At 69.9% G+C, this 92,297-nt stretch carries 84 protein-coding genes (1 of these 84 cut by a window edge); 43 read left to right on the forward strand and 41 right to left on the reverse strand.

Annotated features, from left to right (window positions below; all coding sequences use genetic code 11):
* The 5 genes in view from Amac_RS15005 to Amac_RS53645 are tightly spaced (at most 21 nt apart) and all read right to left on the reverse strand, a layout consistent with a single transcriptional unit that may run on beyond the window.
* Positions 1-520 carry the 5' portion of an acyl-CoA dehydrogenase family protein gene (locus Amac_RS15005; protein ID WP_155354982.1) on the reverse strand. The gene continues 599 nt to the left of window position 1, outside the view, so 520 of the gene's 1,119 nt are visible here — the first part of the coding sequence; the start codon lies at positions 518-520; its stop codon lies beyond the left edge, outside the window.
* Positions 517-1,704: an acyl-CoA dehydrogenase family protein gene (locus Amac_RS15010; protein WP_155354983.1), complete on the reverse strand. Its 1,188-nt coding sequence runs from the start codon at positions 1,702-1,704 to the stop codon at positions 517-519. The genes Amac_RS15005 and Amac_RS15010 overlap by 4 nt, the downstream gene beginning before the upstream one ends.
* A 21-nt stretch (positions 1,705-1,725) precedes the next feature.
* Positions 1,726-2,712 (reverse strand): NADPH:quinone oxidoreductase family protein, encoded by a 987-nt coding sequence (locus Amac_RS15015; RefSeq protein WP_155354984.1) that lies wholly within the window; start codon positions 2,710-2,712, stop codon positions 1,726-1,728.
* The gene (locus tag Amac_RS15020; RefSeq protein ID WP_170322488.1) at positions 2,709-3,614 is read right to left on the reverse strand and encodes an MBL fold metallo-hydrolase; all 906 of its coding nucleotides are present in this window, start codon (positions 3,612-3,614) and stop codon (positions 2,709-2,711) included. The genes Amac_RS15015 and Amac_RS15020 overlap by 4 nt, the downstream gene beginning before the upstream one ends.
* A gap of 5 nt (positions 3,615-3,619) precedes the next feature.
* Positions 3,620-4,549 carry a hypothetical protein gene (locus Amac_RS53645; RefSeq protein WP_170322489.1) on the reverse strand — a complete coding sequence of 310 codons (930 nt, stop codon included), beginning with the start codon at positions 4,547-4,549 and terminating at the stop codon, positions 3,620-3,622.
* A gap of 240 nt (positions 4,550-4,789) precedes the next feature.
* Here Amac_RS53645 and Amac_RS15025 point away from each other — a divergent pair, with 240 nt between their 5' ends.
* Entirely contained in the window at positions 4,790-7,087 is a 2,298-nt protein-coding gene (locus Amac_RS15025; RefSeq protein ID WP_170322490.1) for a LuxR C-terminal-related transcriptional regulator, read from the forward strand.
* 6 nt (positions 7,088-7,093) lie between these two features.
* Here the strand turns inward: Amac_RS15025 and Amac_RS15030 are convergent, their stop codons facing one another.
* From Amac_RS15030 to Amac_RS15065, 8 genes are all read right to left on the reverse strand, one after another.
* The gene (locus Amac_RS15030) at positions 7,094-7,951 is read right to left on the reverse strand and encodes an SDR family NAD(P)-dependent oxidoreductase (protein WP_155354987.1); all 858 of its coding nucleotides are present in this window, start codon (positions 7,949-7,951) and stop codon (positions 7,094-7,096) included.
* A 25-nt stretch (positions 7,952-7,976) separates the two neighbouring features.
* Positions 7,977-8,963, reverse strand: a complete 987-nt coding sequence (locus Amac_RS15035; protein ID WP_155354988.1) for an ABC transporter substrate-binding protein — start codon at positions 8,961-8,963, stop codon at positions 7,977-7,979.
* 21 nt (positions 8,964-8,984) lie between these two features.
* Positions 8,985-9,803 (reverse strand): SDR family NAD(P)-dependent oxidoreductase, encoded by an 819-nt coding sequence (locus Amac_RS15040; protein ID WP_155354989.1) that lies wholly within the window; start codon positions 9,801-9,803, stop codon positions 8,985-8,987.
* Between the two features lie 5 nt (positions 9,804-9,808).
* Positions 9,809-10,618 (reverse strand): ABC transporter ATP-binding protein, encoded by an 810-nt coding sequence (locus Amac_RS15045; protein WP_155354990.1) that lies wholly within the window; start codon positions 10,616-10,618, stop codon positions 9,809-9,811.
* 49 nt (positions 10,619-10,667) lie between these two features.
* Positions 10,668-11,441, reverse strand: coding sequence for an ABC transporter permease (locus Amac_RS15050; protein WP_155354991.1), 774 nt, complete (start codon positions 11,439-11,441; stop codon positions 10,668-10,670).
* On the reverse strand, positions 11,438-12,238 hold the full coding sequence (locus Amac_RS15055; protein WP_155354992.1) for an ABC transporter permease: 801 nt from the start codon (positions 12,236-12,238) through the stop codon (positions 11,438-11,440). Before Amac_RS15055 ends, Amac_RS15050 begins: the two co-directional genes overlap by 4 nt.
* Before the next feature lie 166 nt (positions 12,239-12,404).
* A complete protein-coding gene (locus Amac_RS15060) occupies positions 12,405-13,349 on the reverse strand; it encodes a zinc-binding dehydrogenase (RefSeq protein ID WP_155354993.1) in 945 nt (314 codons plus the stop codon).
* A gap of 27 nt (positions 13,350-13,376) precedes the next feature.
* The gene (locus Amac_RS15065; RefSeq protein WP_155354994.1) at positions 13,377-16,847 is read right to left on the reverse strand and encodes an indolepyruvate ferredoxin oxidoreductase family protein; all 3,471 of its coding nucleotides are present in this window, start codon (positions 16,845-16,847) and stop codon (positions 13,377-13,379) included.
* Positions 16,848-16,972: 125 nt separating this feature from the next.
* On the opposite strand from Amac_RS15065, the gene Amac_RS15070 reads away from it, so the two are divergent.
* From Amac_RS15070 to Amac_RS15100, 6 genes are all read left to right on the forward strand, one after another.
* Positions 16,973-17,800, forward strand: a complete 828-nt coding sequence (locus Amac_RS15070; RefSeq protein ID WP_170322491.1) for an IclR family transcriptional regulator — start codon at positions 16,973-16,975, stop codon at positions 17,798-17,800.
* Positions 17,801-17,898: 98 nt separating this feature from the next.
* Entirely contained in the window at positions 17,899-18,792 is an 894-nt protein-coding gene (locus tag Amac_RS15075) for a beta-keto acid cleavage family enzyme (protein ID WP_155354996.1), read from the forward strand.
* A 2-nt stretch (positions 18,793-18,794) separates the two neighbouring features.
* A complete protein-coding gene (locus tag Amac_RS15080) occupies positions 18,795-19,793 on the forward strand; it encodes a dihydroxyacetone kinase subunit DhaK (protein ID WP_246268355.1) in 999 nt (332 codons plus the stop codon).
* 13 nt (positions 19,794-19,806) lie between these two features.
* Positions 19,807-21,345, forward strand: a complete 1,539-nt coding sequence (dhaL, locus tag Amac_RS57695; protein WP_218041084.1) for a dihydroxyacetone kinase subunit DhaL — start codon at positions 19,807-19,809, stop codon at positions 21,343-21,345.
* On the forward strand, positions 21,335-23,065 hold the full coding sequence (locus Amac_RS15095; RefSeq protein ID WP_246268356.1) for an IlvD/Edd family dehydratase: 1,731 nt from the start codon (positions 21,335-21,337) through the stop codon (positions 23,063-23,065). The genes dhaL and Amac_RS15095 overlap by 11 nt, the downstream gene beginning before the upstream one ends.
* A 9-nt stretch (positions 23,066-23,074) precedes the next feature.
* Positions 23,075-23,800: an SDR family oxidoreductase gene (locus Amac_RS15100; protein WP_155354999.1), complete on the forward strand. Its 726-nt coding sequence runs from the start codon at positions 23,075-23,077 to the stop codon at positions 23,798-23,800.
* A gap of 22 nt (positions 23,801-23,822) precedes the next feature.
* On the opposite strand, the gene Amac_RS15105 is transcribed toward Amac_RS15100, so the two are convergent.
* A complete protein-coding gene (locus Amac_RS15105) occupies positions 23,823-24,617 on the reverse strand; it encodes an IclR family transcriptional regulator (RefSeq protein WP_155355000.1) in 795 nt (264 codons plus the stop codon).
* A gap of 228 nt (positions 24,618-24,845) precedes the next feature.
* Here Amac_RS15105 and Amac_RS15110 point away from each other — a divergent pair, with 228 nt between their 5' ends.
* Entirely contained in the window at positions 24,846-26,138 is a 1,293-nt protein-coding gene (locus tag Amac_RS15110; RefSeq protein ID WP_155355001.1) for a TRAFAC clade GTPase domain-containing protein, read from the forward strand.
* 2 nt (positions 26,139-26,140) lie between these two features.
* Positions 26,141-26,851, forward strand: a complete 711-nt coding sequence (locus Amac_RS15115; protein WP_155355002.1) for a hypothetical protein — start codon at positions 26,141-26,143, stop codon at positions 26,849-26,851.
* Here Amac_RS15115 and Amac_RS15120 read toward each other — a convergent pair.
* From Amac_RS15120 to Amac_RS15140, 5 genes are read right to left on the reverse strand one after another with little or no spacing between them, the layout of a single operon-like run.
* On the reverse strand, positions 26,809-28,053 hold the full coding sequence (locus tag Amac_RS15120) for an acyl-CoA dehydrogenase family protein (RefSeq protein WP_155355003.1): 1,245 nt from the start codon (positions 28,051-28,053) through the stop codon (positions 26,809-26,811). The two genes, Amac_RS15115 and Amac_RS15120, sit on opposite strands and share 43 nt — an antisense overlap.
* 51 nt (positions 28,054-28,104) lie before the next feature.
* Entirely contained in the window at positions 28,105-29,043 is a 939-nt protein-coding gene (locus tag Amac_RS15125) for an aldo/keto reductase (RefSeq protein ID WP_155355004.1), read from the reverse strand.
* Between the two features lie 11 nt (positions 29,044-29,054).
* Positions 29,055-29,717, reverse strand: coding sequence for a hypothetical protein (locus Amac_RS15130; protein ID WP_155355005.1), 663 nt, complete (start codon positions 29,715-29,717; stop codon positions 29,055-29,057).
* 4 nt (positions 29,718-29,721) lie between these two features.
* Complete coding sequence (locus Amac_RS15135; RefSeq protein WP_155355006.1) at positions 29,722-30,780, reverse strand: DUF7405 family protein; 1,059 nt, start codon at positions 30,778-30,780, stop codon at positions 29,722-29,724.
* Positions 30,777-31,499 carry an SDR family oxidoreductase gene (locus tag Amac_RS15140; RefSeq protein ID WP_155355007.1) on the reverse strand — a complete coding sequence of 241 codons (723 nt, stop codon included), beginning with the start codon at positions 31,497-31,499 and terminating at the stop codon, positions 30,777-30,779. Before Amac_RS15140 ends, Amac_RS15135 begins: the two co-directional genes overlap by 4 nt.
* A 122-nt stretch (positions 31,500-31,621) precedes the next feature.
* Here Amac_RS15140 and Amac_RS15145 point away from each other — a divergent pair, with 122 nt between their 5' ends.
* Positions 31,622-32,722, forward strand: coding sequence for an acyl-CoA dehydrogenase family protein (locus tag Amac_RS15145; protein ID WP_155355008.1), 1,101 nt, complete (start codon positions 31,622-31,624; stop codon positions 32,720-32,722).
* An 11-nt stretch (positions 32,723-32,733) separates the two neighbouring features.
* Complete coding sequence (locus Amac_RS15150) at positions 32,734-34,041, forward strand: NtaA/DmoA family FMN-dependent monooxygenase (RefSeq protein ID WP_155355009.1); 1,308 nt, start codon at positions 32,734-32,736, stop codon at positions 34,039-34,041.
* A gap of 11 nt (positions 34,042-34,052) precedes the next feature.
* On the opposite strand, the gene Amac_RS15155 is transcribed toward Amac_RS15150, so the two are convergent.
* Genes Amac_RS15155 through Amac_RS15170 form a run of 4 tightly spaced genes read right to left on the reverse strand, consistent with a single transcriptional unit; the run spans position 34,053 to position 39,255 of the window.
* A complete protein-coding gene (locus tag Amac_RS15155; protein ID WP_155355010.1) occupies positions 34,053-35,714 on the reverse strand; it encodes an ATP-binding cassette domain-containing protein in 1,662 nt (553 codons plus the stop codon).
* A complete protein-coding gene (locus tag Amac_RS15160) occupies positions 35,714-36,601 on the reverse strand; it encodes an ABC transporter permease (RefSeq protein ID WP_155355061.1) in 888 nt (295 codons plus the stop codon). Before Amac_RS15160 ends, Amac_RS15155 begins: the two co-directional genes overlap by 1 nt.
* Positions 36,602-36,603: 2 nt before the next feature.
* Positions 36,604-37,551 carry an ABC transporter permease gene (locus Amac_RS15165; RefSeq protein ID WP_218041086.1) on the reverse strand — a complete coding sequence of 316 codons (948 nt, stop codon included), beginning with the start codon at positions 37,549-37,551 and terminating at the stop codon, positions 36,604-36,606.
* Positions 37,552-37,554: 3 nt separating this feature from the next.
* Positions 37,555-39,255 carry an ABC transporter substrate-binding protein gene (locus tag Amac_RS15170; protein ID WP_155355011.1) on the reverse strand — a complete coding sequence of 567 codons (1,701 nt, stop codon included), beginning with the start codon at positions 39,253-39,255 and terminating at the stop codon, positions 37,555-37,557.
* Positions 39,256-39,308: 53 nt separating this feature from the next.
* On the opposite strand from Amac_RS15170, the gene Amac_RS15175 reads away from it, so the two are divergent.
* Positions 39,309-39,635: a hypothetical protein gene (locus Amac_RS15175; RefSeq protein WP_155355012.1), complete on the forward strand. Its 327-nt coding sequence runs from the start codon at positions 39,309-39,311 to the stop codon at positions 39,633-39,635.
* Here the strand turns inward: Amac_RS15175 and Amac_RS15180 are convergent.
* Positions 39,554-40,504, reverse strand: a complete 951-nt coding sequence (locus Amac_RS15180; RefSeq protein WP_155355013.1) for an NADP-dependent oxidoreductase — start codon at positions 40,502-40,504, stop codon at positions 39,554-39,556. The genes Amac_RS15175 and Amac_RS15180 overlap by 82 nt on opposite strands.
* Positions 40,505-40,601: 97 nt before the next feature.
* On the opposite strand from Amac_RS15180, the gene Amac_RS15185 reads away from it, so the two are divergent.
* The 4 genes from Amac_RS15185 to Amac_RS15200 all read left to right on the forward strand — a co-directional run bounded on the left by Amac_RS15185 (position 40,602) and on the right by Amac_RS15200 (position 44,161).
* Positions 40,602-41,324 carry a TetR/AcrR family transcriptional regulator gene (locus Amac_RS15185; RefSeq protein WP_155355014.1) on the forward strand — a complete coding sequence of 241 codons (723 nt, stop codon included), beginning with the start codon at positions 40,602-40,604 and terminating at the stop codon, positions 41,322-41,324.
* Positions 41,325-41,450: 126 nt separating this feature from the next.
* Positions 41,451-42,299, forward strand: a complete 849-nt coding sequence (locus Amac_RS15190) for a CPBP family intramembrane glutamic endopeptidase (protein WP_155355015.1) — start codon at positions 41,451-41,453, stop codon at positions 42,297-42,299.
* 9 nt (positions 42,300-42,308) lie between these two features.
* The gene (locus Amac_RS15195; protein ID WP_218041087.1) at positions 42,309-43,478 is read left to right on the forward strand and encodes a sensor histidine kinase; all 1,170 of its coding nucleotides are present in this window, start codon (positions 42,309-42,311) and stop codon (positions 43,476-43,478) included.
* The gene (locus Amac_RS15200; RefSeq protein ID WP_218041088.1) at positions 43,475-44,161 is read left to right on the forward strand and encodes a response regulator; all 687 of its coding nucleotides are present in this window, start codon (positions 43,475-43,477) and stop codon (positions 44,159-44,161) included. Before Amac_RS15195 ends, Amac_RS15200 begins: the two co-directional genes overlap by 4 nt.
* Before the next feature lie 11 nt (positions 44,162-44,172).
* On the opposite strand, the gene Amac_RS15205 is transcribed toward Amac_RS15200, so the two are convergent.
* From Amac_RS15205 to Amac_RS15225, 5 genes are all read right to left on the reverse strand, one after another.
* Positions 44,173-48,003 (reverse strand): type I polyketide synthase, encoded by a 3,831-nt coding sequence (locus Amac_RS15205; RefSeq protein ID WP_155355016.1) that lies wholly within the window; start codon positions 48,001-48,003, stop codon positions 44,173-44,175.
* 29 nt (positions 48,004-48,032) lie between these two features.
* Entirely contained in the window at positions 48,033-49,073 is a 1,041-nt protein-coding gene (locus tag Amac_RS15210; RefSeq protein ID WP_155355017.1) for a ketoacyl-ACP synthase III family protein, read from the reverse strand.
* Between the two features lie 26 nt (positions 49,074-49,099).
* Positions 49,100-49,366, reverse strand: coding sequence for a phosphopantetheine-binding protein (locus Amac_RS15215; protein ID WP_155355018.1), 267 nt, complete (start codon positions 49,364-49,366; stop codon positions 49,100-49,102).
* A complete protein-coding gene (locus Amac_RS15220) occupies positions 49,363-50,430 on the reverse strand; it encodes a ketoacyl-ACP synthase III family protein (RefSeq protein WP_246268357.1) in 1,068 nt (355 codons plus the stop codon). The genes Amac_RS15215 and Amac_RS15220 overlap by 4 nt, the downstream gene beginning before the upstream one ends.
* A 663-nt stretch (positions 50,431-51,093) precedes the next feature.
* The gene (locus tag Amac_RS15225; RefSeq protein WP_155355019.1) at positions 51,094-52,413 is read right to left on the reverse strand and encodes a cellulose binding domain-containing protein; all 1,320 of its coding nucleotides are present in this window, start codon (positions 52,411-52,413) and stop codon (positions 51,094-51,096) included.
* 481 nt (positions 52,414-52,894) lie between these two features.
* On the opposite strand from Amac_RS15225, the gene Amac_RS15230 reads away from it, so the two are divergent.
* Positions 52,895-53,113, forward strand: coding sequence for a hypothetical protein (locus tag Amac_RS15230; RefSeq protein WP_155355020.1), 219 nt, complete (start codon positions 52,895-52,897; stop codon positions 53,111-53,113).
* Positions 53,114-53,189: 76 nt separating this feature from the next.
* On the opposite strand, the gene Amac_RS57900 is transcribed toward Amac_RS15230, so the two are convergent.
* Positions 53,190-53,435, reverse strand: a complete 246-nt coding sequence (locus tag Amac_RS57900) for an SRPBCC family protein (RefSeq protein WP_155355066.1) — start codon at positions 53,433-53,435, stop codon at positions 53,190-53,192.
* A 60-nt stretch (positions 53,436-53,495) separates the two neighbouring features.
* Here Amac_RS57900 and Amac_RS15240 point away from each other — a divergent pair, with 60 nt between their 5' ends.
* Complete coding sequence (locus Amac_RS15240; RefSeq protein ID WP_155355021.1) at positions 53,496-53,984, forward strand: MarR family winged helix-turn-helix transcriptional regulator; 489 nt, start codon at positions 53,496-53,498, stop codon at positions 53,982-53,984.
* Positions 53,985-54,031: 47 nt separating this feature from the next.
* A complete protein-coding gene (locus Amac_RS15245) occupies positions 54,032-54,697 on the forward strand; it encodes an SDR family NAD(P)-dependent oxidoreductase (protein WP_155355022.1) in 666 nt (221 codons plus the stop codon).
* Positions 54,698-54,714: 17 nt separating this feature from the next.
* On the opposite strand, the gene Amac_RS15250 is transcribed toward Amac_RS15245, so the two are convergent.
* The gene (locus Amac_RS15250) at positions 54,715-56,292 is read right to left on the reverse strand and encodes an MFS transporter (RefSeq protein ID WP_155355023.1); all 1,578 of its coding nucleotides are present in this window, start codon (positions 56,290-56,292) and stop codon (positions 54,715-54,717) included.
* Positions 56,293-56,344: 52 nt separating this feature from the next.
* A complete protein-coding gene (locus Amac_RS15255; RefSeq protein ID WP_155355024.1) occupies positions 56,345-56,980 on the reverse strand; it encodes a class I SAM-dependent methyltransferase in 636 nt (211 codons plus the stop codon).
* Positions 56,981-57,089: 109 nt separating this feature from the next.
* On the opposite strand from Amac_RS15255, the gene Amac_RS15260 reads away from it, so the two are divergent.
* Positions 57,090-57,680, forward strand: coding sequence for a helix-turn-helix domain-containing protein (locus Amac_RS15260; protein WP_155355025.1), 591 nt, complete (start codon positions 57,090-57,092; stop codon positions 57,678-57,680).
* On the opposite strand, the gene rox is transcribed toward Amac_RS15260, so the two are convergent.
* The 3 genes from rox to Amac_RS15275 form a co-directional block, all read right to left on the reverse strand.
* Positions 57,673-59,100 (reverse strand): rifampin monooxygenase, encoded by a 1,428-nt coding sequence (rox, locus tag Amac_RS15265; RefSeq protein ID WP_155355026.1) that lies wholly within the window; start codon positions 59,098-59,100, stop codon positions 57,673-57,675. The two genes, Amac_RS15260 and rox, sit on opposite strands and share 8 nt — an antisense overlap.
* A gap of 300 nt (positions 59,101-59,400) precedes the next feature.
* Entirely contained in the window at positions 59,401-60,750 is a 1,350-nt protein-coding gene (locus tag Amac_RS15270; protein WP_155355027.1) for a 3-hydroxybutyrate oligomer hydrolase family protein, read from the reverse strand.
* Complete coding sequence (locus Amac_RS15275; RefSeq protein ID WP_155355028.1) at positions 60,750-62,093, reverse strand: MFS transporter; 1,344 nt, start codon at positions 62,091-62,093, stop codon at positions 60,750-60,752. The genes Amac_RS15270 and Amac_RS15275 overlap by 1 nt, the downstream gene beginning before the upstream one ends.
* Positions 62,094-62,347: 254 nt before the next feature.
* Here Amac_RS15275 and Amac_RS15280 point away from each other — a divergent pair, with 254 nt between their 5' ends.
* The 6 genes from Amac_RS15280 to Amac_RS15305 are packed head-to-tail and all read left to right on the forward strand — an operon-like array spanning position 62,348 to position 69,680.
* Complete coding sequence (locus tag Amac_RS15280; protein WP_155355029.1) at positions 62,348-63,358, forward strand: LacI family DNA-binding transcriptional regulator; 1,011 nt, start codon at positions 62,348-62,350, stop codon at positions 63,356-63,358.
* Positions 63,355-64,605: a sugar ABC transporter substrate-binding protein gene (locus tag Amac_RS15285; protein ID WP_218041089.1), complete on the forward strand. Its 1,251-nt coding sequence runs from the start codon at positions 63,355-63,357 to the stop codon at positions 64,603-64,605. The genes Amac_RS15280 and Amac_RS15285 overlap by 4 nt, the downstream gene beginning before the upstream one ends.
* Before the next feature lie 14 nt (positions 64,606-64,619).
* The gene (locus Amac_RS15290; protein WP_218041090.1) at positions 64,620-65,507 is read left to right on the forward strand and encodes a carbohydrate ABC transporter permease; all 888 of its coding nucleotides are present in this window, start codon (positions 64,620-64,622) and stop codon (positions 65,505-65,507) included.
* On the forward strand, positions 65,504-66,313 hold the full coding sequence (locus Amac_RS15295; RefSeq protein ID WP_155355031.1) for a carbohydrate ABC transporter permease: 810 nt from the start codon (positions 65,504-65,506) through the stop codon (positions 66,311-66,313). The genes Amac_RS15290 and Amac_RS15295 overlap by 4 nt, the downstream gene beginning before the upstream one ends.
* A gap of 12 nt (positions 66,314-66,325) precedes the next feature.
* Positions 66,326-67,831 (forward strand): glucoamylase family protein, encoded by a 1,506-nt coding sequence (locus Amac_RS15300; protein ID WP_155355032.1) that lies wholly within the window; start codon positions 66,326-66,328, stop codon positions 67,829-67,831.
* Between the two features lie 22 nt (positions 67,832-67,853).
* Positions 67,854-69,680 carry a GH39 family glycosyl hydrolase gene (locus tag Amac_RS15305; protein ID WP_155355033.1) on the forward strand — a complete coding sequence of 609 codons (1,827 nt, stop codon included), beginning with the start codon at positions 67,854-67,856 and terminating at the stop codon, positions 69,678-69,680.
* Between the two features lie 37 nt (positions 69,681-69,717).
* Here Amac_RS15305 and Amac_RS56130 read toward each other — a convergent pair whose 3' ends face one another.
* Both Amac_RS56130 and Amac_RS15315 read right to left on the reverse strand, forming a co-directional pair.
* Positions 69,718-71,151, reverse strand: a complete 1,434-nt coding sequence (locus Amac_RS56130; protein ID WP_155355034.1) for a glycosyl hydrolase — start codon at positions 71,149-71,151, stop codon at positions 69,718-69,720.
* 241 nt (positions 71,152-71,392) lie between these two features.
* On the reverse strand, positions 71,393-72,421 hold the full coding sequence (locus tag Amac_RS15315) for a LacI family DNA-binding transcriptional regulator (RefSeq protein WP_155355068.1): 1,029 nt from the start codon (positions 72,419-72,421) through the stop codon (positions 71,393-71,395).
* Between the two features lie 259 nt (positions 72,422-72,680).
* On the opposite strand from Amac_RS15315, the gene Amac_RS15320 reads away from it, so the two are divergent.
* The 6 genes from Amac_RS15320 to Amac_RS56135 all read left to right on the forward strand — a co-directional run bounded on the left by Amac_RS15320 (position 72,681) and on the right by Amac_RS56135 (position 81,334).
* Positions 72,681-74,009 carry a GH1 family beta-glucosidase gene (locus Amac_RS15320; RefSeq protein WP_246268358.1) on the forward strand — a complete coding sequence of 443 codons (1,329 nt, stop codon included), beginning with the start codon at positions 72,681-72,683 and terminating at the stop codon, positions 74,007-74,009.
* A gap of 238 nt (positions 74,010-74,247) precedes the next feature.
* Complete coding sequence (locus Amac_RS15325) at positions 74,248-75,567, forward strand: ABC transporter substrate-binding protein (RefSeq protein WP_218041091.1); 1,320 nt, start codon at positions 74,248-74,250, stop codon at positions 75,565-75,567.
* Positions 75,568-75,641: 74 nt separating this feature from the next.
* Positions 75,642-76,574, forward strand: coding sequence for a carbohydrate ABC transporter permease (locus Amac_RS15330; RefSeq protein WP_155355035.1), 933 nt, complete (start codon positions 75,642-75,644; stop codon positions 76,572-76,574).
* Positions 76,571-77,431, forward strand: coding sequence for a carbohydrate ABC transporter permease (locus tag Amac_RS15335; RefSeq protein ID WP_155355036.1), 861 nt, complete (start codon positions 76,571-76,573; stop codon positions 77,429-77,431). Before Amac_RS15330 ends, Amac_RS15335 begins: the two co-directional genes overlap by 4 nt.
* Before the next feature lie 11 nt (positions 77,432-77,442).
* Positions 77,443-79,905: a glycoside hydrolase family 2 protein gene (locus Amac_RS15340; protein WP_218041092.1), complete on the forward strand. Its 2,463-nt coding sequence runs from the start codon at positions 77,443-77,445 to the stop codon at positions 79,903-79,905.
* 34 nt (positions 79,906-79,939) lie between these two features.
* A complete protein-coding gene (locus tag Amac_RS56135) occupies positions 79,940-81,334 on the forward strand; it encodes a glycosyl hydrolase (protein WP_155355037.1) in 1,395 nt (464 codons plus the stop codon).
* Positions 81,335-81,371: 37 nt separating this feature from the next.
* Here the strand turns inward: Amac_RS56135 and Amac_RS15350 are convergent, their stop codons facing one another.
* A complete protein-coding gene (locus Amac_RS15350) occupies positions 81,372-81,824 on the reverse strand; it encodes a hypothetical protein (RefSeq protein ID WP_155355038.1) in 453 nt (150 codons plus the stop codon).
* Positions 81,825-82,058: 234 nt separating this feature from the next.
* Here Amac_RS15350 and Amac_RS15355 point away from each other — a divergent pair, with 234 nt between their 5' ends.
* The 5 genes from Amac_RS15355 (at position 82,059) to Amac_RS15375 (ending at position 86,860) form a co-directional block, all read left to right on the forward strand.
* A complete protein-coding gene (locus tag Amac_RS15355; protein ID WP_281356290.1) occupies positions 82,059-83,075 on the forward strand; it encodes a Gfo/Idh/MocA family protein in 1,017 nt (338 codons plus the stop codon).
* Between the two features lie 129 nt (positions 83,076-83,204).
* The gene (locus tag Amac_RS15360; protein ID WP_155355040.1) at positions 83,205-83,741 is read left to right on the forward strand and encodes a TetR/AcrR family transcriptional regulator; all 537 of its coding nucleotides are present in this window, start codon (positions 83,205-83,207) and stop codon (positions 83,739-83,741) included.
* A 22-nt stretch (positions 83,742-83,763) separates the two neighbouring features.
* The gene (locus tag Amac_RS15365) at positions 83,764-85,914 is read left to right on the forward strand and encodes an MMPL family transporter (RefSeq protein WP_155355041.1); all 2,151 of its coding nucleotides are present in this window, start codon (positions 83,764-83,766) and stop codon (positions 85,912-85,914) included.
* A gap of 34 nt (positions 85,915-85,948) precedes the next feature.
* Positions 85,949-86,197, forward strand: coding sequence for a hypothetical protein (locus Amac_RS15370; protein WP_155355042.1), 249 nt, complete (start codon positions 85,949-85,951; stop codon positions 86,195-86,197).
* A 237-nt stretch (positions 86,198-86,434) separates the two neighbouring features.
* On the forward strand, positions 86,435-86,860 hold the full coding sequence (locus tag Amac_RS15375; protein WP_218041100.1) for a VOC family protein: 426 nt from the start codon (positions 86,435-86,437) through the stop codon (positions 86,858-86,860).
* A gap of 102 nt (positions 86,861-86,962) precedes the next feature.
* On the opposite strand, the gene Amac_RS15380 is transcribed toward Amac_RS15375, so the two are convergent.
* The gene (locus tag Amac_RS15380) at positions 86,963-87,343 is read right to left on the reverse strand and encodes a winged helix-turn-helix transcriptional regulator (protein ID WP_155355044.1); all 381 of its coding nucleotides are present in this window, start codon (positions 87,341-87,343) and stop codon (positions 86,963-86,965) included.
* A 128-nt stretch (positions 87,344-87,471) separates the two neighbouring features.
* On the opposite strand from Amac_RS15380, the gene Amac_RS15385 reads away from it, so the two are divergent.
* From Amac_RS15385 to Amac_RS57905, 5 genes are all read left to right on the forward strand, one after another.
* Positions 87,472-87,876: a RidA family protein gene (locus Amac_RS15385; protein ID WP_155355045.1), complete on the forward strand. Its 405-nt coding sequence runs from the start codon at positions 87,472-87,474 to the stop codon at positions 87,874-87,876.
* A gap of 50 nt (positions 87,877-87,926) precedes the next feature.
* A complete protein-coding gene (locus tag Amac_RS15390; RefSeq protein WP_155355046.1) occupies positions 87,927-88,535 on the forward strand; it encodes a TetR/AcrR family transcriptional regulator in 609 nt (202 codons plus the stop codon).
* Between the two features lie 175 nt (positions 88,536-88,710).
* Entirely contained in the window at positions 88,711-89,103 is a 393-nt protein-coding gene (locus Amac_RS15395) for an ester cyclase (protein WP_155355047.1), read from the forward strand.
* A 75-nt stretch (positions 89,104-89,178) separates the two neighbouring features.
* Positions 89,179-89,865 (forward strand): SDR family NAD(P)-dependent oxidoreductase, encoded by a 687-nt coding sequence (locus Amac_RS15400; RefSeq protein ID WP_155355048.1) that lies wholly within the window; start codon positions 89,179-89,181, stop codon positions 89,863-89,865.
* A gap of 269 nt (positions 89,866-90,134) precedes the next feature.
* Positions 90,135-90,293, forward strand: a complete 159-nt coding sequence (locus Amac_RS57905) for a VOC family protein (RefSeq protein WP_373869818.1) — start codon at positions 90,135-90,137, stop codon at positions 90,291-90,293.
* A gap of 13 nt (positions 90,294-90,306) precedes the next feature.
* Here the strand turns inward: Amac_RS57905 and Amac_RS15410 are convergent, their stop codons facing one another.
* A complete protein-coding gene (locus Amac_RS15410; protein ID WP_155355049.1) occupies positions 90,307-90,909 on the reverse strand; it encodes a TetR/AcrR family transcriptional regulator in 603 nt (200 codons plus the stop codon).
* Between the two features lie 80 nt (positions 90,910-90,989).
* Here Amac_RS15410 and Amac_RS15415 point away from each other — a divergent pair, with 80 nt between their 5' ends.
* Positions 90,990-91,412, forward strand: a complete 423-nt coding sequence (locus Amac_RS15415; protein WP_155355050.1) for a VOC family protein — start codon at positions 90,990-90,992, stop codon at positions 91,410-91,412.
* Here the strand turns inward: Amac_RS15415 and Amac_RS15420 are convergent.
* A partial coding sequence (locus tag Amac_RS15420) for an alpha/beta hydrolase family protein (RefSeq protein WP_218041093.1) occupies positions 91,403-92,297 on the reverse strand: 895 nt, incomplete at its 5' end. The genes Amac_RS15415 and Amac_RS15420 overlap by 10 nt on opposite strands.

Here is a 92,297-nt window from a genome sequence, read left to right on the forward strand (position 1 = left end):
CCGTGGCGGCGGGCACCAGCAGCACGTCGGCCTCGATCGCACCGGCGACGACGGCCACCCGTCCGCGCAGCGTGCCGTCGGCGTCGACCCGCACCGCCGGCGTGAACGACGCCGGGCCGGTGGTGAGCGGTACGGCGAGCGCGCCGGTCCACTCGCCCGACGCCAGCCGCGCCGTCACCGTGCCGTCGCCGGCGGCCAGCGCCGCGCTCACGCTGATCACCGAACTGGTGAGGAACGGAACCGGCGCGACGAACCGGCCCAACTCCTCCAGGACCACCGCCGCCTCGCGGGCTGAGGCCCCGGCACCGCCGTGTTCTTCGGGCACGAGCAGGCCCGCGAGTTCGAGGTCCACGGCGAGCGACCGCCACAGCCGGCCCCCGGGCCCACCGCCGTCGTACACCGTGGTGACCTGCTGGGCGGTGCACCGGGACGAGAGCAGCGCCCGGACGCTTTCACGGAGTGCGTCCTCGACGTCGGAGTAGAGCAGGTCGAGGTCGGCGCCCTGAGCACGGGAGTTCATCGGGCCGGCTCCTGCCCCGCGACGCCGGAGTCGGCACGAGGCTCCCTGGGCAGCCCTAGCACCCGTTCGGCGATGATGTTGCGCAGGATCTCGGAGGTGCCGCCCTCGATCGAGTTGCCCTTCGCCCGAAGGTAGCGGTAACCGGCGTCACCGCCGGTGAGTTCCACCAGGTCCGGCTGGGTCATCGTCCAGTCCGCGTACCGCAGGCCGTCCGCGCCGAGCAGTTCGAGCTCCAGGCCGCTGAGCTGCTGGGCCAGCCGTGCCAGGGCCAGCTTCACCGCCGATCCCTCCGGGCCGGGATGATCGCTTTCGAGTTTCTGGTGGAGGCGCAGCCCGGTCAGCCGCGCCGCCTCCGCCTCGGCCCACAACCACAGCAGCTTGGCGTGCAGCCCCGGCGTGCGCAGGTCCGGCCGGTCCCGCCAGGTCCCGGCGACCACCCCGATCATTCCGCTCTCCCGGGGCGGGGCCAGGTCGCCGAGCGCGATCCGCTCGTTCATCAGCGTGGCGTGGGCGACCCGCCACCCCTCGCCGGCCGCCCCGACCCGGTGGGCGTCGGGAATGCGCACATCGGACAGGAAGACCTCGTCGAACTCCGCCTCGCCGGTGAGCTGCCGCAGCGGACGCACCTCGACACCCGGGGCGGTCATGTCACACAAGAAGTAGGTGAGACCGGCATGCTTGGGCACCGCCGGATCGGTACGCGCCAGCAGCATCCCCCACCGGGCCTTGTGCGCGACGGAGGTCCACACCTTCTGCCCGTTGACCACCCAGGTGTCACCGTCCCGGGAGGCCCGGGTGGCCACCGCGGCCAGATCGGAGCCGGCGCCGGGCTCGCTGAACAACTGGCACCACACCTCCTCACCGGTCCACAGCGGGCGCAGGAACCGCCGTTGCTGCTCCTCAGTGCCGTACGCGAGGATCGTCGGCGCCGCCATGCCGAGACCGATGGTGAGCCGGCGCCGATCGCGGTCGGGCGCGCCGGCGGCCGCGAGCAGCTCCGCCACGAACGGCTGGTGGCGCCGGGGCAGGCCAAGACCGCCGAGCCCGCCGGGGAAGTGCACCCACGCCAGACCGGCGTCGAAGCGGGCGCGGAGGAACTCCAGCGGGCCGGTGGTGGCCGGATCGTGCTCGGCGAGGAGTTCCTCGACGCGAGTTCGCAGGTCGGTTCGGAGAGTTTCGTCCATGCCTGGGCCTCCAGAAGGTGCTCAAGGAGCCACGTAGACGACGCGGCCGATCGTGCGGCCGTCCGCCAGCCGCTGCAGGCCGGCGGCGACCGACTCGAAGTCGAGCCGCTCGCCGACCAGCGGCCGGATCAGTCCCGCCGCGGCCAGCTTCGTCAGCTCGTCGTGGCACTGGCGGACCGCCGCGGGATCGCGCCGCTGGTACAGGCCCCAGTGCAGTCCGACGATCGAGTAGTTCTTGATCAGTGCGTGGTTCAGCGGCACGGACGGGATGTCCCCACCGGCGAAGCCGACGACGAGGATCCGCCCCTCGAACGCGACGCACTTGGTCGAACGCTGGTAGGCCGCGCCTCCGACCGGGTCGTAGACGACATCGGCGCCGTGTCCCCCGGTGAACTCCCTGACGGCCTCGACGAAGTCCTCGGTATGGCGGTCGATGATCAGGTCCGCGCCGAGGGCACGAGCCGCCGCGGCCTTCTCCGGGCCGCCGACCACCCCGATCACCCGGGCCCCGGCGGCCCTGCCCAGCTGCACCGCCGCGCTCCCCACGCCGCCGGCCGCGGCGTGCACGAGCAACGTCTCTCCCGGTAACAGCCGCGCCCTGCGGTGCAGCCCGAACCAGCCGGTCTGGTATCCGAAGTGCAGGGCGGCCGCCTCCGCGTCGTCGAGCCCGGGTGGCGCCGGGACGGTGGTGGCCGCGTCCATCAGGGCGTACTCCGCGAATCCGCCCGCGGGCAGCACGGTCGCTCCGATCACGCGGTCCCCGGCCCGGAGACCGGGGACCTCGGTGCCGCAGGCCACGACCTCACCGCAGACCTCCACACCGGGGGTGAACGGCAGAGCCGGCCTGACCTGGTACCGGCCACGGCACATCAGCACGTCGGGAAAGTTGGCCGCGGCGCCGAGCACCCGGACGAGAAGCTCGCCCATCCGAGGTCGCGGGGCGGGCACGCGCGCCAGGCGCATCGCCTGCGCCGGCTCGCCAAGCTCGTGTACCTGCCATGCCCTCATCCGGCACCCCCGTCGAGCCAGGCGTAGCGGAATCCGTCCGGTCCGGAGACGATCCGGCCGGCTGTGGGCTCCGGGAAGTGTGCCGGGAGCACGATCACGTCCCGGTCCGCGAACTCCGACCACAGCCGCGCCCGGAGGGACCGCGCCCGCTCCGGGTCCTGGTCGCCCAGCTGGGCCAGTTCGGGATGGGCGAACTGCAGCGGGTGGTGGACCACGTCACCGATGATGACCGCGCTTCGGTCGCCGGAGGTGACCTCGACCACCAGATGGCCGGCGGTGTGCCCCGGCGCCTGGCGCAGGGTGATCCGCTCCTGGCCTCGCTGGTAGACGACGTGCGGCGGCTCGACCAATTCGGCCTGGCCCGATTGTGTGACGGGGAGCACGCTGTCCTCGTACATCCTGGCCACGTCGGCGGCCACCGGATCCGCCGGAGCCGACTCCCACAGCTTGGCGAGTGTCTCGAACTCGGTCCGGTCGAACAGGTAGCGGGCGCGTGGGAAGGTCGGCGACCACTGCCCGTCGGCCAGGCGGGTGTTCCAGCCGCAGTGGTCAGGGTGCAGGTGGGTGCTGACGACGATGTCGATCTCACCGGGGTCGGCCCCGAGCCGATCCAGGTGGTCGGTGTGGAAACGGTGGTGCGCGAGCAGGGCCGGTCGTTCCTTGTCGTTGCCGTTCCCGGGGTCCACCAGCAGCGTCAGGCCGGGCGCGCGGACGACATAGCTGTGGATGCTGAGGATCAGCCGGCCGGTGCCCGGCTCGACGCAGCGGTCTCCGAAGCGCCGGCCCGCGTCGGCGACCTGCTCCGGGGTGATGCCGGGGAACAGGTCCTGCGGGGCGAACGCCCACCGCGCCAGTTCGGTGGCGCGGTGCACGGTGATCGCGCCCAGTTCGATGGTCCGCATCCGCCTCACCTCGCCGCACCGGACGCGAGGTGGCGGGCGATCGCGTCCCGCACCCGTTGCCCGACGGCGAACTCGGCCGCCGCGGCGGTCTCGTTCACATAGGAGATGATGCCGTTCTCCCAGGTGTCCATGCCGTTGCTGATCTCGGCGGAGTCGTGGCTGACGGCGATGCCCGCGACCGCGCCGGCGTCCAGGGCCCTGATGCCGGCGATGCCGGAGCCGTCCTTGCCGATTCCGGCGTCGTTGAGGACGACGCAGTGGCATCCGTGGCGCAGGCCCGCCTCGCCCGCCGTGCGCCCGCCGTTCGACCCGGCGACCACGATGTGATCCCGGTCGGCGGCGGTGGCGAAGGAGATGCTGTCCATGACGACGACGTTCCGGCCTAGATGCTCGAGCACGACTTCCCGGAACACCTGCTCGCCCGGCCGTTCCCCGTCCCGGCTCGCGTTCCTGCGGAGTCCGGCCCTGCCGCCGGGCCGCCGTACGGTCCACGGCGGAAACCCGTGATCACCCGTCAGGAAGCTCCTGAGCTGGTCCTGAAGTCTTCGCCCTGCGGTGAATCCGGCCCGCCTGGCCGTGTCGTTGACGTAACTGACGACTCCGGCCTCCCAGGCGTCCAGTCCGTCCCCGATCCGGGCGGTCTGGTGCCCCACGGCGATGCCGGCGATGCCGTTGCGGTCGAGGTCGCGCAGACCGGCGACACCGGAGCGGTTCTTGCCGAAGCCCGCGTCGTTGCAGACGACGCAGGCGACGCCTCGCCGGCGGGCGTATTCGCCGGCGCTCGTCCCGCCGTGCGATCCGGTGACGATGGTCTGCCCCGCGTCCTCGGCGGAGGCGTACGAGACCGAATCCATCACCAGCACCCGGCGAGCGCCACGGTCGAACACCACGACCCGGTCGTCGTCCTCATCCGCCGTCTCCGACGAAACCGTCATGGCGTCCTCTCGATCTCAGTGCCGCAACCCGTCGGGACTCACGCTAACCACGCGGTTTTCGAAGGTCATCCGGGTACCGACGGATCCGCGGCCGGTTTCCCCCGTCTCCGTATCCGTACGTACCGCCGGTCGGCCGGAGCTCCAGGTCATTGACGATGCGACGCTCCTCCCCCTAGCGTGAAGCGGATCCCGGCCTCGCCATCGTCCGGGAGCACCCGCACGTTTGGGAGCAATATGGCCATGGCGGCACGATCCGTTCTCTCCGGTGTGCTGCCCGTCGAGACCACCTCCTTCGTCGGCCGGCGCCACGAGGAGAAGCTGCTCCGGGACCTGCTGGACACCACGAGGCTGGTCACCCTCACCGGTGTCGGAGGGGTGGGGAAGACCCGGCTCGCGCTGCAGACGGCGCGGAGCATGGAGTCACACCTGGCGGACGGCGTCCGGCTGGCGGATCTGTCCGCGGTCACCGATCCCCGGCTGGTCCCGCAGACGGTGGCCGTGGCGCTGGGGATCAGCGAGGAGTCGGCGACCGGCGCGCAGCCCACCGTGCTGGCCCGGCCGCTCCTGCTGGTCATGGACAACTGCGAGCACCTGCTCGACGCGTGCGCCGAACTCGCGGCCACGCTGCTGGCCGCTTCGGCGAACCTGCGCATCCTCGCCACGAGCAGGCAGCCGCTCGGCCTGGCGGGAGAGTACACCTTCGTGCTGTCCCCCCTGGAGGCCCCGGCCATCACCGCGACCAGCCCGCAGGAGTGCGCCAAGTTCGACGCGGTGGCCCTGTTCGTGGACCGGGCCTCGGCCGCGGTGACGGATTTCCGGCTGACCGAGTGGAACGCGGCCCAGATCGCGCGCCTGTGCGCCGAGCTTGACGGGCTGCCCCTCGCCATCGAACTGGCGGCGGTCCGGCTGCGCGCCCTGTCCATCGATCAGATCCTGGACCGGCTCGACGAGCGCTACCGCCTGCTGACCGGCGGGAGCAGGGTCGCACACCCCCGGCAGCACACCATGCGCGCGCTCATGGACTGGAGCTTCGACCTGTGCTCCCCCGAGGAACAGCTGCTGTGGGCACGCCTGCCGGTCTTCGCCGCCAGTTTCGAGCTGGAGGCGGTCGAGCACATCTGCGCGGACGAGATCCTGCCCCGCGAGCACATTCTCGACCTGGTCACCGCGCTGGTCGACAAGTCGATCCTCACCCGCAAGGGGTACCACGACGGGGCGGTCCGCTACCGGCTGCTGGAGACGATCCGGGAATACGGCCGCATGAAGCCGACCGGCTATCACGACGAGAAGGACGCGCAGCGCCGGCACCGCGACTACTACCTGGCCCTGGCGGAACGCGGCGAGATCGACTGGATGGAGTCCTGGGGTACGCGCCGCGGTGATCGCGCCCGTCATGAGCAGCCCAACTTCCGCCTCGCGCTGGAGTTCTGCCTCAGCCATCCCGGGGAGGCGGAGGACGGCCTGCGGATGGCCGTCTCCCTGTGGGTGCAGTGGCGGGCGATGGGCCTGCTCACCGAGGGCCGCCGCTGGTTCGACCGGCTCCTCGCGGTGGCCGACCGGCCGTCGCCCGTCCGGGCCAAGGCGCTCTGGGTCAACGCGTGGCTGGCCACCCTGCAAGCGGATCTGGCGGCGGCGACGGTGCTGCTCGCCGAGGCCGAGGAATTCGGCGAGGGCTCCGTGCCGGACCATGTGGCGGAGATCCGCGGGCTTGGCGCGCTCCTCCGGCGAGACCACGCCCTGGCCGCGCGCCTGCTCGAAACGGCGCTGGCCGGTCACCAGCGCCGGGGCGACCATGCCTCCGCCGTGCTGACCCTGCACCGGCTCGCGCAGACGGCGCTCGCCGCCGGTGACGCGGGCCGCGCGCATGAGCTGGCCGCCCGGTGCATCGCCGAAGGCGGCGTCAGCACCTCCTGGGCCGCCGTCCACGCCCAGTGGATCCTGGGCCTGGCCACCTGGCGGCTCGGCGACCCCGCCGCCGCGGCGGCGCTGGAACACGACACCGCCCGCAGGTGCTGGGCGCACGGCGATCTGCTCGGCGTGACCCTGGCCGTCCAGGCGCTCGCCTGGATCGCGGCGGCCACCGGGGAGCCGGCCAGAGCGGCCCGGCTGCTCGGCGCGGCGGGGCGGGTCTGGCGTGACGTGCACGCGGCGTTCCCCTTTTTGACGACCTTTCAGGAGGAGTGCGCGGCCCAGGCGACCGCGGCCCTGTCCGAGGACGGCTTCCAGGCCGCGTTCGCCGCCGGATCGGCGCTCAGCGACGCCGAGATGATCGAGGAAGCGCTCAAGGAGACACCAGAACCGGCCCGGGACGACGACCGCGGCCGGACCCTGCTGACCCGGCGCGAGCAGCAGATCGCCCATCTCGTCGCCGACGGGCTCAGCAACCCGGACATCGCCAGGGAGCTCTTCATCTCCGCGCGCACCGCGGAGACGCATGTGCAGAACATCCTCACCAAGCTGGGGTTCCGGTCCCGCGCCCAGATCGCGGGCTGGGTGGTCGGGCAGCGATCCGTACGGGAGACGGCGGGCAGCCCGTGAGTCCGGTCAGGATTTTCCGAGGCCAGGCGGGACGGGGACGTACTGCCCGCCGGAAACGCTGAGAAGTTCCCCCGTGATGAAGGAGCCGGCGTCGGAGAGCAGGAAGGCGACGGCGTCCGCCACGTCCTCGGCCCGGCCGGGCCGCCCCAGCGGGATCACCTCGCGCTGCGCGTCCAGCAGCATCCGGCGCTGCGCGGCGAGGCTGACGCCGAGCTTCGCCGCACCGTCCACCTCCTCGGGAGTCACCCGATGGGTGGCGATGATGCCAGGACAGACCGCGTTGACCCTGATCCCCGACGCGGCCAGGTCGAGCGCGAGCACGCGGGTGAGCATGTTCAGCCCCGCCTTGGAGACGCTGTACGCGGTGCGTCCTGGCAGCGGATTGAGGCCGGCCACCGACGAGACGTGCACGATGGAGCCGCCCCGGGCCGTCATCAGCGGCCCGATCGCCTGCGCGCAGCGGAGCGCGCCGTGCAGGTTGACGTCGAAGGTCCGCAGCCAGAGCTCCTCGTCCAGCTCGGTCACCGGCCGCAACGGCTCGGTCGGGTGCCGCGCCGTGTACACCAGGCCGGTGACGGCGCCGAAGCCGGCCGCCGCCTCCGCCAGCGCCGCCACCTCGCCGGTCCTGGTCACGTCGCAGGCGACCGGCAGCGCCCGGCGCCCGAGTCGTTCGATCTCCCGGGCGACGCTGGGCAGTCCTTCCCACCCAGCGTCGGATTCGATCTCCGGGAGCGTCCACGCGGGCCGGGCGGTGTCCGCGAGGACCACGTCCGCGCCGTCCCTGGCGGAGCGGACCGCCACGGTGTGCCCGATGCTGCCCATGGCGGCGGCGCCGACCACGACGACCACCGATTCGCTTGACATGTCGTGCTCCTGAGCGAGGGTGGGCCTATCCCTTGGCCTCTATCGGGAAGGGGAGGATGTATTTGCTCATGTCCGGCGTGGAGGCGACCGCCCCGTACTCGTGCATGATCTCGGCGATCCGCTGCACCTTCGCCTGGTCCACGCTGGTGGTCCAGGTCGGCAGGATCATCTTGTCGGCGACGGCGGCGTCCACCCCGGCGAACTCGGGGATGAACTTACGCAGCGCGTCGGGGTTGGCGCGGGCGTACTCCAGCGAGTCCTTCAGCCCGAGCTGGAACGCCCGGACCACCTCCGGATGCTGCTGAAGGTAATTCTCCGAGGTCATCCAGAGCGACAGCGGCAGGTCCGGCATGATCTCGGCGTTCAGCGCGGCCAGCGCGTTGAGCTCGGCCTTCTGCTTGGCCAGCGTCAGGAACGGCTCGCCCGCGCCGATGGCGTCCACCCGGCCGGAGGTGAGTGCGGCGAGCTGGTCGGGGAAGGGGATCGGCACCAGGCTGACCGAAGCGGGGTTCACCCCGGCGTTCTTGAGCGCCATCTTGACCTGGACCTCGGTGAGCGAGGCCAGGGAATTGACCGCGATCTTCTTGCCCGTCAGGCCGGCCACGGAGGTCGCTCCGCCGTCCTTCAGCGTGAGGAGCTGGATGTAGTCGTTCTCCAGGGTACGGCCGGCGGTGTCCCCCGGTCCCACGATCTTCAGCGGCAGCTTCTTGTCGGCGAGCGTCGCGAAGCTCGCGAACGACCAGTTGGAGAACTGCAGCTGGTCCGCCAGGAGGGCCGGGGGGATCGTGGTCGCCGTGGAGATCACCTTGATCTTCACATCGAGCCCGTGCTTCTGGAACAGCCCCTGCCGCACCCCGAGGGGCACGACCGCGAACGGGGTGTTGGGTTGCACGCCGACGGTGATGGTCCGCACGGCCGCCGACGGCTCGGTCCCGGCGCCGCCACAGGCACTCGCCGCGAACAGCGCCGCCGCCACGGCCAACGGGCGCAGGAGTCCCGCGTTCGTCTTCATGTCTTTCTCCTTCGATGTGACTCAGACCGGTCGCCAGGTCTGCTGGGACTGCCCGCCGTCGACCACGAGGGCATGGGCGTTGACGAAGTTGGATTCGTCGGAGGCCAGGTAAAGCGCGGCGTGGGCGACGTCCCACGCGGTGCCCATCTCCCCCGTGGGCGACTGCTCGTCACGTGCTTCGATCAGGCGGTCGACGTCCCCGTACGCCTGCTTGAGCGGTTCCATGACGAACGGCGTGTTCATCAGGCCGGGCAGGACGCAGTTGCAGCGGATGCCGTCCCGGGCGTACTGGAGCGCCACGGACCTGGTGAACGGCTCGACCGCCCCCTTCGACGTGGCGTACGCCAGCATCGGCACCCCCGTCCACCGGCGGCCGGCCACGGCGCCGACGTTGACGATGGAGCGGATCCGGCCGTCCCGCCGGTACGCCTCGACCATGTGCGGGATCGCCCGGCGGCAGGTGAGGAACATGCTGGTGATGTTGATCCGCAGGGCCCGGTCCCAGGCGTGCTCGTCGATGTCCAGCAGTCCGCCGAGGGACGCGACTCCCACGTTGTTGTGCAGGATGTCGAGGCCGCCGAACCCGCCGACGCACGCCTCGACCATGGCCGCCACCGCCGCGGGGGACGACACGTCGGCGACGAAGGCCGTGCAGGCGCCGCCTTCCGCCTCGATGACGGCCCGCGTGCGCTCGACGGCACGCTCGTCCCGGTCCACCGCGAAGACCCGGGCGCCCTCGCGGGCGAACAGGACCGCGGCCGCCATGCCGTTTCCCCAGCCGGCACCGGCCGAACCCGCGCCGGTGACCAGGGCGACCTTGCCGCCCAGGCGCTGACCCATCCGCCTCACCCTCCCGCGGTGGCGGCCGTCGCCTGCGGGGACGGCGCCTCCTGACCCTTGATCGCGACGTAGACCGCCGTACGGAGCCGGGCGAACTCGCGCAGTTCCTTCGTGGTGATCTGGTGCCGGTCGGCGGGCAGCCCTACCGTCAGCTCCTCCTTGACCACGGAGGGCGGCCGGCTCAGCACGACCACGCGGTCGGACATGTAGACCGCCTCGTCGATGTCGTGGGTGACCAGCAGGACGGTCATCCGGAAGCGGCGGCGCACCTCCAGGACCAGGTCCTCCAGATCCGCGCGGGTCTGCGCGTCGACCGACGCGAACGGCTCGTCCATCAGGAGCACCCGTGGCCGGTAGGCCAGGGCCCGGGCGATCGCCACCCGTTGCTGCATACCGCCCGACAGCTGCCAGGGATAGTGGTCGGCGAACCCGGCGAGCCCGACCGCCTCGATCGCCTCGGCCGCCGTCCGCTCCTTGCCGGGGATGTCGCGGCGCCGGCGCAGCGGCAGCAGAATGTTCCCGCGCACGGTCAGCCAGGGGAACAGCGAACGCGCGTAGTCCTGGAACACCACCGCCAGCTCCGGCGGCGGTTCGGTGACCGGGACGCCGCGGAGCAGCGTGCAGCCCGTGGTGGGGGGCGCCAGTCCGGCGATGCACCGCAGGAGGGTCGTCTTGCCGCAGCCGGACGGCCCCACCACGGACACGAACTCGTCTTCCGCCACGGTGAATCCCACGCGCTCGATCGCCTTGACCGGCCGGTGAGCCCCGTCGAACGTCTTGGCGACGTCGACGACCTCCAGCAGCTGGGCACTCATGTTGTCTCTCCAGGTGTGAGGTTCCGGTCCGGTCGCGCCGGCCCGCGCGTCATTCGTCCCGTCCGGTGAGGTGCGTGTGCCATCGGCAGACCCGCCGTTCGACGACCTGCAGGCCCAGGTTGAGCCCGTAACCGAGCAGGCCGAGCAGGATGATCCCCGCCCACATGTCGGGGATGGAGAAGGTGAGCTGCGACTGCCACACGAAGAAGCCGATGCCGTTCGCCGACGCGACCATCTCGCTGGTGACCAACAGCAGCACCGCCATCGACAGGCTGATCCGCATGCCGGCGAAGATCCGCGGCATGATCGCGGGAATCAGCACCCAGCGCAGCCGGTCCAGGCCGCGCACCCGATAGGAGCGCGCCGAGGCCAGCATGGTGGCGTCGAGCTCGGCGATGCCGTCGGCGACGTTGAGCACGATCGGCCAGCAGCACACGAAGGCGATGATGAACACCTTCTGCGCGGTGCCGATGCCGAACAGCACCAGGGACAGCGGCAGCAGGGAGACCGCGGGCAGGGACCGCAGGAAGCTGATGATCGGCTGGCTGAGCAGGCGGATCGTCCGGGACGAGCCGACCAGCACGCCGAGCGCGACGCCGGCGGCCACGGCCAAGGTGAACCCCAGGCCGAGCCGTACCAGGCTCGGCACCACGTGCTCGCCGAACTTGTCGAACAGCCAGGCGTCCCGGAAGGCGCCGAGCATGGTCGGCACGGAAGTCCAGGCATAGCCGCGGTCGCCGGCGAGGTAGAGCCAGGCGGCGGTGAGCAGCCCGGCGGTGACGCCGATCTCCAGCCACAGGTGGCGCAGCCGCCGCCCGTTCATGCCGGCACCGCCGGGCGCTGGGACTGGTGCCACCGCAGGAACCGCCGCTCGACACCGCTGAACACCAGGTGTACGGCGATGCCGAGGATGCCGGACATCACGATCAGCGCGTACATGTGCACGACGTCACCGGCGGTCTGGGCGATGGCCATGTCGTGCCCGAGACCGGCCACGCCGATCACCAGTTCGGCGCCGATGGCGATGATCAGCGCCGTCGCGGAGGCGACCCGCAGCCCGGTCGCGATGAACGGCAGGGCGCTCGGCAGCACCAGCCAGCGGACCCGTTCCAGCCGGGACAGGCCGTAGGAGCGGGCGGTGTCCCGGGCCCCCTCGTCCACGTTGCGCGCGCCGTACATCGCGGCCACGGCCAGCGACCACACGCTGCCGAACACGATCAGGAAGACCACGCTCGCGGTGCTCAGTCCCCACAGCAGCACGGTCAGCGGGATCAGCGCCATGCCGGGGACAGGGCGCAGGAACTCCACGACGGGGCGCAGCGCGCGCCAGACCGCCTCCACCGATCCCATCAGCAGCCCGGCCGGGACGGCGACGGCGACGGTGATCAGCATGCCGATGCCCCACTGGGTCATGGTGGCGCCCACACCCGCCCAGAACGCCGGTCGGCCGACCTGGCGGACCAGTTCCCCGGCGACCAGACTCGCCGACGGCAGGTCGCTCGCCGACACCAGCGCGGTACGGGCGACGACCTCCCAGCCCGCCAGGGCCAGCGCTACCCCGGCCAGGCCCAGCACGACCGGTGCGCCGCGAAAGGTTACGTGGATTTGAGGGCTTCGCATTCCCAGCACCTCCTCCTCAGAGAGAGCAGAGGCCACGTTCGCCCTGCTCAAGCGCCATAAAAGTAGCTGTTTCCGGTTAGTCGGGACTATCCGTGCACTAACGGATATAGGGCGCTGGTCACGTATGCGACATGTGTACGTAACCGATGGACACGCCGGGGGCGGATCAGCCGTCCTGATCCACGGTCAGGACGACCTTTCCGGCGAGCTCACGATCGTGGTACCGGCGGGCGATCCCGGGCAGTTCCCGCCAGGACGCCTCGGTCTCGACGGGCATCGTCAGCCGCCCGTCCCGTACCAGCCCGAGCAGCCGGTCCAGTCCCGCGCCGGCGGACCGGTCGCGCAACTCGGTGCCGAGGAAGAACCCGTAGAGCGTGGCCGCGCCCCGCTGGTAGAAATCCCGGGGCTGGAACGTCGTCGCACGCTCCGCCGCGTTGCCGTAGAGCACGCACGTTCCGTCGACTTCCAGCCCGGCCAGCGACCGGGCCAGCGAGTCCCCGCCCACGGACTCCAGGATCAGATCGAATCTCCGTGGCAGCGGATGATCGGCGAGCACCACCTCGTGCACCGCGTCCGCGTCCAGCGTCGCGGCCTGTTCCGGGCCGCGCACCGAGGCGTACACGGTCGCGCCGGCGGCGGCCGCCAGCTGGCAGGCGAGCCGCCCCACTCCCCCGGACGCGCCGGTGACCAGCACCGAGCGCCCGAGCAGCAACCCGCCGCGCGCCAGTGCGAACAGCGCCGTCAGACCGGCCACCGGCAGGCAGGCCGCCTGCACGAGGGAGACCTCGTCCGGCACGACGGCGAGATCGGCCGTGCGCACCGCGACCCGCTGCGCCCAGCCACCGCCGCCGAGACCGGCGAAACCCACCACCCGGGCGCCGGCGGCGGGTCCGGATCCATCGGCCGCCGCGCTCGCGACGACTCCGGCCAGGTCCCACCCCGGACGCCAGCGGCGGGCCGGGGCGAGCGATTCGCGCACCTCGCCGGCGTTGAGGGAGAACGCCGACACCGCCACCACGGCGTCACCCGCGCCCGGTCGCGGGGGCGGCACCTCCTCGATCCGCAGTCCGCCGGGGATGGCCGGGTCGGAGACCACCGCACGTATCATCATCTGCTCCTTGGAGTTTGTTTTCGTTCTTCAACCGGCCGCCGGGACCAGTTCTTCGCGCAGTTCCGCGAGCCGCCGCCGGTAGCGTTCGACGTTGTCGAGCTTGATCTGCTCGTATCCCCTGATCATGTCGGGCAGTTCCGCGATCCGGACGGCCAGGTCGTGGCCGTCCGGGTCGAGGGTCCGCCGCAGTTCGCCGAGGACGGCGCGGTACTCGGCGACCAGCTCGCGTTCCACGCGCCGCACTCTGGCGAGCCCGAACAGGTCCAGCCGGGTGCCGCGCAGCCGCCGGGCCGCGCGCAGCAGGACAAGCGCCGGCCGGGCCCACGGGCCCAGGGAGATCTTGCGATCCAGCCCCATGGCCCGCAGCACCGGCGGGTGCAGCCGCCAGCTGAAGCGGGCGCCGGGACCGAACTCCGCGGTGACGCGCGCGGCGAACTCCGGATCCAGGCACAGCCGCGCGACCTCGTATTCGTCCTTGTACGCCATGAGCTTGTACAACTGGCGGGCCACCGCCTCGGTGAGCGCCTGCGCTCCCGGCGCCCGCTCCGACTCGGCCCGCCACGTCCGCTCCACCTCGGCCAGGTAGTCCTCGGCGTATCGGACGTCCTGGTAGGCGATGAGATCGGCGGCCCGGTCGGCGGCCAGGGCCGCGAGATCCTCGGCTGCCGTGGCGTGCACGCCGGGAGCGATCCGGGCGAGCAGGGCGCGTTCCGCGCCGGTTCCCTGCCGCTCCTCCGGTACGGCGGGCACGCCTTCCCCGGCGGCACGGCGGCCCAGTTCGAAGGCCCGGAGGTTGCGCTCCACCGCGGCGCCGTTCAACTTGATCGCCTCCTGGAGCGCGGTCACCGGCAGCGGGAGCGCGCCCGCCTGGTAGGCGGCGCCGAGGAGCACCACGTTGGCGCACTGGTCGTCGCCGAATTCCGCGACGGTGAGCGCTCGGGCGTCGAGGAAGACGCTCGGCTGAGGGCGGGCAGCGGTCGCGACCCGCGCGGTCAGTTCGGATAGGTCAGGAAACGCCATGCCGGGATCCACGACCATCCGCCCGGTGGGCACCTGGGCGGTGGACACCACGGCGACGGTGCGCCCAGGGTGGGCGGTCGCGAGGTTCCGCTGGTCCGCCGCGACCAGGAGATCGCACCCCAGATAGAGATCGCACTCGCCTTCTGCGGCCTTGTTGGCCCGGTCGACCGGGGTCCGGGAGATCTTCAGATCGGAGACGACGGCCCCGCCCTTCTGGGACAGGCCGGTCTGGTCGAGGGTGCTGACGTACCGGCCGTCCAGCTGGGCCGCCGCCGCCACGATCTGCGCGACCGTCACCACACCGGTGCCGCCGACGCCGGTGATCCGGATCGTGAAATCGGTCCCGTCCACGCTCGGCGCCGGCTCTTCGAGCGGCCGGTCCCGGCCGGGGCCGCCGCGGGCCGGCCGGCTGCCGGGACGGACCGTCACGAACGACGGGCAGTCGCCGTCCAGGCAGGAATAGTCGGTGTTACACGACGACTGGTGGATCCGCGTCTTGCGGCCGTACTCGGTCTGGACCGGCTGCACCGACAGGCAGTTCGACTTGGCTCCGCAGTCGCCGCAACCCTCGCACACCCGTTCGTTGATGACGATCCGGGTCTGCGGCGCGGCGGCCCCGGCGCGTTTGCGGTCACGGCGCCGTTCGGCCGCGCACTGCTGGTCGTGGATGAGGACGGTCACCCCGGGCACGGCCGCGAGCGTGCGCTGAGCCTCCTCCAGCCGGTCCCGGTGCCAGACCGCGGCGCCGCGGGCCAGCCGCACCCGCCGGTACCGGCGCAGGTCCTCGGTGGTCACGATGATCCGGCGCACCCCTTCGGCGGCCAGCAGTTCGGTCAACTCCGGCACGCTGCGCATGCCGACCGCCCGCTGGCCCCCGGTCATGGCGACGGCCGAGTTGTACAGCAGCTTGAACGTGATGTTCGCCTCCGCCGCGACGGCCGCCCGGACCGCCAGGCTGCCGGAATGGTGGAAGGTGCCGTCGCCGAGGTTCTGCACCAGGTGACCGGTGTCCACGAACGGCGCCATGCCGAGCCACTGCGCCCCCTCGCCGCCCATCTGCGTCACCCCGAGCACGTCGCCGACCTGTTCCGGCTCCATCAGCAGCACCATCGCGTGGCAGCCGATGCCGCCACCGACCAGAGTTCCCGGGGGAACCCGGGTGGACCGGTTGTGCGGGCAGCCCGAGCAGAAGTAGGGAGTGCGCGAGACCAGCGGCAACGACCTGCCCGCGGTGACCCGCTGCCGGGGCGCGCGCTCCGCCTGCCAGGCCCGCGCCTGGGGCAGGTCCAGCACGTCGGACAGCCGCGCGGCGAGGGCCGCGGTGACCGCCTCGACATCCAGTTCGGCGTCCTGCCGCAGCAACGGGGCGCCGCTCGGGTCGTGTTTGCCGACGATCCTGGGCGCCGCGGTCCCGTAGAGCCGCTCCTTGAGGGCGGTTTCCAGGAAGGGGCGTTTCTCCTCCACGACGAGGATCTCGTCGAGGCCGCCGGCGAACTCCGCCGTGATCACGGGTTCCAGCGGGTAGATCAGGCCGAGCTTGAGCACCCGGATGCCGTGGCGGGCCAGCGCCTCGTCGTCCAGCCCGAGGCGGCGCAGCGCCTGGCACACATCGAGGTACGCCTTGCCCGCGGCCACGATGCCGAACCGGTCGGCGGGCCCGGCCGACCGCAGCACGTTGAGCCCGTTGCGGGCGGCGTACTCGCCGGCGACGCGCAGCCGGACGCCGAAGGCCGTCGCCTCGGCGGTGACGGGCACGCCGCCGACCAGCTTCGCGGTGACCTCATGCCGGTACGGACGGCCGTCGTGGCTCACCTCGGGCCGGACCGGCCGGATCCGGTCGAGGCCGACCCGCACCGTGGAACCGCCGTCGGCGATGTTGGTGACCAGCTTCATGGCCGTCCACAGGCCGCTGGCCCGCGACATCTCCACCGCGTGCAGCCCGAGGTCCAGGATGTCCTGCGAATCGCTCGGGTAGAGCGTGGGCATGCCGAGGTCGGCCAGCGCGTGCTCGGACGCGCTGGGCACCGTCGAGGACTTCGCCACCGGGTCGTCGCCTACCAGGGCCAGGGCCCCGCCCATCGGATGGGTGCCCATCAGGTTGGCGTGCCGCAGGGCGTCGGTGGCGCGGTCGAGACCGGGCGCCTTGCCGTACCAGACGCCGAAGACGCCCGCGTGGCGCGCGTCGGGCCGGGTCGCGGCGAGCTGGCTGCCCTGGACGGCCGTCGCCGCGAGCTCCTCGTTGAGGCCGGGCCGGTGGACCAGGTCGTGTTCGGCGAGCAGGTCGGACTGCCGCGCCAGCTCGAGGTCGTAACCCGCCAGCGGCGACCCCTCGTAACCGGACACGAACCCCGCCGTGCCCAGCCCGCGGGCACGGTCCAGCCGCCGCTGGTCCAGCAGTAACCGGACCAGCGCCTGCGTGCCGGTCAGGTAGACGGTGCCCGCCGTCGCGGTGTATCGGTCCCGCAGGGTGTCGTTCATGGCGGCCCTCTCGAGCGTGGCTGTTCCGAATAGAGAAACCTTGATTCGGATAGAGGTACGAATTGCTCGCACTGATCCTGCGGTTTTTCTCCTGAATGTCAAGACCGGACATAGCATGTTCCGCTATGAGGAACGAATCTGAGGCGACGAGCCGGGAGGAACGCGGGCTCGGGTCGGTGGCCAACGCGCTTCGCCTGCTGGAGACCATGGCGCGGGTGCCCCAGGCCGGGGTGTCGGAACTGGCCAGGGCGCTGCACCTGTCGAAGGCGTCGATGGACCGCCTGCTGTCCACGTTCACCCGCGCGGGGTTCGCCGAGCAGGACCCGGCCACCCGAAAGTACCGGCTGACCGTCAAGATCGTCGCACTGGCCGAGAGCGTGCGATCGCGGATCGGCCTCGTGGAGATCGCCCGGCCGCACCTGACCGGGCTGGCCGAACAGGTCCACGAGGCCGTCAACCTCGGCGTCTACCTCGACGGGGGCATGGTGTATCTCGACAGCATCCCCTCCAGGCACACCTTCCAGATCGAGGCGCGGCCCGGAGTCATGCTGCCGGCCTACTGCACCGGCGCGGGCAAGGCCATCCTGGCCTTCAGCCGGCCCGAGGTGGTCGAGTCGTACCTGGCCGGGGTGGCCCCGGTCGCGCACACGCGGTTCACCCTCACCAGCGTCTCGCTCATCCGGGAGGAGCTGGAGTCCATCCGGCGGGCCGGTTTCGCCGAGGACAAAGGGGAACTGCTGGAGGAGGCGTGCTGCGCGGCCGCGCCGGTGCCCGGCCCCGACGGCTACGCGGTGGCGGCCCTGTCGGTCACCGCTCCCCGCTCCCGCTACTCCGTCAGGCGGGCCGAACTGATCTCGGCCGTCACCGCGGCGGCGGAGCGGGTCACCGCCGGTATCGCCGCCGCGGGCATCACCGCCCCGGGCCGTACGAACCCGGCGCCGCCGCTGTCGTGACGATGATTCCGCCCTGGCGTCCCGATGATCGGGACGACTCCATTGCCGCTTCGTGACCGGCCGATGAGGATGCGACAACCGCGCATCTGGAGGTCGTGATGAAGAAGCTGGTCATCGGGGTGCACCCGAACGAAGGCACCATGCGGGAGCCGAACCCGCATGTCCCGTGGACTCCGGAGGAGATCGCGGACGACACGGCCGCGGCCCGGGAGGCGGGGGCCGCCGTGGTGCACTTCCACGCCCGTACGGCCACCGGCGGCGTGGATCACACGCCGGAGACGTACGGCAAGATCATGGCCGCGATCCGGGACCGCTGCGACATCCTGCTCGCCCCCACCCTGGCCAACGCCCCCGAGCACACGCTCGCCCAGCGGCTGGCCAACGTGGTGGAGAACGCCGCCGACCCCCGGACGCGAACGGACTTCCTGGTGGCGGAGATGGGCTGCGCGGTGATGGACCTGTGGGATCCGCAGGCCCGCCGGTTCACCTCGGAGAACCGGCTGTTCCTCAACGACACCGCGACGCAGCGCAGCCTGCTGGCCAAGGCCGCCGAACTCGGGATGACACCGTGGCTGCCCACCTTCAACGTGAGCTGGACCCGCGCCCTCACCGCCCACCTGGACTCCGGAGCCGTCGCCGGGCGGGCGGTCGTGCACCTGATCCTCGGCGGTCCCGAGTTCCCCGCCGCCCATCCGGCCACCGTCGAGGGTCTCCGCGCCCACCTGGACTTCCTGCCCGCCGGCCACGAGTACGAATGGTTCGTCTCGGCCTACCGGGGGGACGTGCTCGCGGTCGCCGAGGAGGCCATCCGGCGCGGCGGGCACGTCTCCATCGGCGTCGGCGACCACCACTACGCCCACCTCGGCCTGCCGACCAACGCCGAACTGGTGCGGCGGGTGGCCGAGCTGTCCCGGCGGATCGGCCGCGAGGTGGCCACCCCGGCGGAGGCTCGGCGCCTGCTGTGCGGCGGCCACGACACGGCGGAATGCTGACGATGACCGACTACGCCGAGTCGCTCGTCACCTCGTCCCTGGCCAGTCTGCACCGGGCCAATCCGCACCTGGTCGTCTGCCACCCCGACCCCGCCTACGTGGTGCGCGCCCCTGCCGACGGCGCCCCCAAGGTCGCGCTCGTCTCCGGGGGCGGCTCCGGCCACGAGCCGCTGCACACCGGGTTCGTCGGCACCGGGATGCTCGACGCCGCCGTACCCGGAGCCATCTTCGCCAGCCCCACCGCGAGCCAGATCAGGGCGGCGATCCGGGCCGCGCACCGGGGCCGGGGGGCACTGCTGATCGTCAAGAACTACACCGGCGACGTGCTCAACTTCTCCATCGCCGCGGAACTGGCCGCCGCCGACGGCATCGAGACCCGTACCGTCCTCGTCGACGACGACCTGGCGACCGGCGAGCGCGCCGGCCAGGATCCGCACCACCCGGGACGGCGCGGCACCGCCGCCGTCATCGCGGTGGAGAAGATCTGCGGCGCGGCGGCCGAGGCCGGCGCCGGCCTCGACGAGCTGGCCGACCTGGGCCGGCGGGTCGTCGGATCGGCGCGCACCATGGCCCTGGCCCTGGCCGCCTGCACCCATCCCAGCCAGCTCCGCCCCGCCTTCGAACTGGGCGATGACGAGATCGAGTTCGGGGTCGGCATCCACGGCGAACGGGGCGTCGAGGTACGCCGCCGCACCGCGGTGCCCGACCTGGTGGCCTCGCTCGCCGAGCCGATCACCGAAGCGCTGGGGCTGGCCGAGGGGGACGCCGTGATCGCGATCGTGAACGGCCTGGGCGGCACGTACGGCCTGGAGCTGTCCCTGGTCCACGACGCGCTGGCCGCGTATCTCGACACCCGCGGCATCGGCATCGCCCGCACCCTGGTCGGCGACTACGTCACCGCGCTGGACATGCGCGGCTTCTCGATCACCCTGGTGCGCGCCGCCGAGGAGTTCGTCGACCTGTGGGACGCCCCCGTCCGGGCCCCGGCCCTGACCTGGTGAGAGGAACGCACCGATGGATGTTCTGCGAGCCGACGAGGCGCGGGCGTGGATCGAGGCGTTCCACGCCGCCGTCGAGCGGCACCACGACGAACTCACCGACCTCGACCGCCGCGCGGGCGACGGCGACTTCGGCGCCAACGTGCTGTCGGCGCTCCGGCGCGCCGCGGCCATCCTCCGCACCGCCCCCGCCGACACCGCGGCAGCGGTCTTCACCGCGGTGGCGGAAGGCTTCCTGAACACCGGCGGGACCAGCGGGCCGCTCTTCGGCATGTGGTTCCGGGAGTTCGCGCTCGCGTCCGCCCCGGACCTCGCCACCGCCGACCTGGCCCGGGCGGTCCAGAACGGTCTGCGTACGGTGCAACGGCTCGGGCATGCCGAGGTGGGGCACAAGACGATGGTCGACGCGATGGCGCCGGCGGCCGACGCGCTGCGGGTCGCGGCGGAGGCCGGGGAGCGACCCGCGGCCGCGCTGCGGCGGGCGGCGCGGGCCGCCCAGACCGGCGCCCGGTCCACCGAGGCGCTGCTGGCGCGGCGCGGACGGGCCAGCTATGTCGGCGCGCGCGCCGTCGGCGTGGTCGACCCCGGGGCGCGCACCGTCGCGCTGTTCTTCGAGTCCGCTCCTGTGGGGGGTTCGCCGCGGCCCGCGACCGCTCGCAAGGTGATCGTCACAGTCGCCCCGACCGGGGGTTTCCTCACCCCGGACACGCACCCGTACGTGCCGACCCAGCCGGAGGAGATCGCCGAGGAGGTGCACCGCTGTTTCGACGCCGGCGCCGCCATGGCCGCGCTCCACGCCCGCCGGCCCGACCACACCGCCACCTGCGACCCAGCCGTCTACCGGCGGATCAACGGGCTGATCAGGGAACGCTGCGACATCGTGCTGAACAACTCCACCGGTGGCGGGGCCAGCGGCGACATGGTGCGCCGCACCGCCGACGGCACCCTCGTCGTCGACTGGGACCAGCGGTTACGCGGACTCGACGGCGGCGCGGAGACCTGCACCCTGGACGGCTTCACGGCGTACGCGACCGCGCCGGCCGGCGAACTGCTCATGGACACCCCGCCCTCCAAGGTCCGGCAGCTGGCGCTGTCGATGCGGGAGAAGGGCGTCAAACCCGAGTGGGAGGTCTTCAACCCCGCACACCTCGTCCAGGAGGTGGCCGAACTGACCGCCGCGGGATATGACAGCACGCCGTACCTGGTGAACCTGGTGCTCGGCATGCACGGAACGTTCCAGAACGCCATGCCGTACACGCCGCGCATCCTCCAGCACCTGGTGGACCTGCTGCCCGCCGGCGCGGTCTTCACCGCGACCGTCTGCGGGGCCGAGCAGATCCGCGGTCTCACCCACGCCCTCCTCCTCGGCGGGCACGTCCGGGTCGGCATCGAGGACAACCCGTTCACCCCCGCAGGGGAGCCCCACCGCAACGCGGAGCAGGTGGAGCACATCGTGCGCGTCATCCACGAACTGGGCATGGAACCGGCGACCCCGGCCGAGGCGCGCGAGATCCTCGGCCTTCCCCCGCGACAGGAGGCTGACTGTGCCGTCTGACCGGCCCCGGCTGCGCTCCCAGGACTGGTTCGGCGCGGACGGCATCGCCGGCTTCGCGCACCGGTCGTGGCTGAAGAACCAGGGACTGCCCGATCGGGTCTTCGACGGGCGCCCGGTCATCGGCATCTGCAACACCTTCTCGGAGCTGACACCCTGCAACGCGCACTTCCGCGAGCTCGCCGAGCACGTCAAACGGGGAGTGCTCGAAGCCGGCGGCCTGCCCCTGGAGTTCCCCGTGACCTCGCTCGGCGAGACGGTGATGCGGCCCACCACCATGCTGCTGCGGAACCTGGCCAGCATGGACGTGGAGGAGTCGATCCGGGCCAACCCGATCGACGGGGTGGTGCTCCTGTGCGGCTGCGACAAGACCACCCCGGCGCTGCTGATGGGGGCGGCCAGCTGCGACCTGCCGACCATCGTCGTCTCCGGCGGCCCGATGCTGACCGGGCGGTACCGTGGCCGGCCCATCGGCTCGGGCACGTCGGTGTTCGCCATGAACGAGGAGGTGCGGGCGGGCCGCATGAGCCAGGCCGAGTTCCGCGCGGCCGAAGCCTGCGCCTCGCGGTCGGCCGGGCACTGCAACACCATGGGCACCGCCTCGACCATGGCGAGCGTCGTGGAGGCGCTCGGCCTGGGGCTGCCGGGAAACGCCGACATCCCCGCCGTGGACGCGCGCCGCCGGGTCCTGGCCCGGGACGCCGGGCGCCGCGCCGTCGGCCTGGTCCACGAGAACGTACCGATGTCGGCGATCCTGACCAGGGCCGCGTTCGAGAACGCGATCCGGGTGGTCGCCGCGATCGGCGGATCGACCAATGCCGTGATCCACCTGCTCGCGCTGGCCGGCCGGATCGAAGCCGGGCTGATATTGGACGACTTCGACAAAGTCGCCCGAGGGGTCCCCCTCCTAGTCGATCTCATGCCGTCGGGCCGTCACCTGATGGAGGACTTCTTCGCGGCCGGCGGTCTCCAGGCCGTCCTGAGCGAGCTGGGTGACCTGCTGCACCGCGAGGCTCGTACGGTCACCGGGCGGACCATCGGCGAAGAGGCGGCCGACGCGCAGGTCTGGGACCGGGAGGTGATCAGATCGGTGGCCGACCCGCTCGCGCCGGAGGCGGGAATCGCCGTGCTGCGCGGCAACCTGGCGCCGGACGGCGCGGTGATCAAGCCGTCGGCGGCCAGCCCGCACCTGCTGCGCCACCGGGGCCGCGCGCTCACGTTCACCGGTGTGGAGGACCTGCGGTCCCGCATCGACGATCCGGCGCTGGCGGTCGACGAGGACACGGTGCTGGTCCTGACCGGCGCGGGGCCGCGCGGGTACCCCGGGATGCCGGAGGTGGGCAACCTTCCCCTGCCGAGCGCCCTGCTCCGCCGCGGCGTCCGGGACCTGGTACGGATCTCCGACGCCCGGATGAGCGGCACCGCGTACGGCACCGTCGTCCTGCACGTGTCACCGGAAGCGGCGGCCGGTGGACCACTGGCCCTGGTCCGGGACGGCGACATGATCGAACTCGACGTCGAGCACCGCCGGCTGCATCTCGACCTCCCCGCGGCGGAACTCACCCGTCGCCGACGGCAGTGGCGGCCCCCCGCCGCGCCGCAGGGGGGCGGCTATCGGAGACTGTACGTCGACCACGTGCTCCAGGCCGACCGGGGAGCCGACTTCGACTTCCTGGTCGGGCGACGCGGGGTTCAGGTGACGGGCGACAACCACCTTGGGTAGGGAGAGACGATGACGGGTGTCGCGGTGGTGACCGGTGCGGGTTCCGGGATCGGCAGGGTGGTGAGCAGAGCGCTCCTGGAAGCCGGGTACCTGGTGGCGCTCGCCGGCCGGCGGGCGGAACCGCTCCGCGAGAGCGCCGGAGACCACCCCGGCGCCCTGGTCGTGCCCGCGGACGTGGCCGACCCGGACTCGGTGGCCGCGCTCTTCGATCGGGTACGGGACCACTGGGGCCGGCTGGACCTGCTGTTCAACAACGCCGGCACCTTCGGTCCGCGCGGCGCCGTCGACGAGATCTCGGCGGCCGACTGGCGCCGTGTCGTGGACACGAACCTGACGGGCGCGTTCCTGTGCGCCCAGCACGCGTTCGCCATCATGAAAGAGCAGCTGCCCCAGGGCGGGCGCATCATCAACAACGGCTCCGTCTCCGCGCACACCCCTCGCCCCCGCAGCGTGGCGTACACCGCCACCAAGCACGCGCTCACCGGCCTGACGAAATCGATCGCGCTCGACGGCCGGCCGTACCGGATCGCCTGCGGACAGATCGACATCGGCAACGCGGCCACCGAGATGACCGTCGACCTGGCCCGGCCGGACCACGGGCCTGCGCCGGAACCGACGTTCGACCCGGCACACGTCGCGGACGCGGTGCTCCTGATGGCGAATCTTCCCCTGGACGCGAACGTGCTGTTCCTGACCATCACCGCGACGGCTATGCCATTCGTCGGCCGGGGCTGAGGGCACCTGACCGCGAGGCCGTTCATCGGCCGAGGCCCAGCACCGGACGCACCACCGACGCGCCGCGGGCGAGGTCGCGGGAGATCCCCAGGGCGCCCGCACGCACCGCCGTGTCCACCCGCGACAGGCTGATCCGGCCGACCGGACCCGAGATCGCCAGCGCGCCGAGCACCGCGCCGTCACCGTCCCGCACCGGTGCGGCCGCCCCCACCACCCCCGCGATGGACTCCTGCCGGTCGAACGCCACCCCGGAACGGCGGATCTGCGCCAACTCGGCGAGCAGCGCCGGCGGATCGGTGAGGGTGCGATCGGTCAGCCGGGGCAACACCCCGCCGAGGACTCCCCGGACCTTGTCCGCCGGGGAGAAGGCGAGCATGACCTTGCCCGCGCAACTGGCATGAGCGGGCCACCGGCCTCCGACGCGCTGCGGCAGCCGACGTCCGCGGTCGCCCCGGAATATCTCCACGTAGACGACCTCGATCTCCTCCAGCACCGCCAGCGCCACGTTGTGCCCGGTCGCGTCGTGCAGGTTCACCATATGCGGCCGCGCCGCCTCCACCAGGCCATTCGCCCGGGGCGCCGTCTGCCCGAGCTCGAACAGCAGCAGCCCGATCCGAAAGGCACTGCCCGCCTGCTCCAGCAAGCCCACCCGCACCAGCTCATGCACCGTCCGGTGCACCGTGGACTTGGGCAACCCGGTCCGCCGGGTCAGCTCCGCGATGCCGAGCGCGCCGTCCCCTTTCCGGAACTCCTTCAGCAGAACGGCCGCACGCCCGATCGCGCTGACCTCACCATCGTTCCGATGAGCGGGACTCACCCCTGCATGGTACGCATCACCGAGGGGGATGAGGTCTCGCCCGCCCGCGAGCAGACGCCAGCCTCCTGAAAGGGCAGGGATAACCCCAGGTTCCGCACCGAGCGGGCACGGATGTGTCCGGCGTGGATACAGCGCATTCTCATAGCGCACGCAAATCCCGCCAATCGACACCGGAGGAGACATGGAACGCCCGGTGCACCACCACATGAACCGCGCGAGGTGACCGTCATGGAGATCGCCATCGTGATCACCCTGGCCGCGGGCGTCGTCAAGGGACTGGCCTGGCTCCGGCAGCGTCTTCGCAGGCGCAGAACGGAAGGCGGCGTCCCGCTCGGGCAGGCCAGTATCGACTCCGCCGTCCCGACCTTCCGGATCGTGTCCCTCGGACTGCAGGGCGCCGGCAAGACGCTGCTGCTGGCCAGCATGTTCCACGAACTTCAGGCGCCGACGCGGCAGAGCTACTACCTGTCCGCCGCGCCGGCCGACGTGGCCAAGCTCACCGAGTGGTTCGCCACCATGGCCGACACCACCGACCCCGGGGGCTGGCCGGCCGGGACCACGCTGAGCGAGACCCGGCGCTTCGCCTTCACCGTCAAGACCAGGACCGCGGACTCCGTGCACGACATCCTGCGCCTGGACTACCTGGAGTACGCCGGCGAACTGCTCACCCGTACCGACCCGGCCGGAGCCGAACGGCAGGCGGAACTGTTCGCCCAGGTCCAGTCGGCCGACGCCGTGCTCGGCATCCTGGACGGCCAGCGGATCCGCCAGCACCTGGACGGTGAGGCACGCGGCTGGGCCGAACTGGACCGGACCCTCAACATCCTCATCCCGCACATGATGAACATCACCTGCCCGATCAGCTTCGTCCTCACCAAATGGGACCTGCTGGCCGACCTGCACGAGGACGAGGACACCCGGCTGGCCCGCGTCCGTGACCTGCTGATGGCCAACGATCACTTCCGGGCCCTGGTGAACACGCACGGCACGCAGCGCGTGGTCCGGCTCATCCCGGTGAGCGCGGTCGGCCGGGGATTCGCCACCATCGACCAGCACGGCCACGTGGTCAAGGTCCCGAGCGCCCAGGCGCAGCCGACCTACGCCGACGTGCCCCTGTCCGCCGTGGTTCCCGACGTCTTCGACCAGGCCGAGATGCGCCTGCACGAGGAGTTCACCGCCGACCTGGACGAGGAGATCCGCCAGTGGACCCGGCGGACGCCGCTGGAGCGGCTCTCCTCGGCGGCCACGCTGGCCGGGCAGTCGGCCGGGCGGGCGCTCCTGCAGTACATCGGCACGCCCGCTGTCACCGTGATGGGCGACGTGATGATGGGCATGTTCCTGGACTCCCGCCGCCGCCGAGCCGACACCGAGGAGGCCCAGGTCGACCGGCAGGTGAACCAGGCCGAACGGCGGGTCCAGGAGTTCCTGCACGCCCGCCGACGGGTGCTCCGCGACATGCGCGGCAAGCCTGACCAGCTCGAAGGCCGGCTTCCCAGTTCCCGTCTCACGGCTGGACTGTGATCATGGCCACCGTGACCGCGCAGGCGTGGCCCTTCCTCGTCGCTCGGGGGCGGCGCGCCGGTTACCGCACCCTGCTGATGCCCCAGCCGTTCCTCGCCGAAGGCGATGCCGCCCTGCTGGAGAACAATGTCCAGCCCAGCGGCGTACCTGACCGGCCGGAGGTCCTCAACCTCACCACCCGCATGGGCAGGGCGATCAGCGTGGTCCACGCGACCCATCGCCTGACCGCGGCCGACCTGGGCCAGGCCGATGATCCCAAGGACGAACACGGCCGCCCCCTGCACCTGCTGTACGGCTACGTCCGCCCGCGCGGCACCCGCGTCGAGCCTGACCCGGCGGATCTGCGTACGGCCCGGGCCACCGCCCTTGAGGTGTACCGCCGGTTCCTCGACGACGAGGCGAACTTCACCACCGGCGCGGGTCAGCCCTTCCCCCTGCGAACCAGCCTCAGGACGCCCGCAGAAAGCAGGCCCGCGCCCGGCGCCGCCCCACGCTGGCGGCCGTCCCTCCGCGTCGTCCTCGCCGCGACGCTGGCACTCCTGTGCATCGTGTTCTTGCTGTTCACGCTGACGATCCTGGGTGACACGCCGACGCCGCCCAAGCCCGAATGTGTGATCGAGGCCGGCACCACCGACTGCCCGACGCCCACCCCGACCGGGAGTTCCACAGCTCAGAAGAGGATGGTCGGCGGCACCTCGTCGGCCAGGAAGTAACCTCCCGCGACTCCTGCCTTCCAGTCGCGGGAGTTGTGGTTCGCGACAGTGCGGGCATTGCGCCAGTGCCGGTCGAAGCCCAGCGTTCTGCTGGTGATGGAGCCTCCGGCGACGTCGAAGATCAGCTCACTGGCTCGGAGGGCGGACTCGATCGCTATGACGCCGGCCTGGGCAATGAGAACCGAGGACTCCGCGCCCGCGGTGTAGGCCGCTGTCCCGGCAAGGCGCCACGACGCCTCCCAGTTCTCCGCGGCCAGCAGGACGACCGAGCGGGCCGCGAACGCGCGCGCCCCGATCTCACCGACCGTGTGGCGGACGTAGAGATCGTCGATGCTCTTGTCCGCAGTGCTGTGCCTGATCGGACGAGCCTTCTCGCGGACGTACCAGACCGCGTCATCGAACACCCGTGCGGCGATACCGGCCTCCACGGCTGTCAAGTAGAGCTGTGCGCCGGAACCGTCCCGCCAGGGGTTGTCCTGAGCTGTCGTGTCGGCCCTGGTGACTTCTTCCTCGTAGACGCGGACGTTCGTGAGCCGGGTGGTGCCGCTTGCCGTGAGCTGTTGCCCGATGCCGTCGAAGTCGTCGATTCGTGCCACGCCCTCCCGGTCGGCGGGGACGCAGAAGCGCACGACATTGCCGTCGTCGTCCTTGGCGGTTCCACCGAACCACGTCGCGTACAGCGCACCGGTGGAGTAGTACTTCTCGCCGTTGAGGAGGTACTCGTCCCCGTCTCGTCGCAGCGTGGCGTTGATCGTGCCGGTCGGTCCTCCGGTGCGTTCGTTGTTGGTTCCGGAGAAGAGGTGGCCGGCGCGAATCCGCGCCACCAGTTCGGCTCGACCCGGGAAGTCGGTCCTGGCTGACAGCCGGCTGGTAGCCAGGAAGCTGCCCCGGAGAGCCTGCGCCAGGCTGGAGTCGGCGCGCGCGAGGTCGATGACGAAGTCGAAGAGGTCGCGTTGCGACCCGCCTGCTCCGCCGTCGGCTGCGGGAACCGCGAGGAGGAGGATGCCGGTGTCGATGAGCTGCCGTACCTCGTCGAACGCGAAGTCGTGACTCTCCTCACGCTCGCGGGCAGTCGCGCCGAGCCGGGCCAGAACGGGAGCGGCGGCGGCGCGGAGGTGGCTGACAGTCGGCACTCCGGTCAGTCTCGATTCGGCTGGGTGCGATCCATTGACGGCGACGGGGTCCACGGACTCGGTGGTCATCGGCTTCCTTCTGCGGATTTAGAACAGTTTCTCTATCGACCGTGCCGGGGACTACTTCCCGGCAATGAATCCCGCCGCGGCAATCCGTTTCCAGGCCTCCGCCTGGGTGTCCTGCGGCAGCGGCCCACGCCGCACAGCTCTCGCGTTCGAACGGATGTGGTCGGGACTCGCGGATCCTGCGATCACCGAGCTGATGTGGGTATTCCCCAGCAGGAGTCGCAGCAGGAAGCCCGGGACGGTGTCCCCGTCGAGCAGATCCTCGAGAGGGACCGAAGAGGGATCGACGTCGACTCCAGCGGCCGTCGGCTTGGGTCGGCTCAACCCCTGAGCCACCCCACCACGAACGATCACTCCCGCGGAACGCTCCCCGGCGACGCCGAGGTACGGCTCGAGCTCCCGCTCGAACGGAGAATACGGAATCTGGTAGGCCTGGAACTCCTTGATCGTGAGATGCGCGGGAAAGTGCGGAAGTACCGACGAGATACCGATGGCCCGGACCATTCCTTCATCTCGCAAGCGGATCAGTGCGTCCAACGTCCCCTGCGACTCGAGGATGTCCGGCGCAGGGCTGGCATGAAGCTGGAGGAGATCCAGGTGATCGGTCCTCAACCGGGTCAGACTCTGCTCTACTCCCCGGCGGATGTGCTCGGGGCTGAAGTCGTGAGGGAGGATCCCCGGCGGGGCGGTCGGCTGGTGCTCCAGCGGGCATCCCGCCTTCGTGGCCAGAAGGAACTCATCCCGCCGGCCCGAGATCGCCGCCCCGATGATCTCCTCAGAGAGCCCGTAGTCGATGGAGGTGTCGATGAAGGTGATCCCTTCATCCAGCACAGTATTGAGTACTTCATGGGCGATCTCCCGGGCCAGCGGACGGGGGCGCCGGTGCACGTCGGCGCCGCCACGCAACTCCATCGCGCCATAACCGAGAAAGGTGACCGACGGTCCTCCCGCCCAAAGGGGGCGCAGCGTCGGCGCGTCACTCGATGCGTTCACAGGTTCCTCCGTCAGGACTCGGCACTGCGCGGATCACGGTCGAGCCGGATCAGGTCATCAGCATGGAAGGTCACTCCGGCCAGTGTGACCACCCAGGCGTGGCCGGCCTCGACATCGCCATCGGCCGGCTTCCAGCTGACGCCCTGGCGGTGAGTCGGGATCGCGATCAGCCCGCCAATGCTGGGCTTCCAAGCAAGAACGGTGTTGTAGAGACCGGGGAAGTGGTCGACCCCCACCTCGCCGCGGGCACGCCGCAGCGGCTGCTCCGGGCTGGGAGCCGCACCGTCGCCCCAGCTCCACGCTCGCACGTCAGCAGCGAAGGTCACCAGATCGCCACGACCTATGTCCCCGAGCACGGCGTTTCGGGCACGACCTGGCTCGAGGGCCGACAGGACTTCTACCGCCGTGACGTGCCAGCGGAGCACGTCGGCGAGTTCGGCGTCAAGGGCTGCCAAAGAAGCCAGCAGTTGCCTGCCGGCCTCGGGCGACCCGATCGCCGCCGCTCCGGCACGAACCGTCACCAGATGGTCGAGCGCCTCACGAAGCCGCGCTATCTGCGGTCCGTCGGGCGTGGTCCCGACAGCCAGAGATGGGTCGTCGAGGATCTCGCGTAATGCCACGACCGACTTCTCGTCGAGGGCGACGGTGGACGCGACGTCCGGGATACCGGTCATGATCTCAATTCCGGTGGTGCGGGTAGGCGCGCAGTGCGCGGGGTGGAATCCCGACCGTTGCGCGATGCGTGACATCGAAGAATGCGTTGATGCCGTTGCGCCGGCGGGCCCCGACCGAGTGGTGATACCCGGTGCCGTCCGCGGCGTTCATGGTCGCGCGCGTGTTGTTGAAGTCGCGGAGCTCGCGCTGCAACGAGACGAAGTGCGTGCCCGGCTTGCCGTCGTCGACCGTGGCGAAGTCACGGCGATTGATCACCGGCACGTTGTCGACCCTCGCCCGGGCGGCCGCCTGCGCGTGGCCCACGATCCCGTGCTCGCGAACCGTCTGCTCGTACGACTCGTAGTCGCTCGGAGCGTCGTCGGAGAACCTCTCCGCCTCCGCCGCCGTGACGGTCGGCGCATAGAGGAGCGCGGCTTGCTCGTCACGAGCCTTGGCGTGCCATCGGTCGACGTCGAGTTCGATCCGGCTGACGTGTTGAGTAGTGCCTCCCGCCAGGGGGCCAGACAAGATCGTGATCGACTCCTCGGTGGCCTGATTGCCACGAAGCACAGAATGGAAGCCGAGCAGGAGGGGCGCTGACTTCGGCACGTCGAGATGCGGCAGCGCCTCGCTCGCGAGCCCCGCGCCGACGAAGCCGGTGCGGACCTCGCGGACCTTCAGGTGCTCGCCCACGCCCGCACTCCCGAAGAGGGCGTCGCCGACCGACTCGATCACGTCCTGGTGATCGCTGGCGAGGTGGAAGATCGCGTGGGGCGTCTCGAGGACAGGATCCTCCCACCGTGACATCTTGGACGGGACGGTGATCAGGCCGACGTGCGGCGTGTGCTCGTCCCACCAGGTCGGGCCCCAGCCGAGGGTGGTCAGCAGACCGTCCGGACCGTAGGCGTAGCGCTCCTCGAGCTCGGCCAACCGCGACTCCAGCAGTCGCGCGGCGTCCTCGTCGGGGCTCTCGACCAGATCGACGAGGACCAGGCGGTGATAGCGAGGCGGCACCGGACGCCCGAGTTCGTCGTGCCCGAACGTCGCCTCCCACTCGTGCTGACCCGCGGGCGGGTTGCTCATCCCGCCACCAGCTCTCGGACGAACTGCGCCTCGAAGTCGGGCACGAGCGTCGCGAATTGGCCGGCGATGTCACCGCGCTCCGCGCCGGGGATGCTGAGGTTGTAGACCGCGGCGGTGCGCCCGGTCGACACCTCGGGACTTTCGATGGCGGCCAGCGCGGCACGGGCCAGCGACTCGGTACTGACGAGCCCGTCGGCGTACTGGTCCTGGGTCAGCCGGATCTGGTACGACGGATCGTGGATCGCGGAGAGCCACGTGGCCCGAAGGATGGTCCAGGGGTTGCGCCCGGCGCGGAGGTGCGCCTCCAGTGCGCGGAGCGCGAGTGCGTGAACCCTGTGGTTGCGGTGGTTGACGCCGTGGCCGGTGAGGAAGTGCGACAGCAACACGACATGAACGTCGGGCCGGTCGGCGCTGAGCCGGTCCAGCACCCGGTGGCCGATCGTGCGCCCAGCCGTGGGTCCGTCCTCGGGCTGCGCCATCACTCCCCCGCCACCGTTCAGCGACGGAGAGAGGATCAGCGCATTCGCCTCGGCAAGGAGCCGGTCCAGCTCGGCCTCGGTCACACCGCCGTCGGCGGGACGGGTGTAGCGGTGACCGCGCTCGTGCGCCAGCCGCTCGGCGATCTCGCGCGCACCCCAGCCGCCGGCACGGCTGACCAGGTGGAACTCGGTAGTGGTGGCTTCGGCGTACACCGGGCCCAGTTCGACGATGTTGACCACTGATACCAACTTTCTCGCAGGTTGGTCCATCGTCGAGTAGCATATCTACTAATTTCCTACTTGAATACCATAGATTGTCATGAATCGGTGAGATTCGCTCGATCATCCGGAAGGGACGGTCCATGTCCAGGACCAGCGTCGACGTAGTCATCACCGCCGAGCAAGTGGCGGTGGCTGGCCCGACTGAGCACCCGGCCTACCGGGAGTTCGCCCAGCTCGTCGACGAAGTCATCGCGCCACGGGCGGTTGAGGTCGACGGCACCGAGGTGCCTCGCTCCCACATCGAGGCGCTGCGCGAGGTGGGCTACTTCTCCTGGACAGTCCCGCGGGAGTACGGCGGCGCACCCATCCCGCCAGCGGTCAAGAGTGCCGTCGACGACCTGCTGTTCGGCGCGGACCCCTCGACAGCGCTCGCGGTGGTCCATCACGGTAGCCCGGTCACGCAAGCGCTCAGCGCCAGGACTCCCCCGGCCATGGCCCTGCTGCCGAAGCTCGCCACGGGCGAGCGGATCGGTGGCGCCGGCATGTCTCAGATCCGCGCCTGGCCGAAGCGGCCCAGCCTCATGGCCACCAGGGCGCCCGGTGGCTATCGCTTTGACGGCGCGGTGCGGTGGATCTCCGGCTGGGGCCTGGTCGACACCGCCTGGATCGGCGCGATCGACGAGCAGAACTCGACGTACGTCTTCGGCATCGCGGACCTGACCCGGCCCGGGATAACCGCCACTCGACTGCGATTGGCCGCCGTACAAGGCTCGCGCACCGCGTCGCTCAAGCTGGACCGCTACTTCGTCCCCGACGAGTTCGTCACTCAAGTGGTGGACATCGCCGAGTGGAACAGGACAGACGGGCAGGTGTGGCCGAACGCGCGCCAGGCACAGGCGCCCGCTGCCCAGGTGCCTGAGCTACCGACGGCCGGTCCGGTCGGACTGGGCCGGGCCGCGCTGGCCGACGCGCTCGCGGCATACCCCGGCCAGCCGTCGCTCCTGCGGCTCTCCGAGGAGCTCGAGCGAGCCGCCGTCACGCCCATCACCGAGCCGCACTGGCGTGTCCAGCTCGATGCGCTTGCCGTGCGCGCCACGGCGGCCGGCCTCATCGCCAGCGGAGGGGAAGGGCTGCTCACCGACAACATCGCCCAGGTCCGCGCCCGCGCGGCGCTGTTCCTCCAGGTCCGTGCCCTCTCCGAGCGCGTCCGCCCCGCTCGCCTTGAGCAGTTCGCCAACTGAGGTCGATCACCATGTCCAAGCGCACCCTTCACCTGAACGTCAACGTGATCTCCGCCGGCGCCCACCCTGCCGCCTGGCGGCTGCCCGAGGCCAACCCCCGGGCCTTCTTCGATCCCGCCCACTATGCCAACATCGCCAAGATCGCCGAGGCCGGACTCTTCGACACGGCCTTCATGGCCGACAACTCCTACCTGCATCCCGAGGGTTACCCGAACTCCGGGCTCGACCCGATCGTGACCCTGTCGGCGATGGCCGCCGCGACATCCAGGATCGGCCTGGTCGGCTCGTACTCGACCACCTTCCATCACCCGTACGGCATCGCCCGGTCCTTCGCCTCACTCGACCACCTCTCCGGCGGACGGATGGGATGGAACGTCGTGACCAGTCGCAACAAGCCGGAGGGCCTGAACTACGGCTTCACCGACCTGCCGGACCGCGAGACGCGGTACGCGCGGGCCGCCGAGGCCGTCGAGGTCGTCACCGCGCTCTGGGACAGCTGGAAGCCGGGGGCGCTCGTGCTGGACACCACGTCCGGGGTCGCGGTCGACCGGGGCCTGATAAAGCCGATCGACTTTGTCGGGGAGCACTACTCCGTCGCCGGGCCACTGCAGCTTCCTCCGTCACCTCAGGGCCGTCCTCTGATCACGCAGGCCGGTGGTTCTGAGGGCGGCGTCGACCTGGCCGCGCGGTTCGCCGATGCCGTCTTCACCTCCGCGCTCTTCATCGAGCCGGCCCGGGAGTCCTACCGGAAGCTCAAGGAAGCCGTCGCCCGTTACGGGCGTTCCCCGGAGAGCATCGCGGTCATGCCGGGAATCAACCCGGTCGTCGGCTCGACCGAGGAAGAGGCACGACGCCGCATCGCCGAGCACAACGAGATCGTCACACCGGTGGGCAATCCCATCGAGCGGTTCGCCAAGTGGGTCGGCGTGGACCCCGATGGACTGGACCCGGACCGGCCATTCCCGCTGGAGCTGCTGAAGTCCACCGGAGACACCTACAGCTCGGTGGGCTTCGACACCGCGACCCGGCTCTACCTGGAGCGCAACCAGCACCGCACCGTACGGGAGCTGGCCGCCGACGGGCGGCAAGGGCACCGCAATCTCGTGGGCAGCGCGGAGCAGATCGCCGACGACCTCGAGGAATGGTTCCGGACGGGCGCGGCCGACGGCTTCGTCATCCAGTTCGACACGCTCCCGGGTGGCCTGGAGCTCTTCATCGAGCACGTCGTGCCGCTGCTGCAGAAGAAGGGGATCTTCCGGCGGGAGTACGGCGAGAACACGCTGCGCGAGCGGTTCGGCGTGCCGTACCCCCGAGAGTGATGCTCGTTCTGTCAGACCTTCAGGTGGGAGCCGGGGACCGAGTCGATCAGGAGCTTGGTGTATTCCTCCTGCGGGTTGCCGAGGACACTCGCGGTGTCCGCGGACTCCACCACGGACCCGGCTCGAAGTACCGACACCGTGTCGGCGAGCAGCTTCACAACGCCGAGATCGTGGGTGATGAACAGGTAGGTGAGGGAGTACGCCGCCTGGAGGTCCGCCAGGAGCTGGAGGATCTCGGCCTGGACGGACACGTCCAATGCCGACACCGCCTCGTCGAGGATGACGATCTCCGGGTTGAGGGAGAGCGCCCGCGCGATCGCGACCCGCTGAGCCTGCCCGCCCGACAGTTCACCTGCCTTGTGCTTGGCATACCTGTGCGGCAGTCGCACACCGTCGAGTAGCTCCAGGGCGATCTCGTACCGGTCCCGCCGGCCGATGTCCTTGCGGTGCACCCGGATCGGCTCGGTGACCAGATCCGCGACAGAGAAGCGCGGGTCCAGCGACGAGAACGGGTTCTGGTAGACGAACTGAAGGCTCCGGCTCAGCCGCTTGCGGCTCCATCGCCCGGCCTGCCCGAGCAGTCGCACCTCCCCGCTGTCGGCTGCCGTCAGCCCGGCCACGATTCGGGCGATGGTCGACTTGCCGGCGCCCGACTCGCCGACCAGAGCGTGGGTGGTCCCAGACTTGACCTTGAAGGAGACGTCATCGGCGGCCTTGACCGAGTGCTCGACGCCGCCTCGGCGAGTGGTGAACGTCTTGGAGACGTTCGTGACCTCGATGGCGTACTCGGACGTACTCCGCTCGTGCTCACCGGCCGCGGCCCGCGCGAGCTCGATCGGGCGGGGTGTGAGCCGGCCGGTGTGCAGCCCAGGTGCCGCGTCCAGCAACCGGCGGGTGTAGTCGTCGCGTACGCCATGCAGGAACTCGCCGCTGGTGCCCTCCTCGACAACGGAACCATTGCGCATCACGACGATGCGGTCCGCTCGGTCCAGGGCCACCCCGAGATCGTGGGTCACGAGCAGGATCCCGATGCCGAGCTCCCTGCGGAGCAGGTCGAGGTGGTCGAGGATCTGCTTCTGCACGGTGACGTCGAGCGCGCTGGTTGGTTCGTCGGCGATGAGCAGCTTCGGCTCACCCGAAAGGGCGATCGCGATCAGCACCCGCTGCTTCATCCCACCGGAGAGTTCGTGCGGGTATTTTGCGTAGATCGCCTCGGGCGCCGAAAGGCCGGCCAGCTCCAGGAACCGGAACGCGTCGGATCGGATGCGCAGGTTGTGGGCCCCGTTGCCGAACGGCAGGAGTCGGTGCCGGCGCAGCCTGTTGCGTAACGCGTCTTCGATCTGGCGACCGATGGGCTTGACCGGATTCAACGAGACGCCGGGATCCTGCGGAATGAAGCCGACATAGGTGCCCCGATAGCGGGCGAACCTGTTGTGCGACCAACCTGCGACGTCGGCGTCGGCGAGCCGAACCTCTCCGCTGATCCGGCTGTTGGCGGGCAGCAGCCCGATCGCCGAGCGGATCAACGTGGACTTGCCCGAACCCGACTCGCCGACGATCGTGACCAGTTCGCCAGGCGCGACCGCCAGCGACACACCGGCAACCGCCTGACTGGGCTGCTCACCGCGGCGGATGTACCAGATGCTGACGTCGGTGAAGGAGAGCAGCGACATCACAGTCCCCTCTCTGGCTGCAACGCACGGCTGATCCGGTTGCTGGCGAGCACCACCGACAGAATGACCGCACCGGGGAAGAGCGAGATCCATGGCGCGACCGCGAGCACGTCACGACCCTCCGCGACCAGCAAGCCCCACTCCGGCTGCGGCGGCGGAGCTCCGAAACCGAGGAATCCCAGCGCCGCGATCGCGAGGATCGACGAGCCGAACTGCAGAGGGATCAGCGCGACGACCGAGCTCATCGAGTTCGGCAGCACGTGACGCAGGAGAATGGCGAGCCTGTGGGTGCCGATGCTGGCAGCGGCCTCGACGAAGTCCGCCTGTGTCACCTTGAGAACCTCCGCGCGCATCACCCGCGCGAAGTTCGCCACCGAGGAGATGCCGACCGCGACTGCGACATTGGTCGTGCCGTAGCCAAGCGCCGAGACGATCACCATCGTCAGCAACAAGCCGGGAACCGAGAGCAGGACGTCGACGACGCGCATGAGGACCAGGTCGACGACGCCCCGGACGAAGCCCGCCACCAGACCCAGCGCGGTTCCGATGAAGAACGCGATCGACACCGCCAGCAGGGTGGCGGTCAGGGTGATAACCGTGCCGTATACCGTACGGGTGTAAATGTCACGGCCGAGCCGGTCGGTTCCGAACGGTTGGGCGGCGCTGGGTCCCGCGAGGATCGCGCTGGTGTCGGGGACGTAAGGGTCCTTCCAGGTGAAGACTCCCGGAATCACGCAGAACGCAACGGCCAAGAGGATCACCAAGACGGCGAGCACAAGGCCAGGCTGGGCGACGACCGGGTGCAACACGCCGAACCGCCGTCGAGGCGGAGCGGAAGGCGTCGTGGCATCAAGGGCGTCCAGGCCGGAGGCTGTCGTGAGGCGCATGGTCACGCGGTCACACCCTTAGATACGGCTTTGAGCCGCGGGTCGACGAGCGGATAGGAGACATCGACGATGAAGTTCACCGTCACGAAGCAGACGGCGACGAGCATGACGATGCCTTGGACGATCGGGACGTCCTGGGCCCGGACCGCGTCTTCGGTGAGCCGGCCGATCCCTGCGCGCGAGAAGATCGTCTCCGTGATCACGGCGCCGGCGAGCAACTCTCCGACGATGATGCCGCCCTGGGTCAGCGCCGGCAGACTCGCGTTGCGCAGCACTTCGGTGTTGAGCACCTTCCCCTTGCGGGTGCCCTTGCTGTAGGACGTCAGGACGTACGGCGAGGCGTACTCGGTCTGGAAGTTGCGCAGCAGCAACTGAGCGATCGGTCCCGAGACCGGGATCGCCAGCGCCACCGCGGGAAGCACCAGCCCCCTCAGCCCCTCACCGCTGATGGGCGGGAACCAGCCGAGCTGGAAGGAGAAGACCTTGATGATGATCAGGCCCAGCAGAAAGCTGGGAAACGACACCAGCAGCGGTGGCACGCTTGAGATGAGGTTGCGCAGCCGCGCCGACTCCAGATAGGTCGCCACCCAGGCGATGGAGAGCGCGAAGAGCGACGCCAGCACCAGTGCGCACGCCGCGAGGATCACAGTGTTGGGCAACGCCTCGCCGATCGCCTTGATCACCGGCTGACCCGTGCCCACCGATGTCCCGAAGTCGCCGTGCAGGGCTGCCAGGAGACGGTCGACGTACTGCTGCCACGCGGGGCGGTCGAAACCGTAGGCGTGCTCCATCTCCTTGAACGCCTGCGGGTCGATGCTGGCGCGCTCGTTCGGCGGGAAGAGGAGCTCGATCGGGCTGGCCGGCATCAGATAGAGCAGGATGAAGGAGGCCGTGAAGGCCCCCCACACCACGATCAGCGCGCGGCCGAGTTTCAGCAAGGCGTAGTTCACGGGCTACTTCCCGCCCACCCAGGTGGTGAGGAAGAGCAGCCGGTCGGCTCCGTCGAGGTAGATGTTCTGGACACCCTTCGCGGCGGCGACCTGCGAGGTCTGGAACTGCGGGTCGACGAGCACCAGCTCCTCGTGGATGAGGTCCTGCACGGCCTTGGCCAGGGGAGCCTGCGCGGCTCCGGTGGCGGTGTCCAGGGCGTCGAAGGTCTTCACGATCCGCGCCCGGTCCGGGAAGTCGGCAGGGATGACCGCGCCGTTCCCCCGGTCGGGGTTGAGCTGCGTGTTGAGCACGGCCACGTCGTTCCGGCCACGATTGATGTTCGCCAGGTGGTACTCCGCGGTGAGCTGTTCGGCCGGGATGTTTCTGGGGTCGAACACGATCTCGACCTCCACTCCGATCGACTTCAGCGCCGCCTGGGTCGCCTCGTAGGTGACTCGGGCGTCCGGCACCAGGATGTTGCCGGTGCCCTTGAGCTGGAGCTTGACGCCGTCCTTCGCCCGGATTCCGTCGGCGCCGGGCTGCCAACCGGCGTCGTCGAGCAGCTTCTTGGCCAGGTCGAGGTCGTACTTCAGCGCGCCCTGGCTGTAGTCGGCGAACCCCGGGACGCCGTCGGTGAGCACGGAGTGCGCCTCGCCCTCGGAGTTGGACAGGAGCGTCTTCTTGAACCCGGGCCGGTCCGTGGCTGCCACGATGGCGCGCCGGACGTTGATGTCGTTGGTCGGCGCGAGGCTGAGGTTGAACTGCCAGCCGAGCGTGAAGCCGGGGTTGATCCTGGCAGTGAGCTCGAAGCCCTGGGCGGTCAGGACCTGCTCGTCGGTGGGGAGGATGTCGAAGGCGGCCGGCACGTCACCGGACTGGAGCGCACCGACGCGCACGCTCGCCTCGGGAATGGTGATGAACTCGATCTTGTCCAGGTACGCCGGTCCCTCGTGACCCAGCGCGGCCGGCGCCCAGGTGTAGTCGTTCCGGCGGGTGATGACGGTGCGCACCTTCGGGACGTACTCGGTGACGATGAACGGCCCGGTGCTGATCACGTTTTCCGGCTTCAGCCGATCCTCGGCCGAGGACTTCAGGGTCTTGTCCGCCAGGAAGCTGATGTTGCCGGTGCCGCTGTGGGCGCTCAGCTGCAGGAAGCTCGCGTTGGGGGCGCTGAAGCGCACCTTGACGACGTAGTCGCTGACGACCTGGGTCTCCTGGTACGGACCGAGGTAGCTCTTGCCGTTGGGCAGGATGCCGAGCGCCTCATCGCCGTTGAAGAACTGGTCGAGGTTGTTCTTGACCGAAGTCGCGTTGAACTTGGTGCCGTCGCTGAAGGTCACGTCCTCTCGAAGCGTGAAGGTGTACTCGGTGATGTCGTCGTTGTACTCCCACTTGGTGGCCAGCCATGGACTGAACTCGCCGGTGTCACGGTCCTGGAAGAGGAGCCGGTCCACGATGTTGTTGGAGAAGTTCGCACCGGCGAAACTGCTGTTGATCTGCGGGTCGATGGACTCGGGCGCACCCAGCCAGGCGAACTTGAGGGTCCCGCCCTTGACGGGAGCACCCCCACTCTTCGCGCTTACCGCCGGGTTACCGTCGGCGCCGCAGCCAACCAGCAGCAAGCTGGCGGCACCCCCGGCAAAAGCCAGGAAGCCGCGGCGGCTGGGATTAGCGGAGAGGAGAGACTCAGCTCCCGTCGTGGCCGAAATGAACTTAGTGGTCATACCCGCGTACTATATCTAGGTATTTCCTACTTGAAAAGTATAGATTCATCACGGTGGTGGCCGACGCGGTCAGCTACCTGCTCTCGGCCGTGGGCCTCGGCGCGATGGGCGGGCTACTCGGTTCGCGGCTGGCCCGACCGCTCGTCACCTGGTTTGGGCAGCACCAGATCCTGCTCCTGGCCGGGGCGCTGCGCGCGCTCTGGCCCGTCGGCCTGGCCGGCGTGCTCCTGCTGGTGACCCCGCTACTCAATGGTGGGCACGATCAGATCTCTTCCGGAGGAGCGGATGGACGGGGTTCTCAGGAGCAGGTGACGGCGAGCTTGCCGAGTGCTCCGGCGCCGAAGGCGGCGAACGCCTCAGGGGCCTGCTCCAGCGGGTAGGTGGCGGTGACCGGCACGCGCAGCGCGCCGGAGACGGTCTGCTCGGCCAGGACGGCCAGGGTCTGCGGGTTCGGGTCGGCCATGATCGTGTGGACGGTGACGTCCCCGCCGTGGACGCTGCCGGTGACGGCATCGGAGGTCAGGCCGAGGGTGGAGGCGATCCGCCCGCCGGGTCGCAGCAGGCCCGCGAGCTGGCTGCCCTCGCCCGCCAGGTGCAGCACAGCGTCCACACCCTCGGGAGCGAGGGCGCGGACCTCGGCCTGCATGTCGCCGCTGAAGTCCACGAGGTGGACCGTGTGCTCGGTGAGGCCGGTGACGAAGTCGGCTTCGGCGCCGGGGCGGGCGGTGGCGATCACTCGGGCGCCGCGGGCGGCGGCGAGCTGCACGGCCAGCGCGCCCACCCCGCCGGTGGCGCCGGAGATCAGCACCGTCTCGCCGTCGGCCGGGGCGACGGCGTTGACGCTGTCCAGCGCCGCGGTGCCGGCCAGGCCCAGCGCGCCCGCCTCCTGAACGGCCAGGCCCTCGGGGATGGGGGCGATGCCGTAGCCGGCGGGCACGGTGACGTATTGGGCCAGTGAACCGGTGCCCAGGAAGGGCTTCATCACCACGCCGAAGACCGCCTGGCCGACCGCGAAGCCTTCGGCGCCCTCGCCGAGCGCTTCGACGGTGCCGGCGAAGTCCTTGCCGACCACCAGCGGGAAGCGGTGCTCCATCATCTGCTGCAGGTAGCCCGCCGCGGTGGAGGCGTCGAAGCCGTTGATCGAGGAAACGGCCACCTTCACCAGCACCTCTCCCGCCTCGGGGTGAGGGGTGGGGATCTCGGTCACGGCGGGGGTCGCAGGGACGGAGTTCAGCGTTACGGCACGCATGAGCTGCACCTTTCGAAAGTGGAACGGCCTACCCGGTTCCATCATGCAGCCTAGCAACGAAAATGGGTAGCCCGTTCCACTTGGTAGAGTGGGGGTCATGACACCCACCGCAGAGCCCGACTCGCCCGCCGACCGGCAGCCCGAACCGGGACTGCGCGCCGACGCCGAACGCAACCGCGAGCGCATCCTGACCGCCGCCCGCCGCCTGTACGCCAGCCACGGACTCGGCGTCTCCATGGCGTGTGTCGCCCGCGAGGCCGACGTCGGCAAGGCCACCTTGTCGCGCCGTTTCGCCACCCGCGAAGAACTCATCAACGCGGTCTTCGCCGACCGCATGGACGCCTACGCCGCCGCGGCCGCCGAAGCCCTCGCCGATCCCGACCCCTGGCGCGGCTTCACCGGCTACATCGAGGCCGTGTGCGCCATGCAGGCCGCCGACCGCGGCTTCGCCGACGTGCTGACCATGACCTTCCCCGCCGCCAAGGCACTGGAAGCCCGCCGCGCCGAGGCCTACAACGCGTTCCTCGAACTCATCGCCCGCGCCCAGGCCAGCGGCCACCTGCGCGACGACTTCACCGCAGAAGACCTCGTCATCCTGCTGATGGCCAACGCCGGCGTCGTCGCCGCCACCGCAGACGCCGCCCCCGACACCTGGCGACGGCTGGTGAGCCAGATGTTGCGCGCCTACGCCACCCCCGGCGCCGACCTGCCACCGCTGGAACAGCCCCCCGCACCCACCGCTCTGTATCGAGCCATGGTCCGCCTCACCCGCCCCGCCCCTGACACCGGTGGCGCCGCCGAGCGACCAGACGGCCGTTGACGTTGCCAAGGATCCCCCGTGAGAGCTACCGAAATCGTCCACTCACTGGTGATTCGCCGAAATGGGCCGCGCTCATAGCGTTTCCGGTGCGCCGCGACCGGGCGGCCGACATCGACGGAGGTCACCATGAGCACGACAGGTAGCCCGCAGCACGCGCTCCCGGACGGCCGGATCCGGCGGATCGTCCGGTTCCCTCTGACCTGGATGCTGATCGGACTGCTCGGCGTCGGCGTGGTGTCGGCGGTGACCGCGGACGCGGGGCCGGTGCTCGCCGTCGTGGGCGCGGGCGCCGCGCTGGCCGTGTACTGGGCGGTGATGCGGTACGCCGCCGGGCGGCAGACACCGGAGATCGCCAGAAGAGGGGCCGGGCGGGAGGCGCTGTCGGGGGCCGGCATCGGGCTGGGGTTCGTGCTGGTCTCGGCGTTGCTGATCGCAGCCGCAGGTGGGTACGCCTTCAGCTGGGCATCGGGGAACGTCCTGTCGGTGGTGTTCACGGTGGCCGCGACGGCGGTGGGGGCGGCGGTCACCGAGGAGCTGATCTTCCGTGGCCTGGCGTTGCAGGCGCTGGAGCGGCTGTGCGGGAGCGTGGGCGCCGTCGCGGTCACCGCGCTGGTGTTCGGGGGCGCGCACCTGGCCAACCCCGCGGCCACCCTGGGGAGTTCGCTGGCGATCGCCGTCGAGGCGGGTGTGCTGCTCGGGGCCGCGTTCCTGTGGCGGCGCACCATCTGGTTCGTCGTGGGGCTGCACGCCGCGTGGAACGCCACCGTGGCGCTGCTGGGCATCCCGGTGTCCGGGCACGTGTCGCCGGGGCTGCTGGCCACCGAGGTGAGCGGCCCGGCGTGGCTGACCGGCGGCGGGTTCGGTCTTGAAGCGTCGATCATCCCGGTCGCCGTGAGCGTGCTGCTGGCCGTGCCGATGCTCGTCCTGGCGCACCGGCGCGGCGGCCTGATCCCGGTGCGGCGTGGCCGCCGTTAGGCTTGCCGGGTGTTCGCGTACGCGATCCGCGCCATCGGCTCGTGGCCGGGCTGGTGGCGGGCCCAGCACCTGGCGGTGCGGGACGGCCTGCTCGCGGTGGCGGTCACCCTGCTGGCGTACGTGCCGACGATGTCGGCCATGTCTGCCCAGATCGGCGACCTGCCCCGACGCCCGCCGGACGCGCTGGCGGTATTGCTGGCCCTGGCCCAGTCCGTGCCGCTGGTCATCCGCAGCCGCCATCCTGCGGCCTGCGTGGCAGTCGTCGGCTCCGCCTTCGCGGTGCACCAAGCACTGGCGTATCCGCCGACGTTCGCCAGCATCGGGCTCTACCTGTCCCTGTACGCCGCCGGAGCCCACCAAGCCAGGTTCCGGTACGGCCTGGTCGCCGCCGCGACCGTGGGTTACACCGCGCTGGCGGTCCACCTGCACAATCTGGGATCCCCGAACCAGGTGCAGGATTTCCTCGCGTTCTCTCTGGCGCTGGCGGTGATGTGGATGGCTGGTGCCGGGGTGCGCCGGTGGCGGGCGGAGGAGGCCGAACGGCGGCGGCTCAGCGCGCACGTGGCCGCCACCGCCGAACGGGCGCGTATCGCCCGCGAACTCCACGATGTGGTCACCCATCACGTGACCGCCATGGTCGTGCAGGCCGACGCCGCGCAGTTCCTGGTCGGCAGCGCGCCCGCCCGCGCCGGGGATGGGCTGGCCGCCATCAGCGACACGGGCCGCCGGGCCCTGACGGAATTGCGGCACCTGCTCGGCGTACTGGAGGCGACCGGTGACCAGCCCGCCGCGGACCGCGCACCGACCCTGGGCAAGGTCGGCGACCTGGTCGAACGGGCCCGATTATCCGGCCAGCCCGTGCATCTGACCGAGCTGGGTGACCAGCTGCCCCGGGCCGTGGACGTGGAACTGGCCGCCTATCGGGTAGTTCAGGAGGCGCTCACCAACGCGGTCAAACACGCGGCGGGTCAGCCCACGGCGGTCACGGTTCACCACCACGAGGACCGCATCGAGATCGAAGTGACCACCGGCGGTCCTGCCACCGTGTCGGCTGGCGGGCGCGGTCTCTCCGGGCTGGGTGAACGACTGCGCCTGCTCGGCGGCGAACTGTCCGCCGCCGCGGGCCCCAGCGGAGGCTTCCGCGTCCACGCCCGCATCCCCGCCAGGAACGACCCGTGACCGGCCCTCCGATCCGCGTGCTCATCTGCGAAGACCAGGCTCTGGTACGCGCCGGTTACAACACGATCTTCTCCGCCCAGCCCGACATGGCCGTCGTCGGAGAGGCCGCCGACGGCCGCGAAGCGGTGGCGGCCGCCCAGCGGCTCAACCCCGACGTGATCGTGATGGACATCCGCATGCCCATCATCGATGGCATCGAAGCCACCCGCCGGCTGGCGGGCCCCGGCCTCCTCTCCCCCGCCAAAGTGCTGGTCGTCACCACCTTCAACATCGACGAGTACGTCTACGAAGCCCTCAAGGCCGGGGCCAGCGGCTTCCTGCTCAAGGACGCGCCCCCCGCGGAACTCGTCAACGGCATACGGACCATCGCCCGCGGCGACTCACTGCTGGCCCCCGCCGTCACCCGCACCCTCATCGGCCACTTCGCCGAACGCCTGCGCCCCGCCGACACCGCCCGCCCGGCCCGCGAGGAGATCGTGCGCGCGCTGACCCACCGCGAACTGGAGGTACTCCGGCAGATCGCCGCCGGCCTGTCCAACGCGGAGATCGCCGCGACGTTGTTCATCGCCCCCGAGACCGTGAAAACCTACGTCTCACGAATCCTGGCCAAACTCGACCTCCGCGACCGCGTCCAGGCGGTCGTCCTCGCGTACCGCGTGGGACTGGTGTCCGGTACGGGCTGAATCGCCCGGCCTCAACCCCCGATCGCAGGCACGCTCTCGAGAACGACCTCCGCTTCGGCGACCGGTCGCACTGTCACGAGAAGATCCACCAAGTGACCCGCGATCGCGGAAATGGTGGGCTGCTGCCACAGCAAGGTCGCGGGGAGGCGGCAGCCGAAGCGCTTCTCCAGACGCCGCCTGACCATGACGGTCATCACCGAATCCAGCCCCTGTTCCACGAGGGGACGCCGGAGCGCCAGGTCCGCCGGGGCGAGCCTCATCACGGCCGCGATCTCCGCGCGGACCTCGATCAGGACGAACTCGCGCAGCTCCTCCGGCGGCAGACCGGCGTACGACTCCGCGGGCTCCCGGAGCTCCTCCTCAGCCGCCGCGGGCGCGTCGATCACCGGATAGCGGAGTCCGGACAGGTGTCCCACCACACGGCCGTCGGCGTCGGCCAGGAGCGCCCGTACCGTGTCGTCGCCTGCCGGGTCGACGGCCGCCTCGATGATCACCGTCTCCGGCGGCGGGCCGGTCAGCGCCACCTCGTCGATGTGCACGACCATGCGCAGCACCGGATCGCCGGCGAACACGCAGGGAGCCACGGACATCACCGCGTCCAGCGCCGGTGCCCAGGTCGGAGGTGTCTCGACAGACTGCCCGGTGCGGACCGTGGCGCGCAGCACTCCGTCTCCGCTCAGCAGCGTCTCGATCGTCCAGTCGAAGCCCGTCGTGGGGACGCCGACGGCGGCCAGCCGCCGGTGCACGAATCCGGTGTCGATCGGGGTAAGACCGGTCGCGTCCGGCAGCACGTCGGGCAGCACCTGGCCCGGAGCGCCGGGAGCCGGCACGGACGCGGTGACGTGGATCAGCCAGGCGGGTTCCGGCTCGCCGAGGCCGGCCGGCGTACGCGCCGCGAGCCGTATCCCGGGAGGCTCGTGGACGACCTGGATCTGCCTGCGTGCCGCGGTCATCAGCGGATGCGTCATCTCCACATCGGTGAGGATGCCGTCCTTGTCCGCGACCGCGTGCAGGAACGTGTTGACCAGCACGGCGGCGGGCACGATCTCGACCCCGCCGACGGCGTGGCTGCCCGGGTAGGGCCGGTTGGCGTCCTCCAGGCTGGTCCGCCACACCCGTGCCCGGCTGCCCGCGAGGCTCGTCCCGGCTCCGAGCAGGGTGGCGGAGTGCACGTCGTGCCCTCGGTTCTCGTCGCCGCTGGAGGAGTCACGCCAGTGGCGGCGGCGCTGCCAGGCGTACGGCGGCAGGGCGGCCAGGTCGCCGTCCGGCTGCAGACGGTTCCAGTCCACATCGACGCCGTGGCAGTGCGCCGTGCCCACTGCGGCGAGGAAGGTCGATCGCTCCGGCTGGTTCCGGCGCAGCGACGTGCCCACGAACACGTCCTCGAACCCGGTCTCCCCGAGCGTCTCGGTGATGGAGTGCGCGACCACGGGGTGCGGGGAGATCTCCAGGAACGCGCGGTAGCCGTCCTGCGCGGCGGCCGTGGTCGCCGCGGCCAGCCGTACCGGGTCCCGGAGGTTCGCCGCCCAGTACTGGGAGTCGAGGACGGGCGTCGAGCGGGGGTCCGTCAGCACGGTCGTGTACATGGGAATGCGGGGCGCGCCGAACGAGAGATCGGCGGTGGCCGCCGCCAGCTCGACGGCCAGCGGCTCCATGTGCGGGCTGTGGAAGGCGACGTCCGACGCCACCCGGCGGACCACGATGCCCTCGGCCGGCCACTCGTTCAGCACGTCCTCGACCGCGGCGACGTCGCCGGACAGCACGGTGGAGGCGGGCGCCGACGAGATCGCGGCCACCAGGTCGGTACGGCCCTCCAGCCGCTCGGCCGCCTCCTCGAACGGCAGTCCGACCATCACCATGGCCCCCTTGCCCTCGGCCTGGCGCAGCAGCCGGGACCGGCGGCAGATCAGGCGCGCGCCGTCGGAGACGCTCATCGCGCCGGCCGTCACCGCCGCCGCGATCTCGCCGACGGAGTGACCGATGACGGCCTCCGGGACCACTCCGTACGCGCTCCAGAGCCTGGCGAGCCCGAGCTGCATCACGAAGATCATGGTTTGGACGCGGTCGATCCCGTCCAGCTCGCCCTCGGCCAGGACCTGCCGGGGAGAGAAGCCGATCTCCGCGGCGAAGATCGGCTCCACCTCGTCGACCAGGGCCGCGAACTCCGGCTCCGTGGCGAGCAGGTCCCGCCCCATCCCGCGCCACTGGCAGCCCTGCCCGGAGAACACCCAGACCGGCCCGGGGCCCGGCACCGGCAGCACGTCCCCGGTGAGGACGGCCTCGGCCGGCAGGTCCGCCGCGAGCCTGCGCAGGTTGGCCGCCAACTCGTCCCGGTCCGCCCCGATCACGACGGCTCGACGGGCCAGATGCGAGCGCCGGAGCGCCAGCGTGTGCCCCACCGAAGCCAGGTCGAGCCCCCCTTCGAGCCGGTCGGCAAGCGTGCCCGCGTACTGCCGCAGCGCCGTTTCCGACGCGGCCGACAGCGGGAACAGGCGCTGCCCCGTCCCCTCGCCCCGGGGCGCCTCCGGAGCCGGCGGCGCCTGTTCGAGCAGGATGTGCGCGACGGTGCCGCCGTACCCGAAGCTGGAGACGCCCGCCCGGCTGGGGTGGCCGCGATCCGGCCAGGCCGATCGTTCGGTCACCACGCGAAGCCCGGAGGTCTCCCACGAGATGGCCGGGTTCGGGGTGGTCAGCACGCTCGGGGGGATCTCACCGCGGCCGAGGGCGAGCACCGCCTTGATGACACCGGCGATGCCGGCGGCGCCTTCGAGGTGGCCGATATTGGACTTGACCGAGCCGATGAGGCATGGGTCGCCGGGGGGCCGTCCCGTGCCGTACACGGCGGACAGCGCGCCCGCCTCGAGCGGGTCGCCCAGCCGGGTCCCGGTCCCGTGCGCCTCGATGTAGTCGACCGTGGCCGGTGCGATGCCCGCCTGCCGGCACGCCCGGATCATCACGTGTTCCTGGGCCGCCCCGCACGGCGCCATGATGCCGTTGGTGTGCCCGTCCTGGTTCACGGCGCTGCCGATGACGAGCGCGAGGATCCGATCACCGTCGCGGCGCGCGTCGGACAGCCGTTTGAGCACGATCACGCCGCAGCCCTCACCGCGTCCGTAGCCGTCGGCCGTGGCGTCGAACGACTTGGACCGCCCGTCGGGGGCCAGGGCTCCGGCGGCGCCGAGCGTGAGGGTCTCGCCCGGGGTCACCAGCAGGTTGACCCCGCCGGCGAGGGCGACGTCACTCTCGCCGAGCCGCAGGCTCTGCGCGGCCAGGTGGAGCGCGACCAGCGACGCCGAGCACGCGGTGTCCACCGCCATGCTGGGCCCGCGCAGGTCCAGGGAATAGGAGATGCGATTGGCGACGGCGCAGGTCGCGGCGCCGATCCCGGTCCACGCCTCGATCTGGGGCAGGTCCTCGAGCAGGCGGCGTCCGTAGTCGTCGGTGCAGACCCCGATGAACACCCCGGTGTCGGTGCCGGCCAGCTTGCGCGGCGGCAGGCCGGCGTGCTCCAGGGCCTCCCACGCGGTCTCCATCAGGACCCGCTGCTGCGGATCCATCAGCTCGGCCTCCCGGGGCGACAGGCCGAAGAACTCCGCGTCGAAGCCCTCGATGTCGCTCAGGAAGCTGCCGTTGCGTACGGCATGGCGCAGCGCGGCGGCGTATTCGGGACTCCGGTTCTCGTACGAGCGCCAGCGTTCTGCGGGCAGCGGCCGGGTCGTGTTCCGGCCGGCGCACAGCAGGTCCCAGAATCCCTCCGGTGTGTCGGCATCGCCGGGAAAGCGGCATCCGATCCCGACCACCGCCACCGGTTCCACCCGGACTCCGCTCGAACTGTCGACCATCGCGTTCGTTTCCTTTCGGTGACGACGTTTCAGGACCATGCAGGCGTATCGAGAATCTTGATCACGGCGCTGGAGACGGTGACGCCCGGGCCGGTGCCGAGCATCAGCAGGTGGTCGCCGGGGCCCAGTTGCCCGGTCAGTAGGAGCCGGTCGAGGGCAAGGACCTGGTCGCTGGCCCCGCAGTGGCCGATGGTGCGGCCGTAGTCCCAGGTCGATCGGGACATCGGCAGGTCGAGCGCGGCCATGCAGCGCTGTTCGACGATCTCTTCGGAGTAGTTCATGAAGGCCACCCGGGCGAGATCGCGGGCCTCGATGCCGCTCTCGGCCAGCGCGCGCTCGACGACCTCCATGAGTGCCCGCTGGATCTTGAACAGGGCCGCCGTGCCCTCGCCCCGGGGCATGACCTGCTGCCGGAACTGCTCGTTCCTGGCCCCGAAGCTCATCCGGCGGCCGACGGTGACGCCGGGAGGGAACAGGGGTTCGGTGCCCCGGTGCAGTTCCTCGGCCTCGGTCACGGTCACGGTACAGACCGACATCAGGCGCGCGAAACCCGCCTCCTTCGTGAGCACGAGCGCGCTGGCGGCGTCCCCGCCGATGTAGCCGGGACCCATCCGCCACCGATCCATCAACGGGGTGCCGTAATTGTCGGCGGCGACCAGCAAGGCGGCCTGCCGGGCGGGAGCGGCGTCCAGGTAGCTCGCCGCGAGTTCCAAGGCGATGAACATCCCGTTGCAGCCCTGCCGGATCTCGGTGGCCAGGACATCCCCGCCGACCAGATGGCGCTGCAGGTAGGAATGCGGCGGCCAGCCGTCCGGACCTTGGTGCCACGTCGAGGCGTAAAGCAGGAGATCCAGGTCGGCCGGTGCCCGCCCGCTGCGCTTGAGCGCGCTCTGCGCCGCGTGCAGTGCCATCTCCGGAGCCGGTAGGTCACCGGCCACCGCCGCCCCGGCCAGGTTGTGCAGTTCGACCTCTTCGGCCGGATACCAGCCTTTGGCGACGGCCTTCTCGACGCTGATCGTCCGGGGGAGGAAGGCTCCCACTCCGCTGATGTACGTGTCCGCCCACTGCATGACTCTGCCCTCGCTCGATCGGACGGCTAAACGGATGGAGCCGGTTCGAGTTCTTTGATCACCGCGACGATGGTCGCCACGTCCGCGAAGTTCTCGGCATCGAGTTTCGCGGCGGGGATCGGGACGCCGATCTCCCGCCGGATGAAGTTCAGCAGGCGCGCCGTTCGCAAGGAGTCCAGAAGTCCCGACAGCAGGAGCGGGGTCGTCTCGTCGACCTCCATGTCGACATCGGCCGGGACCAGGTTCTGCTGGATGAAGGCGACCAGCCTGGAGGCGATCTCTTCGGTCGTCATGCCGCGTGCCCTCTCGTGCCGGCGGGCCGTGTCGCGGGAGCGGTCGCGAGGACCCTGAACGCGGCCGCGGCGACCGACGTGCCGGAACCGAACCCCACCATGAGCAGGTGATCGCCGGGTACGAGCCCACCGGTCGCGACCAGATGCTCGAAGGCGATGAACTGATCGACCGCGCCGCAATGGCCGACGCGCCGGCCGTAGTCCCAGGTCGTCTGCTCGAGTTCGATGCCCAGCCAGGACATCTGCCCGTCCAGGTCTTCGCGGCGGCCGTGCGGGAACGCCACCCGAGTGATGTCGGCCAGTCCGATCCCGGCCTCTTCCAGGGTCCGTTCCACCTGCTGCATCATCGTTTTCTGGATCTTCAGGTGTATTCCGGTTCCCTGCTTTTCGAGTAACCGCCGGCGGAATTCCTCGTGCCGGTCTCCGAAGCTCAGCCCCCTCCCGATGGTGGCGTCCGGGGGGAACAAGGGGTAGGCGCCGTCGTTGACCGCGTCGGCCTCCGGGATCGTTGTCGCGTTCACCGCGAGGAGCTCGGCCATGCCGTACTCCTTGCCGAGGATGAGCGCGCACGCGGCATCGCCTATCACCGCCCCGGGCGTCATCCGCCAGCGGTCCACCAGCGGGGTGCCGTGGTTGTCGGCGGAGACCACCAGCGCCGTCTCCCGGTCCGGGTCGGCTTGCAGATAACTCGCCGCCAGCTCGAGTGAGCTGATCATTCCGACGCAGCCGCTCCGGATCTCGTACGCCGGCACTCCCCCGCCGAGGAGATGCATCTGCAGGTAGTGCTGGGGCTGCCAGCCGTTCGGACCCTGATGCCAGACCGAAGGATAGAGCAGCAGATCGAGATTTCGCGGGGCGGATTCGCCCCAGCGGTCGTAGGCGTCCAGGACCGCGAGCCGGGCCATCTCGGGTGCGGGCATGTCGCCGGCGACCGCCGCGCCGATCTGCTGGAACCGCTCAACCTCCTCGGCCGGGTACCGGCCGTCCCGAGCCGCCTGCTCGACGCTCACGACGTCCGGCACGAAGACGCCGAGGCTCCTGACGAACATGTTGGATGTACGCACACGTCCCCTAACTCGTCGACGATCGCCACACCTGTCGGCATGGCGAGGAAGGGGCACCGCCGAATCGACGGGGCACCAGGGAGAACGACGTCACCAGGACGCCGGCGGGGTTTTCCGGACAAGCCGCAACGACGGGGCCTTCCGGCAGCGGGTCAGGCGAACAAAGCGAACGGGCGCCGCCCGTATCGTGCGTTCACACAAAAGCACCCGCTACGTACAGTCTTTTCATTGTGAAACGAGGTGAAATCCCGGTACGGGATGTTCGAATAGCTCGCAGCCGGCCGACGAAAAATATCGGAATACGGAGCCGGTGGTCAGGCGATGTTCAGCTGGTAGTTCCGCGATCCCTGCCGGCCGCCGAAGTGCCCTGAACCAATTGCCGTCACGAGTTCCTCTCCCTCATCGGCCGTCACGTAGGCAAGGATAGGACTGTAGATCGACTGACGCAATATGCACGTCCGAAATCTGAAAAACATCATTCCGTGATCGGAGTTCGGCGGAACGTGTTGAGCGATGAAATGCACTTCTCCGCTCCGGGCTCCGTGCGGTTCTGCGCATGAATGGTTCCGGAGTGTGTTTCCAAAATAACGCTCGGGAGAACAGCCGATCCGCTGCCGGTCCGTCCGTCGCACGGACCGGCAGCACGGACATATACGCGTCGTCTTATCCGAACACCCTGGTACAGACGATGCCGTTGAGTTTGAACTCAGGCGGCGGGGTGTTCGTCCCGCTGTAGGTCGCCTGGAAGCCGAAGGTGGTGGCGGAGCTGGCGCCGATAACGGCGTTGTGGCCGGCGTCGCGTGCGGTCACCTGAGCGCCGGACTGGGTCACCGTGGCGTTCCAGGTGCTCGTGATCTGCTGATTGCCTGGCCAGGTCCACGTCAGGACCCAGCGGTCGATGGGAGTCGCGCCGGTGTTCGTTATGGTCACGTTGGCGGACAAACCGGTGCCCCAGACGGTGGGGGCCCAGGCGACCTGGCAGGAGGTGCCCATCTTGAGCCCGCCGCGCAGGAAGCCGTCAAAGGTGTCCCAGGTGGGGTTGGGCGAGCCGACCTGGGTGGTCCCGTAGCAATTCTGGGCGGTGTAGGTGGTCTGGGTGCCGAAGCGGGCGGGGTCCAGGACCCAGGCCAGACCGTGATCCGCGCCGGGTATCGAGATGAACTGGGCGTTGCCACAGCTTGTCCTGATCCTGTCGTAGAGCAGCACGCTCTGCCCGTGCGGCACCAGGAAATCGGCCTGGCCGTGCAGGAACAGCAACGGCGGGTCGGCGCTGTCGACGTAGTTGATCGGATTGGACAGGGCCACCTGGGTGGGGCACGTCTGGATGGCGCAGCCGATCAGGAGGGATTCGGGAGAGGCGGGAGAGTTGTGGTCCAGCCCTCCGGTCGGCAGGTTTTGCGCGTTCATCTGGAGGAAGTCGGTGGGGCTGAAGAAGGCGAGTCCCGCTTGCACGGCACTGGAGACGCCGGTCGTGCCGATGGTGCCCTCCAGCGACGACACGCCGCCGGTCAGGGTGGCCATCTCCGTCAGCCAGCCGCCCGAGGAGTCGCCCATCATGGCGAAGCGATTGGGGTCGAGCTGGTAATCGCCGGCGTGGGCGCGCAGCCAGCGGATGGCCGCCTTGATGTCGTGCACCTGGGCCGGGAAGATCGCTTGAGAGCTGGACCGGACGCTGACGCCGGCCACCGCGAACCCTTTGGCGTTGAAGATGGCGGCAATCGCGTCCGCGCCGGTCTTGCCATCGTCGCTCGTCCACGCCGAGCCACTGTGCCAGATCAGCAGCGGCCGGGGTGTGATGCCGCCGGATGGCAGGTAAAGGTCCAGCAGGTGCCCCCTGGAGCCGGCCGGCTGTGCGGGCGCGTAGGCGATATCGCTGATCACCTGCGCGTGCGCCGGTGGCGCGAGGGCGAGCGACACACCGAGGGTGGCCAGCATGGTCATGACCATGCCGACGATCGTGGACGTGCGGATACGAGCATGCATGGTGTGTCTCCGGTGTTCGGATGATCGCCGCTTCCCAGCTGGCCGTGCAGATCTCCCCCGGTGCCGGGGCAGCCGCGATCAGCACGCGAGCCATTGCGCCTGTGAGAACGCACGTCCCCGGCCTCGCATCGATATGGGCGAGGTGACGATATGACAGGTACGCGACAATGGTCAAAAGTATTTGTGGGATCGGTCCATTCCTGATGGCAAACAGGGAACGCGGCCCATCTGGGACCGGACGGGACAAAGTGCAAGTGTCGGCCTCTAATCGCAGCAATCATCGTTGAACATGTGCCGCTCTGTGAAAGTTTCATCCTTCCCGCAGTTGATTAGGCCAGGTCATTACCGGTTGGACGATCATCACTTCCGCCCTCAGCCGGCGGTGATGCTCCGCGCCTGGCGTACGGGTGCCAGAATCCTTTCCTTGCACCCGGTTAGTGATATCTTGACCGCCGTGATCCGCCCAGTCGCAGGAGGATTGATGCGCAAGGTACGTGCGGTTCTCGTCTCGGCCGTTTTAGCCACCGGTATGTCGTTATCGATCGGCGCCGCCCCGGCGCAGGCCGAGACGGTGAAGGGCATCTACCGGCAATACTCGGAATGCCAGCGGGTCGGAAGCTACGGCGACGACCAAGGCTGGTGGAACGGCTGGAGATGCGAGTGGAAGAGCCAGTATTACTACTACTTCCTCTACGCGTGACACCGTGAAGGACGCGCCCCCGGCTCGGGATGGGCGAGCCTGGGGGCGCGTCAGGTCACGCCGGGTTGCAGGTCTTTCACGCAGAGAGCGTCCGCCGCAGGGCCTCGAGGCCGCCGCTCAAGACGCGGTGGACGGCGGCGATCGCTTCCTCCTCGGTGACCCCCACCGGTGTGAAACTGCCCGACCACTCCACCCGGGAACTGTCCGGCTCGCCGGGAACCTCGTGTACGGCGATGGTGGCGCGGTAGTCCTGTACCGGGAGGGGCGGCTCGGGGGCGGAGTAGCTGTAGGTGCGGGCCCGCTCGTCGAGGCGCTCGACGATACTTCACGCCAAAAGTGATCAGGGTGGGCAAATGCTTCAAGCGTGAAGTATGGTGGGGGTGTGGAAGAGGAGCTGGAGTCGCGCTGGCTCGAGGGCGATGAGCAGCAGAGCTGGTACGCGCTGGCGTTGCTGCTGAACCAGTTGCCCGCGGCGCTGGACGCGCAGATGCAGCGGGACGCGGGGATCAGCCAGTTCGAGTACATGGTGCTGTCGGCGTTGTCGATGGCACCGGGGCGGACGATGCGGATGAGCGTGCTGGCCGGGTACGCGGGCGCGACCCTGTCCCGGTTGTCGAACGTGGTCAGCCGGCTGGAGAAGCGCGGCTGGGTCGAGCGGTCACCCGACCCGGCCAGCGGGCGGACGACCCTGGCGACGCTCACCGGCGACGGCTTCGCCGTGGTGGCGGAGGCCGCGCCCCGGCACGTCGCCGAGGTCCGCCGCCTGGTCATCGATCCGCTGACCAAGGCCCAGCAGCGGCAGCTGGGCGTGATCGCCTCCCGCATCCTGCGGGCCGTCGACCCCGACCGCAGGATCTCTGAGAGCTCCTGAGCCCGCACCCCGCTCACCATCACCCGATCGACGAAAGGACTTCCGTCATGCCCACCATCGTCATCGTCGGCGCGGGCCCCGGCCTCGGCGCCGCCCTCGGCAAGGTTTTCGGCGGCCACGGCTTCAACGTCGCGCTGATCTCCCGCAGCAAGACCAACCTGGACGTCCTCGCGGCCGGACTCGTCAACCAGGGAATCACCGCGGAGGGCTTCCCCGCCGACGTCACCGACACCGCCTCCCTCACCGCCGCGCTGGAGGCCGCCGCCGCCCGGTTCGGCCGGATCGACGTGCTGGAGTTCTCCCCGTACGCCGGGCTGGTCCAGGTCAACCCGGCCGACGTCACCGTGGACAACCTCCAGCCCGCCATTCAGGAGATCCTCTACGGCGCCGTCACCGCCACCCGGGCCGTCCTGCCCGCCATGCTCGAAGCCGGATCCGGGACGCTGCTCTACACCACCGGCGGCGGCGCGATCAGCCCCTATCCGTTCCTCGCCACCCTCAACGCCGCCCAGGCCGCCCTGCGCAACTGGGCGCACAACCTCCACAACACCCTCGCCGGCCAGGGCATCCACGCCGCCACGGTCGCCATCAACGCCATGATCACCGACAACGCGCCCGAGGGCATCCCGGCCATCGCCCCCGACGACCTCGCCCAGAGCTACTGGAACCTCCACACCCAGCGAGACCGCGCCGAGCTGGCCCTCCCCGCCTGAACGGTTCCCTCGGTGAGTCAGCGCAGGTCGGCGACTACATCGTTGGATTCACGGCTGTCGGAATCCTGGGGCCGTTGCTGCGGACCTCGCGCGAGAACGTAGACGAACAGGACCGCCATGACGACCGCGCCTGCCCACATGGCCTGCTGCCAGCCGGCGACGAAGGACTCTTGGGCGGCTCGGGCCAGCGCCTGCGCCTGCGAGCCGACCCCGTCGGCGGCCGCGAGGGCGTTGGCGACGCCCTCGCGGGCGGTGTCGGCGGCGGCGTCCGGCACTCCGTCGAGCCGGGAGTCGATGGCGCCGCGGTAGCCGGCGGTCAGGACCGCTCCGAGCAACGCGACACCGAGCGCGCTGCCGAACTCCCGGGTCAGGTCGTTGAGCGCGGACGCGACACCTTGCCGCTCACGCGGCAAGGCGCTGGTGATGGCCTCGGTGGAGGGCGTCATCGTCAAACCCATCCCGAGTCCCATGGCGAGCATGCCGGGGAGGACCGAGAGGTAGCCGCCGTCGACGGAGACGAAAGCGGCCATGAGGACCAGCCCCGCGCCACCCAGGAAGATCCCTGAGGCCATCGTCGGGCGGCTGCCGACGCGCGCGGCCACCCGCGGGGCGAGGCCGGAGGCGAACATCATCAGCAGCGCCATCGGCATGAGCGCCAGGGTGGAGCGAAGGCCGGACCAGCCGAGCACCGCCTGGAAGTACGGGAAGAGGACCACGAAGATCCCCGCCTGCACGCCGAAGACCGTCAGGAGCGACACGGAACCGCTCGCGAGACCTCGCTCGCGGAACAGGCGGACATCGAGGAGCGGAGCCTGCCGGCGCAGCTCCCAGGCCACGAATCCGACCGCGGCGAGGACGCCGACGAGGAGGCTCAGCAGCGTCGCGGGCGCGGTCCAGCCTCGTTCCGGGCCCTCGTGGAGGAAGAAGACGAGCCCGACCACCGCGGCCACGGACGACAGCGAACCGACGGTGTCGAACCCGTGCCCTGACGCCTCGCGCGAGTTCGGGATGGATCGCAGCGCCATGACGACGGCGACGACGACGAGCACGACCGGCAGGACGAAGAGCCACCGCCAGCTCGCCAGGTCGACCAGCACGGCCGACAGGTACATCCCCAGGATGCCGCCACCGCCGGCGACGCCGGTCCACACGCCGATCGCCTTGGAGCGTTCCTCGTCCGGGAAGGTCGAGGTGATGACGGCGAGGGTGACCGGCATGATCATCGCTGCGCCCACGCCGCTCAGGAAACGCGCGGCGAGCATGATCTCGGACGAGGTGGCGAGGCCGGCCGCCGTACTCGCCATTCCGAAGACGAGCAGGCCCGCGAGCAGCACCGGCCTGCGGCCCCACCGGTCGCCCATCGCGCCGAGCGGCAGGAGCAACGCGGCCAGACTGATGGTGTAGATGTTGATGAACCACAAGACCTCGGTTTGCGAGGCGTCGAACGCGACGGCGAGCTCCGGCTGGGCGACGTTCAGCCCGGACACCGAAGCGATGACCGCCATGAGCGCGATGCAGACCCCGACCAAGATCGTACGTCGTTGTCGTGGGTCCTGGATGGTCGGGCCCGCGTCTGAGGACCGGTTCGTACGCATGGGCATTCCTTTCAAGAAGGCAAGGGGAATCGGCGCCGGTCGGATGGTGTGATTACCGGCGTCGGGTGGCGCGCACGACGACGTCGTGGACGGGGACGGCCCGGCCATCGGGGCCGGTGAGCGTGCGGCGGTGCTCTTCGGCGGTGACGATCTCCCACTCCATGTCGTCCATGCGCGCGGTGATGGCCGCGGCGGTGGACGATGCTTCGGCAGGAGGGTGGTGCTCGTGGCCGGTAGCGCCCGGGGCGTGCAGGTGTCCCACGATGAGTAGCGTGCCGCCGGGAGCCACCCATCCGGCGATGCGGTCGTAGAACTCCAGCTGGGGCATCGCCGGGTGGGCGTAGTTGGTCATGACCAGGTCGAACTGCGCGTCCGGGCTCCAGACGCTCAGATCCGCCTCAACCCACTGCAAGCGCTCGAGGGCCCCGCTCGCCGCCGCGCGCTCGGCGGCGTGGGCAAGGGCCTCGGACGAGATGTCGGCCGCGGTGACGTGCCAGCCGTGGGAGGCAAGCCAGATCGCCTCGGCACCGCCGCCGCACCCCGCATCCAGTGCCGTGCCCGGCGTCAGGCCGCTGGTCTCCCGAGCGAGGTACGGGTTCGGCGGGTGGCCGGCCATGGATCCGAAACCCCCAGCTCGCCCTTGGTGCCAGCGCCGCTCCCAGTAGTCCTTGTCGAATTCGTGCGCCATAGGTCGTCCTCCTCGTTCGCGATGATCTCTCCGCCGGAGCCGGTGACCTCATGGTGCTGATGGAGAAGGCGGATGTGCAAACGTTGTTGCCGAATGGCAAAATGGAGGGATGGATGAATCCATTGATCGCACTCTTGACGCTGTCGGGCCGAGGTTGAAACGCCTTCGGCTGCAGCGCGACGTCACGCTCGCCGACCTGGCGGCGGAGACCGGCATCTCCACCAGCACCTTGTCCCGGCTCGAGGCGGGCCTGCGACGTCCCACGCTCGAGCAGCTGCTACCGCTTGCCCGCGCCTACGGGGTCACCCTCGACGAGCTCGTCGATGCGCCGCAGACCGGCGACCCCCGCATCAATCTGCGTCCTATCCCCCGCAGCGATGGCTCGGTCATCCTGCCGCTGACCCGCAGGCCCGGCGGAATCCAGGCCTACAAGTTCGTCCTCCCGACCGGAAGCGACGACGCCGAACCCGACCTGCGCACCCACGAGGGCTACGACTGGGCCTATGTCCTCAACGGAACGCTCCGCCTCGTACTCGGGGAACACGACCTCATTCTCAAGCCCGGGGAGGCCGCGGAGTTCGACACGCGTACCCCGCACTGGTTCGGGGCCACCAGCGCGGGCCCCGTCGAGTTCCTGAGCCTCATCGGGAAACAAGGCGAACGCGCGCACGTCCGCGCGGCACCGGCGACGCTCAGCTGACGGCGGCGCCGAACCACTTGGGCAGCTGGCCGAGCAGCTCCCGCTGGTCTTCGCCGACCCACGCCACGTGGCCGTCCGGCCGCAGCAGCACCGCGGGCACGTCCAGTTCATCGCTGACGTCGACGACGTGGTCGACCCGCGCTGCCCAGCCCGCCACCGAGAGCCGGCCGGTCTGGTCGAGCAGCAGCCCGCGGCCGCCGTGCATCAGCTCGTACAGGCGACCCCGCTTCAGCTCCACGTCTCGCATCCGCCGGCCGAGCAGGTCATGCCCCTCGCCGAAGTCGTAGCGCACCCCGATCGCGGTGATCTTTTCGATCAGGTACCGGTTCACCTCCTCGAAGTCCATCAGTTCCGACAGCAGCCGGCGCACTGCCTGAGGGCCCGGCTCGGTGGACAGCAGCTCCATCTGCGCGCGGGTGTTGTCCAGCACGTCGGCGGCCACCGGGTGCCGTTCGGTGTGGTAGCTGTCCAGCAGCCCCTCCGGGGCCCAGCCGCCGATCTCGGCGGCCAGTTTCCAGCCGAGGTTGAACGCGTCCTGGATGCCGAGGTTGAGCCCCTGCCCGCCGGTCGGCGGGTGGATGTGCGCCGCGTCGCCGGCCAGCAGCACCCGGCCGGTCCGGTAGCGCTCGGCCAGCCGGGTGGCGTCGCCGAAGCGGGAGAGCCAGCGCGGTGAGCGCACGCCGAAATCAGTGCCCGCGAAGGCCCGCAGCTGCTGCTTGAACTCCTCGAGAGTCGGCGGAACCGCGCGGTCCTCGGCCACTCCCTCGGCGGGCACGATGACGCGGTACACCCCGTCCCCGAGGGGGCCGGCGCCGAACCGCAGTTGGGTCTTGCGGACTTCCGCGACGATGGCGGCGACCGTCTCCGGATCCTCGGTCACCTCCATCTCGCCCAGCAGCGTCTCGACCCTGGAGGGCTCGCCGGGGAAGCCGACGCCGAGCAGCCTGCGCACCGTGCTGCGGCCGCCGTCGCAGCCGACGAGGTAGCGCGAGCGCAGCCGCGTGCCGTCGGCCAGCTCGGCCATCACCCCGTCCTCGTCCTGGCTCAGCCCGACCAGCTCGCAGCCGCGCCGGATCTCGGCGCCGACCTCGGTGGCGTGCTCGGTCAGCAGGCGCTCGGTGGTGGTCTGCGGGATGGCGAGGATGTACGGATGCGCGGTGTCCAGCCGGTCGGGCCACTGCTTGGTGATGCCGGCGAAGAAACCGCCGACCGAGAACTGCCGGCCGAGCGCGAGGAACCGCTCCAGCAGACCGCGCTGGTCCATTACCTCGATGCTGCGCACGTGCAGGCCGAGCGCGCGGACATACCCGGTCGGCTCCGCCTCCTTCTCCAGCACGAGCGCGTGCACGCCGTGCAGCCGCAACTCGCCGGCCAGCATCAAGCCGGTCGGCCCGCCGCCGGCGATGATCACGTCGATCATGAACCCCCCACTCAACAACGTCGCATTTCGGCCAGCCGCTCCACCGGGGGTTCGACGTCCCGCGAGAGCCACACGTCGACAAAGCACACGTACTCTGCGAACCCCTGATTTACCCAGGTTCTGGCTTCGGTCGGAGATTCTGCGGCATGACCCGGGTCTTGCCGCAAGCCCCCCGGTGCGCTATACGTTGAGAGTGGCAAGGAGTGGGCGACCTCCTTGCCTTTGCCTTTTGTGGTCCGCTGTGGACGGGCAAGCCGGCCGAGGTGGGCCCGCGACCGGCTATCGAACGTGACCGCCGAATCAGGCCTTCAACGAGCAGGTGTTCTCCAGGTCGCCCGTCGTCGGGCGGGAGAGCGTCGCGCTCGCGGGTGGCCGGACGCCCGTGCCGATCCACGACTCCAGCGCGGTGAAGGCGCTGCGGAAGCAGGGCAGCAGTGGCCGGATCCGGTCGGGGTAGGCCGGGTAGAGGCTGTCGACGTGGTTGCCGCCCTCGACTCGGTAGTAGCGGAACAAGCGGTTGCGATGGCTGTCGGCGATCATCTTGGCGTAGACGTCGGAGTCCGCTCCGATGGGCAGCAGGGTGTCCAGCGTGCCATGGATCGTGATCAGCGGGCGCTTGATCTTCCCTGTGAGGGCGACCCGCGCGACGGCCTGCCGTACGGCGGCGGGGCGGGAGGCGTAGTCGTAGTCGGTGTCGCAGCCGGGCGTGCCCGAGGCGCAGAACGGCGTGCCCGCCTCGGCGTCCCCGTCGTAGGACGGGTCGAACTCCTCGCGGTAGACCCGCTGGGTGAGGTCCCAGTAGTAGCTGTAGTGGAAGGCCCACAGGAAAGACGACTCGGCCGCGAAACCGGCCTCGATCATTCCGGCGGTGTCCCCGCTCGGGTACGCGCGCAGCGCGGGCGGGAGGAAGGTCAGCAGGTTGGGTCCGGCGGCCGTCCAGAGCACGCCCTCCCAGTCCACGCCGCCGTCGAACAGGTCGGGACGGTTCTCCAGTTGCCAGCGCACCAGGTAGCCGCCGTTGGACTGACCGGCCGCGATCGTGGTGCGGGCGGGCCGGCCGTACCGCTGCCGCACGACCTTCTTGGCGGCGATGGCGAGCTGGCTGACCCGGTCGTTCCACTCGGCGACCGCGTCGCCGGGACGGACGCCGTCGCGGTAGAAGGTCACGCCGGTGTTGCCCTTGTCGGTCGCGGCGTAGGCGTAGCCGCGGGCCAGCGCCCAGTCGGAGATCGTGAAGTCGTTGGCGTAGGTCTCCCTGTTGCCTGGGGACCCGGCCACGACCAGGCCGCCGTTCCAGTGCCGGGGCAGCCGGATGACGAACTGGGCGTCATGGTTCCAGCCGTGGTTGGTGTTGCCGGTCGAGGTGTCGGGGAAGTAGCCGTCGACCTGAATCCCGGGAACGCCGGACGGGTTGACGGCGCCGGCGGAGTTGAGCCCGGCCCAGTCGGCCTGGTCGGTGTGCCCCGTGACGAGCGTGCCCTTGGTGGTGAGATCGTCTAGGCAGGCGACCACCTGCCGCTCCGCGCCCGGCACGGTCACCTCGGGGCAGGGGGCGGCGGAGGCGTCCGGGGCGGGGACGGTGACCGCACCGGCGACCAGGGTGACGCCCGCGAGGGCGCGCGCGGTGAGCCCGCGCAGCCGGCCGGCCATCAGGCTTCCTTCACGACGGGTACGGCGGCGGCCTCGCCCACGCCGGACGTCGGAGCCACCGCGGCCAGGTCCCGCTCGCGCGTCTCCTTGGCGGCGAACACCGCCACCAGCGTGAGGATCGCGGCAAGAGCCACGTAGAGGGAGATCGGGAGGCTGGCGCCGTACGCGTCGAGCAGCGCGACCGCGATGATCGGAGCGAGCGCGCCCGCCACGATCGAGGCGAGCTGGTAGCCGATCGACACGCCCGAGTAGCGCATCCGCGTCCCGAACAGTTCGGAGAAGAACGCCGCCTGAGGGCCGTACATCGCGCCGTGGAAGACCAGGCCGACGGTCACCGCCAGCGTCGTCAGGGCGAACGAGGCGGTGTCGATCAGCGGGAAGAACGCGAACGCCCACACGCCCACCCCGAGCGCGCCGAGCAGGTACACCGGCCGCCGGCCCAACCGGTCCGACAGCGCGCCCCACAGCGGGATCGTGACGAAGTGGATGGCCGAGCCGATCAGCACCGCGTTGAGCACGGTGCCCCGGGGCAGTCCCACCGTGGTCGTGCCGTACACCAGGACGAAGGCGGTGATCACGTAGTAGGAGATGTTCTCGGCGAGCCGGGCGCCGATCGCGACCAGCACGTCGGAGCGGTGGTGGCGGAACACGTCCATGATCGGGGCCTTCGGCGCGGCCTGCTGGTTGGCCACCGCCTCCTGGAACAGCGGTGACTCGGCCACGCTGAGCCGGACCCACAGGCCGATCAGCACGAGCACGCCCGAGAGCAGGAACGCGATCCGCCAGCCCCACGCGAGGAAGGCGTCCTCCGGCTGGACCGCCGCCAGCAGCGCGAGGACGCCCGTGGCCAGCAGGTTCCCGCCGGGCGCGCCGGCCTGCGGCCAGGAGGCCCAGAAGCCGCGGTGGCGCGGATCGCCGTGCTCGGAGACCAGCAGCACCGCTCCGCCCCACTCGCCGCCCAGCGCGAAGCCCTGCACCAGGCGTAACGCGGTGAGCAGCAGGGGGGCCGCGGCGCCGAGGGTCGCGTAGGTCGGCAGCAGGCCGATCAGGAACGTGGCGCCGCCCATCATCAGCAGGCTGATGACGAGCAGCCGCTTGCGGCCGAGCCGGTCGCCGAAGTGGCCGAACACCAGCCCGCCGAGCGGCCGGGCGACGAAGCCGATCGCGTAGGTGAGGAACGCGAGGAGGGTGCCGGTGAGTTCGTCTTCGTTGGGGAAGAACAGCTTGTTGAACACCAGAGCGGCGGCGGCGCCGTAAAGGAAGAAGTCATACCACTCGATCGTGGTGCCGATCAGACTGGCCGCGATGACCTTCCTGATCCGGCTGGGTGACGTTGAGGCCATGGGAACTCCTCGCATCGGGGGGCGGGTTCCGCAACGGTATGCATGGACCTTTGTGACTCCTATGTGTCAGCTCAACACACATCAGGAATCCGGTATGTGAGGCCTCGGAACGGCTCACAGCGGCGGCAGAGCCGTCGTGAAGGGGTCTTTACAACGACAGGGCCGAGGTGTCACACTCGGGCAATCCCACGATGTAAGCGCTTCCACATCGTGGCGAGAGTGAGTGGAAGCGCTTACACTCCAAGAGGTCCCACGTGGCGAACAGTGACGAGAGCGCGACGATCTACCAGGTCGCGCAACGGGCCGGCGTGTCCATCGCCACCGTGTCCCGGGCGTTGCGCGGCACGGGGCCGGTCGCCGCCAAGACTCGGGAGCGGGTGCTGCGCGCCGTCGAGGAGCTGCGCTTCACCCCCAGCCGCCTGGGCGTCTCGCTGGCCTCCGGCCGCCACGCCGCCAACGGCATCGTCTTCCCCGACCTGTCGGGGCCGTACTTCGCGGAGGTGCTGCTCGGCTACGAGGAGGTCGCCTCCGAGCTGGGCCGGTCGGTGATCATCCTCTCCACCCGGGGCAGGGCCGCCGTGCCCGACCTGGTCCGCGACCTGTCCCGCCGGGTGGACGGCATGGTCATCTTCGGCCAGACGGTACGGGACGACGTGGTCGCCGAGATCGTCGACTCAGGCCTGCCGCTGGTGATGATCGCCCGTGACGATGTCGCCGGCGCCGACGTGGTGGCCAGCGAGAACACCGTGTCGGCGGCCCGGCTGGCGAGCCACCTGCTCGGCCACGGCTACCGGCGCATCGCGCTGGCCGGAGGCCACGACAACGGCGACATCACCCAGCGGTGGACGTCCGTCGGCCAGGTCCTCAGCGAGCACGGTCTCACCCCGCCCGAGCCGTCCCCCTGCGAGTTCACCGTCGAGGGCGGGCACGCCCTCGGCCGCTACCTGCTGTCCGGTCCCCGGCCCGAGGCGATCGTCTGCGCCGACGACCAGGTGGCCCTCGGCGTGATCCTGGCCGCCGAGGAGCTCGGCCTGTCCGTGCCCGGTGACGTCGCCGTCACCGGATGGGACGACATCATGGCCGCCCGGCACGCCCGTCCCGCGCTCACCACCGTCCGGCAGCCGATGCGCGATCTCGGCGCCCGCGCCGCCCGCGCCCTGGACGAGCTGATCACCGGCGCCCGGGACACCCCACGCTCGCAAGTCACCCCCACCGAGCTCGTCATCAGAGCGAGCTGCGGTACGCACCCTCTGGAGGAAGCGTGAAGAGGTTCGTCATCGGAGTGGCCGCGGTGGGCCTGCTCGCCGCCGCGTGCGGCAGGAGCGCCGACGGCCCGGCGGAACAGGCCAAGGACGTCGACGTCAACAAGGCCACCGGCGAGGTCACCGTGTGGGCGATGGGCGCCGAGGGGGAGGCGCTCGGCGCGTTCGCCAAGGAGTTCGAGGCGGCCAACCCCGGCATCACCGTCAAGGTGACCCCGCTCGGCTGGGACGTCGCCCACGACAAGATCACCGCCGCCATCGCCGGGAACGCCACCCCCGACGTCTCGATGCTGGGCAGCACCTGGATGGGCGAGATGGCCAAGACCGGCGCCCTGGAACCCACCCCCGGCAACCTCATCGACAAGTCCGTGTTCTTCCCCGGCGCCTGGAGCACCGGCGAGGTCGGCGGCACCGCGTACGGCGTGCCCTGGTACGTGGAGACCCGCGCCTTCTACTACCGCACCGACCTGGCCGAGAAGGCCGGGGTCAAACCCCCCGCCACCTGGGCGGAGACCACGGCCTTCGTCAAGGCGTTGAAGGACAAGGCGGGCGCCGAACTGGGCGTGGAGCAGAACTTCAAGCAGGGCTCCTGGCAGGAGGTGGTCCCGCTGGTCTGGCAGGCGGGCGGCGACATCTCCGCCGCCGGCAAGTGGACGCTGGACACGCCGGAGATGGTCACCGCGCTCACCCACTACTCCTCCTTCTTCAAGGACGGCCTGTCCGCCACCGACCAGCCGACCGGCGCGTTCCCGCAGACGTTCGTGAAGGGCGAGGTCGGGGCGTTCTACTCCGGGCCGTGGATGATCGCCGGGATGGAGAAGGAGGGCGGCGCGGGCTTCGCCGAGAAGTTCGCCGTCGCGCCGTACCCGAAGGGCAGCGCCGGCGGGACCAGCGTCATCGGCGGAAGCAACATGGTGGTCTTCAAGAGCGCCAAGAGCCGGGACGCGGCCTGGAAGTTCCTCCAGTGGCTGACCGATCCGAAGGTGCAGGCGAACTGGTTCGGCAAGGTGAGCGCGCTGCCCAGCGTGCAGGCCGCCTGGCAGGAGCCCGCGCTCACCGCCGACCAGCGGGTGGGGGTCTTCGGCGAGCAGCTCAAGGACGCCAAATCTGCGCCGGCCGTGCCGACCTGGGAGCAGGTCGCGAAGGTGATGGAGACCGAGATCGAGAAGCTCGCGCTGGGCAAGCAGTCGGCCGCGGAGGCGGCCAAGGCGATGCAGGCGCAGGCGGAGGCGATCGGGACCGGGGCCTGATCATGGTGGCTGCCGTGGGGACCAGGGCGCCGCTTCGCCGTACCGGGATCGCCTGGTTGTTCGTGGCGCCGTTCGTGGTGGTCTTCGCGGTGTTCTGGGCGGGGCCGCTGCTGGTGGGGCTCGGGATGAGCTTCACCGACATGCGCAGCACCGACGTACGGGATCCGCTGGGCGTGGACCTGGTCGGCGTGCGGAACTACCTGCGGCTGTTCGACGACGAGCTGATGCGCAAGGCGGCGGTCAACACGCTGGTGTTCGTGGTCACCGCGCTGCCGCTGACGCTGGGTCTCGGCCTGGCGGCGGCGGTGGCGCTGAACTCCGGGATCGCGCGGCTGCCCGCGGTGTTCTTCCGGCTGGGGTACTACCTGCCCTACATCACCAGCATCATCGGCATCGCGGTGGCCTGGCGGTTCCTGCTCGATCCCGACGCGGGGCCGGTCAACCAGCTGCTGGCGGCGGTCGGCGTGGACGGGCCCTCATGGCTGGCCGACGAGACGCTGGCGCTGCCGGTGATCATCGTGATGACGGCCTGGCGGAGTTTCGGGTTCGACATGGTCATCCTGCTGGCCGCCCTGCAGGGCATTCCGAAGGAGCTGTACGAGGCCGCCGAGGTGGACGGCGCGGGGCGCTGGGAGCGGTTCCGGTGGGTCACCGTGCCGATGCTGCGACCGGCGTTGCTGTTCTGCACGGTGTACAGCTCGATCGGGTTCACCCAGTTCATGGAGGAGCCGCTGGTGATGACCCGGGGCGGCCCCGCGGGGGCGACCACGTCGGCGTCGCTGGCCATCTACAACCAGTTCGGGTCCGGAAATTTCGGTTATGCGGGGGCGGCGGCCACCGTGCTGTTCACCGTGATCGCGGCGCTGGCGTTCCTCCAGTTCCGGCTGGGGAGGTCGCGATGACGCGCCGGGTGTGGACCTACGCGGGCCTGGCCGTCGGCCTGGTGCTGGTCGCCTTCCCGTTCGGGTGGACGCTGCTCGCCTCGTTCAAGCCGGAGGGCGAGATCCGCCGCGACCCGCCGACGTTCCTGCCCGACCAGTGGACGTTCGGCAACTACGCGGGGCTCTTCGAGCGTACCCAGATGGATCAGGCATTCTTCAACAGCACCGTGGTCGCGCTGGCGGCCGTGGCGGGCAACCTGCTCTTCTGCTCGATGGTCGGGTACGCCTTCGCCAAGTTGCCGTTCCGGGGCAGGAACGTGCTGTTCGGCCTGGTGCTGGTGCAGATGATGGTCCCGGCGATCGTGGTGATGATCCCGCAGTTCGTGCTGATCGCCAGGTTCGGTCTGGTCAACACGTTCCTGGGGATCATCCTGCCGACCGTCGTGACGCCGCTCGGGATCTTCCTGATGCGGCAGTTCATCGCCGACATCCCGGACGAACTCGTGCACGCCGCCCGGGTGGACGGCGCCCGGGAGTTCCGGATCTTCTTCCAGATCGTCCTGCCCCTCTGCAAGCCCGCGCTCGCCACGCTCGGCCTGATCACCTTCTTCACCTCGTGGAACGCGTTCATCTGGCCGGCCGTGGTGGCGCAGAGCGAGGACATGTACACCCTGCCGGTCGCCCTGGCGATCTTCAACAGCGCCCAGGCCACCCAGTACGGCCTGCTCATCGCGGGCGCCGTCGTGGTGGTCCTCCCCATCCTCGTGATCTTCCTCTTCCTGCAGCGCTACTTCGTGCAAGGCACCACATTCACCGGTCTGAAGTGACGGGAAGTTTCCATGCGAACTCGTTTATGGGCCGCTCTCGCGGCCTGCCTCGTCCTGCTCCCCACCGCGCCCGCCGCCGCCTCCTCCGAGAAGAGAACCCTCGAAGGGTACGCACGGGACACCTGGCGCTCGATGACCGCGATGGTGGATCCCGCCACCGGCATCCCGGCCGACAAGATCGAGGGCACCCTCTCCCCCGCGACCCGAGCCAAGGTCACCTCCCCCACCAACATCGCCACCTACCTGTGGAGCACGGTCGCCGCCCGCGACATCGGGCTGATCCGCAGGTCCGAGGCGCTCACCCGGGTGACCCGGGTGATCCGCGCGGTCGAACGGCTGGAGCGGCACGCGCCCACCGGCCAGTTCTACAACTGGTACGACCCGCACACCCTCGCCCTGGTCCGCACCTGGCCGGAGAGCGGCTCGGTGGTCGAGCCGTTCGCCTCCAGCGTCGACAACGGCTGGCTGGCGGCGGCGCTGATGATGCTCCGCACGGCCGTGCCCGAGGTCGCCGCGCGGGCGAACGCGCTGGTCACCGGCATGGACTTCCGCTCCTACTACGACCCGGCCGCCCAGCCGGACACCGGCCTGCTGCGCGGCGGCTTCTGGCCCGCCCAGCCGTCGGGCTGCTCGGTGGCGAGCGACTACAACGGCTCCGGCACCACGGTCTACTCCACCTGCCACCACTACGGCGCGCTCACCGAAACCCGGATCACCTCCTACGTCGGCATCGCCCTCGGCCAGCTCCCCAAGAACCACTATTTCGGCATGTGGCGGACATTCCCGGATACGTGTGACTGGTCATGGCCGGAGCAGAAACCGGTCGGGGTCTGGGAGACCCACCAGGGCGTGAACGTCTTCGAGGGCACGTACGGCTACCGCGGCCTGCGCCTGGTCCCCACCTGGGGCGGCAGCATGTTCGAGGCGCTCATGGTCCCGCAACTCGTCCCCGAGGACACCTGGGGCGCCCGCAGCTGGGGCCGCAACCACCCGATCTACGTGGCCGCCCAGCGCGCCCACGGCCTCGACGACGCCAAATACGGCTACTGGGGCTTCTCCCCCAGCAACAACCCGGCCGGCGGCTACCGCGAGTACGGCGTGGACGCCATCGGCATGGACACCGACGGCTACACCTCCGACCAGGAACGCACCTCCGTCGACTACGGCTTCGGCGACTGCCGCCCCGGCAAACCGGAACCCGCCTCCTACGGCGACGGCGTGGTCACCCCGCACGCCTCCTTCCTGGCCCTGCGCTACGCGCCCGCGCAGGCGCTGGACAACCTCGCCAAGATCAAAGCCGACTTCGACGCGTACGGCCCCGGCGGCTTCTACGACGCGGTCGCGGTGCGCAGCGGGCAGGTGGCCAAGCAGTACCTGGCGCTCGACCAGGGGATGATCATGATCGCGCTCGGCAACGCGCTGAGCCGGGACGCGCTGCGCGGGTACTTCGCCACGCCGAAGGTCAAGGCCGTCCTCGCGCCGTTGCTCGCCGAGGAATCCTGGAACGTGTCCCACTAATTCACCTAGATCGGGGAGAAACATGAGCACGGCCGAGTCCGCACGACGCGACTGGCTGAACCGCATCTACCGGCCGTCCGGGGAGGTGGCGGGGCCCCCGTTGCCGGACCTCGCCGCCCCCTCGGGGGTGCGAGCCAGGTCGGGGCGCGGGCACGTCACGGTGAGCTGGGATCCGGTACCGGGGGCGATCGGCTATCTGGTCGAGCGGGCGGCCGAGGCGGCGGGGCCGTACCGGTCCGTCGAGCAGCCGGACGTGGATGTGCCGGCCGTGCCGGGGACCCGGTTCGTGGACACCTTCGCGGCCGCCGCCTGGTACCGGGTGGCGGCGGTCGCGACCGTGGACGCGGCCGGGCCGTTCAGCTCCCCGGTGTCCGTCTCATCGGGGGCGGACACCGGGGAGGTGGCGGTGGCGGTGGACGCGTCGCGGGTGATCGGCCCGGTCGGGCGCCCCTGGGCGTACATGATCGGGTCGGAGCACCTGTCCCACCTGCTGTCGGACGACACGGTCGGCGGGCGGCCGATCGGCGCGGAGCTGTTCACGGCGCTGCGCGTCATGCGGGAGGAACTGGGCGTGCGCACGGTCCGCGCGCACGCCATCCTCTGCGACGATCTCGGCGTCTACCGGGAGGTCGACGGCGAACCCGTCCACGACTTCCGGAAGGTGGACGAGGTCTACGACCGCATCATGGCCATCGGGCTGCGGCCGATCGTCGAGCTCTCCTTCATGCCCCGCGACCTGGCCGCCGATCCGGACAAAACCGTCTTCGGCTACCAGGCGATCATCTCCCCGCCGAAGGACTACGACCGCTGGGGCGACCTGGTCCGCGCCCTCGTCAGCCACCTCGCCGACCGGTACGGCCTGCAGGAGCTCATCGACAACTGGGCGTTCGAGGTATGGAACGAACCCAACCTGGAGGTCTTCTGGAGCGGCACCCCGGAGGAGTTCTTCCGCCTGTACGACGTCTCCGCCGCCGCCGTGAAGGACGTCCACCCGGAGCTCCGCGTCGGCGGCCCGTCCTCGGCGGCCGACGGCTGGGTCCAGGAACTCCTCGACCACGTGCACCGCTCGGGCGCGGCCCTCGACTTCCTCTCCACCCACACCTACGGCAACGCGCCGCTGGACTGGCGGCCCGCGCTGGCCCGGCACGGCAGGGCGGGCACCCCCATCTGGTGGACCGAGTGGGGCCCCACCCCCACCCACTTCCACGGCATCGGCGACGGCCCTTTCGGCGCGACCTTCCTGCTGCACGGCATGCGCTCAGCGGCCGGGCGGCTGGCCGCGCTGGCCCACTGGGTGGCCTCCGACCACTTCGAGGAGCTCGGCCGCCCGCCCGCCCTCTTCCACGGCGGCTTCGGCCTGCTCACGGTCGGCAACCTCCGCAAACCCCGCTACTTCGCGTTGTCCCTGGCCAACCGCCTGGGCGAGCACGAACTCTCGCACACCCTCACCGGCGACGTGGGCGGCGTCGAGATCTGGCCCGCCCTCGCCGCCGACGGCACCATCGGCCTCCTGATCTGGAACGGCACCCTCAACCAGTCCCAGGCGGGCGGCGACCCCGCCCTCACCCGGGATGTCACGCTGACCCTGACCAACCTGCCCGAGGACTCCTACACCCTCACCCACCACCGGATCGACCTGACCCACTCCAACATCCAGTCCGCCTGGCCGGCCAGCACACCCTGGCCGGACCCCCACCAGTGGACGGCCCTCCACGAGGCCAACACACTCGACGAGCTCACCCCACCACAAACCGTCGACGGCGGCACGGTGACCCTCACCTTCCCCCTCCCGATGCCCGGCGTCTCCTACCTGGAACTACGCGCCGAGCACCGCTCGATGACCAGCTGACGCAGGCGCCCGGCCCGGTAGGAAGACCGGAGGCCGGTCAGGCGGGCAGGGTCCACCTCTGCCAGGCGTTGCTGTTGGCGTCCCAGATCTGCAGGCGGGTGCCGTTGGCGGTGCTGCCACCGGGGACGTCCAGGACACGGCCCGACTGCGGGTTGCGCAGCTGGCCGGTGCCGAGGCTCTGCCACTGCTGGGCGCCGGATCCGTTGCAATCCCAGATCTGGATCGGGGTGCCGTTCGCGGTGCCCTGGCCGGTCACGTCCAGACACTTGCCGAGCGCCCGGATCGTGCCGTCCGTGCCGACCGTCCAGCGCTGCGCGGCTGTACCGTTACAGTCATACAGGTCAACGGCCGTGCCGTTCGCGGTGCCCGCCCCCGCCACATCGACGCACTTACCGCCCACACCGGTGATCGGGCCGGTACGCCCCGGCTGCGAACCCGTCGGGATGCTGATCTCGCCGCGGTTGAGGACACGCCCGTCGTAGTAGGTGGCCTTCACGCCGTCGTTGGTGTTGTACTCGGGCTTGATCAGCCAATCCATCCACACACTGAAGTACGTCCATTTCGGCTGCGCGGCCAGCTGAGCCGGGGTGGGTGTACGGCCGACCTCCGCCAGGGCGATCGGCTTTCCGTGGGAGATGTTCTGCATCGCCTGGTACCAGTCGTTCGAGGGGAAGTACTGCACCCACACGTCGAGCGTGACGAGGTCGACGTAGCTGTCACCCGGGTAGTAGTCGCCGACGCTGCCGGCCTTGCCCGCGAGGTCCTTGACGTTCCAGACCCAGACAATGTTGTCGAAGCCCTTCCCGACCAGGTAGTCACGTGTGATCTGGAACAGCTTGCGGCTTCCGTTCGCGCCCGGACGCCCGCCCCACCACGACCACGCTTCGTTCATCTCGTGCTGCGGCCGGAACAGGACAGGGATTCCGGCGTCCTTGAGCTGCTGGAAGTAGGGCACCGTCTGGTCCAGGCGCCGCTTCCACGAGGTGTTGAGCGGCGTGCCGTCGGTGACGAGTTCGTTCCACTGGGAATCGGACAGCCAGCTGCCCTTCACGGGCCAGGAGCCGCCCTCGAAGTTGCAGGTCGCGACGAGCGGCACGCATGCGTGCCAGGTGATCGCCGGGATCGAGCCCGCCGCCCACGCGGCCTTGGCCTGGTCGAACACGCGCTGCCGGTTGTCGATGTCGTTCTGGCTGAAGCCGAAGTCGCCACCCCAGACGCCCGGGAAGAGCCCGGTGATGTCGCGGACCTTGTTCGTCCACTGCGTCGGGTTGCTGTTGGGGCCGTCCTGCTGACCGGACAGCCAGTTGCGGCCGGTCAGGCCGGCGAAGTAGTTGATCACGTCGGTACGCGTCACCCCCGGAGGAGCCGGAGGCGCCGCCGCGGCCGGAGAGGCACCGCCGAGCGCCACCGTGGTGGCCAGGGCGATGGCCGATAAGGCCCTCAGGAATCGGACGGAAAAGCGTCTGGACATGGGCCGGTGTCCCTTCGATGGAGGACGGATACCGCCGAGTAACTGTAGCGTTTTAGTTCATCCTTGCGTCGGGACGGTAGAAGGGACCCGCGCCACTGTCAAGAGTCCTAACTGAAGATGGACGGGCTTGTGAGCATCGCGCACGGAGAGTGAGATCCGGTGTTCACGCAGGTGAAGGCGACGAATGGGTATGGGGGCGCCCCCGCGATGGCGGTGTTCGATCGCGTGGCGGGGCCGCTGCTCAGGCGCGAGGTGGTGCCGTCGAGCGGCGCGGGACCAGGCTGGGTGGTTGCGTGGCGTGGGACTCGTGTTCGACGCCGTTCATCACGTCGAACAGGGCATTGGTGACCTCGGCGCCGAACGCGTGGATGTCGTGGCTCATCGCCGACAGCGCCGGGCGCGTGAGCTGGCACAACTGTGAGTCGTCCCAGGCCAGTAGGGACAGGTCCGCGGGAACCGACAGGCCGAACTCGTCCACGACGTTCAGCGCGGCGACCGCCATGAGGTCGTTGTCGAAGATGATCGCGGTGGGCCGTCTGGGCTCGAGTAGCAGCCGGCGGACCGCCCTGCTGCCCTGTCCGGCGGAGAAGTCGGCGACCTCGGTCTGGCCTTCGATGCCCAGTTCGCTCACGACTTCCTGGAACGCCGCGGTCCGGATCACCGAGTGACCGAGTTCGGCCAGGCCGGAGACGCGTCCGATGCGGCGATGGCCCAGCGCGGCCAGGTAGCGCACGGCCTCCCGGATCGCGGCGTCATCGTCGGTCCAGACGCAGGTGAACGGTCCGGCCAGGGACGGGTGCCCGACGGCGACCGCCGGCAATCCGATCTCGGCGAGCGCCGGAATGCGAGGGTCATCGACTTTCAAGTCGACCAGGATGCTGCCGTTGACCCGTCCACCCTGCCACCACTCGCGGTGGACCTCGATCTCCTCGTCAGCCTCGATCACCCGCAGCAGCAGCGAGCACCCGCGCTTGCCGAGCACGCTCTCGATCCCGGAGATGAACTCCATGTAGAACGGCTCGAGCCCGAGCAGCCGGGCCGGCCGCGCGATGGCGAGGCCGACCGTGTGCACCGCGTGCCCGGACAGCGCGGCGGCGGCCAGATTCGGACGCCAGCCCAGGTCGCGGGCCGCTTTCAGGATGCGTTCCTTGGTGGCCGCCGACACGCCGGGCCGATCGTGCAATGCGATCGTCACCGCCGATGGCGACACCCCGGCCAGCGCGGCAACATCCTTGATCGTCGCCCTGCGATCCCTGCGGGCCGCACCCATCTCCGTCACAACGACCGCCTTCTGACACCAGAGCAGGGTCGCGTTCGGCCCCGATCGAGGTCAATGTACCCGCTCGCCGACTGCAAGGTGCGAGTAGATGCCCATCCATGGCGTACGCCCCGGCCGACTCTCAGACCCGAACAGCCCGGCCAGGAGGCCCAGCCGTTCCCGAGCAAGTGCACTGTATCGATCTATGGACAGACCGAAATATCGAACTTATGGTGAGCCGGCGCGCCTCCGACCACACGAAGGGAAGCCCATGCCTCACGACCCCATGACGACCTTTCCCGCGTACTTCCGCTGGGGAGTGGCGACCTCGGCGTACCAGATCGAGGGTGCGGCCCGCGAAGACGGCAGGACCGACTCCATCTGGGACACCTTCTGCCGGGTACCGGGAGCTGTCGCCAACGGCGACACCGGTGACGTGGCCTGCGATCACTACCACCGCATGCCCGAGGATGTCGCCCTGCTGGCGGGACTCGGTGTGGACACCTACCGGTTCTCGATCTCGTGGCCGCGCGTGCAACCGGGCGGGAAGGGCCCGGCGAACGAGAAAGGGCTGGACTTCTACGATCGCCTCGTCGACGAACTGCTGGCCAGCGGCGTCGACCCGTGGGTGACGCTCTACCACTGGGATCTGCCCCAGGAACTGGAGGATGCCGGCGGCTGGCCGGAGCGCGACACGGCCTGGCGGTTCGCCGACTACGCCGAGCTGGCGTTCGCCCGCCTCCAGGACCGCGTCGCATCGTGGACCACGCTCAACGAACCGTGGTGTGTGGCCATGTACGGCTACGCCGACGGCATGCACGCCCCCGGACACCGTGACCGCGCCGCCGCCATGCACGCTGTCCACCACCTGCTGCTCGCCCACGGCACAGCCGTCGACCGCATGCGTAGCGCCGGCGGCGACCACCATTTCGGCATCACCCTCAACCTGACCCCGGCGATCCCGCGGACCGAGGCCGACGTCGAGACCGCCCGCCGCGCCGACGGCTTCGGCATCCGCATGTACCTGGACCCGCTGCTGCGCGGCCACTACCCGTCCGACACCCTCGCCGACCTGGCCGACGAGGGCATCACCCTGCCAGTGGAACCGGGCGACCTGGCCGCCATCGCCACGCCGCTGGACGTGCTCGGCGTGAACTACTACTTCACCGAGACCGTACGGGCCGACGGCGCGGCCGTCCGGACCGGGCCGACGACCGCGCTCGGCTGGCCGATCACGCCCGCGGGGCTGACCGACCTGCTGGTCCGCCTGCACCGCGAGTACCCGCCGATCCCGATCGTCATCACCGAGAACGGCGGCGCCTTTCCGGACGAGAAACCAACCACCACCGAAGCCACGATTGACGACGTGGACCGGATCGCCTTCCTGCGCGAGCACATCGACGCCGTGGCCCAGGCCCGCCATCAGGGCTGTGACGTGCGCGGATACTTCGTCTGGACACTGTTCGACAACTTCGAATGGGCCCACGGCCACGGCCCCACGTTCGGTCTCGTCTCGGTCGACCGGACCGACCAGCGGCGCACGCTGAAGCGCAGCGCGCACTGGTACCGCGACATGATCACACGAAATGTATCGATTTAGTACCGATCGCACGGCGCAAGTCCACCTGGCGACACTCATTTAAGCATTTCAAGCGATATGTCCGTGGCAGCGTGCCCGCAATCCCCTTCAGAAGAGCGCGGACGTTACTAAAACGCTCTATGGACACTTTGAAATGTTGCGCCTAGGTTAAGCAGCCATCAGCCGCTTGGGGGCCCAGGGCGAGACGTCCGTCGTGCGGTACGGCACGGCAGTTCACCAGAACGAGGAGATGTGCGACGTGCGAGGACCACGCGTGATGGCGGCCGGCATCGCCCTGATGATCGGCCTGACCGCCTGCGGCGGCGGTGGCGGAGCAGCCCGGAACGAGGGCGCGGTAACGGTACCGTCCGACCCCGGACAGGTGGCTGGGACGATCACCGTCCTGACCAACCGGACCGACCAGGTGCAGGACGGCACCGCCAAGGCGTACGCCGCCGAGTTCAACAAGCTCTACCCGAACGTGAAGGTCGAGTTCCAAGGGCTCACCGACTACGAGGGCGACGTGCGGATCCGCATGAACAGCGCGGACTACGGCGACGTCCTGTCGATTCCGAACTCGGTGCCGACCAGCCAGTACCCCACGTTCTTCGCCCCGCTCGGCTCGGCCGCCGAGATCTCGAAGAAGTACGACTTCACCGAGCGTGGCACCGTCAACGGCCAGGTGTACGGCATCGCCAACATCGGGGTCGCCAACGGCTTCGTCTACAACAAGGCCGTCTGGCAGCAGGCCGGGGTGACCGGATGGCCGAAGACGCCCGCCGAGTTCATCGCCGCGCTGAAGGCGATCAAGGAGAAGACCGGCGCGACCCCGTACTACACGAACTACAAGGACGCCTGGCCACTGACGAACTGGGGCAACGCGGTCGGTTCGGCGAGTTGTGACCCGGCCGCCAACGACGCGCTCGCCACGACGAAGGAGCCATGGGCCGCCGGGCAGGAGCTCAACGTCATCGACACGCTCCTGTTCGACATCGTGAAGAACGGCCTGTCGGAGGCCGACCCGAACACGACGAACTGGGAGAACTCCAAGAACCTGATCGCCACCGGCAAGATCGCCACGATGTGGCTCGGCTCGTGGGCGGTCGTGCAGATGCGGGACGCGGCCACGAAGGCGGGCGGCAACCCCGACGACATCGGCTTCATGCCGTTCCCGGCGCAGGTCGACGGCCATTTCTGCACCGCCGTCCGCCCCGACTACCAGTACGCGATCAATGTGCACAGCGAGAACAAGCCGGCGGCCCGGGCGTGGATCGAGTGGTTCATCACCAAGTCCGGTGACGCGCAGAAGGCACTGTCGATCTCGTCGGTCAAGGGGGCTCCGCTGCCCAGCAGCCTGCAGCCCTTCCAGGACGCGGGCGTGAAGTTCGTCAGCCTGAGCTGGGCGAAGAACGCGACGGTCCTGGACATCGACAAGGCGTCAGAGGTGGGTCTGGGCGCGCCCGACTACCGCCAGCGCCTGGTCGACGTCGCCCGCGGCGCGGCCAAGGGCGACCTGCCCGGCATCTTCGCCGACCTCAACAAGAAGTGGTCCGAGGCCCAGGCCACCATCGGCGGCTGACCTGCTCCGGGGCGACGCGACGGCACCGAAACGCCCGAGCGCCGCCCCGGAAATCGCGAGGAGAGAAGGAGCGCATGTCGGCATCTCATCTGGCGCGCCCCCGCCCCGTACGCCCACGGACGGAGGCGGAGCAGCGGCGACGCCCTGACCAGAGGCGGTGGTGGACGCCATGGGTCTACCTGGCGGTCCCGCTGGTGCTGCTGGTGGCCTTCACGCACGTCCCGGCCGTGAGCATGTTCGTCTACAGCCTGACGGACTGGGACGGCCTGAGCCCGACGCGGAACTTCGTGGGCGCCGGCAATTACCTGGACCTGTTCACCCGCCCGAAGATGCTCCAGGTGTTCGTGGTTAGCCTGTTCTACCTCGCGGGCGCGGCGATCCAGATCGTGGTGGCGCTCTATTTCGCGACGATCCTGAGCTTCAACACCAGATTCAGGAACGTGTTCAAGGGCGTCCTGTTCTTCCCGTACCTGATCAACGGCGTGGCCATCGGATTCGTGTTCCTCTACTTCTTCCAGCCCGGCGGCACGCTCGACACGGTGGTGCGCCTGTTCGGCCTGGAGCCGCACCTGTGGCTGGGCGATCCCGACCTGGTGAACACCTCGCTGGCCGGGGTGTCAGTGTGGCGGTTCATGGGCCTGAACATGGTGCTGTTCCTGGGCGCGATCCAGTCGATCCCGCCGCAGCTGTACGAGGCGGCCTCGCTCGACGGAGCCAACCGCTGGCAGCAGTTCCGCCACATCATCGTCCCCGGCATCAAGCCGATCATCAGCCTGAGCGCGATCCTCGCGATCTCGGGAGCGCTGTCGGTGTTCGAGATCCCGTTCATCATGACCGGCGGCTCGAACAACAGCGAGACGTTCGTGATCCAGACGATCAAGCTCGCGTTCAACTTCAACAAAGTCGGCCTGGCGTCGGCCGCCGCGGTCGTGCTGCTCGCGGTGGTGCTGCTGGTCACCTGGGTGCAGCGACGGCTCATCCCGGAGGAGCGGGTGGAACTGTCATGACGGCCGCGCACCGCAGGCTTTCGCCGTCGTCCGGCCATGGTGTCCTCACGGTCCTGAAATACGCCTCCCTCCTGCTGGCCTCGGCGGTCGTGGTCGTCCCGCTACTGGCGATCATCCTGACCTCGCTTCGCACGCCGGGCGAGATGACCACCGACCCGAGCCCCCTGTCGGCCCCCGCGAACTGGTTCAACTGGGAGAACTTCCAGATCGCCTTCGCTGAGGGTCACCTGCTCAGGGCGCTCGGGAACACGACCTTCATCCTGTTCTTCTCGCTGCTGGGCACCGTGTTCATCGGCTCGATGACCGCGTACGCGGTGGATCGGTTCCGGTTCCGCGGCAAGAAGGTCGTGATGACGCTGTTCCTGGTGGCCGCGCTGGTGCCGGGGGTCACGACGCAGGTCGCGACCTACCAGGTGGTCAACGGGCTGGGCGTGATGAACACGCTGTGGGCGCCGGTGCTGCTGTACATGGGCACCGACATCGTGTCGATCTACATCTTCCTGCAGTTCATCCGGTCGATCCCGATCTCGCTCGATGAGGCGGCCCGGATGGATGGCGCCAGGTCGCTGACGGTCTACTGGCGGATCATCCTGCCGCTGCTGCGGCCCGCCATCGCGACCGTCGTCATCGTCAAGGGCGTCGCCATTTACAACGACTTCTACATCCCGTTCCTGTACATGCCGTCCGAGGGGCTCGGCACGATCTCCACCGCGCTGTTCCGGTTCAAGGGGCCGTTCGGAGCGCACTGGGAGGTCATCTCCGCCGGGGCGGCGCTGGTCATCCTGCCCAGCCTCGTCGTGTTCCTCGCCCTGCAGCGGTTCATCTACAACGGCTTCGCGGCCGGTGCCACCAAGTGAGGAGTCGCGCGTTGAGCACGTACGCCATGCCCCTGACCTCGGGCTGGACGGTCACACTCGAAAGCGGCGGAGGTCCTGAGGGGCTGCGGGGAACGCCGATCCCGGCCACGGTGCCCGGGTGCAGCCACGCGGACCTGCTGGCCGCCGGGGTGATCGCCGACCCGTACGTGGGGCGCAACGAACTCGAGGTCGCCTGGGTCGGGCGCGCGGACTGGCGCTACGACACCCGGCTGCCCGAGGTCACGGGCGGCTGGGAACGCGTGGACCTCGTCTTCGACGGTCTGGACACGGTGGCGCGGGTGAGCCTGGACGGCCGCGTCCTGGGCGAGACGCGCAACATGCACCGCTCCTACCGGTTCGACGTCACCGGCCGTGCCCGGGAAGGTGCCGCCCTCTCGGTGCGGTTCACCTCGGCGTACACCGAGGCCGAGGCGTTGCGGGACCGGCTGGGGCCGCGGCCGAACGCCTACCCGGAGCCCTTCAACTACGTGCGCAAGATGGCCGCGAGTTTCGGCTGGGACTGGGGGCCGACCCTGGTCACGGCCGGGATCTGGCGGCCGGTGCGGCTGGAGTGCTGGAACACGGCACGGCTGGCCCGGGTGCGCCCGGTGGTCACGGTCACCGGCGGCCGGGGCCGCGTGGCGGCCCACTTTGAGCTGGAACGGACGGCCCCGGGGCGCGAGGTGCACGCCTCGGTGACGGTCGGCGGGCACACGGCCACGACGACGATCACCGGTGACCGGGGTGCGGTCGCCGTCGAGGTGCCCGACGTCGCCCTCTGGTGGCCGCGCGGACATGGCGCCCAGCCGCTGTACCCGGTCCGCGTCCTGCTGACCGACGCGGAGACCGGCGCGGAACTGGATGTATGGGAACGCCGCGTCGGCTTCCGCACGGTCGAACTAGACCAGTCCCCCGACGCCCACGGCACGGCCTTCGCCCTGCGGGTCAACGGCGTCCCGGTCTTCGCGCGCGGCGTCAACTGGATCCCCGACGACGCGCTCCCCGTCCGCGTCACCCCCGAGCGATACCGTACGCGGCTGGAGCAGGCGGCGGCGATCGGCGTGAATCTGGTCCGGGTGTGGGGCGGCGGCATCTACGAGGACGCCGCCTTCTACACCGCATGCGACGAACTGGGCCTGATGGTCTGGCAGGACTTCCTGTTCGCGTGCGCCGCCTACCCCGAGGAGCAGCCGCTGCGCGGCGAGGTCGACGCCGAGGCGCGCGAAAACGTGGTGCGGCTGATGCCGCACCCGAGCCTGGTGCTGTGGAACGGCAACAACGAGAACCTGTGGGGGTTCCGCGACTGGGACTGGGAGGACGCGCTCGCCGGGGCGAGCTGGGGCGAGGGCTACTACCTGGGCCTGCTGCCGAGGATCGTCGCCGAGCTGGACCCGACCAGGCCCTACGTGCCGGGCAGCCCGTGGTCGGGCTCATGGGACCGGCACCCCAACGACCCCGCGCACGGCCCGTCGCATTTCTGGGAGGTGTGGAATCGCCGCGACTACACCGATTACCTCAACGCGGTGCCGCGCTTCGCGGCCGAGTTCGGGTGGCAGGCCCCGCCCGCGTACGCGACCTTGACGGCGGCCCTGCCGGGTGAGGACCTGAACCACGACTCGGCCGGGATGCTGCACCACCAGAAGGCCGAGGACGGCAACGGCAAGCTGCGGCGTGGCCTCGCGCACCACTTCACGACCCCGGTCACGTTCGACGACTGGCACTATCTGACGCAGGTCAACCAGGCTCGCGCGGTCGCGACGGCCGTCGCCTACTGGCGTTCGCGCTGGCCGGTGTGCGCGGGGACGGTCGTGTGGCAGCTCAACGACTGCTGGCCGGTCACGTCGTGGGCCGCCATCGACGGCGCCGGACGGCCCAAACCGCTCTACCACGAACTGCGCCGCCTGTACGCCGACCGCCTCCTCACCTTCCAGACGCACGGCGGCGTACGCGTCCTGGCCGTGGACAACCAGTCCGCCGAACCGTGGCAGGGGGTCGCCGCAGTGCGCCGGATGCGCGCCGACGGGACCGTGCTCGCGAAGGAGGTGGTGCCGTTCGCGGCCGGACCACGGAGCGTCGCCGTGCTGCCTCTGCCGGCAGGGCTGGCCGAGTTCGGCGACGTACTCGCGGAGTTCCTGGTCGTGGACGCCGACCGGCTGCGCGACGTGGTGCTGGGCTGCGCCGACGCCGTGTTCGGCTACCCGCCGGCCGAATTCGACCTGGCTGCCCGACCGGTGCCCGGCGGCCTCGACGTGGTGATCACGGCCCACACCTTCGTCCGCGACCTGCTGGTTCAGGCCGACCGCCTGTCCCCGGACGCCGTCGCCGACACCGGCCTGGTCACGCTGCTGCCCGGGGAGACGCGCACGATCCGGATCACCGGCGTCGGCGCCGTGGACGTCGAGCGGCTGCGCGCGGCCATCTTCAGTGTCAACGCGGCGCAGCCGACGCTCGAAGGCGCGCTGCGCCGGCCTTAGTCCCGTCACCCACTCCAGAGAAGGAGAACGAGTAATGCATCGATCCCGCATCCGCCGAGTCCTCACCGTCTGCTTAGCCGCCCTCATGGCGGCGGCCACGCTCACCGCTCCGGCGCGGGCCTTCCCGGCGGCGTCCAAGCAGGACGTACTGAACTACCTGGCATCCATCACCGGCCGCAACATCGTCAGCGGCCAGCACAACAAGGAACCTGCCAGCACGCCCGGTCAGTACACCCAGCAGGTATACAACATCACCGGCCAGTGGCCCGGCCTGTGGGGCGGCGACCTGATGTTCCGCGCCGTGGACGCCGCCAACCGCCAGCGCGTGGTCGACCAGGCCAAACAGGAGTGGGCCAACGGCTCGCTGGTCGCCCTGACCTGGCACATGTGCACGCCGACCGGGCCGAGCACCTGCGAGTTCGAAGGCGGCGTCAAGACGAGCATCTCGGCGACCCAGTTCAGCCAGATCATCCAGGACGGCACCGCACTCAACACCACCTGGAAGCGGCGCCTTGACGAGGTCGTCCCCTACCTGCAGCAGCTCAAGGACGCCGGGGTGCCCGTGCTGTTCCGCCCGCTGCACGAGATGAACGAGTCGTGGAACTGGTGGGGCAACCGTCCCGGTCCCTCCGGCGGCGCCCGGCTCTATCAGCTCACCCGCGACTACCTCGCGGGCAAGGGCCTGAGCAATCTGATCTGGGTATGGAACGTGCAGGACAATCCGGCCGGCGGCTGGGCGAACTACTATCCGGGCTCGTCGTACGTCGATGTCGTCAGCCTGGACGTCTGGTACAAGGGTTACCCGTCCGCCAGTGACTACCAGCAGATTCAGAACATCGCCGCGGGCAAGCCCATCGCGATCGCGGAGATGGGCAAGGTGCCCAACGCGTCCCTGCTGGACAGCCAGACGCGCTGGACCTACTTCATGGTCTGGTCCGAGCAGCTGACCGGCAGCAACACCAACGCCGAGATCCAGGCCGGCTACTTCCACTCGCGTACCCTCAACCAGGGCGAAGTCAACCTGACGACGAGCCCGCAGCCGGCGCGTACCGGCCCGATCACCGGTGTGGGCGGTAAGTGCGTCGATGTGGCGGGGGCGGGTACCGCGAACGGCACGGCCGTTGACCTGTATGACTGTAACGGTACAGCCGCGCAGCGCTGGACGGTCGGCGCCGACGGCACGATCCGGGCGCTCGGCAAGTGTCTGGACGTGACCGGCCAGGGCACCGCGAACGGTACCCCGATCCAGATCTGGGACTGCAACGGATCCGGCGCCCAGCAGTGGCAGAGCCTCGGCACCGGCCAGCTCCGCAACCCGCAGTCGGGCCGCGTCCTGGATGTCCCCGGCGGCAGCACCGCCAACGGCACCCGCCTGCAGATCTGGGACGCCAACAGCAACGCCTGGCAGAGGTGGACCCTGCCCGCCTGACCGGCCGGGACCATCGGGCGGCCCGAAGCCCAGGTCATCACCATGATGACCTGGGCTTTTCGGGCTGCGAAACCCGGATGCGGAGACACAGCCGCACGTCCAGCCGCTGGAGCGGGACGAGCGACTCCACGGTGGCCTCGCCCGCAGGCCGGGTACGCCTCCGCTCCATCCGCAGGTAAGCGTCGAGCATCGGCACCAGCAGCCAGCGGGGCATGACGTCGGTTCCCCGGCTGGCCCCCACGCCCTTGGTGAAGGTCGCCAGCGCGGCAGCCAGCCTGCCTTGGTCCAGCTCGCGCTCGAACCTCCGGATCCACGAAACGTCGAAGGTGCCGTACATGGAGATGGCCGGCTCGAACACCGCGACCTTTTGGATCGCCGGGAGCGTCAGCGCCGCCTGCAGCGCGATCAACCCGCCGGAGCTGTGCCCCCACACGGCGTGCGCCCCCGTGCCGGTCAGCAGCGCGTGGACATCCTCGCACTCCCTGGCCATGCAGTACTTCTCGCCGGGGGGCCGCTCAGGCCGCGTCCCCGCCGGTCGGGCACGTACACGGTGAAGGTGTCCCCGAGCGCCTCTGCCAGCTCCGTGTAGTGCTGAGCGGCAAGGTAGCCGCCACTGAGGAGGACCACACCGCGACCACGGCCGAACTGGTGGAACCCGTCCTGCCGCCGGGGTCGATAATCGAGCTGACCGATGATTGGCGGGCTGATGAGCGAACCCGTGCGTATGGCGCTTATCGGGTGTGGTCGGATTGCGCAGGTGGCGCATTTGCCGGCTTTGGAGAAGGCCGACGGAGTGGAGCTGGTGAGCGTCTGCGATCCCAGTGCCGAGGTGGCGCGGGGTGTGGCGCGGCGCTACAACCTGGCCATGGCCGGTACGGATCCGGCGGACATCTGGGGCGATGACTCGGTGGAGGCGGTGATCGTGGCGGCGCCTGACCGGTTCCACTACGCGCTCGCGACCGACGCCCTCAAGGCCGGCAAGCACGTCCTGGTCGAGAAGCCGCTCGCCTCCACCGTGCGGGAGGCGGAGGCTCTGGTTGAACTCGTGGCGCGAACGGGGCTGAAGCTTCAGGTTGGCGCGATGAAGCGGCACGACCAGGGTCTGCAGTTCGCGCGACGATTCCTGGCGGAGCGGCTGGGCGAAGCCCGCACGTTCAATGCCTGGTATCGAATCGGCGACCTGCGCCCGGGCATCGAGGCCACCCTGTTCCCGCACGTCTACGCCGACGCTGCGGCTCTTCAGCACGAAGCCGGCTTCAAGGCCGACCGCGGTCGTTACCTGCTGGCGACACACGGTGCCCATATCTTCGACACCGTCCGGTTCCTCCTCGGTGAGGTGGCCTCCGTGGTCGCCAGGCATCGTGCGGACGGCCGCGACCAGGCGTGGCAGATCCTCATGACGACGGCGACCGGCGCGATCGGCACCGTGTCGATCACGGTTGACGTTCCTGGTCTGCCCGCGGAGGGCGTTGAGGTGTTCGGGGCGAACGGCTGGCTTCGAGCCGACATTCCTTTCCCGTTCCACCGGCAGGCCTCGGCCGTGCACGCGTACGCCGACGGTGAAGTGATCACTCCGGTGCTCACCGACGGTGACGCGTACGAGCGTCAGATTGAAGCCTTCGCCCGCAGCATCCGTGCGGACGGCCTGCCCGTTCCCGACGTCCGTGACGGTCTGGCAGCGCTTCGCCTGATCGAGAGCACCGTCAAAGCGGTCGAGACCGGCGGTGAGGTGCGGCTGTGACCTGCTCCGCCGAGGCCGACGGCTGACGCGGCGGGAGATCGTGCGACGCCGTGCAGCGGTTGGTGTGATTTCGCTTACCTTCTGACCGATCGGACAGACTCTGTCCGATCGGTCAGTTACGTTGGGCCCATGACCTCGATGCGCGCGGAGATCCTGGAGTCGGCGGCCCGCCTGTTCGCCGCCCACGGCTTCCGTGGCACGTCCCTCCAGGACATCGCGTCGGACGTCGGCTGCTCCAAGGCCTCGCTGCTCTACCACTTCACCAGCAAAGACGCGATCTTGAGCGAGCTGTTCGCGCCGGTCGGGCGGGACCTGGAGGCCATCCAGGGGAAACTCGCCCCACTCGACGGGGAGCAGGCCGCGCGGGAGGCCGTCGCCGGGCTGGTGGAACTCGCGCTGCGTTTCCGCCGCCAGGTCAAAATCCTGCTCGTGGACGTCGACGACCTGCTCTGCCACCCCGAACTGCCCGACGTCGACAGCGCCACCGAGAGCCTGGTGGACGCCCTGGTCGGCCGTGCCCCCGAACAGGAGTGCCGGGTGGCGGGCTGGATGGCCCTGGTCGGCATCTTCCTGACCTGTGCCCGCGGCGTCGACGTCTCCGACGAGGTCTTGCGTGTGGAACTCACCCGGGGCGCGCTGCGCACCCTCGGCCGCCCAACCGACTGATCACTGGGAGAGACCCCTACTCATGGCGACCCTGCTGTACCGGCTCGGCCGGTTCTCCTTCCGCAACCGGGGGCGAGTCGCCGCCGTCTGGTTGTTACTGCTCGCGCTCGTAGGCGTGGCCGCCGCCCTGTTCCTCGGCCCGTCCAGTGACAAGTTCTCCATGCCGGGCACCGAGTCCCAGCGTGCCCTCGACTCGCTCGAGCGGGAGTTCCCGCAGGCCAGCGGTGCCGTCGGCACCATCGTGATCGCCGCACCCGAAGGCGGGAAGCTGGACCCGGCGGTCGTCGCGCCGGTGGTGCGGGAAGCCGCCGCCGTACCCGGCGTGGTGGCCGCGATCGACCCCTTCCAGGCCCGCGCCCTCTCCCCCGACGGCCGGTACGCGCTGGTCCAGGTCCAGTTCAAGGACAACGTCGACGACATCACGGACGCGCAGCGCGAGGCGTACCTGAAGGCCGGGGCCGCCGCCACCGGCATCCAGGTGGAGCACGGCGGTGAGGTGCTGCGGGCCGCGCCGGAGGTCGGCGGGTCCGAGGCGATCGGCGTGCTGATCGCCGCGATCGTGCTGATCGTCACCTTCGGGTCGCTGGTCGCGGCCGGGATGACGTTGCTCAACGCGCTGGTCGGCGTCGGGGTCGGCATGGCCGGCCTGTACGCGCTCAGCGGCGTCGTCGAGCTGACCTCGGTGACCCCGGTGCTCGCGCTGATGCTGGGCCTGGCCGTGGGCATCGACTACTCGTTGTTCATCACCTCGCGCTACCGCCAGTTCCTGGCCGACGGGCTGGAGCGGGAGGAGGCCGCCGGGCGGGCCACCGGCACCGCCGGGTCCGCCGTGGTGTTCGCCGGGGCGACCGTGGTGATCGCGCTGGCCGGGTTGTTCGTCGCGGGCATCCCGTTCCTGACCGTCATGGGCCTGGCCGCCGCCGGGACCGTCGCCGTCGCGGTGCTCGTGGCGGTGACGCTGCTGCCGGCGATCCTCGCGTACGCCGGGCCGCGTGTCCTGCCACGCAAGCAGCGCGACGGGCAGGCCGTCGCCCGGGAGGGCTTCGGTTACACGTGGGGGCGGCTGGTCAGCCGCCTGCGGGTGCCGATCCTGCTGGTCGGCATCGTCGGCCTCGGGGTGCTCGCGCTGCCCGTACAGGATCTGCGGCTGGCGCTGCCCGACGCGGGCACGGCCGCGCCCGGCACCCCGGGGCGGGCCGCCTACGACCTCACCAGCGAGGGTTTCGGCGAGGGCTTCAACGCGCGGCTGATCGCCGTCGTCTCGGCCAAGGACGCCGCCGCCGTGAACGCCGCCGCCGGGCAGGCGGCCGGGCTGATCCAGCAGGTGCCGGGCGTGCTGGCGGTCGCGCCGCCGCAGCCCAACGCCACCGGCACGACCGCGCTGCTGGCGATCATCCCCAAGGAGGGGCCGACCGCCGCCTCGACCGAGGACGCGGTGCACGCCATCCGGGCCAAGGTCGCCACCATCGCGGGCGCGGAGATCTCCGTCACCGGCGCGACCGCCGTCGGCATCGACGTGTCGGACAAGCTGGCCGAGGCGATGCCCGTCTACCTGCTGCTCGTCGTCGGGCTGTCGGTACTGCTGCTGATGCTGGTCTTCCGGTCGATCCTGGTGCCGCTGAAGGCGGCGCTCGGCTTCCTGCTGACCATCGGGTCGACGTTCGGCATCACCGTGGCGATCTTCCAGCAGGGCCACCTGGCCGGGTTGTTCGGCGTCGAGGTGCCGGGGCCGCTGGTCAGCTTCCTGCCCATCCTGCTCATCGGCATCCTGTTCGGCCTGGCCATGGACTACGAGGTGTTCCTCGTCTCGCGCATGCGCGAGGACTTCGTGCACGGCGACACCGCCCGGCAGGCCACGATCAACGGCATGGGGCACAACGCCCGGGTGGTCACCGCCGCCGCGCTCATCATGACCTCGGTGTTCGGCGGCTTCGTCTTCATGGACGACCCGATCATCAAGTCAATGGGCTTCGCCCTGGCGCTCGGCGTGCTGGTCGACGCGTTCGTGGTGCGCATGACGCTGGTCCCGGCCGTGATGGCGATGCTCGGCAGAGCGGCCTGGTGGCTGCCGAAGACCCTGGACCGCGTCCTACCCGACCTCGACGTCGAGGGCGAGCGACTCAGCCACCACCTCGCCACGTCGAGCCCACCCGTGCCGGAGCGCATCGGCTAACGGATCGAGGGCCGATCCGGCGGAGCTGGCGGCGGTGCTGGTCGCCACCGCGCTGGAGAGCCTGCTGCAGGCGGCCCAGGCCGAGGGGGCCGCCGCCGCGGTGGCCTCCGTCGGCTTCGCCGCCACGCTGCTGCTGCAGGAGCGCCTGATCGCGCTGACCGGCGAGAACGTCCGCGGCCAGGCACTGGGCCTGCACGTCACCGGCATGAAGGCGATGCAGACGATCGGGGCCACGCCGGGTGAATCGCGCAGGCCTACTTTAGATCACGCGCGTAACAGGTGAAATCGGTGCCGTCCGGGTCTTGGATCCGCGTGACGTGGCGGAACCCGGCCCGCTGCGCGACGGCGACGGCCTGCATGCGTGCGTGTGGGTTTTCGGACGCGGCACCCCAAGGCGGTGACGGGCCAGAACTCAGCATGCTTCCCGGTGTCGAGAACATGGCGATGGCTCCGTCCCAGGCACACCAGCGGCCCGTTGTGGGCCGCGCGACAAAGGAGAACCACCATGACGCTCCAGCGGATGGACAACGTCGGCATTGTCGTCGACGACCTTGAGGCTGCCATTGCGTTCTTCGTAGAACTCGGCATGGAGCTGGAGGGCAAAGCGCAGATCGAGGGCCTCTGGGCGGACCGCACCGTCGGACTCGACGGCGTCCGCTGCGACATCGCGATGATGCGGACCCCGGACGGCCACGGCCGACTGGAACTGGCGAAATACCACACCCCCGCGGCGATCGGCGCCAGACCGCACAACCCACCGCACAACACGCTGGGCATGCATCGCGTCATGTTCGCCGTCGACGACATCGAGGACGTCATTGCCCGCCTGCGCACTCACGGCGCCGAACTCGTCGGTGAGCTGGCCCAGTACGAGGACAGCTACCGGCTCTGCTACGTCCGCGGCCCCGAGGGGATCATCATCGCGCTGGCCGAGCAACTCAGCTGACAGCCCGTCGCGGCCGACCTGCGACCAACCAGAACGACCTGGTCACCGATTCTTCCCTGTCTCCGAGCAGCGTCCTTCGTCCCGTCCACTTGAACTGAGCTGTCAGGCGTCGAAGCGCTGGCGGGCGGTCTCGATGTGGCCGAAGTACTTGTGGGTCCAGCCGCAGATGAGATCAACCGTCGCGCGCAGGGCCTGGCCCGGCTCGGTGAGGGTGTACTCGACTCGCGGCGGCACAGTGGGATGCACCTTCCGCTCGGCCAGGCCGTTGCGCTCCAGCATGCGCAGGTTCTGGGTGAGCATCTTGTGGCTGATGCCCTCGACCTCGTCGCGCAGTTCGCTGAAGCGGAGGGTGCGCTCCCCGAGAGCCTCGATGATAAGCAGCGCCCACTTGTTGGCGACATCCGAGAAGATCTCCCGCGCCAGGGAGTCCGCGCGCCTCAGGTCCGCTTCGTCAGCCGCGCCAGCGAACTGCTTGGTCACCATGAGGTTCCCCAGTCTCTAAAAAGTGCGTTCTTCCACGTCAGCAAACACTCTCCTATGGTTTCTGAGTAACCGCAAGAGAGCATAGGCGTCCTCCGGCGCCTCGATCACATAACCGATCAGGAGATCTCGTGGCTGTTTCGCTCATCAACCCTGACAGGCAGGTCCAAGTCCCGCTCTACCATCACGTCGCGGTGGCGAGGGGGAGCAGGCAGGTCCACATCGCGGGACAGGTCGCCTGGGACGAGAGCGGCGAGCTCGTGGCACCGGGCGACCTCGCCGGGCAGGTCGCCCAGGTCTACCGCAACGTCGCCAAAGCGCTGGACGCGGCCGGAGCGACCTTCCACGACGTCGTCCGCGTCACGTGGTACGCCGCAGGCTGGAAGAGAGAGATGTACGACGCCTTCAACGCAGGCATCGAACAGGCGGCTCGCGAGTTCGACATCGCCACGCCACCGGCCGCGCTGATCGGGGTGGACGTGCTTTTCGAGCCCGGCATCCTCATCGAGGCCGAAGTCACCGCGATCATCGATTGAAGCGATAGCATGTTCTGCATCGATCGCTGCAGAAGGGGTAGACTGCGGGGGTGGAGACCAGGCAGCGCCGCCCAATCGGCCGACCGCGGGGATTCGACGCCGACGAGGCGCTCGAGCGCGCCCTGCTGGTGTTCTGGGAGCAGGGCTACGAGGGGGCCAGTCTGGCCAACCTGACCGACGCGATGGGCATCTCCACCACCAGCATGTACGCGACCTTCGGCAACAAGGAGGAGCTCTTCCGCAAGGCCCTGGAGCGCTACACCGAGGGCCCGAGCGCCTACCTGGCCCGAGCCCTGGACGAGCCGACCGCCCTCGGCGTCGTCACCGCGATCTTTGCCGGCACCGTCCGAACCACCACCCGCCCGACCGGCCCCAACGGGTGCCTGGGCGTCCAGGGTGCCCTGGCCACCGGCGACTCCAGCCGTGGAGCCCGCGACCTCCTCGTCGCGTGGCGCGACAGCGGCTACTCCTGCATCCGAGAACGGTTCGAACGAGCCGTCGATGACGGCGACCTGCCGCCGGAGACCAACCCGGCACTACTCGCCCGCTACGTCACCGCCTTGGCCTACGGCATCGCCGTACAAGCCGCCAGCGGCGTCGGCCGCGACGAACTCCAGGACATGGCCGACGCCGCCCTGCGCAACTGGCCACCCTGCTGAGAACCGCCCCACAGGTCCACACCCTTCCGAAGTGATCGATGCGGAACGTGTTATCTTGGACTTCCGCATCGATCGATGCGGAAGTCGGCGTAGGTCGACTCCCGTGGGACTTCTCGAGGGCACCGGGATCGCCTTACCCGGTGCCGTACGACTGCCATGCAGAAAGGGGCATCTGATGTCCGACAGTGATCTGCGCGCGTTCTACCTGCGCTACATCGAGGAGCTCAACGCCCACAGGTTCGATCAGATGGACGAGTTCATCGACGACCGGACCACGTTGAACGGTGAGCCTGCCACCCGGGACGACCTCATCGCCGTGCAGAAGGCTGACGTGGACGCGGTTCCGGACCTCCACTGGGAGCTCAAGGAACTGCTCTTCGACGGTGATCGTCTGGCCGCGCGGCTGGTCAACACGGGCACGCCGGTGAAGGAGTGGCTCGGTGTGGCACCCACCGGCACCTCGTTCGAGATCACCGAGTACGCCATCTACCAGGTGCGCAACGGGCGGTTCGTGCACATGACAGCCCTGCACGACGCCGGTGAACTACTCCGGCAGCTTACCACCTGACCCTTCGGGGCCGGCGACGTGGAGAGCAGTCGCACCCAACGGTCCACTCGGGCCACACAATTCGAGAGGAAACCCATGACCGTCACACTGATCACCGGGGCCAACAAGGGCATCGGTTTCGAGACAGCCAAACAGCTTCTGGAGTTGGGCCACGTTGTCTACATCGGTGCGCGCGACATCGAGCGAGGCGAGAAGGCCGCAGCCGCCCTCGGCGCACGGTTCGTGCAGCTCGACGTGACCGACGACGCCTCGGTGAGCAACGCGCTGGCGACGATCAGTGCGGCCGAGGGGCAGCTCGACGTCCTGGTGCACAACGCGGGCATCCTCGGGAACGAACTCCTCGACGGTCCCACGGCCCTGCGGGTGTTCGACACCAACGCGGTGGGAATCGTACGCGTCACAGAAGCGGCACTCCCCTTGCTGCGCAAGTCCTCGAACCCCACCGTGGTCACCGTATCGAGCAGCGCCGGATCGTTCTGGGCGGTGAACAACCCCGACCGGCCCGAGTTCCACCTGCCGCTGGCGCTCTACTCCGCGTCCAAGACGGCGGCAACCATGCTGACGGTGCAGTACGCCAAGTCCCAGCCCGGCATCAAGTTCAACGCACTGGAGCCCGGCACCACAGCCACCGACATGACCGCGGCCTTCGGGATCGGAAGACCGCCGGAGGAGAGCGCCAGAGCTGTCGTACGCCTGGCCACTCTCGACGTGGACGGCCCGACAGGAACCTTCCAAGACGAGACCGGGGAACTGCCCTGGTAGTCGCCACGCGGGCGTAGTCCGGTGGTGGCGAGGAGTCGGTGGAGCGAGCCGGTTGCGACATCGCAGCGTGGGCGGCCGGTCCGAGTGGGATCAGTAGTAGGTCATTCCTCCAGGGCTGCCGCGATGCGGTCGAGGTCGGCGAGGAGCACTGCCATGCGTTGCGGCGGGATCGCCTTGACCATGCGCAGTTCGATGGCGTAGACGGCGGCCTGGACCGTGGCGAGGCGTGTGTGGCCCTCCTCGGTGAGGTGGCACGGCCCGGCCTTGGAGTGGCGCTCTGGTTCCGGACCTCCGACGCTCACAAGCTCCACGACCAGCTCACCGCCGCCGGGATCAAGATCCTCACCCCGATGGCGGACAGCCCCTTCGGGCCGGTGTTCTCCTTCGAGGGCCCTGAGGGCTACATGCTCACCGCGCACGGAGGCTGACCGTGATCTTCGATTAGCGCCGGGACGGTCGGACGCGGAGTGATTCGAGCAGGGTCAGTAGGGCGGCTCTGGTGTTGGTCAGGTCGGCTGGGTCGGTTGAGGTGGCCAGCCAGAGTGCTGCCTCGTTCATCGCGCCGGAGAGCAGGTGGGTCAGCGGTGCCACCGGCTGGCGGGCGATCCGGCCTGACTCGATCAGCGTGGTCAGCGCGTCTTCGAGGTGGCGGGCGGAGCCTGCCTCGTCCATGGCGCGCCACTCGCTCCAGCCCAGTACGGCAGGGCCGTCGACCAGCATGATCTGCTGCACGTCCGGGTCGGTGCTCGCGGTGAGGAACTCCTGGCAGCCGGCGGTGAGCTGGGTCCAAGGATCGTCCTGCGCCTCCGCAGCCGCGACGACCCGCCGGGCGATCTCCTCCTGTACCTCGCCGAGGACCGCGCGGAACAGGTCGGCCTTGCTGTCGAAGTGGTGGTAGAGGGCGCCCTTGGTCACCCCGGCGGCCTGCACGATCTCCGCCAGCCCGACCGCGCCGTAGCCGAGCGTGGCGAACAGCCGCCGTCCCTCCCGCAGCAGTGCGTGGCGGGTCTGCTCACGCTGCCGCGCCCGGATACCCGCGGTCATCTCTCCCCCATTCGGTTGACATACCGATGGTACGCCAAATACCGTCCTTTCGCATACCGATAGTATGCGAAGGAGTTCTCGTGAAGGTGACCAGCTTCTATCCCGTCGTCTGTACGGCCCGGCTGGCGGAATCCCGCGACTTCTACCTTGGGTGGTTCGGGTTCGAGCCGACGTTCGAGGCGGACTGGTACGTGAGCCTGCGCCGTACCGAATCACCCGAGTACGAGCTGGCCCTGCTCGACCACACCCATCCGACGCTGCCTGAGGCGTACCGGCGACCGGTCCAGGGGCTGCTGCTGAACTTCGAGGTCGAGGACGTGGACGCGGAATGGGACCGGCTGGTGGTCCGCGGGGGCCTGCCGGCCGAACTCGACCTGCGCAGCGAGGACTTCGGGCAGCGGCACTTCATCGTGGCCGACCCGAACGGTGTCCTGATCGACGTGATCACCCCGATCGCCCCGACCACCGCCTACGCCGAGCAGTACGCAAGGCCTCAGGATTGAGCGCAGGTCGCGGGGCAGAACTTGGTCTCGGGGTAGCGGGATGACGGCTGGTTGAGGAGGGGTTGCGGCTGTGACTTCAGGTGTTGGTCGAGGAAGGCCGCCACGTAGGTGCGGGTGAGTTCGGCCGAGCGCGCCGCGGGCAGGAGGCCGGGAGCAGGCTTGATGCCCAGGGCGCCCGCCAGCAGCGGGCCGTCGGTGAAGGACTGGTGGTCCGCGCCCGACAGCACGAGCCAGCGCTTCCACCCGGTCAGCAGCTTCCAGTCGCGGTCCCACGAATTGTCGCGGCCCCCGGGGGTGTGCTGCGGCGAGCCGATGAACAGGAACGGCCGGGAGAACCCGCTCTTGGGAATCCGCGCGTAGGTGGTGCCGTCCATGTCGATTCCGGCACGCACCCGGGAGTCCGTCAGCATGGCCGCCATGGCGCTGGCCCCGCCGATCGACTGCCCCGCCATCGCGATCCTGGACCGGTCGATCAGGGCGGAGCCATCCCATTTCGACGTCAGGTGGTCGAGCACGAAGGAGACGTCGGCCACCCGGCTCTGGACCACGCCCGTGCCGAAGCCCGGGTCGGTGTCGCTGTCGCAGGCGAGGCATTCCGCGATCCGCCCGTCGGGGAATGTGGTGGCGTAGCTCTCGTAGGTGTGGTCGATCCCGGCCACGATGTACCCTCTGCTGGCCAGGTCCTCGGCCAGGGAGGTGAGGGTGCTCACCGGCTTGGTGAAGCCGGGGGAGAGCACGACCAGCGGAAACTTTCCCCCCGCCGGGTCGGCGTCTTGGATGGCGTTCGTGCGGGTTTTGCTCAGCGTGTCGTACGGCGCGCCCGCGATCCTGGAGCCTTTCAGCAGGAGTTCCGATTCCTTGGGTGTCATGTACGGTGCGCGCTGT

This window comes from Acrocarpospora macrocephala, from assembly GCF_009687865.1.
In the GTDB taxonomy this organism is placed as follows: domain Bacteria; phylum Actinomycetota; class Actinomycetes; order Streptosporangiales; family Streptosporangiaceae; genus Acrocarpospora; species Acrocarpospora macrocephala.

What these genes read in the sequence shown, in the direction of transcription:
- Amac_RS15010 (WP_155354983.1), bottom strand. Translation starts at nt 1,704, where the DNA reads ATGGACGAAACTCTCCGAACCGACCTGCGAACTCGCGTCGAGGAACTC.
- Amac_RS15015 (WP_155354984.1), bottom strand. Translation starts at nt 2,712, where the DNA reads ATGAGGGCATGGCAGGTACACGAGCTTGGCGAGCCGGCGCAGGCGATG.
- Amac_RS15020 (WP_170322488.1), bottom strand. Translation starts at nt 3,614, where the DNA reads ATGCGGACCATCGAACTGGGCGCGATCACCGTGCACCGCGCCACCGAA.
- Amac_RS53645 (WP_170322489.1), bottom strand. Translation starts at nt 4,549, where the DNA reads ATGACGGTTTCGTCGGAGACGGCGGATGAGGACGACGACCGGGTCGTG.
- Amac_RS15025 (WP_170322490.1), top strand. Translation starts at nt 4,790, where the DNA reads ATGGCGGCACGATCCGTTCTCTCCGGTGTGCTGCCCGTCGAGACCACC.
- Amac_RS15030 (WP_155354987.1), bottom strand. Translation starts at nt 7,951, where the DNA reads ATGTCAAGCGAATCGGTGGTCGTCGTGGTCGGCGCCGCCGCCATGGGC.
- Amac_RS15035 (WP_155354988.1), bottom strand. Translation starts at nt 8,963, where the DNA reads ATGAAGACGAACGCGGGACTCCTGCGCCCGTTGGCCGTGGCGGCGGCG.
- Amac_RS15040 (WP_155354989.1), bottom strand. Translation starts at nt 9,803, where the DNA reads ATGGGTCAGCGCCTGGGCGGCAAGGTCGCCCTGGTCACCGGCGCGGGT.
- Amac_RS15045 (WP_155354990.1), bottom strand. Translation starts at nt 10,618, where the DNA reads ATGAGTGCCCAGCTGCTGGAGGTCGTCGACGTCGCCAAGACGTTCGAC.
- Amac_RS15050 (WP_155354991.1), bottom strand. Translation starts at nt 11,441, where the DNA reads ATGAACGGGCGGCGGCTGCGCCACCTGTGGCTGGAGATCGGCGTCACC.
- Amac_RS15055 (WP_155354992.1), bottom strand. Translation starts at nt 12,238, where the DNA reads ATGCGAAGCCCTCAAATCCACGTAACCTTTCGCGGCGCACCGGTCGTG.
- Amac_RS15060 (WP_155354993.1), bottom strand. Translation starts at nt 13,349, where the DNA reads ATGATGATACGTGCGGTGGTCTCCGACCCGGCCATCCCCGGCGGACTG.
- Amac_RS15065 (WP_155354994.1), bottom strand. Translation starts at nt 16,847, where the DNA reads ATGAACGACACCCTGCGGGACCGATACACCGCGACGGCGGGCACCGTC.
- Amac_RS15070 (WP_170322491.1), top strand. Translation starts at nt 16,973, where the DNA reads ATGAGGAACGAATCTGAGGCGACGAGCCGGGAGGAACGCGGGCTCGGG.
- Amac_RS15075 (WP_155354996.1), top strand. Translation starts at nt 17,899, where the DNA reads ATGAAGAAGCTGGTCATCGGGGTGCACCCGAACGAAGGCACCATGCGG.
- Amac_RS15080 (WP_246268355.1), top strand. Translation starts at nt 18,795, where the DNA reads ATGACCGACTACGCCGAGTCGCTCGTCACCTCGTCCCTGGCCAGTCTG.
- dhaL (WP_218041084.1), top strand. Translation starts at nt 19,807, where the DNA reads ATGGATGTTCTGCGAGCCGACGAGGCGCGGGCGTGGATCGAGGCGTTC.
- Amac_RS15100 (WP_155354999.1), top strand. Translation starts at nt 23,075, where the DNA reads ATGACGGGTGTCGCGGTGGTGACCGGTGCGGGTTCCGGGATCGGCAGG.
- Amac_RS15110 (WP_155355001.1), top strand. Translation starts at nt 24,846, where the DNA reads ATGGAGATCGCCATCGTGATCACCCTGGCCGCGGGCGTCGTCAAGGGA.
- Amac_RS15115 (WP_155355002.1), top strand. Translation starts at nt 26,141, where the DNA reads ATGGCCACCGTGACCGCGCAGGCGTGGCCCTTCCTCGTCGCTCGGGGG.
- Amac_RS15120 (WP_155355003.1), bottom strand. Translation starts at nt 28,053, where the DNA reads ATGACCACCGAGTCCGTGGACCCCGTCGCCGTCAATGGATCGCACCCA.
- Amac_RS15130 (WP_155355005.1), bottom strand. Translation starts at nt 29,717, where the DNA reads ATGACCGGTATCCCGGACGTCGCGTCCACCGTCGCCCTCGACGAGAAG.
- Amac_RS15135 (WP_155355006.1), bottom strand. Translation starts at nt 30,780, where the DNA reads ATGAGCAACCCGCCCGCGGGTCAGCACGAGTGGGAGGCGACGTTCGGG.
- Amac_RS15145 (WP_155355008.1), top strand. Translation starts at nt 31,622, where the DNA reads ATGTCCAGGACCAGCGTCGACGTAGTCATCACCGCCGAGCAAGTGGCG.
- Amac_RS15150 (WP_155355009.1), top strand. Translation starts at nt 32,734, where the DNA reads ATGTCCAAGCGCACCCTTCACCTGAACGTCAACGTGATCTCCGCCGGC.
- Amac_RS15155 (WP_155355010.1), bottom strand. Translation starts at nt 35,714, where the DNA reads ATGTCGCTGCTCTCCTTCACCGACGTCAGCATCTGGTACATCCGCCGC.
- Amac_RS15160 (WP_155355061.1), bottom strand. Translation starts at nt 36,601, where the DNA reads ATGCGCCTCACGACAGCCTCCGGCCTGGACGCCCTTGATGCCACGACG.
- Amac_RS15170 (WP_155355011.1), bottom strand. Translation starts at nt 39,255, where the DNA reads ATGACCACTAAGTTCATTTCGGCCACGACGGGAGCTGAGTCTCTCCTC.
- Amac_RS15180 (WP_155355013.1), bottom strand. Translation starts at nt 40,504, where the DNA reads ATGCGTGCCGTAACGCTGAACTCCGTCCCTGCGACCCCCGCCGTGACC.
- Amac_RS15185 (WP_155355014.1), top strand. Translation starts at nt 40,602, where the DNA reads ATGACACCCACCGCAGAGCCCGACTCGCCCGCCGACCGGCAGCCCGAA.
- Amac_RS15190 (WP_155355015.1), top strand. Translation starts at nt 41,451, where the DNA reads ATGAGCACGACAGGTAGCCCGCAGCACGCGCTCCCGGACGGCCGGATC.
- Amac_RS15205 (WP_155355016.1), bottom strand. Translation starts at nt 48,003, where the DNA reads ATGGTCGACAGTTCGAGCGGAGTCCGGGTGGAACCGGTGGCGGTGGTC.
- Amac_RS15210 (WP_155355017.1), bottom strand. Translation starts at nt 49,073, where the DNA reads ATGCAGTGGGCGGACACGTACATCAGCGGAGTGGGAGCCTTCCTCCCC.
- Amac_RS15215 (WP_155355018.1), bottom strand. Translation starts at nt 49,366, where the DNA reads ATGACGACCGAAGAGATCGCCTCCAGGCTGGTCGCCTTCATCCAGCAG.
- Amac_RS15225 (WP_155355019.1), bottom strand. Translation starts at nt 52,413, where the DNA reads ATGCATGCTCGTATCCGCACGTCCACGATCGTCGGCATGGTCATGACC.
- Amac_RS15230 (WP_155355020.1), top strand. Translation starts at nt 52,895, where the DNA reads ATGCGCAAGGTACGTGCGGTTCTCGTCTCGGCCGTTTTAGCCACCGGT.
- Amac_RS15245 (WP_155355022.1), top strand. Translation starts at nt 54,032, where the DNA reads ATGCCCACCATCGTCATCGTCGGCGCGGGCCCCGGCCTCGGCGCCGCC.
- Amac_RS15250 (WP_155355023.1), bottom strand. Translation starts at nt 56,292, where the DNA reads ATGCGTACGAACCGGTCCTCAGACGCGGGCCCGACCATCCAGGACCCA.
- Amac_RS15255 (WP_155355024.1), bottom strand. Translation starts at nt 56,980, where the DNA reads ATGGCGCACGAATTCGACAAGGACTACTGGGAGCGGCGCTGGCACCAA.
- Amac_RS15260 (WP_155355025.1), top strand. Translation starts at nt 57,090, where the DNA reads ATGGATGAATCCATTGATCGCACTCTTGACGCTGTCGGGCCGAGGTTG.
- rox (WP_155355026.1), bottom strand. Translation starts at nt 59,100, where the DNA reads ATGATCGACGTGATCATCGCCGGCGGCGGGCCGACCGGCTTGATGCTG.
- Amac_RS15270 (WP_155355027.1), bottom strand. Translation starts at nt 60,750, where the DNA reads ATGGCCGGCCGGCTGCGCGGGCTCACCGCGCGCGCCCTCGCGGGCGTC.
- Amac_RS15275 (WP_155355028.1), bottom strand. Translation starts at nt 62,093, where the DNA reads ATGGCCTCAACGTCACCCAGCCGGATCAGGAAGGTCATCGCGGCCAGT.
- Amac_RS15295 (WP_155355031.1), top strand. Translation starts at nt 65,504, where the DNA reads ATGACGCGCCGGGTGTGGACCTACGCGGGCCTGGCCGTCGGCCTGGTG.
- Amac_RS15300 (WP_155355032.1), top strand. Translation starts at nt 66,326, where the DNA reads ATGCGAACTCGTTTATGGGCCGCTCTCGCGGCCTGCCTCGTCCTGCTC.
- Amac_RS15305 (WP_155355033.1), top strand. Translation starts at nt 67,854, where the DNA reads ATGAGCACGGCCGAGTCCGCACGACGCGACTGGCTGAACCGCATCTAC.
- Amac_RS56130 (WP_155355034.1), bottom strand. Translation starts at nt 71,151, where the DNA reads ATGTCCAGACGCTTTTCCGTCCGATTCCTGAGGGCCTTATCGGCCATC.
- Amac_RS15315 (WP_155355068.1), bottom strand. Translation starts at nt 72,421, where the DNA reads ATGGGTGCGGCCCGCAGGGATCGCAGGGCGACGATCAAGGATGTTGCC.
- Amac_RS15320 (WP_246268358.1), top strand. Translation starts at nt 72,681, where the DNA reads ATGCCTCACGACCCCATGACGACCTTTCCCGCGTACTTCCGCTGGGGA.
- Amac_RS15330 (WP_155355035.1), top strand. Translation starts at nt 75,642, where the DNA reads ATGTCGGCATCTCATCTGGCGCGCCCCCGCCCCGTACGCCCACGGACG.
- Amac_RS15335 (WP_155355036.1), top strand. Translation starts at nt 76,571, where the DNA reads ATGACGGCCGCGCACCGCAGGCTTTCGCCGTCGTCCGGCCATGGTGTC.
- Amac_RS56135 (WP_155355037.1), top strand. Translation starts at nt 79,940, where the DNA reads ATGCATCGATCCCGCATCCGCCGAGTCCTCACCGTCTGCTTAGCCGCC.
- Amac_RS15350 (WP_155355038.1), bottom strand. Translation starts at nt 81,824, where the DNA reads ATGGCCAGGGAGTGCGAGGATGTCCACGCGCTGCTGACCGGCACGGGG.
- Amac_RS15355 (WP_281356290.1), top strand. Translation starts at nt 82,059, where the DNA reads ATGGCGCTTATCGGGTGTGGTCGGATTGCGCAGGTGGCGCATTTGCCG.
- Amac_RS15360 (WP_155355040.1), top strand. Translation starts at nt 83,205, where the DNA reads ATGACCTCGATGCGCGCGGAGATCCTGGAGTCGGCGGCCCGCCTGTTC.
- Amac_RS15365 (WP_155355041.1), top strand. Translation starts at nt 83,764, where the DNA reads ATGGCGACCCTGCTGTACCGGCTCGGCCGGTTCTCCTTCCGCAACCGG.
- Amac_RS15375 (WP_218041100.1), top strand. Translation starts at nt 86,435, where the DNA reads ATGGACAACGTCGGCATTGTCGTCGACGACCTTGAGGCTGCCATTGCG.
- Amac_RS15380 (WP_155355044.1), bottom strand. Translation starts at nt 87,343, where the DNA reads ATGGTGACCAAGCAGTTCGCTGGCGCGGCTGACGAAGCGGACCTGAGG.
- Amac_RS15395 (WP_155355047.1), top strand. Translation starts at nt 88,711, where the DNA reads ATGTCCGACAGTGATCTGCGCGCGTTCTACCTGCGCTACATCGAGGAG.
- Amac_RS15400 (WP_155355048.1), top strand. Translation starts at nt 89,179, where the DNA reads ATGACCGTCACACTGATCACCGGGGCCAACAAGGGCATCGGTTTCGAG.
- Amac_RS15410 (WP_155355049.1), bottom strand. Translation starts at nt 90,909, where the DNA reads ATGACCGCGGGTATCCGGGCGCGGCAGCGTGAGCAGACCCGCCACGCA.